Source organism: Acinetobacter sp. WCHAc060042 (genome assembly GCF_003231195.1).
In the GTDB taxonomy this organism is placed as follows: Bacteria; Pseudomonadota; Gammaproteobacteria; order Pseudomonadales; family Moraxellaceae; genus Acinetobacter.
In genome coordinates this window covers 1-115,343 of sequence record NZ_QKVN01000001.1, presented here as the reverse complement: position 1 = coordinate 115,343, position 115,343 = coordinate 1, and the positions used below count along the sequence as shown (strand labels likewise).

General features: G+C 41.9%; 98 protein-coding genes and 1 pseudogene (1 of these 99 running past the window's edge). 62 read left to right on the top strand and 37 right to left on the bottom strand.

Going from position 1 to position 115,343, the window contains the following annotated elements; translation table 11 throughout:
* The 4 genes in view from bioA to bioD are tightly spaced (at most 7 nt apart) and all read left to right on the top strand, a layout consistent with a single transcriptional unit that may run on beyond the window.
* On the top strand, nucleotides 1–619 hold the end of the coding sequence (bioA, locus tag DPG01_RS00500) for an adenosylmethionine--8-amino-7-oxononanoate transaminase (RefSeq protein WP_110973845.1). The gene continues 701 nt to the left of window position 1, outside the view; the window shows 619 of its 1,320 coding nt (coding positions 702–1,320); the start codon falls outside the window, past its left edge; its stop codon occupies nucleotides 617–619.
* Nucleotides 616–1,773, top strand: a complete 1,158-nt coding sequence (locus DPG01_RS00495; RefSeq protein ID WP_110973844.1) for an 8-amino-7-oxononanoate synthase — start codon at nucleotides 616–618, stop codon at nucleotides 1,771–1,773. The genes bioA and DPG01_RS00495 overlap by 4 nt, the downstream gene beginning before the upstream one ends.
* A 7-nt stretch (nucleotides 1,774–1,780) precedes the next feature.
* A complete protein-coding gene (gene bioC / locus DPG01_RS00490; protein ID WP_110973843.1) occupies nucleotides 1,781–2,560 on the top strand; it encodes a malonyl-ACP O-methyltransferase BioC in 780 nt (259 codons plus the stop codon).
* Nucleotides 2,557–3,210, top strand: coding sequence for a dethiobiotin synthase (gene bioD, locus DPG01_RS00485; protein WP_110973842.1), 654 nt, complete (start codon nucleotides 2,557–2,559; stop codon nucleotides 3,208–3,210). The genes bioC and bioD overlap by 4 nt, the downstream gene beginning before the upstream one ends.
* A 62-nt stretch (nucleotides 3,211–3,272) precedes the next feature.
* Here the strand turns inward: bioD and DPG01_RS00480 are convergent, their stop codons facing one another.
* The 5 genes from DPG01_RS00480 to DPG01_RS00460 form a co-directional block, all read right to left on the bottom strand.
* Nucleotides 3,273–3,689 (bottom strand): ExbD/TolR family protein, encoded by a 417-nt coding sequence (locus DPG01_RS00480; RefSeq protein ID WP_110973841.1) that lies wholly within the window; start codon nucleotides 3,687–3,689, stop codon nucleotides 3,273–3,275.
* Between the two features lie 18 nt (nucleotides 3,690–3,707).
* The gene (locus DPG01_RS00475) at nucleotides 3,708–4,133 is read right to left on the bottom strand and encodes an ExbD/TolR family protein (protein ID WP_086208733.1); all 426 of its coding nucleotides are present in this window, start codon (nucleotides 4,131–4,133) and stop codon (nucleotides 3,708–3,710) included.
* 17 nt (nucleotides 4,134–4,150) lie between these two features.
* On the bottom strand, nucleotides 4,151–5,032 hold the full coding sequence (locus tag DPG01_RS00470) for a MotA/TolQ/ExbB proton channel family protein (protein WP_086208732.1): 882 nt from the start codon (nucleotides 5,030–5,032) through the stop codon (nucleotides 4,151–4,153).
* 36 nt (nucleotides 5,033–5,068) lie between these two features.
* Nucleotides 5,069–5,767 (bottom strand): energy transducer TonB, encoded by a 699-nt coding sequence (locus DPG01_RS00465; RefSeq protein WP_110973840.1) that lies wholly within the window; start codon nucleotides 5,765–5,767, stop codon nucleotides 5,069–5,071.
* A 140-nt stretch (nucleotides 5,768–5,907) separates the two neighbouring features.
* The gene (locus DPG01_RS00460) at nucleotides 5,908–8,592 is read right to left on the bottom strand and encodes a TonB-dependent receptor (protein WP_110973839.1); all 2,685 of its coding nucleotides are present in this window, start codon (nucleotides 8,590–8,592) and stop codon (nucleotides 5,908–5,910) included.
* 748 nt (nucleotides 8,593–9,340) lie between these two features.
* Here DPG01_RS00460 and DPG01_RS00455 point away from each other — a divergent pair.
* Genes DPG01_RS00455 through DPG01_RS00430 form a run of 6 tightly spaced genes read left to right on the top strand, consistent with a single transcriptional unit; the run spans nucleotide 9,341 to nucleotide 18,843 of the window.
* On the top strand, nucleotides 9,341–11,140 hold the full coding sequence (locus tag DPG01_RS00455; RefSeq protein ID WP_110973838.1) for an ABC transporter substrate-binding protein: 1,800 nt from the start codon (nucleotides 9,341–9,343) through the stop codon (nucleotides 11,138–11,140).
* 13 nt (nucleotides 11,141–11,153) lie between these two features.
* Nucleotides 11,154–12,962: an ABC transporter substrate-binding protein gene (locus DPG01_RS00450; RefSeq protein ID WP_110973837.1), complete on the top strand. Its 1,809-nt coding sequence runs from the start codon at nucleotides 11,154–11,156 to the stop codon at nucleotides 12,960–12,962.
* Nucleotides 12,963–12,986: 24 nt separating this feature from the next.
* The gene (locus DPG01_RS00445; RefSeq protein WP_110973836.1) at nucleotides 12,987–15,002 is read left to right on the top strand and encodes a M3 family metallopeptidase; all 2,016 of its coding nucleotides are present in this window, start codon (nucleotides 12,987–12,989) and stop codon (nucleotides 15,000–15,002) included.
* 11 nt (nucleotides 15,003–15,013) lie between these two features.
* Entirely contained in the window at nucleotides 15,014–15,952 is a 939-nt protein-coding gene (locus tag DPG01_RS00440) for an ABC transporter permease (RefSeq protein ID WP_110973835.1), read from the top strand.
* Between the two features lie 7 nt (nucleotides 15,953–15,959).
* Entirely contained in the window at nucleotides 15,960–17,105 is a 1,146-nt protein-coding gene (locus tag DPG01_RS00435) for an ABC transporter permease (RefSeq protein WP_110973834.1), read from the top strand.
* 10 nt (nucleotides 17,106–17,115) lie between these two features.
* Nucleotides 17,116–18,843 carry an ABC transporter ATP-binding protein gene (locus DPG01_RS00430; protein WP_110973833.1) on the top strand — a complete coding sequence of 576 codons (1,728 nt, stop codon included), beginning with the start codon at nucleotides 17,116–17,118 and terminating at the stop codon, nucleotides 18,841–18,843.
* Between the two features lie 156 nt (nucleotides 18,844–18,999).
* Here the strand turns inward: DPG01_RS00430 and rluB are convergent, their stop codons facing one another.
* The 6 genes from rluB to DPG01_RS00400 all read right to left on the bottom strand — a co-directional run bounded on the left by rluB (nucleotide 19,000) and on the right by DPG01_RS00400 (nucleotide 23,522).
* The gene (rluB, locus tag DPG01_RS00425) at nucleotides 19,000–20,106 is read right to left on the bottom strand and encodes a 23S rRNA pseudouridine(2605) synthase RluB (protein WP_086208723.1); all 1,107 of its coding nucleotides are present in this window, start codon (nucleotides 20,104–20,106) and stop codon (nucleotides 19,000–19,002) included.
* A gap of 41 nt (nucleotides 20,107–20,147) precedes the next feature.
* Nucleotides 20,148–20,735, bottom strand: a complete 588-nt coding sequence (gene scpB, locus DPG01_RS00420) for an SMC-Scp complex subunit ScpB (protein ID WP_110973832.1) — start codon at nucleotides 20,733–20,735, stop codon at nucleotides 20,148–20,150.
* Nucleotides 20,735–21,529 carry a segregation and condensation protein A gene (locus DPG01_RS00415; RefSeq protein WP_110973831.1) on the bottom strand — a complete coding sequence of 265 codons (795 nt, stop codon included), beginning with the start codon at nucleotides 21,527–21,529 and terminating at the stop codon, nucleotides 20,735–20,737. The genes scpB and DPG01_RS00415 overlap by 1 nt, the downstream gene beginning before the upstream one ends.
* Nucleotides 21,530–21,805: 276 nt before the next feature.
* Nucleotides 21,806–22,108 (bottom strand): hypothetical protein, encoded by a 303-nt coding sequence (locus DPG01_RS00410; protein ID WP_110973830.1) that lies wholly within the window; start codon nucleotides 22,106–22,108, stop codon nucleotides 21,806–21,808.
* Between the two features lie 49 nt (nucleotides 22,109–22,157).
* Nucleotides 22,158–22,775, bottom strand: coding sequence for an L-threonylcarbamoyladenylate synthase (locus DPG01_RS00405; protein WP_110973829.1), 618 nt, complete (start codon nucleotides 22,773–22,775; stop codon nucleotides 22,158–22,160).
* A gap of 84 nt (nucleotides 22,776–22,859) precedes the next feature.
* On the bottom strand, nucleotides 22,860–23,522 hold the full coding sequence (locus tag DPG01_RS00400) for an elongation factor P hydroxylase (RefSeq protein WP_110973828.1): 663 nt from the start codon (nucleotides 23,520–23,522) through the stop codon (nucleotides 22,860–22,862).
* 97 nt (nucleotides 23,523–23,619) lie between these two features.
* Here DPG01_RS00400 and DPG01_RS00395 point away from each other — a divergent pair, with 97 nt between their 5' ends.
* The 6 genes from DPG01_RS00395 to lysM all read left to right on the top strand — a co-directional run bounded on the left by DPG01_RS00395 (nucleotide 23,620) and on the right by lysM (nucleotide 27,366).
* Entirely contained in the window at nucleotides 23,620–24,177 is a 558-nt protein-coding gene (locus DPG01_RS00395; protein WP_086208717.1) for a YceD family protein, read from the top strand.
* 76 nt (nucleotides 24,178–24,253) lie between these two features.
* Nucleotides 24,254–24,436: a 50S ribosomal protein L32 gene (gene rpmF / locus DPG01_RS00390; RefSeq protein WP_004279227.1), complete on the top strand. Its 183-nt coding sequence runs from the start codon at nucleotides 24,254–24,256 to the stop codon at nucleotides 24,434–24,436.
* A gap of 176 nt (nucleotides 24,437–24,612) precedes the next feature.
* On the top strand, nucleotides 24,613–25,599 hold the full coding sequence (gene fabD / locus DPG01_RS00385; RefSeq protein WP_110973827.1) for an ACP S-malonyltransferase: 987 nt from the start codon (nucleotides 24,613–24,615) through the stop codon (nucleotides 25,597–25,599).
* The gene (gene fabG / locus DPG01_RS00380; protein WP_086208715.1) at nucleotides 25,596–26,330 is read left to right on the top strand and encodes a 3-oxoacyl-ACP reductase FabG; all 735 of its coding nucleotides are present in this window, start codon (nucleotides 25,596–25,598) and stop codon (nucleotides 26,328–26,330) included. Before fabD ends, fabG begins: the two co-directional genes overlap by 4 nt.
* An 86-nt stretch (nucleotides 26,331–26,416) precedes the next feature.
* Nucleotides 26,417–26,653, top strand: coding sequence for an acyl carrier protein (acpP, locus tag DPG01_RS00375; RefSeq protein ID WP_004695351.1), 237 nt, complete (start codon nucleotides 26,417–26,419; stop codon nucleotides 26,651–26,653).
* A 239-nt stretch (nucleotides 26,654–26,892) separates the two neighbouring features.
* Complete coding sequence (gene lysM / locus DPG01_RS00370) at nucleotides 26,893–27,366, top strand: peptidoglycan-binding protein LysM (RefSeq protein ID WP_110973826.1); 474 nt, start codon at nucleotides 26,893–26,895, stop codon at nucleotides 27,364–27,366.
* 71 nt (nucleotides 27,367–27,437) lie between these two features.
* Here lysM and DPG01_RS00365 read toward each other — a convergent pair whose 3' ends face one another.
* From DPG01_RS00365 to DPG01_RS00335, 7 genes are all read right to left on the bottom strand, one after another.
* Nucleotides 27,438–28,142, bottom strand: coding sequence for a GntR family transcriptional regulator (locus DPG01_RS00365; protein ID WP_110973825.1), 705 nt, complete (start codon nucleotides 28,140–28,142; stop codon nucleotides 27,438–27,440).
* 3 nt (nucleotides 28,143–28,145) lie between these two features.
* Nucleotides 28,146–31,748, bottom strand: coding sequence for an urea carboxylase (gene uca / locus DPG01_RS00360; RefSeq protein WP_110973824.1), 3,603 nt, complete (start codon nucleotides 31,746–31,748; stop codon nucleotides 28,146–28,148).
* Between the two features lie 20 nt (nucleotides 31,749–31,768).
* Complete coding sequence (atzF, locus tag DPG01_RS00355; RefSeq protein WP_086208711.1) at nucleotides 31,769–33,598, bottom strand: allophanate hydrolase; 1,830 nt, start codon at nucleotides 33,596–33,598, stop codon at nucleotides 31,769–31,771.
* A gap of 632 nt (nucleotides 33,599–34,230) precedes the next feature.
* Complete coding sequence (locus DPG01_RS00350) at nucleotides 34,231–35,898, bottom strand: long-chain-fatty-acid--CoA ligase (protein WP_110973823.1); 1,668 nt, start codon at nucleotides 35,896–35,898, stop codon at nucleotides 34,231–34,233.
* A gap of 72 nt (nucleotides 35,899–35,970) precedes the next feature.
* On the bottom strand, nucleotides 35,971–37,137 hold the full coding sequence (locus tag DPG01_RS00345; protein ID WP_110973822.1) for an FAD-binding oxidoreductase: 1,167 nt from the start codon (nucleotides 37,135–37,137) through the stop codon (nucleotides 35,971–35,973).
* Nucleotides 37,130–38,656, bottom strand: coding sequence for a phytoene desaturase family protein (locus DPG01_RS00340; RefSeq protein WP_110973821.1), 1,527 nt, complete (start codon nucleotides 38,654–38,656; stop codon nucleotides 37,130–37,132). The genes DPG01_RS00345 and DPG01_RS00340 overlap by 8 nt, the downstream gene beginning before the upstream one ends.
* A 72-nt stretch (nucleotides 38,657–38,728) precedes the next feature.
* Nucleotides 38,729–39,571, bottom strand: coding sequence for an enoyl-CoA hydratase-related protein (locus DPG01_RS00335; RefSeq protein ID WP_110973820.1), 843 nt, complete (start codon nucleotides 39,569–39,571; stop codon nucleotides 38,729–38,731).
* Nucleotides 39,572–39,703: 132 nt separating this feature from the next.
* On the opposite strand from DPG01_RS00335, the gene DPG01_RS00330 reads away from it, so the two are divergent.
* Entirely contained in the window at nucleotides 39,704–40,324 is a 621-nt protein-coding gene (locus DPG01_RS00330) for a TetR/AcrR family transcriptional regulator (RefSeq protein WP_086208707.1), read from the top strand.
* 161 nt (nucleotides 40,325–40,485) lie between these two features.
* Here the strand turns inward: DPG01_RS00330 and DPG01_RS00325 are convergent, their stop codons facing one another.
* Nucleotides 40,486–41,211 (bottom strand): alpha/beta fold hydrolase, encoded by a 726-nt coding sequence (locus DPG01_RS00325; protein ID WP_213065986.1) that lies wholly within the window; start codon nucleotides 41,209–41,211, stop codon nucleotides 40,486–40,488.
* Nucleotides 41,212–41,333: 122 nt separating this feature from the next.
* Here DPG01_RS00325 and DPG01_RS00320 point away from each other — a divergent pair, with 122 nt between their 5' ends.
* Nucleotides 41,334–42,200, top strand: coding sequence for a LysR family transcriptional regulator (locus DPG01_RS00320; protein ID WP_228156946.1), 867 nt, complete (start codon nucleotides 41,334–41,336; stop codon nucleotides 42,198–42,200).
* A 396-nt stretch (nucleotides 42,201–42,596) separates the two neighbouring features.
* Nucleotides 42,597–44,432, top strand: a complete 1,836-nt coding sequence (locus DPG01_RS00315; RefSeq protein WP_110973817.1) for a monovalent cation:proton antiporter-2 (CPA2) family protein — start codon at nucleotides 42,597–42,599, stop codon at nucleotides 44,430–44,432.
* Nucleotides 44,433–44,533: 101 nt separating this feature from the next.
* Here the strand turns inward: DPG01_RS00315 and DPG01_RS00310 are convergent, their stop codons facing one another.
* A complete protein-coding gene (locus DPG01_RS00310; RefSeq protein ID WP_086208703.1) occupies nucleotides 44,534–45,202 on the bottom strand; it encodes a GntR family transcriptional regulator in 669 nt (222 codons plus the stop codon).
* A gap of 136 nt (nucleotides 45,203–45,338) precedes the next feature.
* On the opposite strand from DPG01_RS00310, the gene madL reads away from it, so the two are divergent.
* The 13 genes from madL (at nucleotide 45,339) to DPG01_RS00245 (ending at nucleotide 57,815) form a co-directional block, all read left to right on the top strand.
* Nucleotides 45,339–45,740: a malonate transporter subunit MadL gene (gene madL, locus DPG01_RS00305; protein ID WP_110973816.1), complete on the top strand. Its 402-nt coding sequence runs from the start codon at nucleotides 45,339–45,341 to the stop codon at nucleotides 45,738–45,740.
* A 63-nt stretch (nucleotides 45,741–45,803) separates the two neighbouring features.
* A complete protein-coding gene (gene madM / locus DPG01_RS00300) occupies nucleotides 45,804–46,565 on the top strand; it encodes a malonate transporter subunit MadM (protein WP_110973815.1) in 762 nt (253 codons plus the stop codon).
* Between the two features lie 21 nt (nucleotides 46,566–46,586).
* Entirely contained in the window at nucleotides 46,587–48,242 is a 1,656-nt protein-coding gene (mdcA, locus tag DPG01_RS00295; RefSeq protein ID WP_110973814.1) for a malonate decarboxylase subunit alpha, read from the top strand.
* A 5-nt stretch (nucleotides 48,243–48,247) separates the two neighbouring features.
* On the top strand, nucleotides 48,248–48,556 hold the full coding sequence (gene mdcC / locus DPG01_RS00290; protein WP_110973813.1) for a malonate decarboxylase acyl carrier protein: 309 nt from the start codon (nucleotides 48,248–48,250) through the stop codon (nucleotides 48,554–48,556).
* A gap of 3 nt (nucleotides 48,557–48,559) precedes the next feature.
* Complete coding sequence (locus DPG01_RS00285; protein WP_110973812.1) at nucleotides 48,560–49,447, top strand: biotin-independent malonate decarboxylase subunit beta; 888 nt, start codon at nucleotides 48,560–48,562, stop codon at nucleotides 49,445–49,447.
* Between the two features lie 4 nt (nucleotides 49,448–49,451).
* Entirely contained in the window at nucleotides 49,452–50,168 is a 717-nt protein-coding gene (gene mdcE, locus DPG01_RS00280; RefSeq protein ID WP_110973811.1) for a biotin-independent malonate decarboxylase subunit gamma, read from the top strand.
* Between the two features lie 10 nt (nucleotides 50,169–50,178).
* The gene (gene mdcG / locus DPG01_RS00275; protein ID WP_110973810.1) at nucleotides 50,179–50,859 is read left to right on the top strand and encodes a malonate decarboxylase holo-[acyl-carrier-protein] synthase; all 681 of its coding nucleotides are present in this window, start codon (nucleotides 50,179–50,181) and stop codon (nucleotides 50,857–50,859) included.
* The gene (mdcB, locus tag DPG01_RS00270) at nucleotides 50,837–51,715 is read left to right on the top strand and encodes a triphosphoribosyl-dephospho-CoA synthase MdcB (protein ID WP_110973809.1); all 879 of its coding nucleotides are present in this window, start codon (nucleotides 50,837–50,839) and stop codon (nucleotides 51,713–51,715) included. The genes mdcG and mdcB overlap by 23 nt, the downstream gene beginning before the upstream one ends.
* Complete coding sequence (locus DPG01_RS00265; protein WP_110973808.1) at nucleotides 51,693–52,616, top strand: acyltransferase domain-containing protein; 924 nt, start codon at nucleotides 51,693–51,695, stop codon at nucleotides 52,614–52,616. Before mdcB ends, DPG01_RS00265 begins: the two co-directional genes overlap by 23 nt.
* A gap of 585 nt (nucleotides 52,617–53,201) precedes the next feature.
* Entirely contained in the window at nucleotides 53,202–53,678 is a 477-nt protein-coding gene (locus DPG01_RS00260) for a spore coat U domain-containing protein (RefSeq protein WP_110973807.1), read from the top strand.
* A gap of 43 nt (nucleotides 53,679–53,721) precedes the next feature.
* Nucleotides 53,722–54,471, top strand: coding sequence for a molecular chaperone (locus tag DPG01_RS00255; protein WP_110973806.1), 750 nt, complete (start codon nucleotides 53,722–53,724; stop codon nucleotides 54,469–54,471).
* Nucleotides 54,472–54,498: 27 nt separating this feature from the next.
* Nucleotides 54,499–56,847, top strand: coding sequence for a fimbria/pilus outer membrane usher protein (locus tag DPG01_RS00250; protein WP_162622311.1), 2,349 nt, complete (start codon nucleotides 54,499–54,501; stop codon nucleotides 56,845–56,847).
* Nucleotides 56,838–57,815, top strand: a complete 978-nt coding sequence (locus DPG01_RS00245) for a spore coat U domain-containing protein (protein ID WP_110973804.1) — start codon at nucleotides 56,838–56,840, stop codon at nucleotides 57,813–57,815. Before DPG01_RS00250 ends, DPG01_RS00245 begins: the two co-directional genes overlap by 10 nt.
* Nucleotides 57,816–57,838: 23 nt before the next feature.
* On the opposite strand, the gene DPG01_RS00240 is transcribed toward DPG01_RS00245, so the two are convergent.
* Nucleotides 57,839–58,309 carry a spore coat U domain-containing protein gene (locus tag DPG01_RS00240; RefSeq protein WP_110973803.1) on the bottom strand — a complete coding sequence of 157 codons (471 nt, stop codon included), beginning with the start codon at nucleotides 58,307–58,309 and terminating at the stop codon, nucleotides 57,839–57,841.
* A gap of 295 nt (nucleotides 58,310–58,604) precedes the next feature.
* On the opposite strand from DPG01_RS00240, the gene DPG01_RS00235 reads away from it, so the two are divergent.
* Complete coding sequence (locus tag DPG01_RS00235; protein WP_416346125.1) at nucleotides 58,605–60,491, top strand: bifunctional metallophosphatase/5'-nucleotidase; 1,887 nt, start codon at nucleotides 58,605–58,607, stop codon at nucleotides 60,489–60,491.
* Between the two features lie 131 nt (nucleotides 60,492–60,622).
* On the opposite strand, the gene DPG01_RS00230 is transcribed toward DPG01_RS00235, so the two are convergent.
* Entirely contained in the window at nucleotides 60,623–60,958 is a 336-nt protein-coding gene (locus DPG01_RS00230; RefSeq protein WP_086208687.1) for a gamma-glutamylcyclotransferase family protein, read from the bottom strand.
* A gap of 13 nt (nucleotides 60,959–60,971) precedes the next feature.
* On the bottom strand, nucleotides 60,972–62,225 hold the full coding sequence (locus DPG01_RS00225) for an MFS transporter (RefSeq protein WP_110973801.1): 1,254 nt from the start codon (nucleotides 62,223–62,225) through the stop codon (nucleotides 60,972–60,974).
* 99 nt (nucleotides 62,226–62,324) lie between these two features.
* Between DPG01_RS00225 and DPG01_RS00220 the strand changes: the two genes are divergently transcribed.
* Nucleotides 62,325–63,236: a LysR family transcriptional regulator gene (locus DPG01_RS00220; protein WP_110973800.1), complete on the top strand. Its 912-nt coding sequence runs from the start codon at nucleotides 62,325–62,327 to the stop codon at nucleotides 63,234–63,236.
* Nucleotides 63,237–63,390: 154 nt separating this feature from the next.
* Here DPG01_RS00220 and rarD read toward each other — a convergent pair whose 3' ends face one another.
* Nucleotides 63,391–64,296 (bottom strand): EamA family transporter RarD, encoded by a 906-nt coding sequence (gene rarD, locus DPG01_RS00215; RefSeq protein WP_110973799.1) that lies wholly within the window; start codon nucleotides 64,294–64,296, stop codon nucleotides 63,391–63,393.
* A 109-nt stretch (nucleotides 64,297–64,405) separates the two neighbouring features.
* Between rarD and DPG01_RS00210 the strand changes: the two genes are divergently transcribed.
* Entirely contained in the window at nucleotides 64,406–64,867 is a 462-nt protein-coding gene (locus DPG01_RS00210; RefSeq protein ID WP_086208898.1) for an Lrp/AsnC family transcriptional regulator, read from the top strand.
* Nucleotides 64,868–65,147: 280 nt separating this feature from the next.
* Here DPG01_RS00210 and DPG01_RS00200 read toward each other — a convergent pair whose 3' ends face one another.
* Complete coding sequence (locus DPG01_RS00200; RefSeq protein ID WP_110973797.1) at nucleotides 65,148–65,639, bottom strand: GNAT family N-acetyltransferase; 492 nt, start codon at nucleotides 65,637–65,639, stop codon at nucleotides 65,148–65,150.
* A gap of 77 nt (nucleotides 65,640–65,716) precedes the next feature.
* Between DPG01_RS00200 and DPG01_RS00195 the strand changes: the two genes are divergently transcribed.
* Nucleotides 65,717–66,643: a LysR family transcriptional regulator gene (locus tag DPG01_RS00195; RefSeq protein ID WP_171327314.1), complete on the top strand. Its 927-nt coding sequence runs from the start codon at nucleotides 65,717–65,719 to the stop codon at nucleotides 66,641–66,643.
* A 52-nt stretch (nucleotides 66,644–66,695) separates the two neighbouring features.
* Here DPG01_RS00195 and DPG01_RS00190 read toward each other — a convergent pair whose 3' ends face one another.
* Together DPG01_RS00190 and DPG01_RS00185 are read right to left on the bottom strand one after the other, a co-directional pair.
* A complete protein-coding gene (locus tag DPG01_RS00190; RefSeq protein WP_110973795.1) occupies nucleotides 66,696–67,463 on the bottom strand; it encodes an ABC transporter permease in 768 nt (255 codons plus the stop codon).
* 108 nt (nucleotides 67,464–67,571) lie between these two features.
* On the bottom strand, nucleotides 67,572–68,783 hold the full coding sequence (locus DPG01_RS00185) for a lactate oxidase (RefSeq protein ID WP_110973794.1): 1,212 nt from the start codon (nucleotides 68,781–68,783) through the stop codon (nucleotides 67,572–67,574).
* Between the two features lie 348 nt (nucleotides 68,784–69,131).
* On the opposite strand from DPG01_RS00185, the gene DPG01_RS00180 reads away from it, so the two are divergent.
* From DPG01_RS00180 to DPG01_RS00130, 11 genes are all read left to right on the top strand, one after another.
* Nucleotides 69,132–69,830, top strand: a complete 699-nt coding sequence (locus DPG01_RS00180; protein ID WP_110973793.1) for a hypothetical protein — start codon at nucleotides 69,132–69,134, stop codon at nucleotides 69,828–69,830.
* A 320-nt stretch (nucleotides 69,831–70,150) separates the two neighbouring features.
* Nucleotides 70,151–70,972, top strand: coding sequence for a hypothetical protein (locus DPG01_RS00175; RefSeq protein ID WP_110973792.1), 822 nt, complete (start codon nucleotides 70,151–70,153; stop codon nucleotides 70,970–70,972).
* 68 nt (nucleotides 70,973–71,040) lie between these two features.
* Nucleotides 71,041–72,693, top strand: a complete 1,653-nt coding sequence (locus DPG01_RS00170; RefSeq protein WP_110973791.1) for a nitrite/sulfite reductase — start codon at nucleotides 71,041–71,043, stop codon at nucleotides 72,691–72,693.
* Nucleotides 72,693–73,112, top strand: a complete 420-nt coding sequence (locus DPG01_RS00165) for a CidA/LrgA family protein (RefSeq protein ID WP_087528196.1) — start codon at nucleotides 72,693–72,695, stop codon at nucleotides 73,110–73,112. Before DPG01_RS00170 ends, DPG01_RS00165 begins: the two co-directional genes overlap by 1 nt.
* Nucleotides 73,105–73,815, top strand: a complete 711-nt coding sequence (locus tag DPG01_RS00160; protein ID WP_110973790.1) for an LrgB family protein — start codon at nucleotides 73,105–73,107, stop codon at nucleotides 73,813–73,815. Before DPG01_RS00165 ends, DPG01_RS00160 begins: the two co-directional genes overlap by 8 nt.
* A 20-nt stretch (nucleotides 73,816–73,835) precedes the next feature.
* The gene (locus DPG01_RS00155) at nucleotides 73,836–74,762 is read left to right on the top strand and encodes an HPP family protein (RefSeq protein ID WP_110973789.1); all 927 of its coding nucleotides are present in this window, start codon (nucleotides 73,836–73,838) and stop codon (nucleotides 74,760–74,762) included.
* A 237-nt stretch (nucleotides 74,763–74,999) separates the two neighbouring features.
* Entirely contained in the window at nucleotides 75,000–76,796 is a 1,797-nt protein-coding gene (locus DPG01_RS00150; RefSeq protein WP_110973788.1) for a sigma-54-dependent Fis family transcriptional regulator, read from the top strand.
* A 412-nt stretch (nucleotides 76,797–77,208) separates the two neighbouring features.
* Nucleotides 77,209–78,090, top strand: coding sequence for a transporter (locus DPG01_RS00145; RefSeq protein ID WP_110973787.1), 882 nt, complete (start codon nucleotides 77,209–77,211; stop codon nucleotides 78,088–78,090).
* 101 nt (nucleotides 78,091–78,191) lie between these two features.
* Nucleotides 78,192–79,646, top strand: a complete 1,455-nt coding sequence (locus tag DPG01_RS00140; protein WP_110973786.1) for a benzaldehyde dehydrogenase — start codon at nucleotides 78,192–78,194, stop codon at nucleotides 79,644–79,646.
* Between the two features lie 33 nt (nucleotides 79,647–79,679).
* Nucleotides 79,680–80,795, top strand: coding sequence for an NAD(P)-dependent alcohol dehydrogenase (locus tag DPG01_RS00135; RefSeq protein WP_110973785.1), 1,116 nt, complete (start codon nucleotides 79,680–79,682; stop codon nucleotides 80,793–80,795).
* A gap of 81 nt (nucleotides 80,796–80,876) precedes the next feature.
* Nucleotides 80,877–81,266, top strand: coding sequence for a cupin domain-containing protein (locus tag DPG01_RS00130; RefSeq protein ID WP_162622310.1), 390 nt, complete (start codon nucleotides 80,877–80,879; stop codon nucleotides 81,264–81,266).
* 190 nt (nucleotides 81,267–81,456) lie between these two features.
* On the opposite strand, the gene DPG01_RS00125 is transcribed toward DPG01_RS00130, so the two are convergent.
* The 8 genes and pseudogenes from DPG01_RS00125 to DPG01_RS00090 form a co-directional block, all read right to left on the bottom strand.
* Nucleotides 81,457–82,878, bottom strand: coding sequence for a PLP-dependent aminotransferase family protein (locus tag DPG01_RS00125; protein ID WP_110973783.1), 1,422 nt, complete (start codon nucleotides 82,876–82,878; stop codon nucleotides 81,457–81,459).
* 74 nt (nucleotides 82,879–82,952) lie between these two features.
* A complete protein-coding gene (locus DPG01_RS00120) occupies nucleotides 82,953–83,075 on the bottom strand; it encodes a DUF2474 family protein (protein ID WP_086208670.1) in 123 nt (40 codons plus the stop codon).
* A 14-nt stretch (nucleotides 83,076–83,089) separates the two neighbouring features.
* Nucleotides 83,090–84,094, bottom strand: a complete 1,005-nt coding sequence (gene cydB / locus DPG01_RS00115) for a cytochrome d ubiquinol oxidase subunit II (RefSeq protein WP_110973782.1) — start codon at nucleotides 84,092–84,094, stop codon at nucleotides 83,090–83,092.
* The gene (locus DPG01_RS00110; protein ID WP_110973781.1) at nucleotides 84,087–85,547 is read right to left on the bottom strand and encodes a cytochrome ubiquinol oxidase subunit I; all 1,461 of its coding nucleotides are present in this window, start codon (nucleotides 85,545–85,547) and stop codon (nucleotides 84,087–84,089) included. Before DPG01_RS00110 ends, cydB begins: the two co-directional genes overlap by 8 nt.
* Nucleotides 85,548–86,040: 493 nt before the next feature.
* Nucleotides 86,041–86,736, bottom strand: a complete 696-nt coding sequence (locus tag DPG01_RS00105) for an alpha/beta hydrolase (protein ID WP_110973780.1) — start codon at nucleotides 86,734–86,736, stop codon at nucleotides 86,041–86,043.
* A 444-nt stretch (nucleotides 86,737–87,180) separates the two neighbouring features.
* Nucleotides 87,181–89,289: pseudogene (locus DPG01_RS00100) on the bottom strand (TonB-dependent receptor family protein).
* Nucleotides 89,290–89,689: 400 nt separating this feature from the next.
* On the bottom strand, nucleotides 89,690–91,135 hold the full coding sequence (locus DPG01_RS00095; protein ID WP_086208665.1) for an amino acid permease: 1,446 nt from the start codon (nucleotides 91,133–91,135) through the stop codon (nucleotides 89,690–89,692).
* 417 nt (nucleotides 91,136–91,552) lie between these two features.
* Complete coding sequence (locus DPG01_RS00090) at nucleotides 91,553–93,055, bottom strand: PLP-dependent aminotransferase family protein (protein ID WP_086208664.1); 1,503 nt, start codon at nucleotides 93,053–93,055, stop codon at nucleotides 91,553–91,555.
* Nucleotides 93,056–93,350: 295 nt separating this feature from the next.
* On the opposite strand from DPG01_RS00090, the gene DPG01_RS00085 reads away from it, so the two are divergent.
* The 3 genes from DPG01_RS00085 to DPG01_RS00075 all read left to right on the top strand — a co-directional run bounded on the left by DPG01_RS00085 (nucleotide 93,351) and on the right by DPG01_RS00075 (nucleotide 97,714).
* Nucleotides 93,351–94,634 (top strand): Glu/Leu/Phe/Val family dehydrogenase, encoded by a 1,284-nt coding sequence (locus DPG01_RS00085; RefSeq protein ID WP_086208663.1) that lies wholly within the window; start codon nucleotides 93,351–93,353, stop codon nucleotides 94,632–94,634.
* Nucleotides 94,635–94,986: 352 nt separating this feature from the next.
* Complete coding sequence (gene gabT, locus DPG01_RS00080; protein ID WP_086208662.1) at nucleotides 94,987–96,249, top strand: 4-aminobutyrate--2-oxoglutarate transaminase; 1,263 nt, start codon at nucleotides 94,987–94,989, stop codon at nucleotides 96,247–96,249.
* A gap of 16 nt (nucleotides 96,250–96,265) precedes the next feature.
* Entirely contained in the window at nucleotides 96,266–97,714 is a 1,449-nt protein-coding gene (locus tag DPG01_RS00075; RefSeq protein WP_086208895.1) for an NAD-dependent succinate-semialdehyde dehydrogenase, read from the top strand.
* A 202-nt stretch (nucleotides 97,715–97,916) separates the two neighbouring features.
* Here DPG01_RS00075 and DPG01_RS00070 read toward each other — a convergent pair whose 3' ends face one another.
* Entirely contained in the window at nucleotides 97,917–98,339 is a 423-nt protein-coding gene (locus DPG01_RS00070) for an Lrp/AsnC family transcriptional regulator (protein WP_086208661.1), read from the bottom strand.
* A gap of 203 nt (nucleotides 98,340–98,542) precedes the next feature.
* Here DPG01_RS00070 and DPG01_RS00065 point away from each other — a divergent pair, with 203 nt between their 5' ends.
* From DPG01_RS00065 to DPG01_RS00015, 11 genes are all read left to right on the top strand, one after another.
* Nucleotides 98,543–99,817 (top strand): Glu/Leu/Phe/Val family dehydrogenase, encoded by a 1,275-nt coding sequence (locus tag DPG01_RS00065; RefSeq protein WP_171327318.1) that lies wholly within the window; start codon nucleotides 98,543–98,545, stop codon nucleotides 99,815–99,817.
* Between the two features lie 77 nt (nucleotides 99,818–99,894).
* The gene (locus DPG01_RS00060; protein ID WP_110973778.1) at nucleotides 99,895–101,112 is read left to right on the top strand and encodes an aspartate aminotransferase family protein; all 1,218 of its coding nucleotides are present in this window, start codon (nucleotides 99,895–99,897) and stop codon (nucleotides 101,110–101,112) included.
* Between the two features lie 13 nt (nucleotides 101,113–101,125).
* A complete protein-coding gene (gene astA / locus DPG01_RS00055; RefSeq protein ID WP_110973777.1) occupies nucleotides 101,126–102,157 on the top strand; it encodes an arginine N-succinyltransferase in 1,032 nt (343 codons plus the stop codon).
* On the top strand, nucleotides 102,157–103,626 hold the full coding sequence (gene astD / locus DPG01_RS00050; RefSeq protein ID WP_110973776.1) for a succinylglutamate-semialdehyde dehydrogenase: 1,470 nt from the start codon (nucleotides 102,157–102,159) through the stop codon (nucleotides 103,624–103,626). Before astA ends, astD begins: the two co-directional genes overlap by 1 nt.
* A gap of 24 nt (nucleotides 103,627–103,650) precedes the next feature.
* Entirely contained in the window at nucleotides 103,651–104,991 is a 1,341-nt protein-coding gene (gene astB / locus DPG01_RS00045; RefSeq protein ID WP_110973775.1) for an N-succinylarginine dihydrolase, read from the top strand.
* A 21-nt stretch (nucleotides 104,992–105,012) separates the two neighbouring features.
* Nucleotides 105,013–105,993 (top strand): succinylglutamate desuccinylase, encoded by a 981-nt coding sequence (astE, locus tag DPG01_RS00040; RefSeq protein WP_110973774.1) that lies wholly within the window; start codon nucleotides 105,013–105,015, stop codon nucleotides 105,991–105,993.
* Nucleotides 105,994–106,392: 399 nt separating this feature from the next.
* Nucleotides 106,393–107,892 (top strand): amino acid permease, encoded by a 1,500-nt coding sequence (locus tag DPG01_RS00035; protein ID WP_086208656.1) that lies wholly within the window; start codon nucleotides 106,393–106,395, stop codon nucleotides 107,890–107,892.
* Between the two features lie 78 nt (nucleotides 107,893–107,970).
* The gene (gene alr, locus DPG01_RS00030; protein ID WP_416346124.1) at nucleotides 107,971–109,185 is read left to right on the top strand and encodes an alanine racemase; all 1,215 of its coding nucleotides are present in this window, start codon (nucleotides 107,971–107,973) and stop codon (nucleotides 109,183–109,185) included.
* 558 nt (nucleotides 109,186–109,743) lie between these two features.
* A complete protein-coding gene (locus DPG01_RS00025; RefSeq protein ID WP_416346123.1) occupies nucleotides 109,744–111,990 on the top strand; it encodes a TonB-dependent hemoglobin/transferrin/lactoferrin family receptor in 2,247 nt (748 codons plus the stop codon).
* A gap of 65 nt (nucleotides 111,991–112,055) precedes the next feature.
* On the top strand, nucleotides 112,056–112,865 hold the full coding sequence (locus tag DPG01_RS00020) for a hypothetical protein (protein WP_110973772.1): 810 nt from the start codon (nucleotides 112,056–112,058) through the stop codon (nucleotides 112,863–112,865).
* Between the two features lie 93 nt (nucleotides 112,866–112,958).
* Nucleotides 112,959–113,771 carry a DUF4198 domain-containing protein gene (locus DPG01_RS00015; RefSeq protein ID WP_162622309.1) on the top strand — a complete coding sequence of 271 codons (813 nt, stop codon included), beginning with the start codon at nucleotides 112,959–112,961 and terminating at the stop codon, nucleotides 113,769–113,771.
* A 104-nt stretch (nucleotides 113,772–113,875) separates the two neighbouring features.
* On the opposite strand, the gene pcaU is transcribed toward DPG01_RS00015, so the two are convergent.
* Nucleotides 113,876–114,700, bottom strand: coding sequence for an IclR family transcriptional regulator PcaU (gene pcaU / locus DPG01_RS00010; protein WP_086208652.1), 825 nt, complete (start codon nucleotides 114,698–114,700; stop codon nucleotides 113,876–113,878).
* A 280-nt stretch (nucleotides 114,701–114,980) separates the two neighbouring features.
* Here pcaU and DPG01_RS00005 point away from each other — a divergent pair.
* Nucleotides 114,981–115,343: 3-oxoacid CoA-transferase subunit A (locus tag DPG01_RS00005; RefSeq protein WP_162622308.1), on the top strand; the 363-nt coding region annotated here is incomplete at its 3' end.

Below are 115,343 nucleotides of genomic sequence, written 5' to 3'. Positions count from 1 at the left end.
TCCTGAGTATTTACGACAGGCCAAATTGCTCTGCGAAAAATACGATGTTTTACTGATTTTTGATGAAATTGCGACGGGTTTTGGACGCACAGGGAAGCTCTTTGCTTGGGAGCATGCACAGGTCGAACCTGACATTATGTGTATGGGTAAAGGTTTGACAGGCGGTTATATGACTTTGTCTGCAACCTTAACCACAAAGCATATTGCTGAAACCATTAGTCGAGGCGAAGCGGGTGTGTTTATGCACGGCCCAACGTTTATGGCCAATCCCTTGGCGTGTGCGGTGGCGGCGAAAAGTACAGAACTCCTCATCTCACAAGATTGGCAAAGCAATATTCAACGCATCGAAACACAACTTCGTACCGCTTTGACCCCGTTGCAGTCACTTGAATATGTCCATGACGTTCGTGTACTGGGGGCCATCGGTGTGGTTGAGCTGACCTTTAATGTGGATATGAAGACCTTGCAACAGGAGTTTGTCCGCCGGGGTATTTGGGTACGGCCGTTTGGAAAACTGGTTTACGTGATGCCCCCTTATGTAATTACCCCACAAGAACTCAGAACCTTACTTGAGCAACTGGTTGAAGTGGTCATGCAGATGCAGGAGCCTGTTGTATGAAGCATACAGAACATTTTGCAGCACAACTGGATGTGCTTAAACAGCAAGGCAATTTGCGTCAGTTTACGCCCAATGTGCAGCAGGGACGGATGATTCGAATCCATGATCATGAGATGTTAAATTTGGCATCGAATGATTATCTAGGATTGGCCGCAAATATCGAATTACGAGAGCAGTTTTTCGATGAAACACCGAATGCTCAGCGCTGGATGAGTTCTGCTTCTTCACGTTTATTGACGGGTAATTTTCCTGAATATGAACAGTTCGAGGCCAGCCTAAGTCAGGCTTTTCATGGTCGAGCGGCTTTGGTATTCAACAGCGGCTATCACATGAATATTGGTATTTTACCTGCATTAGCAGATAGTAAAACCCTAATTCTGGCTGATAAATTAATCCATGCCAGCATGATTGATGGCATTCGTTTATCGACAGCGAAGCTGGTACGTTATCGCCATAATGACTTGGCGCATTTAACCCAACTTTTACAGAAGTATCATGCCGATGATGCTTTTGAGCGAATCATTGTTGTGACCGAGTCCATTTTTAGTATGGATGGTGATGAAACCGATTTGGCTGAACTGGTCCGCATCAAAAAACAGTTTGAAAAAGTCATGCTCTATGTCGATGAAGCACATGGTATTGGTGTGCGTGGTGAGCAAGGTTTGGGTTGTGCCGAGCAATACCAAGTGATTGATGAGATCGACTTTTTAGTTGGTGCTTTGGGTAAGGCTATGGCTTCAATTGGTGGTTATCTGATTTGTCATCCTGTAATTCGAGACTATCTCATCAATACTATGCGCCCACTGATTTTTAGTACGGCACAACCGCCAATCTGCATGGCGTGGAGTAACTTTATCTTGCAACAAGTTTTGCAGTTAAATAATTCACGTCAGCATTTACACAGTATCAGTCAGCGTTTACAGCAAGCAGTTCAGGCCAAAGGTTTTGCTTGTCCTTCAACGTCTCAAATTGTCCCTGTGATCATCGGTGATTCGAGCAAAACAGTGGAGAAGGCGAAAGCTTTGCAACAAGCAGGCTTTTATATTATGCCCGTACGACCACCGACAGTGCCGCAGCATAGTTCTAGGCTGCGTATATCCTTGACCGCTCAAGTTCGCCATACTGATTTAGATCAGTTGATTCAGTTGTTGTGAGTGAGTCGTGAAAAATTCAGAGATTGACAAATCCCAAGTCGCATTGCGCTTTGCTCAGGCAGGGCAAAGTTACACTGAGCATGCGATTGTGCAAAAGCAAATTGCACGACGGCTTTTTAATTTAATCCAACATTATGCCGCTAAAACGCAATTTGAGCGGGTGTTTGAAATTGGTTGTGGTTCAGGTAATTTAAGCCATTTATTGCTGAAAGATTTCCAAATTTCACACTATCTACTGAATGATTTATATCCAGAGGTACAACAACACTTTCAGGGCTATTCAAATATAGACTGGTTGTTCGGTGATATTGAACAGCTTGTTTTTCCAGCGCATTTAGACCTGATTGTATCGACCTCTGCGCTGCAGTGGATGACGGATCTTGCTGCTGTTTTCCAGAAAGCGAATGACAGTCTGCTTGCACAAGGGCTGTTTTGTTTTTCCACCTTTGGCGAGCGGAATTTGCAAGAGATTAAGACCTTAACGGGGCAAGGTTTAGCTTATGTAAACCTCGACCAACTACGGGAAAAATTACAAAACCAAGGTTTTGACGTTCTGCATTTGTCTGAACAGGTTGAGTACTTAGACTTTGCGACACCGAAACAGGTGCTGCAACATTTAAAAGCCACAGGTGTCACGGCAACGGCATCTAGCTTTCGTTGGACCAAGCACTCGCTCGAACGCTTTTATCAAGATTATCAACAATTTTCACAACTTGATACATCAGGTCAGATACATTATCGCCTGAGTTATCACCCTATTTATTGTATTGCACGGAGAATGCCATGACTGGATCAGTTTACTTTATCAGTGGAATCGATACAGGCATTGGGAAAACCTATACCACGGGCTATTTAGCCAAGCTTTGGAATGAGCAAGGCCAAAAAACCATTACTCAAAAGTTAGTACAAACGGGCAATGTTGATGTTTCTGAAGACATTGAACAGCACCGTAAAATTATGGGTATGGGCTGGTTTCCTGAAGATGACAGTAGGCTGACCATGCCTGAAATTTTTAGTTATCCTGCATCGCCACATTTGGCGACTAAAATTGATGGTCGTGAGATTGATTTTGCAAAAATCGAGCGTGCTACTCAGCAGTTGGCTGAAAAGTATGAGGCGGTGTTATTAGAAGGTGCGGGTGGTTTGATGGTGCCTTTAACCACAGATTTGCTCAGCATTGACTATATTGCAGCCCAGCAACTGCCTGTAATTTTGGTCAGTTCGGGACGTTTGGGTAGTATTAATCATACTCTTTTAAGTTTAGAGGCACTGAAAAGTCGTGGTTTAGAGCTTTACGCTTTAGCCTATAACTTAAATGATGAATCTCAAGATGAGCTCATTTCTAAAGATACAGCGACCTATTTAAAAGCTTATTTGGCAACACATTTTCCGCAAGCGTTGTGGATGGATATCCCTGTGTTAAAGTCATCTATATAGTCATAAAAAATAAAAAACCGCTGACCTTAAACGTGGTCAGCGGTTTTTTATGATGCTTTTATTTATTGATTACTTACAACTCCAATTTTTTTCACATCAAGGCGTTGAGCTGCCGCCATAACCATCGCAATGTATTTGTATTCCGTTGCGCGATCAGCTTTTAGCTTAATTTGGTCTTGATCTGTTTTATGTGCGACCGTTTGTAGTAGTGTTTCTAAGGCTTGCTTCGACTCAACAGGTTGTTCATTCCAAAACATTTTGCCTTGAGCATCTAGACGTAATTCTACAATCTCAGGTGGTTTTTCCTGAGTCGGTGGTGGCGTACCATTGGGTAGATTGATATTAATGGCATTGTTTGGTAGTGGGATTGTGATAATGAACATAATCAACAACACCAACATGACATCAATCAGGGGAGTCATGTTGACATCGAGCATCACATCTTCATCATCTTGATTGGAACCAACATTCATACCCATAGCTGAATCCTTCTTTGATTAAGGTGAAGAGGGCGGTGTGGTGACAAAGGCGATTTTGCCAATACCCGCTTGTTGTGTGGTTGTAATGACTTGGTCAATCGCATCGTATGGCGTCAGTTGATCACCACGAATGTGAACATCAGGTTGCGGTCTTTTTTGTGCCTCCGCCTGTAACCGAGAGAGTAGAGTTGCTTTATCTGCTATGTAGTTTTCATTCCAAAAAATATCCCCATTTTTGTTCACAGCAAGTTGAATATTTTCAGGTTTGGTTTCATAGGGCACATTCTTTTCTTCAGGCAAATTGACTGGTACGGTATGAATCGCAACAGGTACAGTGATGAGGAAAATAATCAGTAAAACCAACATAATATCAACCAATGGTGTGGTATTAATGGTTCCGATTACATCATCATCGCTGTCATTTGAATTAACCGTCATTCCCATGGTTGATTCCTCATTTTTTATTTCATATCACGGTTAATCGGGTTATTAGTACTGATTTCACCACTTAATAGCACTGCATGTAAATCTGAACCAAAGGTACGAACTTCTTCCATTACAGCTTTATTACGACGGGTTAACCAGTTGTAGCCAAGCACAGCGGGAACCGCTACAGCTAAACCAATTGCAGTCATAATTAAAGCTTCACCTACAGGACCTGCAACTTTATCAATAGAGGCTTGACCTGATACGCCAATGGCCGTTAACGCATGATAAATGCCCCAAACCGTACCAAATAAACCTACGAAAGGTGCGGTTGAGCCTACGGTTGCAAGAAATGCCAGTCCGCCACTTAAATGGCTTTGAATTTTGTCGATAGCGCGTTGAATTGAGATGGTGACCCATGTATTAAAGTCGATCCGTTCTAATAACGTGCCTCCGTGGTTTTTTGTCGACTTAATACCTTTCTCTGCAATAAAGCGATACACGCTTGCATCGTCTAAACCTTCAGTTGCACTGTCTAAAGACGTGGCTTCCCAGAAGTTTTTTTCAGCATGCTGGCCTTGTTTACGAATTTTTCCTTGTTGTAAGCATTTGGTGATGATGATGTACCATGTACCAATCGACATAATCACCAAAATAAAAAGGGTCACTTTTGCAACGAGATCCCCTTCTTTCCACATGGCCTCTAAGCCATAAGGGTTATGTGTTTTTTCTACAGTTGAAGATGCTTGTTCAGGTAGTGGTGGGGGAACATGAACAGCAGCTTTATCAATGTTGGCAATTTCTGTTGTAACTGCTGTTGCTTGTGCTTTAGTTTCTTCGGCAAATGTTGTTTGTAACGGAAGTAATGCACTCATTCCAAGCAAGCTTGCTGCGGTAAAATTCTTTAAATTTTTCATTGTGTAACTCCTTATTTCATCTAGATTTTCTTTCAATTATTCGAGGACAAACTCGTATGGAATGTCGAACCAAGCACTTTGTGGTACGCCATCTTTCATTGCGGGTTTAAATGTGCATAAGCTATACGCTTTCGTTGCAGCACGGTCTAAAGTACGGTCACCTGTTGAACGCTTCACTTTGACTTCTTGCGCCTTACCATTGGTATCGACAAAGACCGAAATCAGGACGGTGCCAGAAATGCCACTCATCTCTGCTTCGCGTGGATAGCTTGGAGCTTTGCATCCAGCTTCTCCTTCCGATACTCCACGTGTAACTCCTGCAGGTTTCGGTGTTGGAGTAGGTGCAACGGCTACTGGTGCGGGTGCGGATTCTGGGCTAGGAGACGGGGATACAGCAGTTGGAGTGGGTGTGCTTACAGTCGGTTTAGACACTGGTGTAGAAACTGTTTTTTGTACAGGCACGACTTTTTCAACTGGTTTTGGATCAGGCTGCTGCGCTACTTTTTCCACCATTTTAGGGGGCTCTGGCGGAATTTCTTTAGGTGGCTCTGGCTCAGGTGGCTTGATGTCTTGCAGAATGACTAATTCAACAGGTGCTGTTGAGGGTTTGATGATGTCTTTTGCTAAGCCTGCCATTAGCACTAAGCCAACAAGGATATGTAAGAAAATTACGACGCCAATACCAGTCAGTTTCTTGGCGGAGTTTTTTTCTAAATCTTCAAACTTTGTGCCCATAGTTACTCCTGAAATTCGAGCTAAATTTGCTGTTTAAATCGTGAACATCACGTTGAAAAGAGCAGTCTGTGTTTAGCCAAAATTGAGAATGAGAAAACATCACCACAGATTGAGTGTTTCAACCTGTGGTGTATGTCTGATTAGAACTTGTACGTACCTCTTAAGTAGAAAGTACGTCCTGTCGGATCGCTGTAACGAGGGTCATAGCCGTATTGGAAGTTATCTAGAACGTTAGATGCTGCAGGCTCTTCATCAAATAAGTTTTTAATTCCACCTGTAAGCTCTAAGTTTTTGAAACCTTTATAGGTGCCTGCAATGTTGTAGAGGGTATAGTCTGAAACTTTGTGGTTATCATAGCCTTCTTCGCCTGTTGCATTCTGGTCATGGTAACCGCGGAAGAATTGTTGTTCAAAGACCAGTTTCCAGTCTTCATAGCTCCAGTTAATGTTTGCTGTGTGTTTCCAACGCAGTACAGCAGGGTCATCATACGTTCCGACTTTGCCTTCCCATGCACCACCTTTTTCTTCTTGTTTGTCATATTTGATGATATATGTACCATCAATCCCGAAACCAAACCGTCCTGTAGCTGTCATAGGTGTAAGGTAGTTTAAGGAAAGATCGACACCTTCTGTTTTGATCCCCCCCATATTTACCAGTGTTGTATTAACATATTGGATACGACCTTCTGAATCACGAACAAAACGATCTGCGTACTTTGTTGGATTTTGGAAAATCATGGCATCACTAATGGTGTCAATTAAGCCATCAATTTCGATATTGTAATAGTCAGCTGTAAAGACAAGGTTTTTGATTGGTTCAAAAACGAAACCTGCTGTTATTGTGGTTGATTCTTCGGGTTGTAAGTCTGCTGATCCGCCTTGCATGCGCTTAAATTGAGTATTACATTCTGTTTTGTATTGCGTTGGCGTTGAGTCGATACCATTTGGGCAAAGTACAGGGTCATTGTATTTAGCACCTGTGTAGGTTTGGCTTTGTGGTGCATTAATTTCATATAAGCTTGGCGCGCGGAAGCCTGTACTGTAGGTGCTTCGGAACATTAATTGTTTTAATGGTTCCCAACGTAAACCTACTTTTGGATTGAAGGTGTCGCCAAAGTCGCTGTAGTCATCGTAACGGGCAGCAAGTTGCGCTTCTAAGGTGGAAGTAATGGGAATTTGTAGTTCAGAGAAAACAGCTGTAATGTCACGATCACCTTTACTGACGGGTTTATCTGGGTCAATACCACTGCCTGGGACTAGTCGTACAAGATCTGAGTTTACAGTCGCTTCCCAATCTTGAGTGGTAAAGCTCCCTCCAAAGGCAAAGCCGACATCACCTGCAGGAAGGGTGAAAATAGGACGGCTGATCGTAAAGTCAAATGTAGTTGAATCTAAAGTTGCCTCATTGGTCGTACCGCTGACTTCTAATGAACTCCAAGCATTTGCATCTGCCGAAGCACCAAAGGGATTAATGGTGCCGTTGTCCAGACCCTCTTGAAGTTTGTTTCTATTTAAGTAGCCACTTACAAAACTATCACTTGCTTTACCGTGAGCATAGGTCACACCGCTGTCGATGTTCCAGCCATAAGCTTCGCCTTCAATACCCGCAAAAATACGATGCGATTCATTGGTTGACTTAGAAACACGATTACCTGCTTGTGAGCGGAGGTAGAGTTGTAACGGATCACCACTTAAGCCATTAACCGCAGGAGTAATACCTTCTCCTGGGTAGTATTGGCTACTTTTCGGAATAGTTACAGATCGGCTATACACATCGGGTGCAATCGAAGTTGTGACTTCATTTTTTGCATATACATATTCTGCAATCGCGTTGAATTGATCACTCAACTTAAATGTCGCTCGTCCAAGCGCAGATAGGTCTTCTGTTTCTGGTTGAATTGCAATCAGGGCTTGGGTGTTTAAAAAGCATAAGCCACCATCTGCAACGACATTGGGTGTGTTATTACAGTTGGCATTGCCATAAGGATTGGCTTGTATGCTACTGGTTGGGTCATAAAAGTTGGCTGGAAAGCCGTTAGCAGAGCTCCCATCAATCCCTAGTTCTGGTAAAAGTCCTCCACGGCGACTGACTTTTCGGTCTTTGGCCATAATTTCTTTAGACTTCTGGTAACTGACAGCGCCATAAACGTTAAAGCCTTGTTCATCTAAATCGCCATAGCCACCAAAGATAGAGACATCGTATTCTTCTCCGCCTTTTTCTTCTGGCTTAAGTGCGCCACCACTGATACCAAAGCCTTCATATTGTTTTTTTGTGATGAAGTTAATCACCCCTGCAATTGCATCTGCACCATAGACCGCAGAGGCACCATCGCGAAGGACTTCAATTCGCTCTACCATTGCCAGTGGAATGGTATTTAAGTTGGTTTCGGATGTACTAAATGGGCTATAGGCTAAGCGACGACCATTTAACAAGACTAAAGTTTTGTCTGAGCCTAGACCACGTAAATTTGCAGTTGAGCCAGAAGTATTACTTGCACCTACGTTTTGAGCCGTACTGTAACCGGCTTGGTTTGCACTAATTTTGGTTAATGCTTCTTCGGCTGTTGTAACACCTTGTTGAGCAAGTTCTTCAACTTTAATGACGGTAATGGGTGAAGAACTTTGAGCTGCGACCCCTTTGATAGAGGAACCTGTGACAGTCACTTTGGCAACTTTTTTAGTTGGTTCTGCTGAGACTGAGCTTTCTGTTTCTTCTGCATGAGCTAAAGACAAACACATCATACTTAAAGTTAGGGTACTTAGTTTAAGTATTGATTTGCTGATGGTTGGGGTCCCCATAGATCGAACAAGTTTGTTTTTTTGCATCGTAAATTCAACCCTTCTTTTTCTATATTTAGCGGTATTGCTGTGCAGGGGGATTGCAAGGCAAATGCCAACTTTTTGTGATATGCAAAAGACTGTGAATTAAGTTATTGGAATATATTGTTTTATTTTATGTTTTGTTATCTTTTATGTAATTTTTCTCCATATTTTGATTAATTGTGGATTTTAAATGGCAAAAAATTACTTATAAATAGATTAAAAAATAGTCATAAAATGATTATTCATATAATAAATGATCTAAAATGAGTCGTCTTTTTTTGAATTTTTAATAAATAATTCAAAAAATAATCCTATCGCGTATTTTATTTTAAGTAAATTAAAACAGTGTCTTATGTATAAAAATAGGCTTTTTATTCTAACTTGTAATGTTCATATTTGAATCATTGGTGTATTAAATCTGTGCAACAGTTTATGTAAAGTGAATATTTAAAAATGGCTACTAATTGGCAAAATGTATCTTGGTGTTTTTGGCGCAATTTTTATAACTAATTAATAAGCATGTATTTTTCCTGCAAAATGTTAAATTAGAATCATAAAAAAATAAGCGTGGCATGATATTCGCTTTATCGCTGTGGTGAATAGATGTCCATGGTTGTTTTTTATTTTTAAAAACTAAAATTTAATTTATAAAACATGGGCTTGTGTTTATTTTTTTTGTTGGTGTGATGTTGGGAGAAAGAACACTGACAAATTGACCATGCTTTGCATGAGATAACATGGCTTAAAAAATATGTGTATAGGTACGGACTTGAATTCAAAAAATTTTAAGGTTGCTGCTTTATCCCTTGTGATAGGTTTCGGTGTTTCCGCTTATGCAAAGTCACCTGCGGATCCAAATAAAATATTAAATATTGCCTATGAAGCCCCCGATGATGGTTTTGATACGGTTAAAACTTATAATTTCTATAGTGGTAGTATTGCCCAAGCCATTTTTGAACCGCTTTTAAAATACGATTATTTGGCGCGTCCTGCTCAATTGGTTCCAAATACCGCAGTGTCGATGCCAAAAATTGAGCAAGAGGGCAAAGTCTATACCTTTAAAATTCAGCCCAAGATTTATTTCAGTGATGACACGGCATTCAAAGCAAAGCCCCGGGAATTGGTTGCGCAGGATTATATTTATTCCATGATGCGGATTATGGACCCGAAAAATCGCTCGCCGACTTATTCATTTATTGAAGGCAAGATTGTCGGTGGAGATGCTGCTGTTGCCCAAGCCAAGAAAACAGGTCAGTTTAATTATGATGCTACAATTTCTGGCCTAAAGGCGATTGATAAATACACACTACAAATCACATTAACCCGTCCAGACTATAACTTTCCCTATATCTTGGCTTATGCCACATTTGGCGGAACAGCAAGGGAAGTAGTGGAGTTTTATGGGGATCGAATTGCGCAGCATCCAGTGGGGACAGGACCTTATCAGTTGAGTAAATATGTACCGCGGAGTCGTATTGAGCTGGTGGCTAACCCGAAATACCGTGGTTTTATTTGGAACTTTAAACCTACAGGTTCGAGTTGGGACAAGCGTCTGGCCAAAGAGATGCAAGGCAAAAAAATGCCGCAAATTGGTAAAGTCAATGTCAGTATTATTGAAGAAGAGCAGTCACGTTGGCTTGCATTTAAATCGGGACAACTCGACTTTGATAAACTCACGTCCAATGCGGTGCCGCAAGCCTTGAATGGTAAGCAACTCAAACCTGAACTGGTCAAGCAGGGCATTCAGCATTTCCCCAATAAAGACGCTGAAATCACCTACACCATGTTTAATATGCAAGATCCTACAGTTGGTGGTTTTGGGCTTGAAAAAGTTGCATTAAGACGCGCGATTAGTTTGGCCTATAACCAAGCAGAAGCCATTAAACAACTGTATAAAGGGCAGGCAGTGAAGTCTGAAATGTTGGTGCCTGAGGGGGTACAAGGTTTTAATCCCAACTATCGTAGCAGCGTGGCTTATAACCCGCTCTTGGCGAATAAATTACTGGATCGTTTCGGTTATAAAAAAGCTGCAGATGGCTATCGCAGCCTACCCAATGGTCAACCTCTAACGCTCAAGTTTATGACCGAAAATAGTTCCAGTTCCGTGATTCAGTCTGAACTGTGGAAGAAAAATTTAGATGCCATTGGTATCCGTGCTGATTTTATCGTGAGTAATTTTGCCGATAACTTAAAAGCTGCGATGCAATGTAAATATATGGTTTGGGGTGGGGCTTGGATTGCGGATTATCCTGAAGGGGAAAACTTTGCCCAACTGCTGTATGGACCCAATTCGGCGCAGGGCAATCTCAGTTGCTACCAATCCAAAGCCTATGATGCACTTTATACACAGGCGATGACCTTGCCACCATCTCAGCGACAACCATTTTATGAAAAACTCAGTCGCCAAATTGAAGCGGATAATCCATGGATTATTCATAACAGTCGCATTCGAAATTGGTTGTTACATCCACAAGTTCAGGGGTTTAAAGCCCATCCGATGATGAATACTAACTGGCAATATCTTGATATTCAGCCCATAAAAAATAATTGAGATATCGAACACAATGAAAAATCTAAATCAGAAATTTAAACGATGGGGGCTGAGCATTCTGGCAGGCAGCATTCTGCTGAGTAGTTCAGTTTCCAGTTTTGCACAAAGTCCTGCCGACCCGAAAAAAGTTTTACGTTATGTTTTTCCTGTAGCTGAAACAGGCTTTGACCCTGCGGGCGTGCATGACTTGTACTCGGCCCATGTCAACGGTTCGATTTTTGAAACTTTATTTACTTACGATTATTTGGCCTCACCTGCGAAATTGGTACCACGAACAGCTGTGGCTTTACCTGAGGTGAGTGCAGATGGATTGACCTATACCATTCGTTTGCAAAAGGGGATTTATTTTGCTGCTGACCCCGTGTTTAAAGGTAAAAAGCGTGAGCTGACTTCGGCCGATTATGTATATACCTTTAAGCGTTTACTGGATCCGAGCTTGCGTTCACCCAACAGTTGGTTGCTTGATGGGCGAATCTTAGGGATGGAGGCTTTGCTGAAACAAGCACAGAAAACAGGGAAATTCAATTACGACCAACCTATCGCAGGCTTACAAACACCAGACCGTTATACCTTGGTCATTCGTCTGACCAGCCCCGATCAGAACTTTCCGATGCTGCTTGCGCATCAGCCAGCAGGTGCAGTTGCACGGGAAGTCATCGAAAAATATCGTGACAAAGCGGGTTTTGTGATGGGGCATCCAATAGGCACAGGGCCATATATGCTCAGCCGTTGGACACCAGGTTCGCGGATTATTTTAAAGGCCAATCCTGATTTCCGAAGTTTTGTTTGGAACTTTAAGGCCAGTACGCCTGAAGACCAAAAAATCGTCAAAGCCATGCAAGGCAAAAAGATGCCACAAATAGGGGTGATTGATATTCAAGTGATGGAAGAGGGCCAGTCGCGATGGTTGTCATTTATTAAAGATGAAGTAGATTTGTTTGCCCTTGATGGTGAGCTGACAGTTCAGGCCTTACAAGATGGGAAACTAAAACCTGAGTTGGTTAAGAAAGGTGTACAGTTGTCAAGGATCACGGACCCTTCGATTGACTATCATTATTGGAATATGCAAAACCCAGTGGTTGGCGGTTTAAGTAAAGATAAAATTGCCCTGCGCCGTGCTATGGCGATGGCTTTTTCAGCCGATAACTATATCAATATTTTACAAAAAGGTGATGCGCAAAAACTGCAAGCACCGATTCCAAGTGGTGTCATCGGTTACGATCCCAATTATCGAAGTAGCATTCCTTATTCAGTCAAAGCAGCAAATTTATTGTTAGATCGTTATCACTATAAAGTCGCTGCTGATGGTTGGCGTACTCAGCCGAATGGCAAACCTTTGCTGATTGAGATGACACTTTCGGGTAATAATTTACGCAGTCAACAACAGGCCGAGTTTTGGAAAAAAACTTTAGATAGCATCAAAATCAAAATGACCACCAAGTCTCTGCCTTTTGCTGAAGCTTTGAAATTAGAAAAACAATGTAAAACCATGTTTAAGGCATCAGCATGGATAGCAGACTACCCAGATGCAGATAACTTTATGCAGTTGTTTTATGGCAAGAACATCAAAATCACCAACAATGGCTGTGCCAAAATTCCTGAATATGACCGCTTATATGAACAAGCTCAGAAGATGACACCGAGTCCAGAGCGCGATGCGATCTACGCCAAAATGTCACGCCTGCTGGAAGTGTATATGCCTGTGCAGGTGATTGGCGCGCGTTATCGAAATATCTTGGCACAACCGCGTGTGATTGGATTTAAAAAGCATCCCATACTGCCCGCAGAGTGGATGTATATAGATATTGATTTGAAGAAATAGAAATTAAATAAAACTGGAGTCATGATGAAAAAGCAACATTTTAAATTCACCGCATTGTGCATGTTGGGCCTAGGGATGAATCAGATGGCTTTGGCTGAAACAGCACAGCGCCAAACCTTGCCGAGCTTTCAAGCCAAAGATATCCCTGCGCTGTGTAATGCCAAAATTGCGGATGTGAAAAAGCAACTCAAAGCGTTTGAAAATAAGCCCCTTAAAAACGAAACGGCAGCAGCGCCTGTATTGGCTGAATGGGATCGTATTTTTGCATCATTTGAAGATTTTTATGGCCCGATTGGTCTGTATAGCAATGTTGACCCTGATGAGGCACTGCGTAAAGCGGCTGAAGACTGTGAAATTAAAATTAGCCAATTCCAAACTGATGTTTATCAAAATCCAAAGCTATATCAACAAATTAAAAAAGTTAAAATTGCTGATCCAATTGAAGCCAAGTTCCGTGAAGATATTTTGGAAGGTTTTGAAAAAACAGGGATACAGCTTTCAGCAGATAAACAAGCACGCTTAAAAGCGATTTTTGATGAACTGGCAAAAATTGAACAAGAGTATGCACGTAATGTACGTGATAATCCTGAAAAACTCGAATTTAGCCCAGATGAGCTAAAAGGCCTGCCACAAAGTTATATCGACGGCTTAAAGAAAAATGAAAAGGGTAATTATTTACTCGGGTTTGAGTATCCAGACTATCGTCCTTTTATGGAGTTGGCAGATAACGATGACGCACGTAAGCGTTATCAAATTGCATTTACCCGACGTGGCGGTGAGAAAAATCTAGCGCTGCTAAAGCAAGCCATGGACTTACGTTATGAGCTAGCACAACTGTTTGGTAAGTCCAGTTATGCCGAGTGGGTACTACAAAGTCGGATGGCGAAAAACCCTGAAACCGTGAATAAATTCTTGGCAGAGGTGCATGCTACCGTGGCGCCCCTAGAGAAAAAGGAAGTTCAGACTTTACGTGAGTTTAAAGCACAAAGTTTAAATATCCCTATTGAGCAAGCCAGTATTGAGCGTTGGAGCGAAGCATATTGGAGTGAAAAATTACGCAAAGCCAAGTATCAGGTCGACCAAGAGCAGCTACGTCAGTATTTCCCAACTCAAGCTTCTCAAGATTGGCTGTTTGCGATTTCTGAAAACTTGTATGGCATCAAGTTTAAGCCTGCCAAAGTTGAGGTTTGGCAAGATGAAGTGGAATATTACGATGTGACCGATGCCAAGACTGGGCAACTGCTCGGTGGCTTATATATGGATAAATTTCCACGTAAAGGCAAATATGGGCATGCTGCTGTGTGGGGTGTTTATGGTGGTAGTAGCCTAACTGGGCGCAAACCGATTTCAGCACTGGTCACCAACTTTAACCGTAATGGTTTAAATAGCGATGAGTTAGAAACTTTTGTACATGAGTTTGGTCATGCGTTGCATGGCATTTTATCCAACACACGTTTTTCATCTCAGTCCGGAACTTCGGTTGAGCGAGACTTTGTCGAAGCACCTTCACAAATGTATGAGGAATGGGCACGACGCAAAGAGACATTGTCCAAGGTGGCAGATTATTGTAAACCTGACTGCCCACGCGTGGATGATGCATTGATTACTAAGCTCAATGCCGTGCATAGTTATGGGCGTGGTTTGCATTATGCTCGTCAGACTTTGTATGCACAGTATGATATGGCATTACATGGTCGTGATGCGCTAGACGTTCAGCCCTTAAAGGTTTGGGAAAAAATGGAAGGTGCAACGGCTTTGGGTTATGTTCCGACCACTGAGTTTCCGGGGCAGTTTGGTCACATCATGGGCGGTTATCAAGTCGGTTATTACGGTTATATGTGGTCAGAAGTGATGGCGTTGGACATGCTTTCAGCCTTTGGTGATAACTTAAATAACCCTGAAGTGGGTCAGCACTATCGTCAAACCATTTTGTCACAAGGTGGTCAAAAACCTGCCAAAGCATTGGTCAAAGACTTTTTGGGTCGTGAGCCTGATAACAAAGCCTTTTTCGATGAAATTACTGGTCAACGGGTGAAATAAGGGGCATTTTTATGCTGGCATATATTATTCGCCGAATTTGGCAAATGATCCCGACCATGCTTGGGGTGGTGTTGCTGATTTTCTTCTTGTTTAACTGGGTAGGTGGTGACCCTGCCTATATTTTGGCAGGGAAAATGTCGAACCCTGAACAGATTGCAAATATCCGACAGCAGCTTGGGGTCGATCAGCCCTATTATGTGCAACTGTGGATTTTCATTAAGCAGATTTTGACTTTTGATTATGGGCTGAGTTGGAGTACAGGGGAGTCAGTATCGCAAATCATTACGACACGACTCGGGCCTTCGCTGACTTTGCTCATTCCACTGACGATTTTACAGACCATCATTTCTATTGTGTTGGCTTTGGCGGTAGCAGCGGTGCGCGGCAGTTTAACAGATCGTATGGTGATGATGCTGTGTACGATTGGCATGTCGATCAGTATCTTGGTGTATATCATTGTTTTCCAGTATGTCTTTGCCTATCAGTTGAGCTGGTTTCCAGTCCAAGGCTGGAGTGATAGCTTTGGCGAAAACCTGTTTAAATATGCTTTATTGCCTATTCTGATCATGTTGGTGGTCAGCATTGCCCCGACTTTAAGGTTGTATCGTAGTTTTGTTTTGGATGAGGTTAATCAAGACTATGTTCGTACTGCACGTGCCAAAGGGATTGGTGAACGCCGTATTTTAGGTGTGCATGTGCTACGTAATGCCTCAATTCCAATTATTACAGACGTGATGGCAAGTTTGCCTGCTTTGCTGATTGGTGCATTTTTGATTGAGCGTTTCTTTGGTATTCCGGGCATTGGTCGTGAAGTCATTATTGCGGTAGAGCGTAGTGATTTTCCTGTGATTAAAGCCATTACTGTGTACGTTGCCCTTGCAACGATGTTTTTCAACTTGATTGCCGATTTGATTTATAAATGGGTCGATCCTCGCGTACAGTTGAAGTAGGTGAATTATGCTCAGTGTTCTCACTAAAAGAAAACCAGATACTGCTGAACCTGCAACAGCGTCTACAGGGCTATGGCAACTCGCTATGCGCCGATTAAAACGCGATCGCATCGCCATGTTTTCACTTCTGATTGTGTTGTTTTATTTGGTGCTTTTAATTTTGTCATCGACTGGCTTAATTGCAAAAGACTGGAATAAAGAAGTCGCTGTGAGTTATGCACCGCCTACGTTTATCGGGGCAGCTGTAGTGCCACTCCCGCAAAGCGAAGTGCAAAAAGCCGAAGCGGCTGTGCCTGAAAACCCTGTTGATCCTTTGAAAGATGTGATTCGTGAGCTCAATGCAGAAATTGCTGCTGAACAGGGTGTAGGTGGTGCTATTGATTACTATGGGGTTGTTGATCCTTTAGCCGAAGACATGAAAGCGATTGACCAAGCCTTGGATGGGCATTTGTTGGATCAGCAAGCGGAACTCAAGCCAAGCTTGGTTTTAGGTGCCGACAAATGGGGACAGAGTGTTTTATTGAAAACCATTAAAGGTGCAGAAACATCAATTATTGTTGGCTTGGTCGCTGCTTTCCTTGCTGTCGTGATTGGTACCGTTTTAGGTGCCATTTCGGGCTATTTTGGTGGCTGGGTCGATGATGTCTTGAACTGGTTTTATAACATTTTTACCTCGATTCCTTATTTGCTCTTGGTGCTAGCGATTGCCGCAGTACTACAACAAAAAGGCATTTTATCCATTGTTTTGATTTTGGGTTTAACGGGGTGGACGGGGGTATATCGTTTAATTCGTGCTGAATATATGAAGCATACTTCGCGGGAATATGTGCTGGCGGCAAAGGCAATTGGGGTGAGTCATAGCCGGCGTATCTTTGTGCATATATTTCCCAATGTCAGTCATATTGCACTGGTTCAAATGTCAATTTTAGTGGTGGCCTTTATTAAGTCAGAAGTGATTTTGAGCTTCCTTGGTTTTGGTGTCCCAGTTGGTGTGGTGTCATGGGGCAGTATGTTGAATGAAGCGCAAAGTGAGTTGATTTTAGGCAAGTGGTGGCAGTTAGCGGCTGCTTCTGTAGCAATGGCGGTTCTGGTCACTGCATTTTCAATGTTTACCGATGCATTGCGTGATGCATTAGACCCAAAACTGAAATAGGAGCATGAGAATGTCTGAACTCAATGATATGACAGCGCCAGCCTTACTTCAGGTGGAAAACTTGCGTGTCAGCTTTAAAAATGAAGAAAAGCAGTACATTGAAACGGTCAAAGGCATCAGTTTTAGTATTCCAGTGAATACTACTGTGGCTTTGGTTGGGGAGTCAGGGAGTGGGAAGTCGGTCACATCGCTAGCCACCATGGGGCTGTTACCTACAGAAAGCAGTCAAATTGCTTTGGACAGTAAAATTCTGTTTGAGGGGCAAAACCTACTCGATTTACCACGCCGTGAAATGCGGAAAAAGTGTGGTAAAGATATTGCCATGATTTTTCAGGAACCCATGTCATCCTTAAATCCAGTGTTTACGGTGGGTTCACAAATAGCCGAAATTTTGCAGTTGCATTTGGGCATGAGTCGTAAGCAGGCACGTGCACGTGCTTTAGAACTCTTGATAGAAGTTGGAATTCCATCTCCTGAAACCAAGATTGATGCTTATCCGGGACAGTTGTCAGGAGGACAGCAGCAGCGCGTCATGATTGCCATGGCGATTGCCTGTAAACCCAAACTCTTGATTGCCGATGAACCGACGACAGCGTTGGATGTCACTATTCAAAAGCAAATTTTGGAGTTGCTAGAGTCTTTGCGGAAGAAGCACCACATGTCAATGCTGTTTATTACCCATGATTTGGCTTTGGTTGGGGAAATTGCAGATCAGGTAATCGTGATGCGGCATGGTCAAATTCGTGAACAAGGCTGGGTGAAAGATGTGCTTGAACACCCTCAAGATGTCTATACCAAAGCGTTGTTGCACTGTCGCCCACAGCTATCTAAACGACCCATGCGTTTACCGATGATCAGTGACTTTATGCAGCAAAAGGGTGATGACTATATTGAAACGCATACATTAGATGTTGATCAGTTACAACAAAGAACACGAGGTTTAACAGGTCAAGAAGAGATCATTTTAGATGTGCGTGATCTTAAAAAGTCATTCTTTAGTCGAAAAGGATTGTTCGGTAAGGATGAATTTCAAGCGGTCAAAGGTGTTACTTTTCAGTTAGCAAAAGGCAAGACTTTAGGCTTAGTGGGGGAGTCTGGTTCGGGGAAAACCACGATTGGGTTGTTACTCATGCGGTTACAGGAGGCAACAGGTGGTAAAGCTTTGTTTCAAGGACGCGATTTGCTGTCGATGACAGAAAAAGAGTTTGCTCAGTATCAACGCAAGATTCAAATTATTTTCCAAAATCCCTATGCATCACTCAATCCACGCTTTACTGTTGGGCAGATTTTGATGGAACCAATGCAGGTACATGGGATCGGGGCGGATGATATTGAACGCAAACAGATGGCGTTGGATCTGTTGGAGCGCGTGAGCTTACCTGCACAGGCTTTTTATCGTTATCCGCATGAGTTTTCTGGTGGGCAACGTCAGCGTATTGCAATCGCGCGTTGCCTAACTTTAAAACCTGAAATTCTGATTTGTGATGAGTCAGTTTCTGCGTTGGATGTCTCGGTACAAGCCCAAGTATTGAATTTGCTGCAAGACTTACAGGATGAGTTTGGTCTAAGTTATATCTTTATTTCACATGACTTGTCTGTAGTGAAATATATTTCAGATCAAATCATGGTTTTGAATCATGGTGATTTGGTGGAAATAGCCAATTCGGATGATTTGTACCAGTCACCACAGCATGACTATACCAAGCGCTTGCTTAGTGCTATCCCGCAGGGAGTGTAGTGAAGAGGGAGTGGGATAATGAAACGCTCAATAAATTGGGCATTTTTATGAGGGTTTACATCTTTTTCGCACTTCGGAACACAAAGTGATCTTATTGCACCGTAAACACATATAAAAAGAGCCACTCGAAAGTGGCTCAAATTTTGACTTTAGAAATTAAAATTTCTTAAAGCTTTTATTTCCAAAAGGTTTACGAGGTGCATTTTCGTCACGTGTATCACGCTGACCATAGGTGCCTTTGTTGCCAAAGTTGTCTGGACGACTGTCGCGCTGTGCATAGCCTGAGTTTTGACGTGGTTCACGTTGACCATAAGCCGCTTGCGTATTGTCTTGACGGCGCTGGCTGTGACCATTTGGATTTTCACGGCGATCACGGTTGAAGGCAGGCTTCGCTTGTTGTTGGCCTTCATCTTCATTGTCACGGCGCTGCTGACGTAAGAAACCACCACGACGTGCAGCCATTGGTTTTTCTTGCATACGTTCAGTACGACGTTTTGCCATGCCGTATAAGCCAGTGCCTTGACGTGGTTTCAACTCAACCGCTTTGGTTAAGTTGTCGATGTCGTTTTTGTCCAACTCCATCCAACGACCCGTACGTAATTCACGCGGTAAAATAACCGTGCCATAACGTGTACGGAGTAGACGGCTGACTTTTAAACCTTGCGATTCAAAAATACGACGTACTTCGCGGTTACGACCTTCTTTTACCACCACTTGATACCAACGGTTAATCCCTTCACCGCCAATTTCAGAAAATGACTCAAACTTCGCTGGGCCATCATCTAACACCACGCCTTTGAGCATATTGTTCTTAATTTGCGGAGTCACTTCACCCATAACACGTACAGCATACTCACGTTCAACTTCGTTTGATGGGTGCATCAAGCGGTTTGCCAGCTCACCATCATTCGTGAACAATAGTAGACCTGTTGAGTTGATATCCAGACGACCTACCATCACCCAGCGATCATTCGCGATTGCAGGTAATTGATCAAATACTGTTGGACGTGACTCAGGGTCATTGCGTGAACAAATTTCGCCCTCTGGTTTATAGTAAATCAGAACACGACGACGAATCTCGTCTTCAATTTGGAACGATACTTTACGACCATCGATGCGAAGCTCATCACCTGGTTCAATACGTTCGCCTACTTGGGCAACTTGGCCGTTGACACTCACACGACCTGCGGCAATGACTTCTTCCATATAACGGCGAGAACCCAAACCGACTCGTGCGAGTACCTTTTGCAACTTTTCACTCATGACAGCATAACCTTAGAAATTATCATCAACAGTTCACCTATTTACGACTTCGGTGCATTCGCATCGAGCGCCATAAAAGCTTCCTTGGCATCCTGCAGGGGAGGCAACTGGCCTAAAGAACTTAAGCCAAATGCATTTAAAAATTGAGGCGTCGTAACTAACAACGCAGGTCTTCCTGGGAGTTCACGAAAACCAGATTCTTTAATCCAGTTCCAATCAAATAACGTTCGTAACAGTTGACTGTTATTTGAGACTCCTCGAATTTGTTCTATATCTGCTCGAGTGACGGGTTGATGATAAGCAACCACGGCCAACATTTCGAGTAGCGATGGCGAGAGACGAGTTGGTCGCTCGGGCCACGTCTGTGCAACGATTTGACGGTATTTTGCTCGAACTTGAAAACGAAAACCTTGAGCAGTTTCAATTAGTTCGATTGACCGACCATGTTGTAGCATGGCAAGTTGTTGTAAAAACTGGCGTAAATCTTGTTTACTATATTGATTTTGGAACGATTCTTTTAAACGTGCAAGTGATACAGGTGCATCACTTGCAAAAATAATCGCTTCCAGTTGCATCACTACTTCATGTAAATTGTCTTCATTGGATACAGGAGTCATTGTGTCTTGCATTATTTTTTCACTCCTTGTATTGAAAGCGGGGCTTCAACGCCAGAACTTACAATTTGAATCCGCTGTTGACGAGTTAATTCTAAAATGGCCATAAACGTCACAACCATACCCATACGACCTTGAATGGGACGCAGTAAAGACTCAAAAACTAAAACTTCACCTGAAGCGACTTTGCTTTCAATAAACGCCATGCGCTCTTCAAGTAAAACTGGTTCTTGTGCAATTTGATGGGTGATGGGCTCAGGTCGGTTAAACACGCAGAATAAGGCATCACGCAGCTGTTGCACATCATGACCATCATTCTGATCCAGAGTTTGGCCTAAGCTGACATTGGTTGAGAAGGTATCTCGTTCTAAAATAGGCATTTGCCCCAAGCGCTCAGCCGCCTGTTTAATCCGTAAATACGTTTCTAAGCGATCAATCAGTTCTTGTTTCGGATCTTTTTCGATTTGAATCGCATTTGGAGCTTTGGGTAAAAGCAGGCGTGACTTTAAATCTGCCAATAGTGCAGCCATCACCATATAGTCAGCAGTCAGCTCAATGTTCAGCGACTTCATGGCATCCATATAAGACAGGTATTGCGCGGCAATGGGGGCAATATCTAACTGTAATAAGTCAAAGCCGTTTTTTTGAATCAGGTAAATTAAAAAGTCGAGTGGTCCTTCAAAATGCTCAAGGAGAATTTCAAATGCAGCAGGAGGAATATATAAATCCTCAGGAATGGAGTCATGCCACTCATCCATCACACGGATTTGCGGAAGATCTTCCATAGCATTATGGACGGATTGATTCATTACAGTTATTGGCCACGCGAATTTTCAAAAGCATGTATAGGCTTATTTAACGATCTCGCATCGAATAAAAAGCATGGAAATTGATTCACATTAGTTTAAATGAAAATGACTATTAAATAAATTGCTCGGACGCCCGAAAACAGAAAAAACCATGAAAAATACTAGGGAATAAGTGTCTAAAGTAAAATAAAACGAATGTATTCAATACAATGTATAGATACTGATGGGTCAATTATTCCAACACATTTTGCATTTTATATCACTGCAACAGGCAAACTAAAGCTTATCTTGCCGGACAACAGTTATGTTTTGATCGAGTTGTTCGTATTGTTGTTGCGCAAATTCAATGGTTTTTTCAATACAGATCCGATGGCACAAGTTCTGATACTGAAACAGCTGTGCCAACCGCAATACGACTTTCATGTCCAGAAAAAGACGATAAGCGCTGTTAAATTGATTGGAGTTATTGCTAGATAGTTGAATCAGAGCCTCAGACTCAGGTGTCCAAGGCCAGATAGCATAAATGAAAGCATTTGGGGCAATTGAGTGAGGATTTAGCACAACATCTGATAATGTCATTATAACTGCCCTCATTTTATAGGATTCTACCAAGCTAGAAGATCAGACATTACTCAAAAGCACTCACATCGCCTACACCATGGCGAATCACTTCAGGGTGATCCCCTGATAAGTCGACAATACTGGTCGTGCTGAGTGTACCTAGTCCACTGTCTATGAACACATCAATACGCTTTGATAGCTGCATTTCGATGTCATAAGGATCATCCATCGGCTCTTGCAGGTCGGGTAAAATCAAGGTGCTGGTGAGTAGTGGTTCGCCTAGTTCTTTGAGGAGCATTTGGCACACTGGGTTACTTGGAATACGCAAACCAATGGTCTTCTTTTTGGGGTGCATCAAACGTTTAGGGACTTCACTGGTCGCAGGCAAAATAAAAGTAGTCACTGCAGGCGTATTGTTTTTTAGTAAACGATACATGGCATTGTCCACTTTGGCATAGGTTGCAATATCTGAAAGATCGGCGCAAATAATGGCATATTGGTGCTTTGACCCGAGCCCGCGAATTTGGGCGATACGCTCCATGGCATGTTTATTGCCGATTTGGCAGCCAATGGCATAAGCTGCATCGGTCGGGTAGACGACTACATCGCCTGCACGAATACGTTCAACCGCTTGGCTAATTAAGCGTGGCTGCGGGTTATCAGGATGGACTCTTAAATGCAGCATGTTTTTATCTCCTGATGGTTTTTCCCACATTATGGCGCTTTATTTAAGCCATGTTCAATGACCTAAATGTGAAACATCTCAAATTTAGTCGAGCATTTCTCTTTCAAATTCATTGCTCTGTAACGTTTTTCCAGCACGTGTACACAAGCAAATACAGTCTATGAAGTATTTCGCATCACGCGGTAGTTGCGCATCCCCTGAAAAATAGGCCTGTACTTGCGCAAAAACATGATCTTTAAAATGACGTCCATCACCGCCGTCACCTGTGAGGTTATCTAAAGACACTCGAAATCTACGACCAAATGCGACGGCAAATAACCACTCAATCGCTTGTGGTTTAATTTCCACTTGTTCAAACAATGCTTGCTGCTCTTGAGTGCGACCATCGGGCGCATACCAATAACCTAAATCGGGTAATAGACGACGTTTGTCACCTGCAATGCTCCAGTGGCTAATTTCATGTAATGCACTATTAAAGAAACCATGGGCAAATTGAATACGAGCAGGGGAGCTTTGCTCTGCTGGAAAGTATTCAGGTTCAAAGTTACCTTTGACCAAGTTGACATTCAGGTGGGAAAACCAATGATTAAAGTGTAAAATGAGCCAATCAACTTGTTGTGCTTCTGTCGAAAAATTCTCCCACGTTGAGAGTTGCACTTGGCGGTCTGAAATGTCAGAATTGGCAGTTGAAATTGTGCTCATAAGTGATGAAATACTCACTTCTGTTTGCGGCTGCAACAGATGCATGACTTAAGTTACCCAAATGGTCTGTCTAAATAAGTACAAAATTGTATCTTAATCTTTGACAGAGTACTGATGAATTTGTAGAATTGCCGCCTTAATTATGTCAGCAAATACCTTTCCGGCACAGATTGAGCCGTTTAAATGGGCTGAACAAGGCTTTACATGGTCAGGTACCCTGCCATTGTCTCGCTTTGTTCGTATTGCTCGTGAAGCTGTTGGATCAATTGATGATCAATTGATTAACATAGACTGTAAGCTATCAATGGATGCGTATCATCGCATTGTATGGCTAGATGGTCACGTTGAAACACAAGTCCCAATGGAATGCCAGCGTTGTTTAGACGTGGTTAACATTGAACTGGTTTCAGATTTTCATCTAGCTCTAGTAGATGATGAGTCACTGATAGAGCGCTTGGATGAGGATGCTGATTTCATCGTCTTAGGTGAAAGTGAAGCGACAACCAAAGGTAGCTATGATGCGCCTGCGACTGCTGATTTACTTTCTCTCATAGAAGATGAATTGTTATTGTTGATGCCACTGTCTCCTAAGCATGATGCTTGTGAACATAAGCACCAACCTGCCATTGAAGAGCTTGTTGAAGAAAAGCGGGATAACCCGTTTGATGTTTTGGCAAGTTTGAAGGGTAAACTTAACTAATTTTTGTGTTATACTCTTCCGTATAAGACAACTGAATTTGTTCTGATCCATATTTTTCGATTTGTAAGGAGCCATCATGGCCGTTCAGCAAAACCGTAAAAGTCGCTCTCGCCGTGACATGCGCCGTTCACATGACGCTTTAACCGAGAATGCATTAACTGTAGACCAAGCTACTGGCGAGACTCACCGTCGTCACCACGTATCTAAAGATGGTATCTACCGTGGTCGTCAATTATTCGCTAAAGCATCTGCTGAATAATTGTCGAAGCATTAAGCTTAAAGCTTAGTCGAAAAAAGGGGAGCGTAAAGCTCCCTTTTTTTGTGGGTGAATGTTTACCAACTCTGTTTTTGTTGTATTTGGCAATTACATCGACCTAAATTAAGTGTTAAATTTTCGCTCCATAAACGAGAGCAAAGACAAGAAAGGACTTTTTTATGTCTGCGAAACAACTTGATCAAGTCGCTCAGGCAACAAAAACAGCTTTTGTATTTCCTGGTCAGGGTTCACAAAAGGTAGGTATGTTGGCTGAATTGGCAGAACAATTTGCCAGTGTTGAAGCAACATTTGCAGAAGCCTCTAAAGCAGTTGGATTCGATTTGTGGCACATTGCACAATCTGGTGAAGGTTTAGATCAAACTGAATTTACTCAGCCTGTGTTGTTAACCGCGAGCATTGCATTATGGCGTGTATGGTTAGAACTTGGCGGTGTTGTACCTAAGTATCTAGCAGGTCACTCATTGGGTGAATATAGCGCTTTGGTTGCTGCAGGCAGTTTAAGCCTAGGTGATGCTGTGAAGCTGGTAAACTTACGCGGTAAGCTCATGCAAAGTGCAGTACCTCAAGGTAAGGGTGCAATGGCGGCTATTTTAGGTTTAGACGACGCACAAGTTGTTGCTTTATGCCAACAGGTTTCAGACCAAGCTGAAGGTTCAGCTGAAGCTGCGAATTATAATGCACAAGGTCAAGTGGTCATTGCGGGTGAAAAAGCTGCAGTTGAAGCAGTCATGGCTTTGGCGAAAGAAAATAGTGGCAAAGCGATTGCATTGCCTGTTTCAGTGCCATCGCATTGTTCATTGATGAAGCCTGCTGCAGAGCAGTTCGCACAAGCTTTGGAACAAACTGCCATTGAGCTGCCTAGCATACCTGTAATACAAAATGTGAGCGCGGAAATTGCGATAGATGTCGCTCAAGTACGCCAAGCACTTACAGCTCAGTTATATGAGTCTGTACAGTGGACCAAAACCATGCAGTTTATTCAGGATCAAGGGATCCAATATGTTGCAGAGTGTGGTCCAGGTAATGTCTTGGCAAACTTGGCGAAACGTTTACCAAATATCGAAAAAGCTTTTCCACTTGATAGCAAATCACGTATGGAAGATGCACTCAATGCCATTTTAGTGGCTGAAGGAAAAATTGCATGACACAGGAACGCAAAGTTGCACTCGTGACAGGTGCAAGTCGAGGGATTGGCGCAGCCATCGCTCAGCAACTGATTCAAGACGGTTATTTTGTTGTGGGCACAGCGACATCTGAGGCTGGCGCAGAAAAATTATCTGCAAGCTTTGGTGAGCAGGGTGTGGGTAAAGTACTTGATGTTCGTGACGGTGCTGCGATAGATGCGCTGGTGACAGACATTGAACAAAATTATGGTCCAGTTCTTGCACTTGTCAATAATGCAGGGATTACCAAAGATAATTTGTTACTTCGTATGTCAGAAGATGACTGGGATGATATTTTAAATATTCATTTAAAAGCTGTTTATCGTTTATCTAAACGTGTGCTAAAAGGCATGACCAAAGCACGTTTTGGACGAATTATTAATATTAGTTCTGTGGTTGCGCATTTTGCCAACCCAGGTCAGGCCAACTATTCAGCAGCGAAAGCTGGTATTGAAGCATTTAGCCGTAGCCTTGCAAAAGAAATGGGTAGCCGTCAAATCACTGTAAACTCGGTGGCGCCTGGCTTTATTGCAACAGAAATGACTGATCAATTAAGTGAAGACATCCGTAAAAAAATGAGCGATCAAGTGGCCCTGAACCGTTTAGGTGATCCACAAGATATTGCCAATGCGGTGAGCTTTTTGGCATCAGACAAAGCAAGTTACATTACTGGTACGGTAATGCATGTAAATGGTGGTCTATACATGAGCTAATTGGCTGATGGATAAACTTTCAAAATTTTAAAGATTCAATTAAACTAACGGCATTAAAAACGCCACAAGCAATGAGGAGAATTCCTGTGAGCGATATCGAACAACGCATCAAGCAAGCAGTTGCAGAACAACTTGGTCTTAAGGCTGAAGAAATCAAAAACGAAGCATCTTTCATGGATGACTTAGGTGCTGACTCTTTAGACCTTGTTGAGCTTGTTATGTCTTTCGAAAACGACTTTGACATCACAATCCCAGATGAAGATTCTAACGAAATCACAACTGTACAATCTGCGATTGACTACGTTTCTAAGAAACTAGGTTAATCCATATTGTTTCAGCTTTGCTGAATGGAAAAGCCACCCTTATCGGGTGGCTTTTTTTATGCTATTTAAAAAGTGAAACATTGCATGCAAATAGTTTTGTTTATTTTGGAACTTACAAAGTTTTACTTTAAATGGACTATTCTCTACCAAAGTTGCTGTCTTTTTTCGGTATAAAAAAGAGTGTCTCATTTTTGAGCATTCAATATAACAACACTGATATAACAAGATGGAGCATACACATGGGTCTTTTTGATTTCGTTAAAGGCATTGGTAAAAAAAACACAGCAGCAGCCGAGCCTCAAGCCGCACCAACTACGCCGACAGAGCCATCCGCTCAAGAAATTGCCAACAAGTTATTGGGTCATATCAAAGCATTGGGCTTAGCTGTGACGGGACTTTCAGTCAGCTATAATTCCACGACCGATTTGGCAACCATAAAAGGGCAGGTTCAGACCCAAGCCGATAAAGAAAAGATTGTTTTAGCTGTCGGTAATATTGACCATGTGGCTCAAGTCGATGATCAACTGACTGTGGCTAGCCCAGAACCTGAAAGTAAGTTTTACACAGTTAAATCAGGTGATAATCTATCGAAAATTTCCAAAGTATTTTATGGCGATGCCAACCAGTACAATAAAATTTTTGAAGCCAATCGTCCGTTATTGAAAGATGCTGATGATATTTTTCCTGGACAGGTACTACGTATTCCAGCTTAAATTTATTTTTAGCGAAAGAAGGCGCATCAAGCGCCTTTTTTTGTTTAAGAAGAGATGAGGGATTAAATGATTTAGGTTGCCTTTTTCAGCACAGCATGTTGACTCAGCATACCGAGGGTAATTTTTTTTACTTCGTCACGGCTGTGCTGAATATGCGCACTAATTTTTTCAATTGCCAAATCTGTTTGTTGCTGTGAAATATAATTCAGGATGGCTTGATGCTCTGCATAGGTGGCTTTAATTCGATCACTTTTTGAAAAATCGAGGCGACGAATGATACGGATTTTTTCACTAATTTCTTGGTGGATTTTACTCATTTCCGTATTGCCAATGGCACGAACCAATGCACAATGAAAATCTTCATCAATTTGAGCCATCGCTTTTAAACTCGAAAGATACTGTTCAGGTGCAACCATCCAAGTCTTGTGCAACTGTTTCATTTCTTTGAGTTGCTGAGATTCAATACTACATAATTTACGAATTGCATATTGTTCAATCATAATACGCAGCTCGTATAGTTCGTCATAGTATTGCAGGTTCAATGGACGTACAGTCCAGCCACTACGAAATGCAACTTCCACGTAGCCTTCTTGTTGTAGTCGGTACAATGCCTGTCGTGCAGGTGTACGGCTGACCTGATAGTTCATGGCGATTTCGGATTCGGTAAAACGTTCACCCGGCATCAATTTAAAGTCAAAAATATCATTTTTAATTTGCTGGTAAACAAGTTCAGACAAATTGTCTGAACCTGAACCCGCACGTGTCATATTGGACATGTGTTATTCCATATAAACTAAAGGTTCGCCGCTATGAACGGTTTGCCCAGCCCGACAAATAATGGCTTTGACAATACCGTCATCTGCTGCATATACAGGTAATTCCATTTTCATAGCTTCAATAATAGCAATGGTTTCACCTTTTTTCACAATCTGACCTTGTTCCACTAATATTTTCCAAATATTGCCAGTCATAGATGCATTGAGAGCTGAATAGGCACTATAGTCTGTTTCATCAGGTGCTTCTGTGATTAGGTGGTCTTGTTGATCAAAGCTTTCCTTCCATAGGCTGACCTCAGTACTAAAGGCCTGTTGTTGCTGTGCTTTAAACGCCGTAATACTGTCCTTTTCATCTTCCAGTAGTTTTAAATAAGCGGCATAGTCAAATTCAGTGTCTTCAATTTGGATCTGTGCTTGACCATTTTCAAAGTCAGCACGCCATTGATCTAGCTCTAACTCTGAAACAGGGAAGTATTTGATTTGATCAAAGAAATTTAGAAACCATTCTTTGTCACCAAACTGTTTGTTCTTTTTAAATTTATTCCAAATGGGTAGAGTGCGTCCCACCAATTGGTAGCCTCCGGGTGAATCCATACCGTAGATACACATATACATCCCGCCAATACCCACGGTGCCTTCGGCAGTAAATGTCCGGGCTGGATTGTATTTTGAACTTAAGAGGCGATGACGTGGGTCAATCGGCACAGCACATGGGGCGGTAAGGTACACATCACCGAGGCCTAAAATCAAATAATTGGCATTGAAAATAATCTCTTTGACTTGTTCACGACTATCTAAACCATTAATACGCTGAATAAAATCGACATTATTCGGTAACCACGGTGCTTTAGCGCAAACACTTTCTTGATAGCGCTCAACAGCACCCAAAGTTGCACTGTCTTCAAATGCCATGGGTAGATGAATAATCCGTGAAGGAATCTTGAGTTGGCTTAAATCGCCCATTTGCTGTTCGAGTTGCAGTAAGAAAGCAATCAACTCATGCTGTGGAAGGGTGAGACCATCATATTTAATTTGTAGTGAGCGCACACCAGGAGACAGCTCCAATATTCCAGTCACATTCGCTGTTCGGATCAGTTGCATCAATTGGTGGACACGTAAACGCAGTGCCAAGTCTAAAACGTTATCACCATATTCTAATAAAATATAACTGTCACCCGCTTGGCGGTACACCGTGCGTGGAGACACATCAGTTGCATCTAGATGGGCGAGAATTGCAGATTGTGGAATATTATTGCTTGTTAGTTCAGTTGCTAGGACAGCATGAGTGAAATTTTGCACACGTTCAATTTGCTGTTGCTCTAGGGCATTGGCCTGCTCAACTGTTAGCGGATAGAAGCTGATTTTATCGTCAGCTTTAAGTTGACCGACTTTCCAAAGTTCAGCTTTAGCAATGGTTACAGGGCAAACGAAACCGCCGAGACTTGGGCCATCTTTGGCCAAAATGACAGGGAAGTCCCCTGTAAAGTTAATCGCACCAATGGCATATTCGCAGTCATGGACATTGGATGGGTGGAGTCCTGCTTCCCCCCCATTTTCACGTGCCCACGTTGGTGTTGGTCCTGATAGACGGACACCCAGTCGATTGGAGTTAAAGTGTACAGTCCATTCGGAAGCAAAAAATTCTTCTATATATTCGGGTTTAAAAAAATCAGGTGCTCCGTGTGGTCCATATAGCACGCCAATTTTCCATTCAGTGCCATAGTTTGGAATCAGTGCAGGAGATAATGCTTGAGGTTCTTGTGTTGCTAACGGGGCATCTTGATTAGGATGGACTGTATTAATGAGTTTGATCATGTCACCTGCACGAAGCACCCGTCCTGCATGCCCGCCAAAGTTACCTAAAGCAAAAGTAGAGCGACTACCCAAGTATAGGGGGACATCGAGTCCATGGCGAACTGCTAAATAGCTACGGCAACCAGACTCGACCTGTCCTAAGCTGAGAACCTGACCCGCCTGTACATGAATGGGTTGCCAAAAGGCAACAGTTTCATCATCTAATTGGGCAGGACAAGGTGCACCAGTGAGCGCAATCACACTATCTTGATGGAACTTCAGACTTGGCCCTTGTAAGGTAAATTCGAAACCAGCCGCACTAGCATCATTTCCTACAATTTGATTGGCCAATTGGAACGCATAGTCATCCATTGGACCTGAAGGTGGCACACCGATATCCCAGTAGCCGATACGTCCTGGAAAGTCTTGAATTGAGCTTTGCGTACCAGCCTGTAAAACTTCAATCACATTCGGCACGTAGTCAAAGTCATCCAACAGACGTGTCCAGATTTGCATTTGTGCGAAGCGTTCATCAGAGATCACGCTATGCGCATAGTCCAAGTTGGTGCTGATGCCATTTAAGCGTGTTTGGGTTAACACACTTTTTAGTTGGTCAATGGCTTGTTCACGCGTATCCGCATGTACGATAATTTTGGCAATCATCGGGTCAAAATATTGCGAAATTTCTGTTCCTGTCGAGACCCAAGTATCGACGCGACAGTGTTCTGGAAATGAAACCTCGGTCAGGACACCAGGGCTGGGTTGGAAGTTCTTAACAGGATCTTCTGCATAAATCCGCACTTCAATTGCCGCACCTTGCGGCTGTATATTGCTGAGCGCTGTCCAATCCAAGACATCACCTGCCGCCACTTTAAGCATGCATTCAATCAGGTCTAAGCCCGTCACCATTTCAGTAACAGGGTGCTCTACTTGTAGACGGGTATTGACTTCAAGGAAGTAAAACTCATCTCGTGCAGCATCATAAATAAACTCAACTGTACCTGCACTGCGGTAATTGACCGATTTGCCGAGTTCAACTGCCGCTTGGTGAAGTTTTTGGCGTGTAGCTTCGGGAAGGTGAGCCGCAGGGGTTTCCTCCACCACTTTTTGGTTACGACGTTGCAGTGAGCAATCTCGTTCACCCAGTGCAACCACTTGACCTTGACCATCACCAAAGATCTGAACTTCGACATGGCGCGCGCGGTCAACAAAACGCTCTAAAAACACGCCTGAATCTTTGAAAAATTGTGCGCCTAAGCGTTTGACACTTTCATAAGCTTCAACCAATGTCTGTTCATCATCACAGCGTGTGAGGCCGATCCCTCCGCCACCTGCGGTACTTTTTAACATGATGGGATAACCAATTTCTGTAGCTGCAGAAATTGCTTCATCTAAGCTTTCAAGTAAGCCTGTACCCGGTGTCATGGGAACCTGAGCTGCAGCGGCAAGTTCACGTGCACGGTGTTTCAGGCCAAACTCTAAAATTTGTGTCGCTGTGGGGCCCATAAAAGCAATATTATTTTTTTCACAAGCCTCTGCAAATTCAGCACTTTCTGATAAGAAGCCATAACCAGGGAAAATAGCCTCGGCGCCTGTTTTTTTGGCTGCTTGAATCAGCTTTTCAATACTCAAATAAGTATCTGCTGGTTTTAATCCTTCTAAGGCAATGGTGATGTCTGCATCTTTGACATGTTGTGCATAACGGTCACTGTCTGAATATACAGCAACACTGGTCACCCCCAGTTTTTTTAAAGTGCGAATTGCGCGTACGGCAATTTCGCCACGGTTTGCAATCAATACAGTTTTAAACATTTTAAAATTCCTAAATTTGACTAAGCTTGTTCTACTTTTGAATTGTTACGGTGCTGGATATAGGCGCGCCAACCACCAAAATGGCTGATATTTTCAGCATCGTTCAAACCATAAGGCTCACAAATAAAACCTTTAACCCAACGACCATCGACCAGTTCGACATTGCCCATGCCTAGCGGGGTTGGAATCTCAGCGACAAACTCTCCAAAACGCGCTGTTGGCACATCCCAAACCTCTACAATGATTTGTTGGCCGTGTTCTGAAACTCTTGCTAGACCTGGCTTTGGGGGAATTGTTCCGTTCAATGCAAATAGGGCGTAGTGCTCAGCGGTCAGTGTGGTTTCAACAAGTACTGCATCACGTGTAAGCAGTTGGAAATTCAGAGGCATTCCAGTCAGGTGTGCTCCAACGACTGCAACTCGAATGTGATGTGCAGAAGGACTGTGGCGCAACGTTGGAATTGCGGAGAATCGGTCGAGTGCACCTAGTTTTAAGTTCAAATGTGCCTGCCAAATTTGTCCAAACTCAATCAGGGCTTGGTCATACCATGCAGGTGCAATTAAGCTAATTCCGAAGGGTAGGCCGTCGGCGCGGAATCCAGCAGGCAATGCGAGTGCGCTTAAGTCAGCGAGGTTGGTAAAGTTAGTATAAGTTCCAAACTGAGAATTAAAGCCAATCGGGGATTGCGCCATTTCTGCAAGAGTGTGAATGGTTGGAGAAGTTGGAACGATCAATGCATCAAATTGAGCTAAAGTGTCTTGAATTTTTCGGCTTAAGTCTTGTTTTAAATACTCTGCGTTGTAGGCATCGACTGCACTAAAATCATAACCTTTTTGAATAATTTCACGGACTGTGGGGTCGAAAACCTCGGGTTGCTGCGCCAATAACTCAGCAACAGCCGCTGTGCGTTCTGCTACCCATGAGCCTTGATAAAGTTGGGCTGCCAATTGTTCAAATGTTGAAAAATCAATTTCAGTAATTTCAGCACCGAGAACTTTTAACTGTTCTAAAGCCAATTGAAAGGCATATTTAGCTTGATCATCTCCAAAGAACTCAAGTTTATTGGGAATAGCAAAATGTGGTTTTCCAGAAAGTTTAGCTGGTGCGGTTTTTGGATGCTGGCGGGAGTAGCTATCTAGTGCATCGTACTGTTCTAGGGTTTGAGCAATGATATTTGCATCGGTTACTGTTAATGCGAAAATTGAAATACAGTCCAAGCTTTTACAAGCGGGTAATAAACCACGATTTGAAAAACGGCCTTTGGTGGGTTTTAAACCGACAATGTTATTAAATGCCGCAGGGACACGACCAGAGCCTGCGGTGTCGGTTCCCAGTGCAAAGGGGACTAAGCCTCGAGCAACCACACTTGCTGAACCAGAGCTAGAACCTCCACTGACATAGTCTGCGTTAAAGGTATTGCAAACTGCGCCAAATGGGGAGCGTGTACCGACAAGCCCCGTTGCGAATTGATCTAAATTGGTTTTTCCTATGACGACCGCCCCTGCATTTTTAAGCAGGCGAATTGTTTCAGCATCTTGGCTAGCAATTGCGGTCAAAACCTTACATGCCGCCGTAGTTGCAAAACCAGCAACATCAATGTTGTCTTTGACCGCAAAAGGAATACCATATAACGGCAGTTCTTTACTCAAATCTGAGGCATGTTGTGCTTTTTGTGCTAAGGTTTCGATTTGCTGAATAAGTAGTTCTTTGCTAGCAATAGAGATCCATGCATGATCAGGTTGTGGTAATTGCGCTACATAGTCGATTAAGTCTTCAAGATGAATGTCATGGTTCAGATAAGCTGTCTGCCATTCTTGAAGTGTCCAACCAATGCATTTGTTATGACTCATTTTTTTGCATTCCAACTTGTATACATGATGGAATACAAAAATGCAGAAACTATGCCAATTTGATAAATCTAATTTTTATTTAATTATAGTTGTTTAATATCAATATCTTATTGTTTATTTCTGAATTCTGATGCGAATGTTTATTGGTGTTCGATTCTGCACCAAAACAAGATCAAACGGGATGTAATGGTGCTTTTATACTATGTTGCGATCTTAGATACTCACAGAACATGAGCAAAAAAAGCTCACAATTTGAATCAGCCTGATCAGTTAAGCATTTTCATATTTTGCATCTTAGCCTTCTCACTATTCACATTATATCTCAGCGCAAAACCTATTCACTTTTGCCCCTAGAGTAGCTTTTTTAAAAAGCAGCCTATTTTAAAGAAGTCTTTTGTCTTGCACAGTAAAAATGCCATGCTTATATTCTTATTTAGGCTAGGGATGACGTTGTCATGTATTAAATAAAGCCTAGAAGTAAAAAGTAATACCCGTCCATTTCTTAACGAACTGGTATTACTCAATCTGGTTTTTTGATACAAACTAGGGGTTAATTTTTAGTTAAAAGTATAATATTTTCCAAGGTACTTTAGTTAGTTTGATTCTTTGAAGGGGATGGAGCTGAACGGCGGTTAACTTCTGAGTTGGGCCCGCAAGATTTTACCAATTGGAGATTTAGGCAATTCTGTACGAAACTCAATATGTTTAGGAATTTTATAGTTGGTCAGACTTTGTTTGCAAAAGCCTATGATTTCCGCAGTTGAAATGTCGTGATTATTGACGACGATGAATGCTTTAACGGCTTCGCCTGTGGTTTCGTCTGCTATGCCAATGACGGCTGCTTCAATAATTTCAGGATGTTGTGTTAACACATCTTCAATTTCGTTTGGATAAACATTAAAACCAGAAACAATAATCAAATCTTTCTTACGATCTACAATTTTTAAAAATCCATCTTCATCCATTGTGGCGATATCTCCCGTTTTAAACCAACCATTTTCTATACTATTTGCTGTTTCTGTCGGGTTGTTGAGGTAGTGCTCAATCATATTTGCGCCTTTTACCCAAAGTTCGCCCGCTTGCCTAATGCCTATTGCTTGTCCTTGATCATTCACGATTTTTAGCTCTAAGCTGGGCAGTGGAAGACCGATAGATCCTAATTTTTTGTTGATACTTGGTGGATTGATAGAGACCATGCAACAACTTTCTGTCATACCGTAACCTTCTACAATCGGTGAGACAACTTTTTCCCATTCAATGGCTGTAGAGGGGCGCAAACTGGTTCCACCTGAAATGGCGACTTTGAGTGGTGGCGGATTATTACGGAACCATGTTTGTTGTAATAAACCTGCATACAGGGTATCGACACCAGTCAGCCAAGAAATGCGAAATTGTTGGAAGGCTTTTTTAAGATTGTCCAAGGGGCGAGGGTTTGGGATGAGGATATTATGCCCACCTTTATGAAACATAAGTAAAAAATTGAAATTAAAAGCAAAAATATGGTACATCGGTAGTGCAGTGAGTATATTGTCACCTTGTTGAATTTCCATTTTGCTTGAAAATGCTTGGATAAAATCTTCCGCCATTTTCATCACCGCTAATAGGTTACGATGACTAATGACAGCACCTTTACTTCTGCCAGTGGTTCCCCCTGTATATTGATATAGGGCAATTGGGTGATCTTGGTAAATGAGCGGATCGACTGTTTTTTCACCCAGTTTTAAGGCCTGTTTAAAACTCTGGTAGGGGATATCTGGTGTGGTGATGTCTCTGGATATTTTCATTTTAATCATCAGACCAATAGGAAAATTAAAAAAGTCGCTTAAGCTCGCTACGACCAAATCAATTTTCAGTGTATTCAGGACAGGTTGTGCGGTTTTAAGAAATAAATCACAGGCTATCAGCAGTTTGGCGCCGCTGTCTTGAAGCTGATGCTTGAGCTCAGTTGCGGTGTAGAGTGGGTTGATATTGGTGAGAATGAGCCCTGCTTTCCAGATGCCAAAGACTGCAATTGGATAGTGCAGGCTATTGGGCATTTGGATGGCAACGACATCACCTGTGTTCAACTTGAGAACATGTTTTAAATAGTTGGCAAAATGGTCTGAATAGTAGTGAATTTCTTTAAAACTTAGACTTTGGCTAAAACCATTGGGTAGAACCACGCTAAATGCTGGTTGGTCTTGATAATGTTGCGCGGCATAAAGGCAGAATTCACTGACCGAGCCTGACAGGAGTGATTCATTGAGTTGATAATTTTTTAATTGTTTTGGATAACTTTTTTCCCATAACTTATTGTTCATGCTTTATTCCTTTGTTTTGCATGTATTGAAAAATAAAAAGCTGAACTTTCTTAAAAAGTTCAGCGGAATGATTTAAAGCATTACTTCAATATCGCTGAGTGGAAATGCAACACAGCTATAAATCCAGCCAAATTGGCGGTCTGAGCGGCGTAAGTGCGCCTCGTCGGGATTAAAGACTTCACCTGAAATCAGTTTGATCCGACACAGACTGCATTCGCCTGAGCGACAGGCATTTTCGACAAAGAAACCATGTCGTTCTAGACTGTTCAGTAAAGGCTCACCAACCGTGGTAGTAAACTGTCCTTTGCCTCTTACTGTGACTGTCACTTCTTGATTTAATGCAATGTCCGACGTCCAAGTTGACTGTGTGTTTGGGGCTTTGGGGGCGCCATTGGCTTCAACTCGAATACGTCGAGCAGGAACTTCTAACTCAGCCAAAAGTTGTTGGCAACTTTGGTTAAATGGCGTTGGGCCACAGATGTAGAACATCTTTTGTTTCGGCTCTGTACCTAATAATTCGCTCAAGCGCTCTGCACTTAATCGTCCTGTTTGACCTTGATAGTCTGCTGTCGGACGAGTGATATATTCGGTTAAAGTGAAATGAGCATACTGTTTGGCCAGTGCTCTGAGCTCTTCGGCATAAATCACATCATCTTCAAAGCTATTGACATAAATCAGGTGGAATCGCTGTTGAAGATTTTGTTCAAGTAGATTTAAAAGCATACTGCGCGCTGGCACACTACCAGAGCCACCTGCCAAAAACACCAGATCATCACCATGAAACAGCGGATTGTGGTGAAAGTTCCCCATTGGACCACTACTTTGCAAGGTTTGTCCTACCGATAGTTGATCGACCAAATAGTGTGAAACAAAGCCCGCATCTGCTTTTTTGATGGTGAGATCATAGTAGTCTGCTTGGGTTGGCGAAGATGCAATTGCATAGGGACGAGCTGTGTAAGTACCTGCCACAGTGACAAATAGATTGATGTATTGACCTGCTTGAAATGCTGGCAAGGTTTCACCATGCTGAGAGGCTAGGCGGATGGTTTTAGTCGTTGGCGTTTCTTCAATAATCGCCTGAACAATCAAATCAATACGCTTGGGATGCAGCGAGTGCATTATCCGTTGCACTTGGCCTTTATATTCAGAAAAGTCTGTACCATTTTGTTCTAGTTCAGATTTGGCTTGAATAATTTCCTGATAGCCTGTGACTGCATTTAAAATATGTAGATCAGACATTGCTTAGCTCCTGTTGTGCCATTTTGTCGAGTTGACGCACCACGGCTTTGGCTGCAGATACTCCTGCAGCATAAGTCGGTTGGAATCCGCCCATCGTGGTCCACGCACTGGCAAAATAAAGCCCTTGTAAATGGTTCAATCGGTCTCGGATAAAACTGGTGTCTTCGCGTGTTTGCTTATAGCCGTAAATTGCACCGCCTGGAGTATTCAAATAGCGCATCATGGTGAGTGGTGTCGCGACTTCAACTTCCTGAATGTGTTGACGTAGGTTCGGATAGACCTGTTCAATCAGATCAATTAATTCATCCGCAAAACGATATTTGGTTTTGGCATAGTCTTCGGCTTTCACATTTTTCCAGACATCAGCATATTGCAAGCACACCAACACCACCTGACTTTTGCCTTCTGGAGCAGCTTGTGGATCATCGTAGTTGTAGCAGGTCAACATTCCTGAAATAGGGCTATCAAAACTTTCCATATTGTCATGGGTTTTTTCCCAGTCCATGGTCGAGGAAATAAAGGTTGATGCTGCATTGATCTTTAAGTGTGCTGGGGTGCAATCTAGACCCAAATAAATGACAAAGGCAGATGTTCCCATACGTCGAGATTTGAAGTCTTGCTGAATTTTTGTAGGGAGGGGATCGTCTAATAATTCATTAAATGTGAGTAAAGGACTAGCATTGGAAATCACAGCTTTACAGTTGATCAAGCGCCCATCTTCAAGCCTAACCCCAGTGACGGCATGATCCTGAGTGATGATCTTTTCCACACCACAGTTGAATTGTGCTTCACCGCCTGACTCTAAGAACGATTCCAACAGCGCATTGGACATGGCTTGTGATCCTCCTTTGATATGCCATGGCTTAAACACCGCATAGGCATATAACATATTGGCGAGATCACTAAATAAGAGATTTTTGGGTGGAATACCTGAATAAAACCAATAGGTCGCCAAAATACTGATTAAGGTTTCATCGGTGAAAAACTCATGCAATACATCGTGGGCAGAACGTAGACCATAGCGTTTAAAGTATGGACAGAGTTGATCAACGAGCAGTGGATAATTGCTTTTTTGTGCTTTAGGTAGGGTTGTAAAACCTTCTAAAGTGACTTTTTCACAGGCCAACATAAATTTTTCAAGTTGATCGGCCTCAGCAGGATACTGTGCTTGTAGCAACTTACGAACCCCTGACCAGCTTGCGGGTAAGGTGATATCGACCTGATTGGGAACAGCGAGTCGATAAAGTTCATGCTCTTGTACAAATTCGACTTTATCCATCACACCGAGTTGATCGAATAACTGTCGCATGATAAATGGGCGCTCTTCTGTGCCTAAACCACTTAGTTGATGCAATGCCACTTCAAATTCAAAATCACCACGGACAAAAGAGGTGGCACAGCCACCGGGTATGTTATGACGTTCGACCAGTAAGGTTTTTTTGCCTGCCTTTTGTGCTGTGACGGCTGCAGTTAAGCCTGCGTTGCCAGAGCCAATAACTACGACATCATAGTTTTGCATTTTAAACTCCAATCTTAACACTGGTAAGATTTGATTAAAAAAAATTAGAAAGGGTTGATTTTTTCTAGCGCTTTATTGAGTTTCAGCGAATTGAATCGGGTGTAAGTTTTCAAATTGCGGTGATGCTTCAGACATACGGCTTTGCACCATGGTTAAAATATCTTGTCCATTTAAAATAGCTGATTGCAACATCACAGTATGGTCTAGGGCTTGAGCCACACTATGGTCTCGACTATAGAGTAGACTGCGTTTAATGCCTTGCATGGCTACAGGTGGCTTTACAGCAATATTTTTTGCAATGCTAAAAGAATGTTCCAATAGTGCTTCTGGTGTTTCTAAAATTTTAACCGCTAGTCCGAGACGGTACGCATCTTCAGCGAGCAATGTGTCTCCCGTGAAAGCAAGATAGCGGGCAAGATTGAAGGGAATTTGATGGGGTATGCGTTGTAATACGCCAATATCCGCCATCATCCCAATATTGGTTTCTTCAATACGAAACTTGGCCTGTGGAGTCACAAAACAAAAATCACATGCTGCAATCAAATCAAAACCTGCTCCGACACAACTACCATGTACTGCTGCAATTACAGGGAATCTAACTTTTTCAAGGCAAGTCAATGCGTCTTGCATCAGAGCTAAGCTTTGCATGATGCTTTCACGTGCTACAGCATTTTGTGCATGAAATTCGGCCTGATTACTAAACATGCTCAGATCAAGACCTCCACAAAATACTTTACCTTGAGCCGAGATAATCAACGCTCGGATCTGTCCAGATTTATGCAATTGTTGAATCACTTGAGGAAATTCACGCCAGAAAGACAAATTTAAGCTATTTGCTTTTTCAGGGCGGGAAAGTTGTATATGCGCAATCTGAGCCTGAATACTCAGTTGAAAGCACTCATAATTTTGATTCATCACTCTGTCCTTAAGATGTTTAAAAAATACTCTAAACCTTAATCTTTACAGTGTAAAGATTAATTTAAATGGTGCATTTAAATTTATGCTAGGATAAATGGCAGAAGAATATTGATTTTTACTCAGCACTTTATGAACAAATCCGTCAAAAGAAAAAATTACCATGTTGGTAATCTTGAACCCCAACTCATTGATCAAGCGAAGAAAATGCTTGAAGAAGTCGGACCAGATAAGTTGTCTATTCGGGCTATTTCTGAACAAGTGGGTGTGAGTGCAACGGCTGTTTATCATCACTTTGCCAATAAGGATGAACTATTGAGTCATCTTGCCGCACAAGGCTTTGCTCAGCTAGAAAGTGTTTTGGGACAATGTCAGCAAGGGATAGACAAGAAAAATAAGATGCAGGTGATTAGTCGGCAGTACATGTTATTTGCTTTTGAACATCCTGCCATGTATCAGTTAATGTTTGGTTCTCAATTGGCACATAGTGAAATGAATCCTACTCTTTCTACGGCACGAAAAAATGCTTATGCTGTGGTGGAGCAGTGTGTAGCGGATGTGCTTGAAAAAGATATTCAGTCCAAAGAAGTTCGTTCTGCCGCACTGGCCGCATGGTCTTTTGCACACGGACTCGCGTCATTGATGATTCATAATGTTTTTGAGTTACCAGAACATATTTCTAAAGATGCTGTAATTGAAAAAGCACTTTTAGGGTTTAATCAATTGGTGAAGGCGCATTTAGATTTTGAGTAAAAGGATGTATGGCATTTCTCTTGTGATTGAATAACGTAAATCTTCATGTTTGTGATTTAATTTTATGGCTAGATCGTGGAAACGCTTTTAGAGGCTTAAAATGCAGCATTCTGCTGAATGCATGAAACATTTTAAGCTCTAATCATCCGTTTATATAACTGTTAAACTTTTGATGCTGCCTCAATAATTACTTTTGCAACTTCAGCTGCTTGTGACAAATGTGGAACATGACTTGCCTTCAATGTGGTGATATTGGCTGACATTCTTTCAGCCATTTTCTTTTGTAGCTCAGGTTGCAACATATAGTCATCTTCACTAATGATATAAGTGGATGGTTTCACTTTCCACGCGGCAGCATTTACTTTTTCTTCAAAGTTTCTTGCCCGAATTGGGGTTTGTGTTGCATACATCAATTGGGTTTGAACAGAGTCATTAAGATCTTGTGCAAGATGTTGTTCAATACCTTCAAGGCTCAAAGTTAAAAAGCCGTCTTGGTCACTGACTAAATGAGCAAAGCCCGATGGTGTAGGAAGGCCTTGTCCTAAGTCGACGATCGACTCACCAACGGCGGGTGCAAAAGCGGCGACATAAACCAAAGATTTTACTGACTCATGTTGTCCTGCTTCAGTTATCACCATGCCTCCCCAAGAATGCCCCACAAGGACGACCGGACCTTCAACTCTATTTAATACACGTTGAGCTGCGATTACATCGTCATCTAAGGAGCTTAAAGGGTTTTGTACCGCGATAGTATTGAAGCCTTCAGCGTGTAAAAGTTTGAGAACTTGATTCCATGTTGAACCGTCTGCAAATGCACCGTGTACAAGTACAATTGTTGGTTTATGGTTAGAGGCTGCTTGAGTATCTGTGTGTTGATGGTTTTGCATGATGTATCTCTTGATTTGAATATTGTTGATGTGCTCACTATACATAGGAAATAATTTGAGATAAATTATCTAAAAATATCAACATTAGGTATAAAAAGATTCAAATGGATAGATTCTCTTGTATGCAAGTGTTTGTTAAGGCTGTGGAGCTAGGCTCTATTTCTGCCGCAGCAATTGAGTTGGATCTGTCTTCACAAGTGGCTGGAAAGCACATAAGATTTCTTGAACAAAGCTTAGAAATTAAGTTGTTGAATCGGACAACTCGCCAGCAAAGTCTGACTGATGCAGGACGGATTTATTATGAAAAAGCCAAGCATATTTTGGCTGAGATGCAAGAAGCAGAGGCTTTTTTAGCGGAGACACGTTCAACGCCTAGAGGCAAGTTACGTATCAGTGCACCCGTCACTTTTGGGAATCATGCCTTGGCACCCGCCATTACCGAATTTTTAAAGACCTACCCTGAAGTCTCTGTTGAATTGAATCTTAGCAATCGTAAAATCGACTTAGTTGAGGAAGGTTACGATATTATTTTTCGTTCGGGTGAATTGCAGGATTGTGGGCTATTGGTGCGGGGGTTGGCTCCTTATCAACTCGTATTATGTGCTTCTCCAGCATATATTCAGTCTAGTGCTCCACTGTCGATACCAGAAGATTTAAAAAACCATGAATGTTTGGTCTTTACACATTCTATTTTGCGCACAGAATGGTCATTTAAAGGGCCTAATGGGATAAGTTCGGTTTTAATTACAGGCAGATTTTGGACAAATAGTGGTGAAGCCTTACGTGCAGCTGCGATTGCGGGACAGGGGTTACTTTTACAACCTTATGAGCTGGTGGCGGATGATTTGGAAAGAGGGCAATTAATACGGGTATTACCTGAGTATGAGCCAGTGATTGGTTCATTACATATTTTGTATTCACGTGATCGTAGAATGACGCCTAAATTAAAGAGTTTTATTGATTTTATTTTACTTAAATTTGGAATTTAAAAGGAACAGTAGCCATAGCATTGAATATATTTTTAGCTCAATTTTACGCTTGCTATGACACTCAACTATTTAGTTTTTCTAAATTATTTTTGGCATTAGATTGATAATTTGAACGAGTTTTCAATGGAAGTATGTTGCGATTGAAGCAAAAATGCTCTTCTTTTTGATGAAACAAAGCCTTGATGTAAAACGACAATGCTGTATATAGTTCTCAGTATAGCATCATTTATGAGCATAATTCGTTTAGTCCGCTAGTTGCCAAGTTGTGAAAATTAAGTTGTGATTCGAGCAAAAGTCATCAACTACAGGTCAGTCCATTTTAAATAAATTTTATTGAGTAAAATTAAAAAATAGTAAAGTTAGTATGGATTAGCAAAAAATAAAGATGAGAAAAACATGAGTGCAGAAGTTGATTCATTAGGATTGGTGGGTCCTGTCGTACTGTTAAGTGCTGCGGTGATTGCCGTTCCCCTTTTTAAACGTATTGGTCTAGGCTCTATTTTAGGTTATTTAATTGCAGGGCTGATTATCGGGCCATTTGGTTTTGCTTTTTTTAATAATCCTACAGCCATTTTACATATCGCTGAGCTGGGCATCGTGATGTACCTCTTTATCATTGGATTGGAGATGCAGCCTTCACATCTGTGGAGTTTGAGGAAAGAAATTTTTGGATTGGGCAGTTTGCAAATCTTGATCGCGGTGGCTGCGTTGACAGGCATGGGCATGCTGTTTGGTTTTAGTTGGAAAATAGCTTTCATTGCTGCTGCGGGTTTTGTTTTGACCTCGACTGCCATCGTGATGCAATTGCTCAATGATCGAGGCGAATTACATCAACGGCGGGGGCAAAAGATCGTTGCAATACTGCTGTTTGAAGATCTATTGATTGTTCCATTATTAGCCTTGGTCGCATTTATGTCCCCCAATCATGCGACTGAAAGTTCATCAATTGATTTACAAGGGATTGGCATAGGGCTACTGGCAATTGCTGGCTTAATTGTTGCTGGGCATTGGCTACTCAATCCTTTATTTAGAGTTTTAGCAGCAGCGAAAGCACGTGAAGTCATGACTGCCGCTGCACTTTTGGTGGTTTTAGGTGCCGCGTTGCTGATGCAACTCAGTGGTTTATCCATGGCGCTAGGAGCATTTTTAGCAGGCGTTTTGCTCTCCGAATCAACTTTCCGCCATCAAATTGAAGCGGATATTGAACCGTTCCGAAGTCTACTTTTGGGGCTATTCTTTTTAGGGGTAGGCATGTCTTTAGACTTGTCTGTGGTCAAAGCAAATTGGCAACTCATCCTCAGTGGTGTGATTGCGCTGATGTTGACTAAAGCACTCATGATCTATGTGGTGGCACGTTTAACCAAGAGTAATCATATTGAAGCCTTGGATAGAGCTTTACTCATGGCACAGGGCGGTGAGTTTGCATTTGTGCTCTTTAGTGCCGCAACGACCGCTCAAATTATTGATAACACCATTAAGTCAAATTTAACTGCAATTGTCGTGCTATCCATGGTGTTGACTCCAATTATTGGGGTGATATTTAAACGCTTTACTATTGCAACGGATGAGCATTCATTAGATCAGGTGCGAGTTGCTGACGGCTTAACAGGCAAAGTACTAATGATTGGTTTCGGTCGTTTCGGTCAGGTGGCCAGTCAGTTGTTATTGGCTCGTAGCGTGGATGTGACCATTATTGATAACGATGTCAACATGATCCAAAACGCAGAAAAATTTGGTTTTGATGTCTATTATGGCGATGGATGTCGTTTAGATATTTTACATGCATCTGGTGCAGATACAGCCGAAGCCATTTTGGTTTGTGTTGATCACAAAGAAACCATTAATAAAATTGTAGAACTAGTCAATGCTGAGTTTCCTTTAGCCAAACTGATTGTACGTTGTTATGACCGTGAACATGCGTTGTATCTGTCGAAGAAAAATGTCAGTTTGATGGTACGGGAAACCTTTGAATCCGCATTGGTTCTAGGTCAAACTGCCTTGCAGCAACTGGGTGTTAGTCCAGAAGAAATACAGCAAGTGAGTGATGATATTCGTGCTTTAGATAGTCAGCGTTTTGAAACGGAGGTAGCGGCTGATGATGTTAATGCAGGTATTGGGATACAGTACACTCAGCGTAACCCTCGTCCTACTGCACCGTTGATTAAGCCACAGCATACAGGGCAAGTTTTAAATGATAACGAATTCATAAAGCCTCGTGATACGGATAGTTGAGTTTTCGTTTAACGCTTAAACTTGGAGATAAAAGAGGTCTGTTTCAGGCCTCTTTTTCTATATGAAGTAATTCCATGTGGCTTAAGGGTATGGTTGCTTAATTAAGTATTTAAATGTTCTAAGGTTGAAATAAAATCCGTAAATTTCTCACCTTGAATTACCACATGTGCTTTCAGCAAAGCCTCGGCTTCTTGTTCGTGACCTGCAAAAATAGCCTCTAAAATTGCGCTATGCTCTGAAAATGAATGATTCATTCGATGGTTGACGCGGAGTTGTAGGCGGCGGTATGGGTGCAAACGTTTATGTAAAGTACAGGCTTGTTCAATTAAAAAGGCATTATGACTGGCTTGATAAATGGCAAAGTGAAATAAACGGTTGGCCTCATAATAATTTTCTGAGTCGTTCTGATTTAAATAGTCCTGACATAACTGATGCAGGCGTTGTAATTCTTGCTTTTCTTCAGGTTGAATGCGCCGTGCTGCCAGTCGTCCACACATGGCTTCTAATTCAGCCATCACCTCGAACATTTCACAAAGGGTGAGTGAATTAATGGCTGGAATAATTGCGCCACGACGTGGGCGAATTTCAACCAAGCCTTCAGCGGCCAATAGCTTTAATGCCTCACGAATCGGGGTACGTGAAGCACCATAGCGTTCGCAAAGTTCTTGTTCATCCAGCTTCGTCCCAGGCAGGAAAAAGCCATAAATAATATCATCCTCTAACTTTTTACTAATTTGAATAGAAAGAGGAAGTTCCGCAATTGAAGTCATACATCACCAAAAATTGTATACAATTTATGTTTATTTGAGTACAAAACATTGTACGCTGGATACAGATAAGCTATAACTATAGCAAATTATAAGTCAGATTATTAGAAGCGCTGCATGATCCAGGGAGGATTCAGCAATGATTATTTACGGAACAGCCATATTGGCAGTCTGCCATTTACTTGGTGTTTATCTAGGCAATGCCCTTGGGATTGCACTTGGTGTACAAGCCAATGTAGGTGGTGTGGCCATCGCCATGATTTTATTAATTCTATCGAAGGAGCTATTAGCCAAACGTGGGCACTTACCTCAAGTGACTCAATTTGGTGTGTTGTACTGGTCAGGTATGTATATCCCGATTGTGGTTGCCATGTCGGCAGGCCAAAACGTAGTTGCGGCTATGTCGGGTGGGATGTTGGGTTTGATAGTTTCAGTTGCGTCTTTAATTGGCACTGTCTTGGTGATTCGTTGGTTGAATAAATCCAGTGGCGACTATGACAGCTATGAATGGGCTGTAGAGCCAACTGAAAAAGCCGCTTAAGGACAAGGGTGTTGTCATAACACGAAAGAACAATCAGTTGTACGGTTACAAGGAAGAAACGCAATGGAAGAAATAATTACGGTTTTTACCAAAAATGCCCTCGTCGCGGCGCTCGCAGTGACTGGTTTAATGATGTATGTGTCGCATCTTTTGTCGAAATATCTAACCAAAGGCAAGTTACAAAGCTCAGCCATCGCCATCACTCTGGGGCTGGTCTTGGCTTATTTTGCAGGGATTTATACTCAAGGTGAAAAGGGCATTTCAGATATCGCCATTTTCTCAGGTTTTGCTTTACTCGGTGGTGCCATGATTCGTGACTTGGCCATTGCATCAACGGCGTTTGAAGTCGATGTCAAAGAAGTGAAAAAAGCAGGAAAGGTGGGTCTGATCGCGCTTGCACTTGGTTGCGTGATTCCATTTTTGATCGGTGCAATGGTGGCGTGGTTGATGGGCTATAAAGATCCTATTTCGATGACCACGATTGGCGCAGGTGCGATGACCTATATCGTTGGCCCAGTAACGGGTTCAGCCATCGGTGCAAGCTCAGAAGTGATTGCATTATCAATTGCAATTGGTCTGATTAAAGCGGTGTTTTTCATGGTGGGTACACCGTTATTCGCAAAATTTATGTATCTGAAAAGTCCACGTTCTGCCATGGTTTTTGGTGGAATGGCAGGAACGACCAGTGGCACAGCAGCAGGTTTAGCAGGAACGGATGTGCGTTTAGTGCCCTATGGTGCATTGGTCGCAACCTTCTATACCGGTCTTGGTTGTTTACTTGGGCCCTCTGTATTTTTTCTCACAATCAATGCCATCTTCGGCTAAGCACAGCATAAAGGTGACCCCATGAACCAAATGGTTAAGACGCGCTTATGGGATAAGCAGCGTACCCGCAGACTAGAAAAACTGAATCTTGCCAAAGAAAAAGGCTTTGCAAAACAAGTTGAGCATGCTCGGGTGATTGAACTTTTGGAAACGGTGATTTCCAGTGGTGATCGCGTTTGTTTGGAAGGTAATAACCAAAAGCAGGCCGATTTTCTGTCAAAGAGTTTAAGCCAGTGTAATCCAGAGGTGGTTCATGACTTACATATCGTACAGTCGGTATTGGCTTTACCCAGTCATATTGATGTCTTTGAAAAAGGTATTGCTTCTAAGGTCGATTTTTCCTTTGCAGGCCCACAAAGTTTACGTCTAGCACAATTGGTTCAGCAGCAAAAAATCAGTATTGGTTCGATCCATACCTACCTAGAGCTGTATGGGCGTTACTTTATTGATTTGACGCCAAATGTCTGCCTGATTACGGCACATGCGGCCGACCGAGAGGGCAATCTTTATACAGGTGCGAATACCGAAGATACGCCTGCAATTATTGAAGCGACTGCATTTAAAAGCGGGATTGTGATTGTGCAGGTCAATGAAATTGTCGATAAGTTACCGCGTGTCGATGTACCTGCGGATTGGGTCGATTTTTATATCGAAAGTCCCAAGCACAACTATATAGAACCATTGTTTACCCGTGATCCTGCACAAATTACCGAAGTACAAATTTTAATGGCGATGATGGTGATTAAAGGCATTTATGCACCATATCAAATTCAACGTTTAAACCATGGTATCGGCTTTGATACCGCGGCAATTGAATTGTTACTGCCTACGTATGGGGCATCCTTAGGACTAAAGGGACAGATTTGTACCAATTGGGCTTTGAATCCGCATCCGACTTTAATTCCTGCGATTGAAAGTGGATTTGTCGATTCGATCCATAGCTTCGGTTCTGAAGTGGGGATGGAAGACTATATTAAAGAGCGTCCAGATGTGTTCTTTACTGGCAGTGACGGCAGCATGCGTTCCAATCGTGCCTTTAGTCAAACTGCGGGTTTATATGCCTGTGATCTTTTTATTGGTTCAACCTTGCAAATTGACTTACAGGGTAACAGTTCAACTGCAACCGTAGACCGTATTTCTGGTTTTGGTGGCGCGCCGAATATGGGCTCTGACCCGCATGGACGCCGTCATGCTAGTTATGCTTATACCAAAGCAGGGCGTGAAGCGGTTGATGGCAAACTGATTAAGGGGCGTAAGTTGGTGGTGCAGTTGGTCGAAACATACCGTGAACATATGCATCCTGTCTTTGTTGAAGAGTTAGATGCGTGGCAGTTGCAGGACAAAATGGAGAGCGAACTTCCGCCCATCATGATTTATGGTGAAGACGTAACCCATATTGTGACGGAAGAAGGTATTGCTAACTTGCTGTTATGTCGCACACCTGAAGAACGAGAACAAGCCATCCGTGGTGTGGCTGGTTATACCCCAGTGGGGATGCAGCGTGATGAGACCAAAGTGGACGAGTTACGCCAGCGCGGCATTATTCAACGCCCAGAAGATTTAGGCATTGATCCAACACAGGTCAGTCGTGATTTGTTGGCGGCAAAATCGGTGAAAGATTTAGTTAAATGGTCGGGTGGTTTATATAGCCCCCCAAGTCGCTTTAGAAACTGGTGATCGACATGGAAAAGTTAAAATTTGAATTGCAATCAGCGCCACTGAGCGCTGAACAAGCGGCGGTCATTTGTGGTGTGGTCGGTTCTGGAAATTTAGAAGTCTTGGTTTCACAGCATGATCAGGCGGATATTTGTCAGATTGAAGTCACGACATCAGCCGTCGGTTTTCAACATGTTTGGAAGTCTGTGCTGAATGAGTTTGCACAACGTCATGCAGTAGCAGGGCTTAAATTTCAGTTAAATGATATGGGCGCAACCCCAGCAGTGGTGAACCTACGCTTAAGCCAAGCAATATCTATGTTTAAGGGAGTATAGAACATGGATCAAGTGATGCTCAAAAACAGTTTTTATGAAAAAACCGCACGTGCGCGGATTCAAGCGCTCGTCGATGCTCAGAGTTTTAATGAAATATTAAAGCCTGCTGAAATTGAAGTTAGCCCACACCTGTCTGCTTTGGATATTCCGGGTAGTTTTGATGATGGCGTGATTATTGGTACGGCACGTGTAAACGGAACACCTGTACATATCATGGCTCAAGAAGGGCAATTCATGGGTGGAGCTGTGGGTGAAATCCACGGGGCGAAAATTGTCGGTCTTTTGCATAAAGCCATTCAAGATCAAGCGCAAGCGGTACTGTTTTTTGTCGACTCAGGTGGCGTGCGCCTGCATGAAGCCAATGCAGGTCTGATTGCTATTTCCGAAATTATGCGTGCGATGTTGCAGGTACGAAATGCAGGCATTCCCATTATTACGGTGATTGGTGGAACCTGTGGCGCTTTTGGTGGTATGGGCATCAGTGCGTGTTTAAGCAGTGCCATCGTCATGACGGAAGAAGGGCGTTTGGCACTGTCTGGTCCAGAAGTGATTGAAACAGTGAAAGGCGTAGAAGAGTTTGATTCGAAAGATCGTGCTTTGGTTTGGCGCGTTACAGGCGGTAAACATCGTTACTTACTGAACCATGTACAGGCTTTGGTTGAGGATGATGTCGCAGATATTCGTGATGCGATTTTAACGCAGCTAGATGCTAAGGTCGCTTCTTTAGACTTAGAACAATTATTGCAACAGCAGCAACAGCTTGAGCAACAATACCAACGCTGGTTTGGTAAAAATGATGGTTTACAGATTTGGCATGATATGGGCATTACACAGCCAGAAAAAATTCCGATGTTGTCTGCCCATGAAGTTGTGTTGTTAAAGCAAGGATGAGCTCATGAATACAGAATTACTTTTACAACAGTTGTTTCCGCGTCAACTGGATTATCAGATCGAAGGTTATGTGATTAAGGGCAATGCGCAAACGGATGCAGGCCCAGTGCGGATTCTTGGCACAGTCAATGCAGCACCTATTAATCAAGACATAGCCATTCAATTATCCTCAGAAATTTTGAAATTGGTACAACAAGGCAATAAAACTCCCGTGGTCTTTATTGTGGATACGCAAGGTCAAGATCTTTCCCGTGCTGATGAGTTACTGTGCTTAAACCGTACCTTCGCGCATTTGGCATCTTGTGTTGACCTACTGCGCAGAAGTGGACATGCCAACCTCACGATTATTTTTGGTCAAGCTGTCAGTGGTGGATTCTTGTCCTATGGCCTCATGGCAAACGAAGTTTATGCACTCAGTGATTCGCAAGTCAAAGTTATGGACTTAAACGCGATGGCACGGGTCACTAAAATTCCAGTCGAAAAGTTAAAAGAGTTGTCACAAAGCTCAGCTATTTTTGCTCCAGGGGCAGAAAATTTTTACAAAATGGGTGCAATCAATGCCATTTGGCCAGATTTGGAGACCGATTGGGTTAGCCAAGCGCTGTTAAATCAACAACAACATCTCGAAGCTTATCGGACAGATCAACGCCGTGTGGTGGGGCAGCAGCGTCAAGGGCGTGTGTTGTGTAATACCATTATTGAGAAAGTTGTCCACAGTTAAGGAAGCAGATATGGATCGTCATGACTTAGCTTATCTTTGTGATTCAGCACACCTACATTTTTTAGATGTTTCTTTACCTGAAACAGTGAAACAAAAGGTGTATCAGCTGTTGAGCCAACATATTCCAATGACCGTTTGTCGGCAGGACGATATGGATGCGGGACAAGTGAAGCTGGCGATCAATTGCTTGGTTGAAGGCTATAAATATCGGGTGGCGTGCTTAGTCGAGAAACACGAGATCGAGCAGATCACTCGTCCGCTTTCTTTACAGGCTTTGTTAAAAGCGGACTCGCAGATTCTACAGCGTAAACAGTTGAGTAGTTTTGCAGGCAACTTAGAACAATTGGGCTGCAAAGTATATGTCTATGGCTCCTATGCCTATGAATATCTCACTAAAGAAGCTTATGTACGTTCAACATCAGACTTGGATTTGGTGTTATATCCAAAAGATTTAACACACACTTCAGAGATTCTAAATCTGCTTCAACAGGCTCAAGCCCAGAGTTCTATCCGCTTGGATGGAGAGATTCAAATCCATCCAGACTGGCATGTGTCATTTAATGAGTTAATTGCGGTTTTTCCTGAAATGAACCAGCAAGTGATCGTCAAAGGAATTCAGCGTGTCGAGATGCTGAGATTAGAACAATTATTCGAAGGGAAGCTTGAATATGCAACTACTACAACCACATGAAGTTTTATGCCCAAGCATTATCAGGACTGCTGAAAGATTAGACCGTTTGGCATGTATGGCGCTATTGGATGAAGCCAGTTTAGAACATAAGCCCGGTTTGGTTTGTCCAAGTTCGCAGGGCAGTCATCGTGACATGGACTTTAGCTTATTCCAATGTAGTGTAGATGCTTTACAGGGCTATTTTCAGGCGCAATGTTTGAACGGTTATCGCGATGTCGATTTTGACGAGATTCGACAATGTGGCATTTTAGCTGAACAAAAAATGATGACTGCAACTCAGCAGATCAATACCCATAAAGGGGCGATTTTTAATTTAGGTTTTGCCAGTGCTGCAGTAGGACAATGTCTAGCAGCTGATAGTCCCTTGAATGCAGGCTCAATCAGTCACAAAATTCAAAGTACTTGGCAGGATGAACTGTTACATCATTTAGAGCGTAATCCCAACAGCCACGGACAACGTATGCGTAGTCAATATGGCATCACAGGGGCGATTGAAGAGGTGGCTTCAGGTTTTAAAACGGTGATGGATGTTGCCTTGCCAACGTATATCGAGATTTATGCCAGAACGGCCAATGCACAGCAGGCTACAATTCAGACTTTATTCAGTCTGATGGCCTATGTACAAGACACCAATATTGTTTGGCGTGGTGGTTTATCAGCCTTATATATTGTGCAGGATCTAGCCAAGCAGTTTTTGGCTCGTGGCGGTGTGCTACAGCACACTTGGGTGCAAGACGTAGCTAAAGTGGAAGATTATTTCGTTCAGCATCGTTTAAGTCCGGGGGGCAGTGCCGACTTGTTGGGGGTAACTTTATTCATGCTGAAGGTGGAACATGAATTTCGCAATCATATTTAGTGGGCAAGGACTCCAAAGCTTAGGGCATGTGCAAGAGCTACTCACTTTGGCAGATGAGCTTCATGTATCAGAGAGTTTAAAGCAATATTTGCCGCGACTATTTTGTTCCGATTTAACCGAAGCAGATTTGTATGTGAATGAATTTGCGCAGCCTTTTATTTTTGCTTTGCAATGGTGTCGTTGGCAAAAGTTAAGACCTGAGATTGAAGACCTTATGAGTTTCTCAGGTTATTCACTCGGAGAGTTAAGTGCGCTCATTTGTGCAACGCAGATAGGTTTGGAGCAAGGACTATATTTAGCCCAGCAGCGTGCCTCGTTAATGTCTTCAGCCTCTCAGCATGCATGTGGCTTAATGGCTGTTCAGGGCATCAATCTCAATACACTTGAAGCGTTGTTGACTGAAACGTCAACCGCACTTTCCATTAAGCTCAGTGATAGTAGTTTTGTCGTGGGTGGGGCTGATGCCAATTTACAGCAATTGACCCGGCAACTCGAATTGCGAGGAACACGTTTTGTTAAACGCTTGAATGTCACCGTTGCATCGCATACGGCATGCATGGATGCTGCGGTTCAGCCGTATCGGCAGGTTTTACAACAACAAGACTTTGCTGGTTTGTGCACGGCCATGATTAGCGGTTCGGGTGGGCATAAGTTTTTTAAGACCACAGATGCCGTGAGTGTGCTAATTCAGCAAATGAATCACGCGATTGATTGGGATGCTTGTTTAAGTGCAATACAAGAAAATCAGCCTGATGTAGTCTTAGAAATTGGGCCAGGCAACGCCTTAAGTAAAATGCTCTTGGAGCGGAATCCACATTGTATTGTACGTGCGGTGGATGATTTTAAAAGTTGGTCTGGATTGCAGGTATGGTTAGAAAAACAAAGTATTGGATCATCCTGAAACGAAGATGATATGAGATGAAATGTATTCGGTGTTTTTTCGTTTTAAATCACATTCAGTCGTCCTGAAGATCGTTCAATGTCTACATCACTTCTTCAGTATGTAGATGAACTGAATAACACATGAAGAGCCGTGTTCCCTTATCCGCTTTTTGTCCTGATTAAATTAGCTTGAATCTACGACGAATGGTTGGTTTAGAAGGGCAATGGATTATTGATAGCAATCATGTTTATCGAGTTTTAAAACGCAGTATGATGCTGAATTTTCTATTCTACATATCATCATTTATTTTTAATTTTTAAGCGATTACCTCACTCGTTTATGGGATTTTAGAACAAAATTGTGCTCCAAAATCTATAATCTTCCACTATGCGTATGGTCTCACTATTAGATAAATAAAAATGATGAAAATAACAAAAAATACCAAAAAATAAAAAAAATTATTGAAAATTTTAAAAAATGTGATAGATTTCACGCTTACTTTTTATATGTGTGAACCTCTATATAAAAAAGTATCTATAAAAAGCAATGTTATTCATGGCGATTGCTTTTTGATTATCTAATTTAATAGTTTTAGGTCGTTATATGAAAAATTTTCTTACTACTGCATTATTGGCTTCTGCTGGTTTAGTTTTAGCTGGACAGGCAAATGCGGCTACCACTTCAAAAACAGCAACTGCTGACTTTAAAGTGAAAATTGAAGTGCTTTCTACTTGTGCAATCAATGCCACTGATATTGATTTTGGTAGTGTAAACAGTGCTGTGGCTGCAAATGATAAAACAGGAACATTAAATGTTACTTGTACAAGCCAAACACCATATAAAGTGGGTTTAGCAGGCAGTGGGAAAATGACACATGAGACAGATACTTCATCTAGCATCGCATATCAGTTATTCCAAAATGCGAGTGACAAAAGCCAGTGGGATAATAATAGTAATCTATACTCAGGTGTAGGTTCAGGTAGCGTACAGGCTATTCCTGTTGTTGCAAAAGTATCTGGTTCAACAAATGTTCGAGCAGGTAAATATATCGACACGGTTACCGCTACAGTAACGTATTAATTTTTGCTATCGTAAGGATATTCTTCACGAAAAGGGTATCGGCATGAAAAATACGTCGCGTTGGTCAAATGTACTGCGTAAGTGTAGCTTAGGTATATTGGCAACGAGTATTTTTATGATACAGGCGCATGCTGCAAGTTTGCAGGTTGCGCCTATTTTATTGGAATTTTCGCCTCAAGAAAAAGTCAAAGAACTTTGGTTAACCAATACTGGGGATGAAGCCATCCAAGGTCAAGTTCGAGTAAATGCTTGGACGCAAACCAATAATCAAGATATTTTAACCCCGTCTAAAGATCTGATCGCAAGCCCAATGGTATTGACGATTCCCGCAGGCCAAAGACAGTTGGTTCGTCTTATTCGTAGTAATGCAAGCAATAACTCATCTGAGCAAGCTTATCGTTTGATTGTTGATGAGCTACCGAACCCTCAAGCAGAAAAGCAAAGTGGTCTTCAGTTGTTGCTGAAATATTCAATTCCTGTATTTTTTAAGGCCTCAAGCACTGATGTCATTCAACAAGGTGTAACCTCGCTCAATGGCATGACATTTAAATACAATGCGAACAAATTAACGGTTACTAACCTGTCTCCGCACTATAAACGTTTTAGCCAGTTTGCCTATGTTGATGCGCAGGGGCAAAAAACACCCATCCAAAAAGGACTCATGGGTTATGTGCTGAGTGGTCAAAGTATGCAATGGTCTATTCCTGCTACGATAAATGTCAAACCTAATGGAAAATTTGTAGCAGTTGTAAATATGGATGTTCGGGAACAAGAACTTCCTATATCGCCTTGATATCTTATGTCTTTGGGAGTTTCTTCATTGAACGTTCGAGTCGGTCGTTTACTCTGTGCAGGGCTAATTATTGTTATTGCTCCTCACGTTTTTGCAGAGTCGGACTCCCCAGAGCAAGCAAGTGAAATCCAGCAAGACTTATACTTGGATGTCGAACTTAATCAGTCTGTTCAGCCACAAATTGGTCATTTCCTGCAACGAGGTCAACAGCTTTATATAGACCGTGCATCTTTAGATAGTTTTGCCATTCATGCGGATGCTCCGCAAATGCTCATAGATCAAGCTACTTATATTGCGCTTGATCAAATTAATGGATTGAGCTATCAGTATGATAATTTGAATCAGAAAATATCAATACAAGTACCTGTCGAGTTGTTAAGCGGACAAAACCAATATGGTTATCAAGCTTTACCTGCCGCCAGTATTAACCCATTACAAGAAAAAAAGGGGCTGTTACTTAACTACACGGCATTTGCCCAACAAAATGATGATGTTTTTTCATTTAATGGTTGGAATGAGCTACGCTATTTTGGCTTATTTAATGGCGTTTTAAGTCTGTCAGGAAATTATCAGTATCGAGATCATGTCGCGACTGATGGTCAAATACTTGATACGTATTGGGAAAAAGATTTTCCAAATCAATTGCTTCGATTGCGTTTAGGTGATGCTCAAAGTGATGCGCTTACATGGACACGTTCAACGCGTTTGAGCGGTTTGAGCATATCTAAAAACTTTGCATTACAGCCTTATACGGTAACCACGCCCTTAATGAGTTTTAAGGGGCAGGTGACTTTGCCCTCTCAAATTGATCTGATTATTAATGGGATCAAGCAATCTTCACAAAATGTGGTACCGGGGCAATTTGATATCCAAACCATCCCGAGTATTACGGGGGCTGGAAATGCCCAGATGGTCATTACCGACATCAATGGTCAGCAGCAAGTTCAAAGTTTTTCTTTGTATCGTGCCAATCATTTATTGGCACAGGGACTAAATGATTGGTCTTTGAACTTGGGTTATCCTAAGCTTAATTATGGTCTATCTTCTTTTGATTATGCGAATGATCCCGCTTTTAGTGGAAATTATCGTTATGGGCTAAGTAATACTTTCACAGTAGAAACGCATGCCGAGCTTACGGAACAATTGCAACAAGCAGGTTTAGGAACAGTTTATCAATTAGGCAAGCGCGCAGGGCAAATCAATGTTTCCTATGCTTATAGCCATACATCCGAGCAACAAGGTCAATTGTTGGGTTTTGGCTATAGCTGGAACTCCGCATTGCTCAGTCTAAACTATAATGGCCTACGTCAGTTCGGACAGTTTAATGATATTGCAAGCTTAAACGATGCAACATTTGCAAGCCAGTCTGATCAATTTTATATGGGACTAAATACTAAATTTGGACAATTTGGCGGTAGCTATATTCAGCAGGAATACATAGATCAAGCGAGTAATCGTTTTGTCTTGCTCAACTGGTCTTATATTTTACCGCGACGAATGAACTTGAATTTGAGTTATAGCCGTGACTTGTTAAATAAAGAGAATAGTTATTATCTATCTTTAAATTTACCATGGGCAAAGCGTAATTCTGCGACACTTACCGCTCAGCGTAGCAATGACCAAAACCAAATGAGTCTGAATGTTTTACATTCTGTGGATCAAGACCAAGGTGGTTTAGGTTGGCAAGCTTTAGCCAACCATACTGAGCAATATTCACAATTTCAGGGGCAGTTGGATTATTTAGGACGTTATGGTTTGGCACAATTTAATGTGCAACATACCGAATCTGATCAACAAAATAATACCAGTGCTTATGCTTCTGTGAGTGGTGGGTTGGTGATTTTAAAAGATACAGTATTAGCTAAACGTCTGGGCAATGGTTCATTTGCAGTTGTTTCAACAGATCAAGTTGCAGATGTACCTGTACGTTTAGAAAATCGTTTAATTGGCAAAACAAATCGGAAAGGTTATTTACTACTTGATTATTTAAATCCGTATCAACATAACAGTGTGGCTGTAGATACTTTGGATTTACCGATCAATTTAAAAATTGAAACGACCCAGCAGGATGCAGTTCCTCGGCAGTCGAGTGGGGTATTTATTCGGTTCCCGATGTATCAGGTCAAATCAGTACAACTTCAAGTGGTCGATTTGCAAGGAAATAACCTTTCGGTAGGAACTTCTGTCTGGCAAGAAAAACCAAATGAGCAACTTCAACCGACGACTATTGTGGCGCATGATGGTATGGTGTATTTGGATAATGTAAAAAATAATACCCTATATATAGGTGATCAGCTCAAGCAGTGCAGAGTAAAGTTGCCAGATCTTGAAACTTTAAATGGTTATAGTGATTTGGGGCAAATCGTATGTCAGTAAACTACAGTCACTGGTTTAAAATGAACTATTCTAGCCAGTATTTGGCTTGTATTGGCTTGTTGCTCCTTAGCTGTGGGCTGATCTATTCGCCTGCGCATGCAGAAAGCTGCTGGATTGGGGGGGCAACTCTCAGTTTAGGTACTGCAAATGCTCAAGGTTCTTCTACTGCTTCAACGGACGTCACGGTTAGCTGTAACTCTAATTGGAGTCAGCCGGTCACATATAAAATGTGTTTAGCAATTGATAGTACATCTCCTTCGGGGAATGATCCTCGTAGTATGATTAGCTATAATCCTGAAACACTGCTCAATTATCATTTGTACTATGATGCTGCGCGAACGTACAAAATTCCAGGTTCAGACCGTAAAAGTCAGGTGCAGTGCCAGACTTTTCAAGTCGAGGCTGGGCAGGCGAATGCAAGTACTCAAATTAAAATATATGGACAAGTGCTCGCTGGGCAAGTGGTTCCTGCGAGAAGTTACACCACAAATAGTGTAAATCTGAAACTTTATTCTGCTTTTCGTTATGGTTCTGCAATACCTAGCAATGAAGAGGTTTTTGCAAATTCAAATACAGGAAATAATAACCTCATCGTTAACTCCAATTATGAAAATAGTTGTTTAATCCAATCGGCTACGGATATTGACTTTGGAGCTGTTGAGCAATTAAACACCCCATTATTTGGTTCAGGACTTATTCGTTTGGCTTGTCCAACAGGAACCAGTATGCAAGTTAGTTTGGATAATGGCGTAAATGCGCAAGGAAGCCAAAGACGAATGAGAAATGCAGTGGGAAGTTATATTCAGTACAATTTATATAAAGATGTTAGTCGTTCACAAATATGGCAGGCGAATGTTTTTTATCCTGTAGATAACCAGAGTGTTCCTGTGTATGCAGCTGTTCCAGCTCAAACAATCACAAGTGTTGGACAATACTCCGACACAATCACAGTCACTTTAACTTACTAAGTTGCTCATTATTCCTTTTAAGCTTAATAGGTAATGGTTGCGGTCACTTTGTCACTATATTGTCCTGCAGGGACATTAGCATTGGGAACTTTTCCCCAAATGGTAATATTTTGCGTTTGCCCAGTACCTTGTTGAGACAAACGATTGTCTGCAATATTGCCCCATTCTTTACTCATGGCAGCATCTTGGTATAGCTGATAAGGAATTTGTATAGAAATATCATTACTATGCTTTAAACTGCCATTGCTGTTTAACGCAATGTTATAGGGTGTTCCATTGGTACAATAAACATTTAAACTTCCTGTCACTTGCACATTCTGTGCATTACGAGTCACTGTTCCAAAATCAATATCTGAAGTACTGCCTGTTCCAATATCGCAAATTTCTGTAACTTGCATTTTGACTTGAAATTGTGAGGATTGACGATCACTCATGGTATACGCCGAAACAGAAATGACGGCAAGAATTGCGAAAGAATATTTGAAAAGTTTCATGGTGTACTGTCTCCACGAGACTACAATGATTATCAATAGTTATGTGACTAATATAGGGAAATATAGCGTTGATTACTATAATTTATATTACATAATAATGCAGAAACTGAATTATATTTAATCGTTTGGTAAAACCATGTTGGTATAAGTTATAAAAAAACTGTTTAATTATCAAAACAATGTAAATAATGTTAAGAATATTTCACCAGTGTCACGAATTTTAAACGGTGCCCTTGCATGATGGTTGTTTAATAAATAAGCATTGGGGACAACCGTGATTCTTCGAAATAGAGCCATTAAGCTGTTAAGTTTGAGTGGTGGTTTTTTATTGTGTAGCAGCGTACTTGTTGGATGTAATGACGACGATAATAAAAACAATACTGCACCTGACGTGCAGAATAAAGCACTCGAAGTCAATCTTCTTCACATTAATGATAGCCACTCACACTTAGATGAGGAGACGGTAAAATTAATGTTAGAAACTTCGGCAGGAAAGCGAGAGGAAATCCAAGTCTCGAATGGTGGTTTTGCACGAGTCACAGCATTGATGAATGATTTGGCGAGTCGTGAGAAAAATGCAATCAAAATTCACGCAGGAGATGCCATAACGGGGGATCTGTATTTTACCTTGAAAGAAGGTGAGGCCGAGGCAGACCTTATGAATACGGTATGTTTCGATACGATGACCTTGGGCAACCATGAATTTGATAATACAGATGCTGGTCTACAAAAGTTTATGGGTTTTTTAAACGATAAAGGCAGTTGTAAGACTAAAACTCAGATACTCAGTGCCAATGTCGAGTTTGGGCCAAGTTCACCGTTGTATCGAACAGATTTGGTGAAGCCGTATACCATTATGGAAAAAGAAGGGCAAAAAATTGCATTGATTGGCCTTACCATTGCCAATAAGACCAAAAATGCATCACGCCCAAATACAGATACAGTATTTAAAGATGAAGTTACTACTGCACAGAAATATATTGATGAACTAAAACAGCAAGGCATCAATAAAATTATTGTACAGTCGCATTTGGGTTATGGGGCGGAAAAAGAACTGGCTACACAGTTATCTGGAGTTGATGTGATTGTGGGCGGAGATTCGCATACTTTATTGGCCGATGCAAAGTTGAAGAACTATGGCATCACCCCTGAGGGTGATTATCCAACTTTATTGAAAAATAAAGAGGGTGATCAAGTTTGCGTAGTACAAGCATGGCAATATGCGTATGTGGTGGGGCAGTTAAAAGTCAACTTTGACGCCAATGGTAAAGTTGATGCTTGTACAGGTAAGGCCAATGTATTGATTGGTGATGACTTTAAACGTACTGCAAAAGATGCAGTCCTACTGAATACAACTGAAATCGCGCATATTAGGCAAGATGTTGAAAATAGCAATGCTTTACAAATTGTACAGCCTGATGCGACGGCTTTAAGTATTTTAGAACCGTATAAAGTGGCTAAAAATTTATTAGGCAAAGAAATTGTAGCAAGAGCTGAAAGCAATCTTTGCTTACGTCGTGTTCCAGGCACCACTAGAGATGCCTCACGTTCAAGTCTAGGAGATATTTGCAATAAAGCTGATTTCACCAATCAACATGGTGGAGATGTGCAACAATTGGTGGCAGAAGCCTTTTTACAACAAGGCAAAAAGTATTTTAATGCGGATATTTCGATTCAAAACGGTGGCGGGGTCAGAGTCGATGTACCACAAGGCGATATCACGGTTGAGAAAATTTATACGGTCTTGCCTTTTAAAAATACATTGGTGCAATTACAAGCCACGGGGCAGGAAATTAAATCAACTTTAGAAGACGCGATTGATGCCGTGGTTTTGAACAACACTGGCAGTTATCCCTATACAGGGGGCTTAACGTGGGATGTCGATTTAACCCAAACCAAAGGCCAACGGGTATCGAATTTACAAGTGCGAAATGCTGATGGACAGTATTTGCCTTTAAATGTAAACCAAACTTATCAAGTGATTACCATTAATTTCCTTGCCGATGGTCAAGACTTTTATACCAGTTTAAAAGGTATCACGGGTGATCGTCGGATTGATGTGGGTTTAGATTATGCTGAAGCTTTCTTACAGTATGTCGAAAGCATGCCAGGTGCGAAAGGACAAAAGGTGTTAACACGCTTACCTGTTGAGCACTACAGTACACAACATTATAAAGAGTAAAGCTGGTTTAATGCCTCAAAGTCAGTCGGTATGTAACTGACTTTGAGGCCATTCAAACATCAGCTTAAATGAGCAATCATCCGTATTCGATTTCATTTAATTTTTGAGACTTCGCTACATAAAAATACGACTTATACGTGCTGATTTAGTGCATAGACATAGGCCTGTTGTATTTGCCCATTCTCTAAAGTGACCTCAGTTAAAACACGCTGATATTCACTGCCTTCGAACTCATCCAAGCTGTTCCACAGGCTATCTAATTGTTCTGAACTAAAAATATATCCATTAATAGTTTGCCCATCTGGACTCAGTGTCAGGCCAGGAAAGCCAAGTTCTGCACCCCAACCAGCTTCTTTAAGCCATCCCTTCACAGATCCTTTGTGCCATGTACCGCCAATCGCTTCTAAAATATGGGCATTGGGTTTATTGGGAGCTAAGGTACCGTAGACAAATAAGTGTTGTTGCATGAGGTCGAAATTCCTAAGGTGTTGGGGTGGATGAATGGAGTGGTTTTATTGAAAAAATAACGATGAGTGCAATTAGGATCAGAAAAATATTTAAGATAACGATGCCATTCCAGCCATAGCTTTGCCAAATATTTCCGCCATAGGCGCCTATAATGCTTGAACCTAAATAATAAAAAAGCAGATACAAGGAGGTGGCGTGGCCTTTATTGGATGTTGCGAGTTCGCCTACGCGACTGCTGGCAATGGCATGGGCAATGAAAAAGCCAGTGGTCACACAGCCAATACCAAGAATAATCAGAAATAAAGATGCAGAAAGGGTGAGTAGCACGCCTAAAAGCATGCATGAAAAGCCCAAAATCATCACCTGCTTTTTGCCTACTCGGTCTGCGATATTGCCTGCGATAGAAGAGGAGATAATACCCAAACTATAAGATAAAAAGATCAGGCTGATCTGAGTTTGGCTTAAATGATAGGGTGCTGCAAACAGTCTAAAGGTCACATAATTAAACAAAGTGACAAAGATACTGGTGAGCAAAAAACCGATGACATAAATTTTTAACAGCCGTGTATGACTTAAGTGTGCATACCATGTATGTAGATGGAACTTAAAAGAGAGACCTTGCTGGGCAGTGAAATTTCGCGAATTAGGTAAGAGTTTCAAAAAACCTAATGCACAGAACAGACAGATGCCGCCGAGAATCGCCATGGAAATACGCCATGAGAAAAACTCGGTCAAAATACCCATGCCAACACGTCCCATCATGCCGCCAAATGCTGTGCCTGCAATATATAGCCCCATGGTTTTAGCTAAATCTTTCGGGCTAATTTCTTCTGCAATCCAAGCCATAGCAACAGCAGGAACTCCACCCAAAACAAAACCTTCTAAGCTTCTTGAAAGCATGAGTACATGCCAGCTCGGTGAAACTGCGCACACGACATTAAGTATTGAAGCCAAAAGCATCGAGAAAAACATCAGCCCTTTTCTGCCCAATGTTTGTGAAAAAGCACTGGATAGCACGATCGACATGGCTAAAAAGCCTGTGGTTAAAGACAATGCAAGCGCACTTGCACTGGGCGCAATATGGAAACTTTGACTTAAATTGGGTAGCAAGGGCTGTACGCAATAGATTAGCGAAAAACTGGCAAAGCCTAATAGGAACAACGCCATACCCGCTTTTTTATATTCCCGTGTACCTTTGTTGATCGTTTGTGGAATGGATTGCTGAAAGGTAGACCAGTCTGCTTCTATCGAAGAGCTCAGTTTCATGACTTAACTGACTTAATATGGAGAAGAGCTTTTATTTTAAGAAGTGCATGTATATATGTATAATATATATATAACTCAATAATGGTATAGCTTTTATATATGGAACTGCGCAATATTCAGTACTTTATTGCTATCGCGGAAGAGCAAAGTTTCTCTAAAGCAGCCTTGCGTCTTGGTATAAGTCAGCCTCCGTTGAGTATGCAAATTAAAAAGTTGGAAAATGAAATCGGCGTTGAACTTTTTTATCGTTATTCTCATGGCGTTGCACTGACACCAGCAGGGGAAACTTTTCTTAAAATGGTCTTGCCCATTCAGAATCAACTGAAAAATGCAGTGAAATTGACCCAAAGTACGGCAAATGGTGAATGGGGAGAACTAAGGCTCGGCTTTACAGGCACCTCAATTTTAAATTCTTTAATTCCGACCGCCATCCAAGCATTCCAGCAGCGATATCCGCAGGTTAATTTGGTGTTAAAAGAAGCCAATTCTTTGATTTTAATTGAAAGTTTACTGAATAATGAATTAGACATTGCGATTGTTCGGCCACCTGCACAGTACCCGAAAGCTATTACGATTCGTAACTTGATTGATGAAAAGTTGATTGCTGCTTTGCCTTTACATTATCCCGCAGATGAAGAGATGGTGGATTTTGCAGAATTTGCACATGAATGTTTTATTGTTTCTCCTCCTGAGGTGAGTGCTGGGCTGTATGCTGCGATTCTAAATACTTGCCAACAGCATGGTTTTACCCCAAAAGTTGGACAGCAAGCGCCTCAGATTGTTTCAATTTTATCGTTGGTTGCGGCGAACTTAGGGATTTCTTTGGTGCCTGAGTCCACCCAACAGCTCAAAATTGAAGGGATTAAATATAAATATCTAAAAAATAAAACCGCAACCATTGGACTCGGTATTGCGTTTAAAGCAGATCTGCGTAGCCAACCTGCAATCAACTTTTCCAGCTTATTGAATAGTATTGTGAGACAACATCACCTTTTAAATGCTTCACTTTGATTTCATGTATCTCGCTTGAGTCTGAGTTGTCAGTACATAATCCATCGAGTTAAAAGTATTTTATATCAGGGTGATCAGTTCAATTTAGTTGTAGTCCCATTGCCCTCTAAACAGCTAAATTAAAGCTGTTTAGGACAACAATGGAATAAATGATTTAGACCACTAACTTACGGTTTCGTTTTAATTGCTGTAACCCTTCTAACATAAGCACACATACTGCGAGCCAAATGGCGATATAGGTTGGCCATTCTGCCAAAGTAATACTTTCTCCTAAGGCGATTGAAACGGCCACTAACAATACGGGTTCGACATAAACCAACAGTCCAAACAGACTTAAGTTTAAATGCGGGGCAGACAAGGACTGAAATGCCAAAGCCAGTGCACTGATTAATCCAAGTCCTGAAATGAGCCACAGCGTATGTGAACTTGCAGATAGGCTTTCTGTGACAATACTGCCTTGCATAATAAAGTATAGACAGACAGGAACACTCAGCATCATGTCAAACCAAAGTCCGCCTATATTATTCGTCTCCGTTTTTTGTCTGAGCCAAAAATAGATCGGATAACCCAAGCAAATCAGCAGAGTGGGCCAAGTCAGGGTTTGAGAAATGGCTAAGAGATTCAATATCCCCAGTACTGCAAAAACACAGGACAGTTGTTGAAAACGAGACATTCGCTCTTTAAACGCAATCCGACCCACAATCACCATGCTAATTGGCATCATAAAATAACCGAGTGAAACATCCAGTCCATAGCCATGACTGGGTGCCCACATAAACAGCCACAACTGAATCCCAATTAAAAACGAAGATAACACGCGTGTTAAAACGAAAAAGCGCTCTTGGTAGAAACGGCGATAAATCACAATCACCTGAGACCAATTGCCTTTTAGCCATATAAAAAGTGTCAAACAGGGAATGCTCAATACAATGCGCCAGCCGTAAATTTCTGTGCCTGACAAAGAGCCCAATAGTGAAGTATAGGCAAACATTAATGCAAATAGCACTGAGGCCGTGACATTTAAACTAATGCCAAGTGTTGTATTGGGATGCTGAGGCATAAAACGGGTCTTAAAACGCATGAATAAGTGATATTTTATTGCAGTCTTATTGATAAATTGGCTTATATTGTTTAGCTTAAATGAGAAATTTTCTCGTGGAATGCGCTTGATGCAATTAGATAAATTTGATTTCGCTTTATTGCAGCATTTGCAAAAAGATTGCCTCACGCCACTACGAGAATTGGCAGACTTGGTGCATTTATCAACCGCCTCAGTACAGCGTCGCATTCAAAAATTAAGAGACAGTGGTTATATTATTGGTAATAACGCAGTACTGGATCCAGACAAACTGGGGCAGGTGGTTACGATTTTTGTCGAGGTTCGTGTTAACCAAACTCATGTGACAGATCTTGACGTGTTAAAAGCGAGTTTTTCAATACCAGAAGTACAGCAGTGTTATTACGTAACAGGTGAGGCGGACTTTATGTTGGTACTTTTGGTGCCGAGTATGAGTCGCTTTCAAGCCTTATGTGATCAGCTTTTTCATCAAAATGCGAATGTACAGTGGTTTAAAACCACTGTTGTGTTAGAGCGTATCAAAGCGACATTAGACGTGCCTTTTCAGTCTTAAATGAAGGACAGCGCTGTATCACACAAAAGCATCAGTTTTATCTGATTTAAATATATTGCTTGATCTAGCATTCACCTAATAAAAGCTGATCGCAATTAATAACAAGCAGACTCCTACCCACAGACCTTCTGCTGAACGTTGGTAGGAATAGCAGATCAGACATAGAGTCAATACAATGGCCCCCCACAAATATGATTTGACGTTTGGTGTAAAAATGACAACAAAAACCAGCACGCTAATCAAGATGTTGGCAAGACGAATGAACCGAACTGGGTTCATGTCAAGCAAGCTCTAACTTCATCTCATACCATTGCATTCCTCCATGAGTCGAATCTGATTTTTGCAGGAGTTGAAAACCAAATTTCTCATACAATTTGAGATACTGTTCTTTACACATCAAATAGATTGCAGCTTTGTTCAGGCTTTTTGCTTTCTCAATAAAAGCGGTCATGAGTTTTGCCGAATAACCTCGTCCTTGAAATACAGGGTCAACAACGACAGACATGATGACAAGGTTCGTGCCAGAGGGTGTATGGCCTTTTAATTCTTTAAAGTGTTCATCAGACATTACGACTTTATCTGCACAGCCACTATTAATGAAACCGATAACATGACGTTCCACTTCTAAAACAATGAAACCTTCGGGATATTGTTCGGCTCGAATTTGAATTTTTGCTTGGCTTGCCGCCTCATCTGCTGAATATGCTGCAGACTCAATTTCGAAACAACGTGCAACATCAGTGAGTTGAACAGAACGAATAATTTCTTGCATAAGAAAAACTCGGATAATTTTGAAAATATTCTAAAGCATAAATTAAGTGTATATACTGCATTTTATTGCATTGAAAAATGAATAATATGCACTCTATACCTCATGCTTTTGATCTCAATTTACTCTTGGTTTTTCGCGCTTTGTATCAGCATAAAAGTGTAGCTAAGGCCGCTGAGTCTATTTATATCAGTGCTTCTGCCTTTAGCCATGCACTGAATAGATTGCGAGATGTGATGGAGGATCCTTTGTTTGTACGCATGAAAGGGGAAATGTTGCCAACCAAAAAAGCAGAGGAAATAGCGCCCTCCATTTTTGAAAGCTTAGCGCTCATCTCTCAGCAATTATTTCAAGTCGAACCATTTGATCCCCTTTCAAGTATGATGGAATTTGTGATTGGCACAACAGACTATACGGCTTTTTGTGTTCTGCCTTCTCTCATGAAAAGACTGAGTGTGATTGCTCCCAATATCAAAATAAGAATTATGTTTGAACAGCAAGAGGCGCTGTTTCAAAGTTTAGTCTTAGGGCATGTGGATGCAGTTATTGGCTATTCCGAGCAAGGTGAAATGAATCATTCGGCAATAGTAGAGCAGCTCTGTTTTTCAGATCGTTATGTTGTTGTTGCGCCTAAGCGATTGTACAGCACGATGCGACTTGAGGACTATGTGGAGGCAAAACATATTCGTGTGAGTGCATGGGGGGAACATCATGGAATTGTCGATCGGGTCTTAAAAACCATGGGTATTACACGACAAATTGCGCTGGAACTACCAAATATGATGGTTGCACCTTATATTTTGGAGTCTAGCACTCTCATCATGACCTTACCTAGTAAAGCTGTTGAACAATTCAGAACGATACATGAGATTGATGTTTTTGACTTGCCGATTAAGGTCCCCGATTATACTGTCAATCTTTATACTTTGGCCTCGCATCAAACGACTTCACCCCAAAGTTGGCTGAGTCAGATTTTATTGAATGTTTTTGAGCCTGCAAATATTTGATGCTGTCTCTAAAAAATAGACCACTGATCAAGACATTAATCAGATCAGTGTTTTATACATCCCGCATTTTAGTCAATAAAGAATCGGCGAGCCGATATAAAGCCATGATACTGACCCCATAAGCCGACATAATTAAAGGAATATTGGGCCTGACACCCGCAATGAAGCTATAACGAATGCAATCAACCAGATACGTTATTGGATTGAACGCATGGATCATCTGCCAATGGGGAGACAGCGCATCAATATCATAAAAAATCCCCGATGAGAAAAGTAAAGGCAAGAGGATAAAGTTTGGAATGACTGCCAGTTGGTCAAAGTCATCAATCAGAAAGTTACTGATTAAGCCACACAGTGAAAAGAATACTGCCGTAATGAAAAGGATCATAAATAGGAGTATGGGGTGCATTAGGCTTAGATCTGTAAGCGCCCATGCCATGAGACTACTTATCATTGCGACCATAAAAGCCCGCATTAAACTGCCCATCAAATAACCATGCACAATTAGATGATTAGACATGGGGCTGGTTAGTAGTTCTTCTAAGGTTTTCCTAAATTTAGCCCTAAAGAAGCTAAGGCTGACATTGTCATAACTACTGGTGATGACCCCCATCAGAATTAACCCCGGCACAATAAAGTGCAGAGAGTTAGCTTGATCTGCGCTATTGGCGAGTGGTGTAGCCAAATTATGAAAAATGAATAAATATAAAGTCAGCGTCAGTGCAGGAGCGAATAAGCTTTGCGGCCATATTCGCAGAAATCGACGAATTTCTTGAGTTGCCAAGGCATGCACGGCTACTAGGCGTTGATGTCCATTCATTGTTTAACTCGAAATTGAGTGAAATAGTTTATTTCAAGACTTATCACATAAGCATTTACCCAAGCAGTCAGCAGGGTTGCCAACACTTGGGTATAAAACCGTCAGTGTTTATTCAAAATCTTTGTCTGTATAGAGCTTGGTTTTTTTCACCGCTTCAATGTCTTTGGCACCACCGAGCATCATGTTAATGCGGAGTTCTTTATTGAACTGTTCCATCACTGAGTTGACGCCTTCAGCACCTCCCAGTTGTAGACCGTAGAGAATTGGGCGACCAATGGCAACCACATCAGCACCGCTGGCTAAGGCTTTAAACACATGTGAACCACGACGGACACCACTGTCAAAAACAATAGGAACACGCTTATTGACGACTTTGGCAATGCCCGGCAACACATCAAAAGAGGATGGACCACTATCTAACTGACGACCGCCGTGGTTAGATACCCAAATGGCATCGGCACCCGCACGAATGGCCATGTCAGCATCCTCAGGCGATTGAATCCCTTTGACAATCACAGGCAGACCGGTCAATTTTTTTACATATTGAATATCTGACGGGGTGAAGGCTTGTTTGGCTTGGGCATAAATTTCGCTAATACCAGCCCCTTTACCTGTCTTCGAGCCATCTTTATTTTGTTGAGCAAACAGTTCTAAATTTGCAAAGCCCAAGGGAAACTGGAAGTTGTTTTTAATGTCATCCTCACGGTAGCCACCGACAGGTGAGTCCACTGTTAAAATGATGGCTTTAGCGCCATGCTCTTTGGCACGCTTCAAGGTAAACTCATTGAACTTGTCATTTTTACTCATGTAAAGCTGAAAGAAGAAAGGGTTTTTTCCTGAAACTTGAGCCACTTCTTCAATGGTTTTATTGCCATAGGTGCTGAGTGAAAAAATAGAACCTGCTTTTGCCATACCTTTGGCAGTTGAAAGCTCACCATCGACATTGGCCAAACCCTGAGCAGCCATAGGAGCTTGAATAATCGGGGTTTTTAAGTCAATGCCCAAGAACTTGGTATTGAGGTTAATATCTTTTAGTTCAATGCCTTGCATAATACGTGGCATGATATATTTTTTGTCAAAAGCAGAAGTGTTACTTCGTAAGTTATTTTCATCTTCTGCACCGCCACGAATATAACCAAAAGCACCCGATTGCATTTGCGCTTTGGCTTGCGCTTCTAAAGACGCAATATTCACGATTTTAATCGGCTGATTCACGCTGCTGGCTTTATAGCTGGTCTCTGCTGCATTGCTGAAGCTGGTGGCAATCGAGATTGCCAATGTACTGATGGATAAGACAATTTTATGGTGCTTTGACTTCATTTCGATGTTCCTTCCTGATTCAAACATATAGATGATTGGACTAGAATGTGTTGGGAGATGACGTTATTTTTTATTTTTTAGGCGTTCAAAACAATAAGTAGGATAGGAAGAAGTGTCTCATCTATATGACGAATACAGCTTAAATGTACTTTACATATGGGTATAGTAATCGGGTCGTGTCAGCTCATTTACCCCATAGCAGCTTAATTTCAAAAATATATGCTATCTTCTAAATCGCAAATTGCGACGTGATCTAACATGAAATCAATTGTCTGCTATCAACGTTGTAGGGCTATTTAATTTGATGTGTCTTTCTAGATCATTCTTTTCTATTTTTTAGGTTCTAAAATGCAAAAAGTACGTTTTATGTGTGCATCAGTTATTGGTGCAGTATGTTTGCTGATATCCCTGTGTACGCAAGCAAAGCCCAATGCACCGCATATCACACTCATTTCTCAAGTGAATGGACCTTCTTATAAAACCGATTTAGCAATTCAGTCGCACTTACAAGCAGAGGGTTATCAAGTACAGATTCTTGATCAGAGCCAAGATCCTAAACAAATTAAAAATACAGATTTAGTGATTTTATCCTCAACTGTAGGTTCAAAAAATTTAAAATCTGGTTGGCGGTATCTGTCTATACCCTTGATGACATGGGAAAGTGATTATGTTGATGACCTTGCAATGACTGGGAATAGAACAGGAACGGATTTTGGTGAGGTAGAAAAAACACGCTATTTATGGCTGGTCAATGCACCACATGAGTTATCCGCTCAACTCCCCGCAGGTACAGCAAATGTATATAGCAAACAAGAAAGCATGAATTGGGGGAAACCTGGTTTAGGCGCAACGATTATTGCAACCGTTTATGGTGAACCTGAAAAAGTTGCTATTTGGGGCTATGAAAAAGGCGCAACCATGGATTATGAATCTTTAGCGCCAGCCAAAAGACTCATGTTTTTCCTGCATAATGATACATTTACTCTGTTGTCTAATGATGGTTTAAAGCTATTTGATCGTTCTGTTGAATGGCTACTCAAGCCTTAATCATCTGCAAGAGCAAGACACTGTAACAGTGTATAACTGCTAAATTTTGGATTCATACGACCAAGCGCCTTGATTTGGATGTGCACATACTGTAGTAGACTATATTTAGATAAAAGAGTCGTTAAAATTAGACCGCATCATCAGAGGGATTCTAAACTGAATTGTTTTTATGGTGCGTTTGGAAACTGAAGAATAAAACCAGAAAAAGACATCAATAAAATTCTGTTATAGTTTTTTACCGCCTTACTGTAGCTACTTACTTCCATCAAATCGGATGAAAATTTGTTTCAAGAAAGAATCACAATCTTGATGGTGGCCTAATGTTTGTAACACAGCAACTGAATACAATGTCTGAACTGATTGAAGGACAGGGATTTTCAGAAAAACTACAGCATGTGCTGGCTCAGCAATATCTAAACTTAGAAGCAACATTGCTACGTGCCAAAGTTTTACGTGATTTTGCAAGTTCAAAAGTTCAGTATATTGTGCAGTCCGCTATTCAAGCAGAACAAGCTAGCGCAGCGTTTTTATTTGCACCTTTTATCTTGGCGAATCTAAATCACCCTGTGATTTATAACAGCCCAGCCACACCATCTGTTCTTAATATCCTCAACCGTTACTATCAAGCTGAGCAAAGACAAAACTTAAAAATAGATGATGTGCTTGAGGCACTGAATCTTTATTTAGATTTAAGTGATACCAGTTTAGACGATGTCGATTTTTTCTATAGTTCATTGATCAAAGCACTCTGTCGAACCGATGTTTCACAGATTTTCTTGGTGACTGCACTGGCACTCAATACGCAAAAAATAGCGGAACTTGAGCAGTTTTTTAAAGTAAAAATTTACTATATTCGCATCCATCCGCAAGATAGCATTATCGACAGTCGTGACTGGAATATGCGTAAATTATTCTTTAAAAACAAAGATGAACAGTATGTTGCTTTATGTGAAAAATTTGCCACGCTGAATGCAGAATTATTGTTGAGCTACGGCAGTTATAGCCTACAGCAAGCGACTCAATTGATCGAAGATATGTTTTATGCCGAGCATATCTATGAAAAATTGTCGGTCTATGCCGAGTATATGCAGACCTGTTTACAACATGGTGTGTCACGCAATCAGGCAACTTTTTTAGCCTAATTGATAGTTTTGATACGCCCTCGAACACTGCTCCTTTTCATCTTTATGCATAGACATAGGTCACTCAGATGTTTTTATATACAGACTTTGATCAAAATTTATTAAATGAACGTGTCGCGCAATTTCGTGATCAAACCCAGCGTTATTTAGCGGGGAAACTGACCGAAGAAGAATACCGCCCATTACGTTTACAAAATGGTTTATATGTTCAGCGTTATGCCCCCATGCTACGTTTGGCAGTGCCTTATGGCTTAATGAACTCAGCACAACTGCGGAAGGTGGCCGAGGTTGCACAGAAGTATGATCGTGGCTATGCACATATTTCAACGCGTCAAAATATTCAACTGAATTGGCCGCAGCTTGAAGATGTGCCTGATATTTTGCAGGAACTTGCTACGGTACACATGCATTCTATTCAGACCAGTGGCAACTGTATTCGAAACACCACCACAGACCAATATGCAGGTGTCGTTGAAGGGGAGCTCACAGATCCGCGCCCGACCTGCGAATTGATTCGCCAGTGGAGTACTTTCCATCCTGAGTTTTCATTTCTTCCGCGCAAATTTAAAATTGCGGTTTGTGCACACCCTGAGCAAGACCGTGCTGCTACGACCTTTCATGATGTGGGCGTCTATGTGGTTGAGAATGAAGCAGGGGAGTTGGGCTATCAAATTAAAGTCGGTGGTGGGCTTGGACGTACACCTTTAGCGGGACATGTGATTAAGCCATTTTTAGCCCGTGAAGATTTAATTGCTTATTTAGATGCCATCATGCGTGTCTATAACCTGCATGGCCGCCGTGATAATAAATACAAAGCACGTATTAAAATTTTAGTGAAAGCCCTGACCCCAGCAGGTTTTGCTGAAAAAGTTGAAGCCGAGTTTGCACATACTCAAACACTACTCAAGGTTCAGCCCAGTGTCTTGGCGAAAATGGATGCGGTGTTTCAGCCATTTACCTATGAACCTTTAGAACAATACGATTTTGAGGCTTTGTTCCAGCAGTATCCGAAGTTTAAACACTGGTTCAATATCAATACCCATGCACATAAAGTCGCGGGCTACCGCATTGTTACGATCAGCTTGAAACGGGCAGGTGTGGCGCCAGGGGATATGACTTCCGATGAAATGCGCTTAATTGCAGATTTGGCTGACCAATATACTTTTGGTGAGCTGCGAACCACGCATGAGCAAAATATTGCCTTAACTGACGTACGCCAAAAGGATCTGTTTGAACTGTGGCAAGTCTTGGATCGTGGCAATTTGGCTCGTGCACATATTGGCTTCCTGACCGACATGATTTGCTGTCCGGGTGGCGACTTTTGCTCTTTGGCAAATGCCAAATCTATTCCAGTGTATGAAGCGATTGCTCGCCGTTTTGATGATTTGGATGCTTTATATCATTTAGGTAAGGTCGATCTGAATATTTCAGGCTGTATGAATGCATGTGGGCATCACCATGTTGGCAATATTGGTATTTTGGGCGTCGATAAAAAAGGCGCTGAATATTACCAAATTAGCTTAGGGGGTAACTCAGATCATGATGCATCCATTGGTGATATTTTAGGCCCCTCATTTCCCGCAGAAGATATTCCAGATGTGCTCGAAGAAATTTTAAATACTTATTTGGATTTGCGTTTGGAGCAAGAATCCTTTTTGGAAACTTATAAACGTGTCTCCATTCAGCCATTTAAACAACGGGCTTATGCGGACATCGGATGATGTTGGATGTCCAAACTCAGTTGAAGACGCTAAAAACCGCGAGCTACCAAATCATGGCTATTTTGGCCGTTTGGAGCGGTGCTTATGTCTTGCAAAAGCTGTTGAATCTGCCTGTTGCGTCGGGTGTGTTGGGCTTCTTTCTACTGTTGTTCTTACTCGAAATGAAGTGGTTGAAATTAGCCCACATTGAACGCGGTGCAGATCTATTATTGGCTGAACTGTTGCTATTTTTCATTCCACCTGTGGTCGGTGTGATTCAGTATCAGGATTTATTGATCGCCAGTGGTTGGAAAATTCTACTGGTGATTTTGATCAGTACCGCTTTGGTCATGCTGGTTTCGGTATATACCGTCGCTATGTGCTTAAAGCAAGACGACTCAAAACCAGAACAGACGATGCAGGAAAATCAAGATGACTGAGTTTTGGGGTGTTTTTTACTTGGCTTGGACCGTGCTGTGCTATGTCATGGCAAAGAGGCTCTTTGTTCGAACCCAAAAAATCTATTTGTCCCCGATTATTGTTGTGCCCATCTTGAGCATCGTACTGATTCTAATATTTCAGCACCAGTTCCAAGACTATTACCACTATACCCAGTACTTGGTGGCGATGCTTGGTCCAATTACGGTGGCTTTTGCTATTCCTGTTTTTCGTTATCGCCGTATGGTTCAGCAACATTTTAAAGTGTTGCTGTTCAGCTCCAGCCTCGCCATGTTGGTGGGTATTTTCAGCAGTTGGTTTTTGGCGAGTCTATTGGACTTTGATGACATCGTTAAAAATAGCTTGTTGGCGCGTTCCATTTCGATTCCTTTTGCTTTGGTGCTCACCGAAAAAGTGGGGGGATCCATCAGCTTGATTCCACTCTTTACTGTGATTACAGGTTTGGTAGGTATGTTGTTGGGAGATGTGCTGTTGTTATGGATGCGGTGCAAGAACAGAATTGCTTCAGGTACTGCACTGGGTAATGCTGCACATGCTATGGGTATTGCTCGGGCAAGACAGCGTCATGAATTAGACGGCGTCATTGCCAGCCTTTCCATGATTATTTCAGGAATAATCATGGTGCTTTTTGCTCCCAGCGTGATCGTACTGACGAGATACATTCTTGGCGCTATAGCGTTTTAAATCAAAATAAGGAACCGTAGATGAATCCGATGTCACAGGCAAAGACAACGTTAAGCTCCCAAAGCTATGTTATGGCTTTTCTCTTTATTTTGCTCATGGTGGTAGCGGCTTATGGACTGAATGATCGTGAAATCATTCTGCCTGAAATGGCAGCGATGGCCGTTGGACTGTGGGTCTATCGAGATAAACAGTGGCTGAATCAGCCAGATAAAATTTTTATTTTACCGAGTCTGACTGCTGTAATCGGGTTCTGTATTAATTTGATGTCGATTTCATATCTATTCAAACTGGTTTTGGTTCTCTGTGCCATGTTGTTGGTGATGCGGATGTTTAACTATATATTACCGCCCGCACTGGCCACGGGTTTCTTGCCGATTGTGACCCAAGCTTATGAACTATCGTTTTTGATTTCGATTTTTGTCACCAGTTTTATCCTGATGTTGGGTGTTGTGCTCTTTAAACTGAATCAGGGCATAGAGCGGAAAGGCAATTTTGATCGACGAAAAATAGGTGTGTATGCCAGTATTACTTTAATCGGTTTTGCACTCGCCGTTATTTTCAGGGTTGAAGCGATGGCACTGATTCCACCGATTACAGTGGTCGTGTATGAATCATTAAATATGATGATGTATTCGTTGAAAATGTGCCTTAAGCAGATTGCTGTGTTGACACTGTCGATTTCAATGGCCGTGCTTATGCAGTTTTGGATTCAAGATGGGATAATACTCACCCTTATATATATGCCCTTGATGTTTCTTTTACTCAAGCTCTTTGATATGCGCATTCCTGCGGTATATGCCTTTCCATTTTTGGTTTTTGTCTTTCCTCAAGACAGCGTGATGGCTTTACCTGTTGCCTCCTGTCTGATGGCGAGTTTTTCACTCGGCTGTGTTTATGTCTATCGCACCTATTTTCAAAATATGGGTATTGAGAAATCCTATACATAGCTTTATGGTGATGGAGTAGCTGAAGTTTTTTTCATCACTTCTGGTGCAGGAAAATTGGTTTAGTGTTGATTGAAAGTGATTAAAACTATAGCGGTATTCGTGTTTAAATTGAATGTATTTTACGGTACGGAATAGGCTTGCTTCTCAAACATCAAAATGAGTAGTAGATGTACATAAAAATACGTTCAAATCAGCACATGTAGGATTTAAAGAAACGGTTTAATTTGGGATATGCTCATGGATGGTTTATCTGAATTTTCTTGGCAAAATATTAAATACAATTTTTACACGACTGGTGTGCTTCCAGAGATTGTGGAGCGAGATTCACCGATTTTACAAGCGTGGGAAAGATCGAAAAAAGCGGGTTTAAGTCCTTTTTCTAAACTGACCTCGTTACATGATTTTCCTGTCGATCATCTGTCTTGTGAGGATGTCAGATTTGCTGCACTTGCTGAAGTCGTTTTAAACGATATTTGGCAGTTATTTGGACAGCAGGATGTTAGTGTTTTTTTAATTAATCAACAGCTTAAAATTATTGCCGAACGCCATAATCCAGACTTAGACGAGCAGTATCACTTTTTACGGACAGGTCGAGTGATTGATCCTTCTATATTTGGAGCAATTGCACCGACATGTAGTGTTTTGTCAAAACAGCCTATGATCATGACGGGACATCAGCATTATTTGGATGAATTTGCCAATTATTCTTGTGCGTCTGTGCCTATTTTTAATGGAGCAGGAGCAGTTTTAGGCGCTTTAGATATCACCTCACCGCAAGGGCTTTTGGCGAGCAATTGGCTTCGGCATTTACTCTATCAAAGTTATATTTTAGAAAATAAACTGATTCTTGCAGAACTCAAACCAAACCAACGTGTACTTTATTTCCAACATTCAAAAGACTTAATTGAAAATGCTTATACAGGCATGATCGTGCTGGATAATTATGGGCAAGTTGTGAAAGCTAATCAAATGGCGTTGAAATTACTCAACTGTTCGATTGAACTGTTATTAGGTCGCTGTATTTACGATTTCTTTTTAACAAAGACATTGAGTCAGCTTGAGACAACTGATTCATTTTTTATCCAAAGTCACGATCATGCATTTTTCTATGCAAAGTGGTATGTCTTGCATAGAGCCGAAAAAAGACAGACCAAACAAATCGCTATGCAGCAGGTGCTTGATCAGGCCCTAAGAGCTTTAAAAGCAGATATTCCAGTGCTGATTACAGGAGAAACGGGTACGGGTAAAGACCACTTTGCACAGCAGTTACATCAAAAGCTGGATGCTGACCTACCTTTTATTTCCATTAACTGTGGCGCGATTCCTGACCATTTATTAGAAGCAGAGCTGTTTGGTTATGAAGGCGGGGCATTTACGGGAGCAAAAAGGCAAGGTGAAAAAGGACTGATTGAACTGGCGGATCAAGGTATTTTGTTTCTCGATGAAATTGGTGATTTGCCCTTACATTTGCAAGTCAAAATTTTACGCGTCTTGCAAGACCAACAGTTTTATCGGGTTGGGGGACGAAAGCCGATTAAATCAGCATTTAAGTTATTATGTGCAACCCATCAAGACTTGAAAATGAAAATTGAACAGCAGACATTCCGTAGCGATTTATATTATCGGATCTGTGGTTTTCAAGTGCATCTGGAACCTTTGCGTTTACGACAAGATAAGCAAGCGATTTTCCATCGTATTTTACATCAGTTTGGCATCTCGCAATGGTCAGCTCAAGTCGAGCAGCAGTTTCAGACCTATACATGGGCGGGGAATATCCGTGAGCTTATTCACATTGTAAGGTTATCGGCTGCGTTTAATGAGGGCGATGTTTTGACACAGCTTTATTTGCCTGAGTCCTCGGATGGTGTTCAAACGGCGAATCAGTCTATGCTAGCAGTGGAAAATCCAAACTTAAATGCGATGACCAAACAGCTGGTCATGCAGGTATTAGATGAAGAAAATGGCAATATTGCACGCACGGCCAAGCGCTTAAATATTTCAAGAACAACGGTGTATAAATACATCAGCAGTTAGGTGTTATTACATAACTTAGCTTTGAGCTATCTAGCCCATATCTTTAGCTTTTACTGTTATTTAAACGCAATACTGTTTCGGACTTTGGGTCTAAGTTTCGTATACAGAGTACCAATTTACCTCAAGAGATTTTTTAAAATCTTAATTTACAGCAGGACTGTCCAGTAACTGGACAGTCCTTTTTTAGTATGTCTACTTTATGGACATGAGTAATTTTTACAAACACTCAAGTTGTTGATATTTATTGATTAAATTTATGGCATGCATTCTGCAATAACTCTACAACTCATACTCGGTCAAGCAGGACGCTTGATGATTTTTGACAAATGATCAATGCATTTAAAGGTCATTAAAACAAGCTCAAGAAAAGAGATGAGCCATTAAGGATAATTTGGATAAAAGGGAACATGTTATGCATTTTGGGAATAAAAATGCGGGATTACTCATACTTGGTGTTTTGTGCGCATCACAGAGTCATGCCATTGATGTGAATGTTGGGGATTATACAACCCTCCCGAGCGGAACCAATCTTGGGGTTTTTTATTATCAACATAGTGAAATGGATGGTTACTACCAAAAGGGTGATAAAACCCATGCTGATTCTCGCTCAGATATTGGTATTGCACGTTTCATTCATTACACCGACATCGCAGGTTTACGTGCAACGCCGCAAGTGGTTATTCCTTTTGGATCGGTGCGAAATACTCAAATTGGTGATGCAGATTTGAATAATGCATCGGGTTTTGCAGATCCGATTATAGCCTCTGCTTTTTGGTTGATTAATCAACCTGAACAAGGGGCTTCGGGTCGCTATCTCGCGGTAACTCCGTTTATTTATTTACCGCTTGGACAATACGATAAAAATGATGCCGTGAACCTAGGTGAAAACCGTTTTAAATATGATGTGCAGTTGGCTTGGGTACAACCGCTTTATGGCAAATGGGGCTTTGAGTTTTATCAAGATGCAATTTGGTATGGAGACAATGATAAAGCAGGCAGTGGCAATCAGACCCTGTCTCAAGACACCAGTTATCAAATACAGGTCAATTTACGTTATGACTTAAATGCCAAGCAGCGATTTGCCTTGGGATATGCAGCCAACTATGGCGGTGAACAATCTTTGGATGGCATTCAGCTCAATCAAAACATGGAAAAGCAACAGGCTCGATTTGAGTTCCAGCACATGATGAATGCCAAAACGCAATTGAGTGCACAGTTGGTTTCAGACACGCAGGTCGAAAGTGGGTTGAAGAAAGAGTTTGGACTAAACTTTCGACTTTTTTACATTTTTTAATTCAAAGCATGTTCGATGACAACACATCCATTGCTTCAGTTCTGCAACGATGAAAATGGATGGATGTGTGGATTGTTTAGGTCAATTTTCAAGAGGTGATTATGTCGATATTAGCAAAAGAGATTTGGGATAAAAAGCTATTCAACGGTTCATGGCAACCAGCCCAACAGACGTATAGCGTGGTTGAAGTGGCGACAGGTCAAGAATTGGGCGAAATTGGCTATGCTTCCTCTCAAGATGTAGTAGAGGCAGCGCAACAGGCAAAAACTGCACAGCAGGCATGGTGGGCACTGAGTTATCAAGAACGCCAAGCGGTATTTGAGCGGGCAGCCATTTTACTCATGGAACACCAAGCAGATGTAATTGAATTGTTGGTGAAAGAAAGTGGTTCCTTACCGCTTAAAGCAGGTTTTGAAGTCAGTATTTCTATTCAAGTGCTCAAGCATTGTATCGGTTTACCTGCTGCGGATCAGGGCACAGTCCTGCCAACCCAAAATGGGAAACTCAGCATCGCAAAACGCTTACCGCTTGGTGTGGTTGGGGTGATTTCACCTTTTAATTTTCCACTCTATTTAGCATTACGTGCAGTTGCACCTGCATTAGCACTGGGTAATGCAGTGGTACTTAAACCAGATGAACGCACAGCTGTGTGTAGTGGTTATGCGATTGCACGTATTTTTGAACTTGCAGGACTCCCGAAAGGTCTGTTGCATGTCTTACCGGGTGGAGCTGAAGTCGGAGAAGCACTGACACTGGATAAAAATATTGCCAGTATTCAGTTTACGGGTTCAACAAATGTCGGGCGTATAGTCGGCGCCAATGCTGCAAAAACCTTGAAAAAAGTCTCATTAGAGTTAGGCGGTAAAAACTCGCTGATTATTTTGGATGATGCCGATATTGAGTTGGCTGCTGAAAATATCGCATGGGGTGCATTTTTGCACTCAGGTCAAATCTGTATGACTTCAGGCAAAATTTTGATTCATCAGAAAATTTATGCACAAGTCAAACAGCGTGTAATTGAAAAAGTGAAGAACTTTGTGGTGGGTAACCCGAGTGAAAGTCATGTCACTATTGGCCCTCTAATTAATGCTAAACAAGCGCAACGTGTCGAACAATTGGTCAATGCAGCAGTTGCAGAGGGCGCAACACTGGAAATAGGCGGATGTGCCGATGGCGTATTCTTTGAACCAACTGTGCTTTCGGATGTGACGGCCAATAACTCAATTTTTAGTGAAGAAATTTTTGGCCCTGTGGCAGTGCTGATTCCTTTTAGCACAGATGAACAAGCGATTGAGCTTGCTAACGATGGAGACTACGGGCTTTCAGCCGGTGTGATTAGCTCAAATGTGGGACGTGCGATGCAGTTGGGGGCACAGCTCAAAGTCGGTTTACTACACATCAACGATCAAACCGTGAATGATGAAACAGTCAATCCATTTGGTGGTTTCGGCTCATCAGGAAACGGAACGCGTATCGGTGGCCCTGCCAATGCCGATGAATTTACCCAATGGCAGTGGATGACTGTACAGACGCAAGCACCACATTATCCTTTTTAATCAGTTGAATCATTTATTACAGGAAGTAATCGTATGAACGAAATGAAAGAAATTATTGCCGCAGTGACGGCATGTAAAGGTGCAGACTTTGAATTGCAAGCACTTAAAATCCGTCAGCCTCAAGGCGATGAAGTACTGGTGAAAGTGGTGGCTACAGGTATGTGCCATACCGACTTAATTGTCCGTGATCAATATTATCCTGTACCACTGCCTGCTGTTCTTGGTCATGAGGGCGCAGGGATTATTGAGGCGATTGGCCCGAATGTCACAGACCTGCAAGTGGGTGATCATGTGGTGTTGAGTTATGGCTATTGTGGTAAATGTACTCAGTGTAATACGGGCAACCCGGCTTATTGCGCAGAGTTCTTTGGTCGCAACTTCAGTGGTGCTGACCTAGAAGGGCATAGTGCAATCTGTACGCATGATCATGCCGTCGTACATGATCATTTTTTTGCTCAGTCTTCCTTTGCGACTTATGCGTTAAGCCGTGAAAATAATGCAGTGAAGGTGACCAAAGAGGTTCCACTTGAACTACTTGGGCCTTTAGGCTGTGGTATCCAAACAGGTGCGGGCGCATGTATCAATGCCCTCAAAGTAACACCTGCGAGTAGCTTTGTGACATGGGGCGCCGGTGCAGTAGGTCTAAGTGCTTTGCTTGCAGCAAAAGTCTGTGGTGCTGCAACGATTATTGCTGTGGATATTGTTGAATCACGTTTGGAGCTGGCTAAACAATTGGGTGCAACCCATGTGATTAATAGCAAAACGCAAGATCCTGTGGCGGTGATCAAAGAGATTACAGGCGGTGGAATCAACTTCGCGCTTGAGTCTACTGGGCGACCTGAAATCTTAAAACAGGGCATAGATGCACTCGGGATTTTAGGCAAAATTGCAGTGGTTGGTGCGCCACCTTTAGGCACTACCGCTCAGTTTGATGTGAATGATTTATTGTTGGGTGGAAAAACCATTTTGGGTGTGGTTGAAGGCAGTGGCGCACCGAAGAAATTTATTCCTGAGTTAGTCACGCTGTATCAACAAGGTAAATTTCCGTTTGATCAACTAGTAAAGTTCTATGCCTTTGATGACATCAATCAAGCCGCGATAGACAGTCATAAAGGAGTTACGCTGAAGCCGATTATTAAAATCGGCTGATGTTTAATGACCTGATCATATTGATGTGATCAGGTCATTCCTTTTAAAAAGTTATCAAAAATAAATTCAGGGAACAGAACAATGGTGGATCAACCTTTTGTGCTAAACACCAATACCATGCCATGGGAATTTATTCCCATTCCTTTTTTAAACAGTGAATTACCTGTTAAGACCTGCTTGCAAGATCCAGATACTGGCATGATGATTTGGAAGTTACGTTATCCAGCTGGATTTAGGACAGTGGAGCATTGGCATCATTGTGCGCATGGCATGTATGTATTAGAGGGACATTTGGTCACCAGTCAGGGGGAGTTTGGGCCAGGAAATTTTGTGTGGTTTCCTGAGGGTTCTGTGATGTTTCATGGTGCGCGAAGTGATAATGATGCCTTAATGCTCTTTATCACCAATAAACCCTTTGATATTCACTTCACCGCAGAAGAAGGACTGTCTAACCTTTCGGTTGAAAGTTAATATTTACCAAAGATGAGAAGATTAAGCGGTTTTAAATTCAAACGCTTTGCATTCAACACTCAATATATTTCAGTTTAAAAATAAGTCTGTACTAACGTTGGATGACATGTTCAGAAGTGATCATGTCATATTACTTTTTACAGGGGCTTATGATTCTAATGAATAAAAAATGCTCCCAATGAGTAGCCACTTAAACAATATTATTTGAATTGAAAGCATTTGGATAAATACATTTGATCAACGTATCTAAGGCATTTTGGATACTGTCATTGATTTCAAAGGAACAATTGATGCGAATATGATGCGGCACATGATCAGTTTGATAAAATAAAGAACCCGGTGCAATACTGATATTTTTCTCTAAGAGTTGCTCATAAATTACATTACCATTCACTTGCTCGGGCAGGGTAATCCATAAAAAATAACCCGATGGATAATAATGAATTTGATAATCTTCAGACAAATGTTCAGATAAATAAGTGTAATACTGATTTTTTAGACGTTTTAAGGTATTACGTAAGGTTTTTAAGTGTTTTTCATAATGTCGATGCGATAAATAATCGACCAAGGCATTTTGAATAAATGAGTTGACGGAAAGTGTGCTCATCAGTTGTAAATGCTGAATATGCTCTGAAAACTTACCCGCATAGACCCAACCAATTCGGAAACCCGCACCCAAAGTTTTTGAAAAAGAAGAGCAGTGTAGAACCAAATTTTTCTGATCAAAGTATTTCATCGACAGCGGTTTTTTATGATCAAAATAAAGCTCTTCATAAACATCGTCTTCAATCAGATAAATATCACGTTCATGCAACAGTTTTGCCAGTTGATATTTGATTTCATCACTTACAGTAAAACCAATCGGATTATGGCTATTGAGCATGAGCAGGCAGACTTTAATTGGATAGCGCTCAATCGCATCTTTAAAAGCTTCGAGGTCAATACCATGTTCGTCATGTTCAGGAATACTAATAACTTTAAGACCCAAATGTTCCGCAGCTTGCCAAGCACCATAAAATATTGTTTTTTGAAGCAAAATATAATCACCCGGTTGGGTCATGGCTTGCAAAGAAAGATTTAAAGCATCCAACCCACCTGAGGTAATCACAATATCGGATGGATCCGTCGGAATCCCTTGCATGCAGTAGCGTTGGGCAATCAGTTTCCGTAACTCAAAGTTACCTGGGGGTAAACTCGGCATTTGTTCATAACTAAGACGGTGCTTGGCACGTTGTCCTAAGGTTTGCATTAGCTTGGCTGAGTACAAGAGTTGACTGTTGGGAAAAGCGATGCCAAAGGGAATCATCTTTTCAGATTGAATGGATTTTAAGTATCTGAAAATTTTAGAGTTGATTTCAATTTTTTCATTGAGGACAACACTATTGGCATTATGCTCTGACTGAGCATCGCCAGTGACAAAGTAACCGAGTTTTTCTTGTGAATAAATCAGCCCCTGCGCTTCGAGTTCCTGATAGGCATTCATCACGGTCATGAGGCTGAAGCCTGATGTTTCCGCTTGCTGGCGCAGAGAAGGTAACTTGTCGTTCGGTTTCCAAAAACCACTCTCAATCAAATGTTTTAGGCTGAGCGCAAGTTTTTCTGATTTATACATATGGCGGTCGCTACAATTAAAAAGCACAGGACCGATATCTAAGGTCCCATGCTCGATTCATAAAAATGATTAATTTAGTATGCAAAACTCAGCATGAGCTTGAAGAAACCCGCAATAAGTGCGAGAGAGATCACGCCAAAGCACCATAATAAAATAAACCATAATTGTGGGCTGAGTCGATCCACAAATTTTTTCATGTTTATCTCCTCTATTAATGATAGCCCTGATCTCCAATACGGACTTTGTCACGGAATACCCAATAAGACAAGAACGTATAGGCTAGGATGATAGGGATTAAAATGGCAGCACCGACTAAAGTGAATTTTAAACTCGACTCAGGCGCAGCCGCTTGCCAAATATTGACCGATGGCGGAATAATATTCGGCCATAAACTAATCACGAAGCCTGTAAAGGCTAAAAACACCAAAGCTAAGGTATAAATAAAGGGCTTGAGGTCATGTTGCTTTTTACATGCAGATAAAATTAATCCAATGAATAACAAGACCAAAATGGGCACGGGGCTAAAATAAAATAAGTTCGGTAAAGAGAACCAGCGCTGTGCAATTTCAGGATGAGTCAGGGGCGTATATAAACTGACCGCACCAAAAATAATGAGCAAAGCTATGATCAAGCGTGGCATTAGATGATACATACGCTGTTGTAAGTCTTTCTCGGTTTTCCAAATAAGCCAGCCGCAGCCTAAAGTGGCGTACATCACCACGACCCCAATGCCTGTAAACACGCTAAATGGAGTCAACCAGTCCAATACGCCGCCACTATAAATACCGTTGCTGGTCTGTATACCTTGGATATAGGCGCCTAAGATCACACCTTGGAAAAAGCTCGATAAGATAGAACCCCAAATAAATGCGAGATCCCAAAGGTATTTGGTTCGAGTGGCTTTGAAGCGAAATTCAAAGGCGACACCTCGGAAAATCAAGGCCACTACCATAAAGATAATGGGTAAATACAGTGCCGATAAAACGGTTGAATAGACCAAAGGAAATGCAGCGAATAACCCAGCACCACCCAGTACCATCCATGTTTCATTGCCATCCCAAACAGGCGCGACCGTGTTCATCATCACATCACGCTCTTGACTACCGTGAATGAACGGGAACAGGATGCCAATCCCTAAGTCAAAGCCATCCATAACCACATAGATGAGTACACCGAGTCCGATAATTCCGACCCACACCATAACGAGATCAATCATGCGGTTTCTCCTTGCTATCTGGAGTAGAGCGATTTGTTGAATCAAGTGATTCATCTACAGCGCTTAGCGGACGTAAAGGGGTTTTAAAATGACCTGGACCTACTTCTTGAACAGCATCTAAGGGAGTGGAAAATGAAGGCCCGAGCTTGATTAAGCGCACCATATAGTAAATACCTGCACCAAATACCACGGTATAAACCAAGACAAAGATGATGAGGCTTAATCCGACCTGATCTGCTGTAACTGTATGCGACAAGCCCTCTTTGGTACGAATTACCCCATACACTACCCAAGGTTGGCGGCCGACCTCGGTGGTGACCCAACCTGCTAGGAGCGCGATATAACCTGTAGGTCCCATAATAATGGCAAACTTATGAAACCAACTGCTTTCATATAAGGCGCCTTTTTTACGTAGCCACAGTGCAGTGAGCGAGAGTAGAACCATCAACATGCCCAAGCCAACCATGACACGAAAGCTCCAAAATACAATTAAGGCATTTGGACGGTCTTCGGGTGCAAAATCTTTTAAGCCTGTGACTTGACCTTCTAGTGAATGGGTAAGAATCAAACTACCTACATAAGGAATTCCAATTTCAAGATCATTCGACTCTGTTTCCATATTTGGTAAAGCGAAGAGTAGTAAAGGCATAGCATGGTCACGGTTGGTTTCCCAATGCCCTTCAATGGCTGCCAACTTTGCAGGTTGGTGCTTTAAAGTATTTAAACCGTGATGATCACCAATCACAACTTGCAGACAAGATGTGATCAGTACCATCCATAAGCCCATGGAAAAGGACTTTTTCACCAACTCATCGCGACGACCTTTGAACAAATGCCATGCTGCGGTGCCCACAACCAGCAAGCCAGACACAAGGAATGCTGCCGTTGCCATATGTGCAAAGCGATAGGGGAAGGAGGGGTTAAATACAATCGCCCACCAGTCTGTCGGGACAATAATGCCGTTTTCGATCGCAAAGCCCTGAGGGGTTTGCATCCAACTGTTGGAAGACAAAATCCAGAACATGGAGATACAGGTGCCGATAGCAACCATTAAGGTGGCAAAGAAGTGGGCTTTGGGACCGACACGCCCCCAACCAAAGAGCATAATCCCCAAGAAACCTGCTTCCAAAAAGAATGCACTTAAAACCTCATAGGTGAGGAGAGGGCCTGTGACACTTCCAGCGATGCGAGAGAATTCACTCCAATTGGTACCGAACTGATAGGCCATGACGACCCCAGAAACGACACCCATGGCGAATGCAACAGCAAAAATCTTAATCCAATATTTAAATAAATCTTTGTAAATTGGATTTTGAGTGCGTAGCCATTTCCATTCCAGCATGGCGAGAAAGCACGCCAAACCAATGGATGTAGCAGGAAAAATAATATGAAAAGAAACAGTAAAGGCAAATTGAATTCTTGCCAACTCAAGTGCAGTTAATCCAAGACTCATAGCATTCTCCATGCTTGGCGAGAGTATCTGCATGGAGATACTTCATCGCTGTCTAGATAAGAGTGATCAAAAAGCATAGATCGTTTCATGAAAAACTACCTACTTAGAATATTCATCCAAATCTTGCATGAGAATGTAATGTAGAAGTAGGTACAAGAATCGTAGATAAAAATATAACAAAATGGATTCATCGCAAGTTCTTGTTATATTTTTCGAACTCTTTTTTGATCAGTTTATTTTTATTCCTTGTTTAAAAATATACAGAAAGTTCTGGCAGGCAGTCAGTTAAAAAATGTTATTCAAAGTTTGTATCGCGTGTCTTAGCATTATTTGGCTTGGCGTGAAACGAGCATATTAAGATCCCTATAGAAAGTCATTTTGTTACGCGACTTTAGCATTGGTTTGAAGTTGTTTTTATCTAATATAAGGATTGTGAGCAGAATAAGGTGCGATCTGAAAAGAGGGAGTCGAAACTCCCTCTCACTTGAGGTGCTTAATGTGCCAGAAAGTTTGCTGCTTCATCAATTAGATCAGATACTTCTTTGGGTTGAGAGGCAAGCGAAGCATGACTTGCATTTAACGAAATAACTTTTTGCGCATTAAGACGTGAAGACATCATCGCTTGGTTTTCAGGGTGGATCATGCGGTCTTCGGTTGAGATTTGATACCACGATGGTTTGATTTTCCATGCTGGATTTGAAATTGTATCGCCAAAAGTACTGTCAACAGGGGCTTTCTGAGTGATTCCCATCACTAAGCCTTCATCATTTGTTAAGTCTTGACAAAAGCTTTCATGATATTTATCTGCTTTTACCCAAAGATAGCCGTCACTATCAGGTTCTAAATTGGGTGCTCCTACGGGCAAATGCAGTTGGGTAATCCCACCTGGACTTTCTCCTGTATCTGGAGCAAATGCTGCAATATACACTAAGCCGACGACATTCGGCTGATTGCCTACTTCAGTTATGACAGCTCCGCCGTAGGAGTGACCGACCAGAAGAACATCACCTTGCACTTGTGCAATCATTTTACGAGTTCGTTCGACATCGTCTGCTAAAGACGTAAGCGGAAGTTCAACGGCTTTCAATGCGGTATAACCGCGGTGAGATAAATCGGTAATAACTTTAGACCAATGGGCTGCACCGCCCCAAAATCCATGTACAAATATAATTGTAGGCTTATTATTCATATTCTATTCCCTAGACTAAATTATCATCTTATCGTGAAAAATTTAGGGAGACTAGCTTGGTTTTATGCTTCTCTGTAGTGTTAAATTTAACTGATTGTAAGTTAAAGAGATGAGTGGGCTAAATTTTCGCAGTCATTTTTGAAAACATATTTATTATTTAAATACTTAATTTTTATATTGAATCTAAAGTTTAGTAAAAAGTAGGGCATAACCTTTTATCGGTTTATTTTAAGGGATTCTAGTATCTTTTATTAGATTTGAAGGTTGTAGGTTGAGTTGAGCAGCTTATGCCGAGGGGCTGACATTTATCAGACAGAGTATCCATTTCAGCTTTTGGTGCTGTCTAGAAATAAAGGGAAAGTTGTTTCAGGCGAGGACATCACTTTTGCAAAGATGAATGAGAGGTGTCCCTGCCTGAATATTTGCTTTTCTAGAATTGAATGTTTAGAAATCAAATGAGGTTTGTAGATAATACGTTTGTGGCGCGCCTACATACATTCCACCGACTTGATCCGCTGAACGTGTGTAGTATTCACGGTCAAATAGGTTCTTCACACCGAAGCCCACTTTGAGACCATTGAGTTGTGTGTTGGAAAAATCATAGGATGCCCGAACACCCACTAAACCATAACCAGGAATGTTGCCATAGCGTCCAGTAGTATCATGGGTGCCCGATGCGGTTTGACCAGATTGACCGTAGAAATTAGTGTTTAGTGTCTATTGATCAACTTTATAGTCTATTCCAGCATTACCTACCCATTGTGAATAAAAGTCGAGATCTTGTCCTTTGTTTTCCCCAGCAGATGCGGTTGCTTTGGTGTAAGTGGTATTGGCATACAGCGAAATACCGCTGAGTTCGTCACTGATTGCACCGAGATTATATTTAAATCCGAACTCGGCTCCTTTGTGTTCAGTGGCACCTAGATTTGAATAAGTTTGAGTTGCATCATCTCGTTTTAATTCATCAGAAAAATCAATATAAAACAGGGTGAATTCTAGGGATAGATATGGGTCTAAATAGTGTGTACCAATTTCATAATTATTGGCTTTTTCAGGTTGTAAGCCTTGCATGGTCAGATAGGCACCTGACGCATTGGTATTGGCCATTTGGCTATATTGTAGTGGTGCAAAAGATTTACCGTAGTTTGCAAAAATATTCCACAAATCATTGGCTTTATACATGACTGAAAAGCTTGGCAATACTGCATCATAGGATTTTTCAGCATGTACTCCGTTGAGTACCGATGCATCTTTATTTAATTTGTACATATTTTCGGTGGTTTTGATTTTCTCAAAACGAACACCAGGAATCAGAGACCATGCACCCACATCTGTGCGGTTGTCGATGAACAATGCATGTGCATCTGTTTTCCCGTCTGCTTTGGTCCAAGCATATTCATTTGTAGGGCCTGTGACCGTGTTATAGCTTGCACGATTAACCGCTTCTTCACTGGTTTCATGTAGATAGCGATAGCCCACAGAGACTTCATTTTCAGTAGTCCCAAGTTGGTATGCATGCGAATACCGCGGCTCGATTGCCGTCACTTTATAATTACGTGGCGCTGTTTGGTACAGTTTTGATCCACTACGTTCCATTCCTGCATCACGGAAGGTGTCAGTGTGATAGGCCAAAAGCTCAAAGGCATTGTCATCTTTTTTATAGCTGTATTTAACTGAACCGTCAGTACGATGCCCTTTCATATAATCATGATTGCGCAAGGACTGATATGGATTTTCAGCAAATTGAGCAGGGGTTAAACCTCCAGGCATATCTACATCTGCATCGTAGCGGTGTAGATTGGCTTCAATTTTTGCATATTCATCTATTGCATAAGCTGCTTTTAAGCGAATATCGTTGATGTCAGAGTCATCATTTTTATCGCGAAAACCCTCTCCATTAACGCCAGAATATAACAGCGCTAAGCCTAAACCGTTGTCTAAGGTTCCACCCACAAATAAGTTGGGGTTAAATTTTACATGACCGTTTTCTGCAATTTCTGTAGTGAGGTCTACCGTTCCAGCAAAGGTTTCAGGAATTGTACGCGAGTTAAAGTTAATAATCCCGCCTACATTTTGTGGCCCAAAGCGAACAGAGCCCGCGCCACGCACCACGTCGATACTTTCAATATTGCCTAAACTAGTGGGTGCTAAGGAGAGTTGTGATTGACCATAAGGGGCAAACGAAAGTGGAACACCGTCCACGAGTACCTGTGAGCGTGGTGAAAACCGTGACGTTAAACCGCGGACACCGATGCTTAACGATGCATCACTCCCAGCTGTTCCTGCATTTTCAGGAGCTTGAATACCAGGCACAGTGCGTAAAGCCTCTTTGACAGAAGTTACGCCTCGGTTAATCAACTCATCACGCTGAATGACTGTACGCGCTCCAGCATGATTTAGTACTTTCTGTGCATTGGCTTCATCTAACCAGTTGCCTTCGGCTTGCACAGTTATCGGGTTAAGCGTCACAGTAGGGTCTGTATCGGCTGCATAAAGTATGGAGGGAAATAAGCAGAGTGTGAGGACTGATTTTTTGAAATGAGGGAGTAACACAAGAGATCCTTAAAATGATGTATAGGTGAAATATGAAGAAAATATGGAGAATTTGTAAGTTTGTGAAATGATAAGCTGACTAGCGAAATCTGTAAATGATAATCGTTTGCTTTTTATTCAAGTGTTATATAAAAATTATTAGAATAAAGGGAATAGTGAAAGCACTTAAAAGTGAGGCGGCAATCTATACAAAATTCTTTTCTGAAAGGGCTCTGCAATATCAAACAGGCTGACAGTTTTCTAGAATATGAATACAAAAAGATAGATAAAAACGGTGGCTAACATTTGAGTAAAAATTGAACTTATTGCTGAGTTTAGCCTAAAAAACCAATGGCTTTCACTGGGAGGCCATTGGTTTTAGTGTATGTTGAATTTTGCTTAATCTGACATTAGTTTAACATTACAGATTGTTGGTCAAGTCCGCCTGAGTGTTATCAGATTTATCTTGAGCATGCTTTCCCCAGTTAAACTTCTGTGCACAGATGCCTAATCCAACAATAAACAATGCAAGTAAACTGGTATAGGTTACTTCTTTGAAATAAGTGCCTTCAACCAACATGGTAATAAGTGCGCCAATAATAAAGAAGATTGCAAGATACGTGAGCCAAGGGAATAACCACATTTTGAAGTCAATCACTTTTCCTTCAGCTTCTAATTTCTTACGCATACGTAGCTGAGAGAAAGCAATGGTGAGATACACGTATAGTGCTGCTGTACCTGTTGCTAGCATGAAAATATCATAGACATTCATGCTTTCAGTTGCAGTGAGGTAAGTGGCTACTAAAGCGAATATTGATGAGATCAAAACGCCCATCCACGGACTACCATTACGGTTGATTGAACCAAAGCTTTTCGGTGCATCACCACGTTTAGACAGTGAAAACAGCATACGTGAACAGGTATAAAGTGCAGAGTTAAAACAGCTACATACTGAAGTGAGTACCACGAAATTTACAATGTGTTTCGCTTCAGGAATACCAAGTGCTGACAACGTTACGCTATATGTTCCCCAAGTTGGATCTTTTAACAGCGGGTTGTTATGTGGAATCAGGCAAACGGTAATGAACATTGAACCCACATAGAACAGCATAATACGCCATACGACCGAGTTAGATGCTTTGCGGATTTCTTGAGCAGGATTTTGTGACTCTGCCGCAGCGACAGTGACAATTTCAGCACCAATATAGGCAAACATTACCCCAAGCAAGGCAGTAATAACCGCAGAAAAGCCATTTGGCATGAAACCTTCTGCTGTTAAATGCGTCATACCTGCTGCGCCACTTTGACTCCAAGGCCATAAATGCATGATTGCTAAGCTACCAATGACCAAGAAAATAACAATCGCGATAACTTTAATCAGTGCAAACCAGAACTCAAATTCACCGTAGTTTTTAACGTTTTGTAAGTTCACTAAGACCAAAGACACAATCACTAAGAGCATGTAGCCCCAGATTGGCATAAAGGGGAACCAACTGTTGAGAATTTTACCTGCGACATAAGCTTCCCAACCCATGAGTAGTGCCCAAGAGCACCAATATAGCCAGCCAATGGTAAAACCAGCCCAACGACCAATCGCACGATCAGCGTAGGTTGAAAATGAGCCACTATCTGGATTGAGAACAGCCATTTCACCCAGCATGCGCATAATTAATAGGATGAGTAATCCGCCAAAAGCATAAGCCAGAACTGCAGCAGGACCTGCCGAGTAAATGACATTACCCGAGCCAATGAAGAGTGAACCACCAATTACACCAGCAATCGAGATCATTGTGAGATGGCGTGACTTAAGTCCATTTTTTAAGCCCTGAGATGCATCCGGCACAGAGGTATGTTGAGGTGCTTCCATATAATTTTCCTTAATTTTAAGGATGTAGTTTCAAAATGGGGCGAAGCCTTTTTCGCACTACTCATCCTGTAAAACTGTAACCGAATTCTCAAAGGCTTTATCAATATTAAGGTAAAAATTGATAAACCTGATGTTTCTAGCAATGCGCGAAAAATCACACTTTGGTTACAAAACGGTTACATGTTGTTTATGTATGCACTTAATTTCTCTTTTTTGTTCTAAGGAAACGAGAGCCATTTTTTAGCATTTGAAAGGAGCCAATTACATAGAATATGTGAAAAGTCGCAGAACCAATCTTTACTCTAGAGGGAAGAATTTATAGAATGAAGCAGCAGAGTTGGGTCTTGTCACTGCTGCTTTAGTCGTAGATGGATTAAGCGACTTGTTAGTTTAACTTTATAATTTATAATAAAAATATTAGTTAAGTGTACGAATGCCTGCATTGCGTAGACACTTGAGTAATACGCCAAAAGCCACCAATATTTCTTGCTCACTGACACAAGCAAAGCCCAATAACAGCCCTTTTTGTCGCGTTGAATAATGCTTGGTATAGTATTGCGATAGTGCGCGAACTTTCACCCCTTGATCAAGCGCATTGCTAGCAATCACCACATCATCTATAGCACTTGGCAGTTTTAAAATCAGATGTAAACCTGCTGCGGTATTATATTCATGTAGGAAATCTGCACCGAGATGGCGTGTAATTAGATCAATGAGAAAAGCATGGCGCTTACTATACAGCAAGCGCATACGGCGAATATGTGCTTCATAATGCCCTTCACGAATAAACTCAGCTAGCACTTTCTGATCAAGCAAATGTCCACCGCGATACAGCTCTGATGCCACAATGCGCAAGGGAGAAAACAGCTTTTTAGGTACGACCAAATAACCAATCCGCAAAGCAGGGTATATGGTTTTGCTGAAGGTTCCCATATAAATCACTGGTGCATCTGGCTCCAAACCTTGCAATGAGGGAAAGGGTTGTCCTGAAAAACGAAACTCACTGTCATAATCATCTTCCACAATCCAACTTTTATGTTGGCGTGCAATTGAAATCAGCTGTTTACGACGTTCTAAACTTAAGTGTGAACCCAACGGATACTGATGTGATGGGGTCACAAAAATCAGTTTGGGCGGGCGTTTGGGCTCTAGATCAGGAATAATCCCTTCTTGATCGACGGGTAGCGAGCGCAAATTTACCCCATTAATACGCAATATATTTCGTGCCCCCCAATAGGCAGGATCCTCAATCCAGACCTCATCTCCAGGGTCGCTTAACGTGCGTGAAACCAGATCAATGGCTTGATGTGTTCCCTCGGTAATAATGATTTGGTCTGCATCACATTGCACTGAGCGAGCAATTTTAAGGTATTCAGCCAGTTCCTGACGCAGTTCTAAACATCCTCCCGCATTGCTATAAATCAGTCGATTAATTTCAGGTTCACGGCTAAGGCGCATTTGAATTCGACTAAAAATATGATGTGGAAATTCGGTAACGTCAGGTGCGCCGGGTACGAAAGCTCCCCACTGGTAAGGTGATGCAGCTGAATAACCAATCAGATAGGAACCCCGTTGTGACAAGCTATAATTTTGCTGGATCTTTTTTTCTTGGGCCTGATTTTGGGTGTTTTCAGCTTTGACTAAGAAAGACTCAGGCAGTTTTTCTGCGACCCATGTGCCTTGACCAGTCCGTGCCTCAACATAACCTTGAGCCTGTAATTGCTCATAGGCACTTAGGACCGTATTGCGCGACACTTTAATTTCTTTGGCCAAATCACGCGATGCAGGTAGGCGGGTTTTAGGTGCGAGTACGCTATCAATAATGGCGTTGCGTAAACAGCGAAATAATCGCAATTGTAGGGTTCCGTCGGTATCTTGCTGTAATCGTTGCAGCAAATAATCTCCAAGCAAGCTACGCAATTGGCTCTCTCCTACAAAATCAAAATGGCTCTCGTGAGAGCAATAACCGCAAGTGCAAAATTATCTCGTCAGGCAGCAGTTGTAAAGCATCTTGCTTGTATACATTTGGCGCAAAAGCCCGCGACTTAGGGGGCTGGAAATATACACAACTCGCGTCCAAAGCAAAAGTTTTTTTAGACGATTTCAAAATACAAGCAGGGTTGTTTAAACGTACACATTGAGAAATGCCTACAGGTTTATAGACATTGATTTTGAGCAAGCATGTCGGCGCTTGCATTATAGATAGGATTTAAAAATGAATACCATGGTCAAAGGTCTCACATATTCGGGACAGGGTGAAACCGCTTGGAACAATTATTTAAAACAACTGGACAAAGTAGCGCCTTATTTGGGTGAGTTGAGTGAGCGTTTAGACATGCTTCGTCGTCCGAAGCGTAGTCTTATTGTTGATATCCCAGTGATTATGGATGATGGCTCAGTTAAGCACTTTGAGGGGTATCGTGTTCAACATAACCTGACTCGTGGGCCAGGGAAAGGTGGCGTGCGCTTCCATCCAGATGTGAACTTAGATGAGGTGATGGCACTATCTGCATGGATGACCATCAAGTGTGCGGCATTGAATTTGCCTTTTGGGGGCGCTAAAGGCGGTGTTCGTGTTGATCCAACTGAACTTTCTCCACGTGAGCTTGAACGCTTAACGCGCCGTTATACCACCGAAATTAATTTAATTATTGGCCCTCAAAAAGATATTCCTGCCCCTGATGTCGGGACTAACCCGCAAACAATGGCATGGATGATGGACACATTTTCCATGAATGCAGGTTCAACAGTGACAGGTGTCGTGACTGGAAAACCTGTGCATTTAGGTGGTTCTTTGGGTCGTGTCAAAGCGACAGGCCGTGGTGTGTATATTTCAGGGCGTGAAGTCGCACAACAAATTGGTCTGGATTTGGCGGGTGCTCGAATCTGTGTTCAAGGCTTTGGTAATGTTGGTAGTGAAGCTGCCCTGCTATTCCAAGAAAATGGTAGCAAAGTGATTTGTGTACAGGACCACTCAGCGACCCTCTATCAAGAGCAGGGGATTGATGTTCAAAAGTTGATGCAATACTCAAAAGCACACGGGAAAATTAAAGGTTTTGCAGAGCAAGATGAAATTCATACCGCGAACTTTTGGCAGATTCAGGCTGAAATTTTTATTCCTGCTGCGCTTGAAGGGGTAATTGATGCTGCTGTGGCACAAAGCATTCAAACCAAAATGATTTTAGAAGGTGCTAATGGCCCGACATTAACGGAAGCGGATGAAATCTTAGCTGAACGTCAAATTACTGTTGTTCCTGACGTGATTTGTAATGCTGGTGGGGTAACCGTGAGCTATTTTGAATGGGTACAGGATCTTGCAAGTTATTTCTGGACAGAAGAAGAGATTAATCAGCGTATGGATGCGATTATGAAAAATGCTGTATCGGATGTTTGGTTAAAAGCGAGTGTTGCTCAGTGTTCTTTACGTACAGCAGCTTATATTTTGGCGTGTGAGCGAATTTTAATGGCACGTAAAGAGCGCGGCATTTACCCTGGCTAAAATGTGAGAAGGTCAGAGCAATGTTCATCATGTCAATACGAAGTGTTTCTATCGGTTGCTATGTTGAGTTGGAATGGCTCTACACGTAGGTTGATGTTGTAATGGCACCTTTTTAAAAGGTGCCTGTTTTTTATTTTGTAAGCTGTTTATTTTTAATAAATAAAAAAATATTTGGAAAATAATGATGCAGCATACTGGTAAATTGGCTCTCTTCATCTGATAGAAAGTGGCTCTCGTTTAGTACCAATAAAAGCGCAGAATGAAATCAACAACAGGTCCTTTGTATATCAGCAAAAGCATGATATGGACACTGAAATTTTATAAATGTATGAATCAAGAATGAGGATGCAAAATGGACAGTAAACACTCTGCACTGAACGCACGTAAACTACAAGCGACACCTCGTGGCGTTGGTGTCATGTGTCAATGGTATGCGGAGAAAGCAGAAAATTCCACGATTTGGGATGCTGAAGGTAATCAATACATCGACTTCGCTGGTGGTATTGCTGTACTAAATACAGGTCACCGTCATCCTAAAATTATTGCTGCTGTTACTGAACAATTAACTAAATTTACCCATACGGCGTATCAAGTTGTGCCGTATGAAATTTATGTGTCATTGGCTGAGCGTATCAATGCACGTGCGCCGATTGCAGGTGATGCAAAAACAACATTCTTCTCTACAGGTGCTGAAGCTGTAGAAAATGCAGTAAAAATTGCACGTTCACATACGGGTCGTCACGGTATTGTGACTTTTGGTAATGGCTTCCACGGTCGCTCATTTATGACCATGGCAATGACAGGTAAAACTGCACCGTACAAGCGTGATTTTGGTGTTATGCCAGCAGGTGTTTTCCATGCACGCTATCCAGTAGAGTCAAAAGGCATTACTGTAGATGATGCAATTCAAAGCATTGAAGACATTTTTGCAGAAGATATTGCAGCACATGATGTTGCTGCGATTGTGCTTGAACCAGTTCAAGGTGAAGGCGGTTTCAATGTTGTTCCAGCAGAATTCTTAAAGCGTTTACGTGCTTTGTGTGACCAACATGGTATTTTGATTATTGCAGATGAAGTACAGTCAGGTTTTGCGCGTACTGGTAAATTGTTTGCGATGGACTACTATGAGACTAAAGCAGATTTAATCACAATGGCGAAAAGCCTTGGTGGTGGCTTCCCAATCTCTGGCGTAGTAGGCCGTGCTGAAGTGATGGACGCACCAAACCCAGGTGGTCTAGGTGGTACTTATGCAGGTAACCCTGTCGCAGTTGCTTCTGCACATGCGGTACTTGACGTAATTGAAGAAGAAGGTCTTTGTGAACGTGCAAATGTATTGGGTGCAGAGTTGGTTGAAGTTCTAAACGAACTCAAACAATCTTCTTCTATTGTTCAAGATATTCGTGCTTTAGGCTCAATGGTTGCTGTTGAATTGGAAACTGCTGATCAAGCTAAAGCGATTCAAAACTATGCAATGCAAAATGGCTTGCTTATTTTGACCTGTGGTCGTTATGGTAATGTGATTCGTTTCTTATATCCTTTAACGATTCCTGCAGAGCAATTCCGTGCTGGCTTAAACATTTTAAAACAAGGTTTTGCACTTTCTGCTGCAGCATAATTGAAGAGTAATGACTATGCTTCAAGCGCAATATAAAGATTTATTACAGCATCCAGATATTCGTTTTGATATGCCTGAAAATGGCGGTTACATCGAAGTGAAAGATGCAGCAACACATGACACGTTGGCATGGGTGAAATCCCATGACCGCGCGTCAGTTGAACAAGCGATTGCACGTTCGCAAGTGGCGCAAACCGCGTGGAAAGCACAAACTGCGCTACAACGTGCTGATGTGCTTTGGGCTTGGTTTGACTTGATGCAGGAAAATAAAGAGTCATTGGCTCAGATTTTGACTGCTGAACAAGGTAAACCTTTGGCTGAAGCACGTGGTGAAATTGGCTATGCGGCTTCATTTATTCGCTGGTTTGCAGAGCAAGCTCGTCGTATAGATGGTGATATTTTAGCACCAACACTACCAAATCAGCGTTTGTTGGTCATCAAACAAGCCATTGGCGTTACTGCTGCAATTACACCGTGGAACTTCCCTGCTGCAATGATCACACGTAAGGCAGCGCCTGCAATTGCAGCGGGTTGTTCAATGCTTGTGAAACCGGCAGAGCAAACACCTTTGACAGCTTATGCTTTAGAGGTATTGGCACTGCGCGCGGGTTTACCACAAGATGTGTTATTGCATATCAGTGGTGACGCGATTGAAGTCGGTAAAACATTGTGTGAAAGCGATACGGTGAAGAAGTTAAGCTTCACGGGTTCAACGCAAGTTGGTCGTATCTTAATGCAGCAATGTGCACCAACCATCAAAAAACTGTCTTTAGAGTTAGGCGGTAATGCACCTGTGCTAGTGTTTGACGATGCTAATCTTGAGCAAGCAGTACAAGGTATTATGGCCAGCAAGTTCCGTAATAGCGGACAGACTTGTGTTTGTGCCAATCGTATCTATGTGCAAGATGGTATTTATGATGCATTGGTTGAAAAGTTGACAGTTGCTGTTGCGAATTTAAAAGTTGGTGATGGTCGTATCGAGACTTCAACCCAAGGGCCTTTGATTGATGAAGCAGCGATTGAAAAAGTTCAGTCACATATTGCAGATGCCATCAGTAAAGGGGCACAGGTTAAAACCGGTGGTCAACGTTCAAGCTTAGGTGGTACTTTCTTTGAACCGACACTTTTAACAGAAGTGACACAAGAGATGAAAGTCTCGAAAGAAGAAACCTTTGGCCCATTGGCACCGCTGTTCCGTTTTAAAACGGAAGAAGAAGCGATTCAAATGGCCAATGACACCGAATTTGGTCTGGCAACCTACCTATTTACCCAAAACACAGCACGTCAGTGGCGTGTTGGTGAGGCGCTTGAGTACGGTATGGTGGGCATCAACACGGGTGCGATTTCAAATGAAGTGGCTCCATTTGGTGGTGTGAAGCAGTCTGGCTTAGGGCGTGAAGGCTCTAAATTCGGTATCGACGAATATCTCGAAATGAAATATTTGTGCGTGGATATCTCTGTTTAAGTACGTCTAGCAACCATCAGTTAAAAAATCAGCCTTGCCCATTCAAGGCTGATTTTTTTTTATGGGTGTATATTAGGGAAGAGTCGATTTATTTTAAAATAGTACCTAGTGAAGCAACTTCAAAAGCCAAATCAATAAAGTTCACTACACCTTTATATAACGTGTCTTCTTTTCTTTAATCTGTCCAAACATATAAGTGACTTTAAACTTTATAGGTAGACAGTAAAATACTGGTTTCAGTATTGTAAATTCCTGAAATATTTCGGATTCGTTCTAAAATTCGATCAAAATTTTCCAAGCTATCAGACTTCAATTCGACCAATAAATCCCACTTGCCATTGGTACTATGCAAGGTATGCACAGCAGGGTCGATTCTGAGCTCTTTGACCACTGCACTGGTCTTGGTGCCTTCCACCATAATATTCATCCAAGCACGGATACTATTTTTCTCAGCGCCCGGTTTAATCCGTACGGTATAGCCTGTAATCACACCACTGGTTTCCAGATATTCAATACGCTTTTGTACGGTATTTCGAGAGATATGGAGCTTGTTCGCAATCTCGGTAATCGAGATACGGGCATTGTCTTGTAGTAAGCCGAGGATTTGACTGTCCGTATCGTTCATTTTGATTTTTCCTGTTATCAATTTGATGAAATTTATTTCATTTTAATCAAAATTACAACTTTTTCGGCGCAGTTTGATTTTTCATACTATGCATATTGAGCAGTATTCACATGAACGTTACATCGAGCTGAGGCGATGTGTTCTGCGGGTGATGTCTCATATCTATTTAATGGATTTGATTCACCAAATTTTCAAAGGGAAACATCATGTCTTTGTCATATGAAATGGACAATAGTGGCGCTTGGCAGACCTATCTTGCACAGATTAACCGTGTTGCGCCATATCTGGAAGACGACTTAATTCCATTCATCGATACTTTAAAGCGTCCTAAGCGCGCTTTGATTGTTGATGTACCAATCGTGATGGACGATGGTTCGATCCAGCACTTCGAAGGTTATCGTGTACAGCACAATTTGTCGCGTGGACCGGGTAAAGGTGGTATTCGTTATCATCCAGACGTAGAACTCAATGAAGTCATGGCACTCTCAGCGTGGATGACGATTAAAACTGCGGTATTAAATTTACCGTATGGCGGCGCTAAAGGTGGTGTTCGTGTAGACCCTCGCAAATTGTCTCCACGTGAACTTGAACGTTTAACTCGCCGTTTTACTAGCGAAATTAGCCTAGTGATTGGCCCACAAGTCGATATTCCTGCTCCAGATGTAGGCACCAATGCAGACATCATGGGTTGGATGATGGATACCTATTCAAGTATCAAAGGTCATACCGTAACAGGTGTGGTGACAGGTAAGCCTGTGCACTTGGGTGGCTCTTTAGGCCGTGTGCGTGCAACAGGTCGTGGCGTATTTGTGACTGGTTTAGAAGTTGCTAAGAAAATCAATCTTGCGCTTGAAGGCAGTCGTGTAGCGATCCAAGGTTTCGGTAACGTGGGTAGCGAAGCGGGTTACTTATTCCATAAAGCCAATGCGAAAGTGGTGTGTGTACAAGACCATACAGGCACGATCTTTAATGCTGAAGGCATGGACGTTAAGCAGTTACAAGACTACGTTGCGATTCATAAAGGTGTAGCAGGCTTCCCAGATGCGACTTTAATTGAAGACGAAGCATTCTGGTCGGTTGAAATAGATATTTTAATTCCAGCGGCTTTAGAAGGTCAGATTACGCCTGAACGTGCGCAAAAATTGACTGCAAAATTAGTCTTGGAAGGTGCGAATGGTCCAACGTATCCAGACGCAGAAGACATTCTGTTAGAACGTAAAATCACGATTGTACCTGACGTACTGTGTAACGCAGGCGGTGTAACTGTGAGTTACTTCGAATGGGTTCAAGACATGGCGAGCTACTTCTGGACAGAAGAAGAAATTAACCAACGTTTAGACAAACTCATGATGTCAGCAGTTGAAGACGTTTGGTTCACTGCAAGCGAAAAGCAGTGCAGCCTACGTACAGCAGCATACATCTTGGCGTGTAAACGTATCTTAAAAGCACGTAAAGAACGAGGAATTTTCCCAGGTTAAGGGGAAGTTCCGTGCCCTTCGGGGCACACCATATTATTAGAAAGCACAACATCAGATTTATTAAGGACGAACAAACCATGAACCAGAATAGTCAACCCGCTCGCCAAGATTTTAATCAGTACATGGTGCCAGTTTTTGCACCCGCTCAGTTTATTCCTGTGCGTGGCGAAGGTTCTCGTTTATGGGATCAGCAAGGTAAGGAATATATCGATTTTGCAGGCGGTATTGCGGTCAATGCGCTTGGACATGCTCACCCTGTGGCGGTGAAAGCTTTGGTCGAACAAGGTCAAAAGCTTTGGCACATTGGCAATGGTTATACCAATGAACCCGTACTTGCACTTGCAAAACAATTAGTTGATAACACCTTTGCAGATAAAGTGTTCTTCTGTAACTCTGGTGCAGAAGCCAATGAAGCGGCTTTGAAACTTGCGCGCAAAGTGGGCCTACTTTCAGGCTCTGCACGTAAAAATAAAATTATTGCATTTAAAAATGCTTTCCACGGCCGTACTTTATTTACGGTTACGGCAGGTGGCCAACCGAAATATTCACAAGATTTTGCACCACTTCCAGAAGGTATTCACCACTTACCATTCAATGATTTAGACGCAGTACGTGAAGCGATTGATGCAGACACGTGTGCGGTGATTGTTGAGCCGATTCAAGGTGAAGGTGGGGTCATTACGGCAAGCCCTGAGTTTTTAAAAGGCTTACGTGAACTGTGTGACCAACATGGTGCGGTACTCATTTTTGATGAAGTGCAAACAGGTGTTGGTCGTACAGGTGCTTTATATGCATATATGAACACTGACGTGACCCCAGACATTTTAACCACAGCCAAAGCTCTCGGCGGCGGTTTTCCCATTGGTGCCATGATTACAACAGATAAGTTTGCCAACATGTTTGTGGTGGGTGACCATGGTACGACTTATGGTGGTAACCCATTGGCGTCTGCTGTAGCCAATGCCGTATTTGGTTTGATCAATACCCCAGAAGTGTTGAATGGTGTACGTACCCGTGCGCAAATTTTTGCCGATGGTTTAAATCAGTTAAATGCACGCTATGGCCTATTTGAAGAAATTCGTGGTCAAGGTTTATTAATTGGCTGTGTACTAAAAGCTGAATATGCAGGCAAAGCCAAAGACATCGTGACTTTAGCGGGCGAAGAAGGATTATTGGCGCTGGTTGCAGGTCCAAATGTCGTTCGTTTCACGCCATCATTAATTATTCCAGAAGCAGATATCGAAGCAGGTTTACAACGCTTTGAGCGTGCGCTCGCGCGCTTTGTTGGCGCGTGATAGGCCACTGGTTATGATGATTGTTAGACATGCAGAGCATCGAGATTTAGATGATATCTACATTCTGGCGGGGAAGTCCGGCGTTGGCCTGACTTCTTTACCCCAAAATAAAGAGATCTTATCGGCTCGTATTGCACGCACACAAAAGACCTTAGCGGGGCAAGCTGCACCAAGTGAACAAGGGTATTTATTTGTTTTAGAAGATACTCAGTTACAACGTGTGGTGGGTGTGAGTGCCATTGAAGTTTCAGTGGGCTTAACTGAGCCTTTCTATAACTACCATGTGGGCAAACAAGTCCATGCCTCACAAACTCTGAATGTTTATAAAACCTTAAATACGCTGTTTTTAAGCAATGACCATACTGGTTGTAGTGAACTCTGCACGCTGTTTTTAGATCCAGAGTACCGCAAAGACCAAAATGGAAAACTGCTGTCGAAGATCCGTTTCCTGTTTATCGCAGCTTTCAAACAGGCTTTTCAAAATAAGCTGATTGCAGAAATGCGTGGTTATTCCGATGAAAATGGTCGTTCGCCATTTTGGGATGCCTTAGGCCATCACTTTTTCAATATGGATTTCTCGACTGCGGATTATCTCAGTGGTATTGGGCAAAAAGTCTTTATTGCGGAGTTGATGCCACGTTTTCCTGTGTATATCGACTTACTGCCGATGGCCGCGCAACAAGTGATTGCACAGGTGCATCCGCAGACAGTTCCTGCCTCTCGTGTGTTGGAGTCGGAAGGTCTGTGTTACCAAGGTTATGTCGATATTTTTGATGCAGGCCCGACGCTTGAAGCGGAAGTCAGTAGCCTGCGTGCAGTCAAAGAAAGTCACACTTGTGCCGTTAAAATCGTCGACAGCGTACCAGAAAGTGCAGGGCGTTATTTGGTGGCGAATGATCGCTATCAAGACTATCGCGCAATTTTAATTCAGCATGCGGCTGAGACAGACAGTTTAAGTTTAACGGTAGAACAAGCGCATGCCCTTGGTGTGCAAGCAGGGCAAAGCATTCGTATGCTGCCTTTAGATAAGATGGAGAAAAAATAATGTCACAAGGGAATTTATATATAAACGGGACATGGTCTCCAGCGCAAGGTGCAGCATGGGACAAACTCGATCCAGTTACGCAAGAAACAATTTGGCATGGTGCAGAAGCAACAGCTGAGCAAGTTGCACAAGCTTGTCAGTCTGCACGTGCTGCATTTGCTACTTGGGCACGTCGTCCTTTAGCTGAGCGCCTTGAAATTATTCAACAATTTGCCAGCTTGTTAGAACAAAACAAACAACAGCTTGCAACGATTATTAGTCGTGAAACCAGTAAGCCGATTTGGGAAACGTTGACTGAAGTTCAGTCGATGATTGGTAAAGTAGCAATTTCAGTACGTGCTTATCACGAACGTACAGGTGAAAGTCTGACGGAAATGCCAGATGGTGCAGCGTCTTTACGTCACCGTCCGCATGGTGTGTTGGCTGTATTCGGCCCGTATAACTTCCCAGGTCACTTGCCGAATGGTCATATCGTCCCTGCGCTGATTGCAGGGAACACTTTGGTCTTTAAACCAAGTGAATTGACGCCGTGGACCGCAGAAGAAACAGTCAAATTATGGCAAGAAGCTGGCTTACCAGCAGGTGTATTGAACTTGGTACAAGGTGGTCGCGTTACAGGTGAAGCACTGGCTCAATCGCATGAAATTGATGGCTTGTTGTTCACAGGCAGTGCCAATACAGGTTACCACCTGCATAAACAATTGGCTGGTGCTCCAGAAAAAATTCTCGCTCTAGAAATGGGCGGTAACAACGCATTAATTATCGACGAGATTACTGATATTGATGCAGTAGTGAATTTAACCGTCCAATCTGCCTTTATTTCAGCGGGTCAGCGCTGTACCTGTGCACGCCGTTTAATCATTAAAAATGGTGCAGTAGGCGATGCCTTCATTCAACGTTTGGTTGAGGTGAGCCGTAACTTGGTGGTGGGTCAGTGGGATGCTCAGCCACAACCGTTTATGGGTGGTGTGATTTCATTGCATGCTGCACAGCAAATTCTACAAGCACAACAACGCCTGATCGATTTAGGGGCTCAAGTTCTGCTCCCTGTGACTCAAGCAGATGCCAACAGTAGCTTATTAAGTCCGGGTCTTTTAGATGTGACCAATGTCAGCGACGTCCCCGACGAAGAATATTTTGGCCCATTGAGCTGTATTTATCGTTATGACCATTTTGATGAAGCTTTGGCACTAGCGAATAGCACTCGATTCGGTTTGTCGGTGGGTTTAGTTTCACCTGACCGTGAGCTGTTTGATCGTTTATTGATTGAAGCACGTGCAGGCATTGTGAACTGGAACAAACCATTAACAGGCGCGTCAAGTGCTGCACCCTTTGGTGGTGTAGGTGCATCAGGAAACCATCGTGCCAGTGCTTTCTATGCCGCAGATTACTGCGCATGGCCAATGGCATCACTGGAAAGTCAGCAGGTAAGCCTACCTGAAAAATTATCGCCAGGCATTGTGCTGTAAGTCGACAGAAAAGGGAGTTTAGAAATGTCAGGCTATGAAATTAATTTTGATGGTTTAGTCGGTCCAACACACCACTATGCAGGATTGTCATTCGGAAACGAGGCATCTACCAAAAACCAAAATAATCTTTCCAACCCGAAGTTGGCTGCCAAGCAAGGTCTGTTAAAGATGAAAGCTTTGGCCGACATGGGGTTAAAGCAGGGTGTATTTGCACCGCAAGAACGCCCTCATGTCCCGACTTTGCGCAAATTGGGCTTCCGTGGAGATGATCACAGCGTGATTGAACAAGCGATGCGTACCTCGCCTGCATTGTTATCCGCGTTGAGTTCAGCATCCTGTATGTGGACTGCCAATGCGGCAACCGTTTCACCGTCGGCGGACAGTGCAGATGGTCGTGTGCATTTTACTGCGGCGAATTTAAACAACAAATTCCACCGCTCGATTGAACATGAAACGACCTCGCGTGTTATGGCAGCGATGTTTAAGGATGAACGTCACTTTGCCCATCACGAGGCACTGCCACCTGTGGCATTGTTTGGTGATGAAGGTGCGGCGAATCATAACCGTTTAGGCGGTGCTTATGATCAGGCCAGCGTGCAAGTGTTCGTTTATGGTCAGCAGTTCCTCGGTGGTGGTATTGGCCCGAAACGCTATCCTGCGCGTCAATCCTTAGAGGCGAGTGAAGCCGTGGCACGTTTACACCAGCTCAAAGCAGAACAAACGGTATTTATACAGCAGCATCCCGATGTGATTGACCAAGGTGTCTTCCACAACGACGTGATTGCGGTGAGTAACCAAAACGTTTTGTTCCACCATCAGCATGCATTTTTGAATCAGTCTGAAGCATTGTCAGAAATTCGCGAAAAAATGGCGCGCTTGGGTCAAGAATTCGTCTCCATTGAAGTGCCTGATCAGCGTGTTTCTGTGAAAGATGCGGTCAATACGTATTTGTTCAATAGCCAATTACTCACCCGTGCCGATGGCGGGATGAGTATTGTGGTGCCTGAAGAATCACGTCAAAACCCAGCAGTGTGGGGTTATTTAAACGACATGATCCAAATGGGTACGCCGATTGACGACATCAAGGTGTTTGACCTACGTGAAAGTATGCGCAATGGCGGTGGCCCTGCATGTTTACGTTTACGTGTGGCGGTGAATGAAGCAGAGCTGAATGCAATCAACCCAAACCTGTTCATGAATGATGCCTTGTTTACCCGTTTAAACACGTGGGTCGACCAGTACTACCGTGACCAGTTGGCGCAACAAGATTTGGCTGACCCGCAATTACTGATTGAAAGCCGTACTGCGTTAGATGAATTGACGCAAATTTTGAACTTAGGTTCGGTGTATCACTTCCAACGTTAAGCAATCGTGCAGGGAAAGCAGATGATAGATTTTCTAGGTGATGTTTTAAAACAACGTGTCCCGACTGTAGCACATGGCGTACAGCATGATTTTCGTTGGGAATGGTTGGCTGAAGGTGTTTTATCTTTTACGCCGAAACAGGCTTATGAAAAAGCAGTCGTGCTTTCCGCGGGTGTGCATGGCAATGAAACTGCGCCAATCGAGTTGTTGGCGCAGCTGAGTCACGATTTGTTTGCAGGGGCATTAGAGCTCAAGGTTAAGCTATTGCTGATTTTAGGGAATCCTATCGCGATTCGCTCGGGGCAACGCTATGTTGAAAATGATATGAACCGCATGTTCTGCGGGGCCTATCAACAATTTACCGACACAGTTGAAGCGCAGCGGGTGGCAGTCTTAGAACAGATCGTCACCGCTTTTTTTAATGATAGTCCAGCTCAAGTACGACGCTATCATTACGATTTGCATACCGCGATTCGCCCATCTTTGTTGCCGACTTTTGCCTTATTTCCTTATCAAACCCATGACTATGATGCTGCGATGTTGGACAGCCTAAACGCTGCGGAATTGGATGCCTTAGTGTATCACAATGCCGTAGGTCGTACCTTTACACACTTTAGCAGCTCTCAGTTTCAAGCGGCTAGTTCGACGCTAGAACTTGGTCATGCTAAACCCTTTGGACAGAATGATTTGACAGCATTCGCTGCGATTAATCATGTGCTTCGTGCCGTGGTGAGTGAGCAGTCCTTACCTGTGCGCCAAAAACAAGCAATTCAAACTTTTCGAGTCGTTGATTCGATCATCAAAACTGAAGAAGACTTCCAACTGAATTTGGCAGATGCTGCGCCTAATTTTTCTGTGTTTGAAACTGGTGCTGTCATTGCCTTACAACAGGGCAAACCGTATGTAATTGCACCAGAGCAGGTTCGGATTTTGTTTCCGAATACGCAAGTGAAAAAGGGATTAAGAGCAGGGCTGATCTTAACTGAGGTTTATTCAGGATGATTTTAATCAATTTATTAAATGTGCTGATGGTGGTTTATCGAACTTAAGTCGTTAAATTAATTTTCAATGGAATTGAATATATGGATATTGTTAAAAATATTAATTCAATATTTTTATCTACTGATTATAAGGTAACTTATGGTTGGTGGATTTTTTTGCGTTTATTATTTATTAAGTTATTGTTTTTTAATAAAAAATATTTGAATTTGGCATAGGTTTTGCAAGTCGTGTAAACATTATTTAGTGGCTGATAAAGGATTAACTCTACTGGCTCTGAATAGTAAAAATTAATGTTATTGAAAGATAATATGTAGCTTAATTTGGACTGAAATGAAATAAGAAATTATTTTAAAAAAGTCCCATATTTACACCCGTTGGGCTGTAAATTGGAGTAAAAATATGATGAATGGAAAACAAGCCCATCAACAAAAAGAACCTTTAGAAGGTGATTTATTGGGTGGACATCATTACGAGTCAGTTGAGGAAGAACAACTGCAACGCTCACTAACCAACCGTCACATTCAGATGATTGCGATTGGTGGTGCGATTGGTACAGGTCTCTTTATGGGATCGGGTAAGACGTTGGCTGTGTCAGGTACATCCATTATTCTGACCTATTTAATTATTGGTTTCTTCTTCTTCTTCGTCATGCGTGCGATGGGGGAGTTACTGCTTTCCAATACCAACTATAAATCTTTTGCTGATTTTGCAACGGCATATTTGGGTCCATGGGCTGGCTTCTTTTTAGGGTGGTCGTACTGGCTTAGCTGGATTGTCACTGCAATTGCCGATGTGATTGTTATTGGGGGCTATGCACAGTTTTGGTATCCTGACCTCCCCGCATGGATACCCGCTTTCACCTCCATTGCGATTTTGACTTTGTTGAATTTCGTTGCTGTAAAGTTATTTGGTGAAGTTGAGTTCTGGTTTGCTTTAATCAAGATTATCGCAATTATTTTATTCCTATGTGTTGGTATATATCTCATTACCATTGGATTTGTCTCTCCAGATGGTGTCAAAGCGTCGTTAGCTCATGTGGTTGAGAAAGAGTCTTTGTTCCCATACGGTTTAACTGGCTTTTTAGCAGGGTTCCAAATTGCAGTATTTGCCTTTGTCGGCATTGAATTGGTGGGTACTACTGCGGCAGAAACCAAAGATCCGCATTATGCTTTACCACGTGCGATTAACTCGATTCCATTACGTATTTTATTGTTCTATATCGGTGCTTTGGTTTGTATTATTGCAGTCACTTCTTGGTCACAAATTTCTCCAGATAAAAGTCCATTTGTTGAAATGTTTACCTTAATTGGTTTGCCTGCGGCAGCCAGTATTGTCAACTTTGTGGTGGCAACCTCTGCCATGTCTTCTGCGAATAGTGGTGTGTTTGCGACCAGCCGTATGTTGTTTGGTTTGGCTGTAGAAAAAGATGCACCGAAAAGTTTTGCCAAACTGTCGAAAAGTAAAGTGCCTGTGCTGAGCCTTATATTTTCAATGTTCTGTGTAGTGGTAGGAACGTCGATTCTGTTTATTGTGCCGAATGTCATGACAGCATTCATTATCATTTCAGCCTTTACTTCTATTCTATGTATTTTTACTTTTGCCATGATTATTTTGTCGTATCTGGCTTATCGTAAAAAAGACCCTGAATTACATGAGCAGTCAGCGTATAAAATGCCAGGTGGTCGATTCATGGCATGGTTTACCTTGTTATTCTTGATCTTTGTGGTGGCGATTTTAGCACTAGATCATGACACCATGATTTCATTGGCATTCTCCCCACTTTGGTTTATTGGCTTAGGTATTGCTTATTACTATAAAACGAAAAAATATGCAGAGCGCAGTTGGATTTTGACCCATGGTCGCCGCATTGAGCATGATGATATGCAAGAAAATAATTAGTGAAAAGTGAGAGAGGGTATTTACCCTCTCTTTTGTTATAACGATGAAGAGGGTTTTATTTTGAAAAAGTCGACATTATTGGCTTGTATGTTAGGTGCAGGGCTGTTGAACATCAATAGCAGTTTTGCAGCGCCTTTATTAACCACGCATATTTCAGCCAGCCAATCAGCCGCGCCTCAGGCCAATGCTTGGGTTGAAATTAATGTGCAGGCCTTTGAGCAAAATATTCAGACTTTGCAGCAGCAATTACAAGACAAAAGTCAAATTTGTGCAGTCATGAAAGCTGATGCGTATGGTCACGGGATTGAACTGTTGATGCCGAGTATTATGAAGCTGAATGTACCTTGTGTGGGGATTACCAGTAATGCCGAAGCGGCAATGGTACGTCAGTCTGGTTATCAGGGACGCCTATTAAGACTACGTGCAGCCACAGACCAAGAGATTCAAAATGCGGCTTCTTTAAATATGGAAGAGTTGTTGGGCAATTATGAGCAAGCACAACGTATGTCGCAGTGGGCAAAACAACAGGGTCTAACCATTAAATACCATTTAGGCTTAAATGCAGGTGGTATGGACCGAAATGGTTTAGAGTTGAATAGTGAAATGGGCAAACAGCAAGCGCTACGTATGACTAAATTAGCCAATCTAAAACTGGTGGGGATTATGACCCACTATGCAGTAGAGGATGAGCAATATGTGCGTGACCATCTGGCGGTGTTTAACCAGCAAACGGACTGGTTGATTAAAAAAGCCAAATTAAAACGTGAAGCGCTGACTTTACATACCGCAAATTCTTTTGCGACCTTAACTGTTCCAGAGTCACATTTAGATATGGTTCGTGCGGGTGGCGTGATTTATGGTGACAGCCTTCCAGATCGGGTCGAATATAAAAAGCTGATGGCCTTTAAAACCCAAGTGGCAACAGTTAATGCCTATTTGAAAGGCACAACAGTCGGCTATGACCAAACCTATACCTTGAAGCGTGATTCGCTGTTGGCGAACTTACCACTTGGCTACTCAGATGGTTATCGACGTGCCTTTAGTAATAAAGCCTATGTGCTGATTCGAGGCCATAAAGTGCCTGTAGTTGGACGAACTTCTATGAATACCACCATGGTAGATGTCACGGACTTTCCTGATATTCGTGCCAATGATGAAGTGGTGCTCTTTGGTCAGCAAGGTGCTGAAAGTGTCAAGCAAAGCGATTTAGAAGAATACAATGGTGCTTTACTAGCAGATGTTTATACCATGTGGGGTAATTCTAACCCTAAGGTTCTGGTACGGCACGATTAATAAACGACCAGTATTCGGTATGCTTGGAGATAACTTAAAAGTACCGATAGTTTGAGTTGAGCAACTATTCATCGCCTTTTTAAAGGGGTGTCTGGTTGTTTTTACAGAGTGAATGAGTCAATTGAAGGCAGTACATATTGAATGATGTGCTGTCTTTTTTCATGGCTGTATTTGATGATTTTGGGTTAGAGAAGCTGAAGCCTTGAGGGATGTTGGCCTGCTCTCAATCAATTTTAAAATAGTGTGATCCTTCTGATTTTAAATGTTTTAGATCGTCTGAACGTTGTTGACTTTACATTTAAAACACGAATGTAGTGATGAAATCTGCACTGAACGACAAAAAGCAAAAACCGATTTTTTGAACAACCTTCTCCATTCCAAAAATAAAAGCAAATACTATTTGTAAATAATAATCTAATTGATTATTATTCGCATCCACATAGTCTTCCTATCTCAATTATCTTTATAGGTCTCAGGCATTGAGGCTCTGGAAAAATAAATTGAATTAAGAGTAATGATTATCAATATCATTTAATAAGTGGGTTTAACCGCATGAGTATGAATCAATACCAGTCGCAATTTTCGGGCGACGAAGCTAAAATTTTGAACTTACGACCTTGCTATTTATCACTATGTTTAGCTGTTTTAATGACTACAGGCTTCAGCTCAAACAGCTTTGCACAAGAGAATGTCTCTGTTTCAACCTCTCTCCCTAAGATCACAGTATATGCTGAACATGAAGATCAGGCGCCTGTTTCAAAAACCTCAATCAATAGAGACAACCTCGACAAGACGGGGGTAACCGATATGGCAAGTATCGTGAAATACTTGCCTCTCGTTTATGCTCCATTTTCGGTTGCAGGCAGTGGAACCTTTTTTGATGGGTCTGGTACAAGTAGTTATAATATTCGTGGTATTGATGCCAATCGTATTGGTTTAGATATTGATGGTGTAGATATAGCTGAAGCAACGGTTAGCTCTTATATTCCACCTAATAGTATGAGTCAACGTGGCGCTGGTCGTGACTATATTGAACCTGAAATGTTTACATCAGTAGATATCGTTTCAGGAACAACAGATGCATCAACCGACGGTATTGGTGGGCGAGTCTCATTTAAAAATAAGTCTCCAGAAGATTATTTGGTGGATGGTAAAACTATCGCGGGGACTGCCAAAGTAGGGTATAGCTCTGCGGATGAAGCGTGGTTAAGCTCTGTGACGGGCGCGGTAGGTAATGACGAGCTTAAAGCCTTAGTGGCTTATGCACATCGTGATGGGCATGAAACAAAACCTAACTCTAAAACCAAAGCATTTCCGACCGATTGGAAGTCTGATGCTGTATTGGGACGAGTACTGTGGACGTTATCCGATCAGCATCAATTTAATTTGACTGGGGACTTTTACCGCAAAACTGCCGATACTACAGGTATTAGTGCAAGTTTATTTAGCAACTATAAAAGTGATGCCACCCAACAGCAAGATATTGACCGTACCCAATTTAGCTTAGAACACATTTACAAACCTGCAAACTTTGCTTTGTTTGATCAGTTGAAAAGTAAAATGTGGTATCAAGAGTCAAATAATGAAACTGATACATCATTCATGAACAGTGCGACAGTCGCACGTGACTTTTCAACGACATATAAAGAAAAAAATACAGGGATTAAGTTTGATGCACTGAAGCGTTTGAGCAATCAAACTCTAAAATATGGATTGGCGGCAGACCAGAAAGATTATTCGAGTACTAAAGTGGACTTACGTAATGGCTCGAAATTGTCAACACTCTATCAAAACGGTTATTTACTTGATTCTGAGCTCAAACGTTATTCTGCTTACCTCTCTGATGAGATCCGTTTAGACCTCTTAGGGCGTGATTTAACTTTAACACCATCAGTTCGCCTTGAACGACAAGAGTATCGCCCGGACTCTTCTGCATATAGTGATGTGCAAGATCGTGATTTTAGTTATGTTTCACCTGGTTTTTCAGCAGGTTATCAGTTTAATCCAGAAAACTATAGCTATTTTAAATACACCCGCGGTACACGTATTCCTTCGCCAACAGAGATGGGCGGGATTTATCAAACCACGGCAGCTAATCCAAGCTATATCGTGATTGGTAATTCAAACTTAGATAAAGAAACCAGTGATGCGTTTGAAATTGGACTGAGAAATACTTCAATTGACGGTATAAAGTTTGATATCACAGGCTTTTATACGAAGTATAGCGACTTTATTGATTATTATAATTATGGCTATACAGCACAGTATACTAATGGTTATTACCGTGCAGAAAACTTAGCCAATGCCACAATTTGGGGGGGTGAGCTGTCTACGCGCATAGATCTAGGCCAATTTATTTCAAACTCAGATGGATTTAGTTTGGCATTAGTAGCTGGAAAAACGAAGGGAACTGCGAAAAATAAAGATGGTTTGAAAACTGGTGTGAACTCGGTTCAACCTGAAAAGGGAAGTTTAACTTTTGCTTATGATAACCCCAATAAAGTCTTTGGTTTAGGTCTAACTGCAACAGCAGTCGGGGACAAAATTGCGTCCAAAGATGTCACGACTTATCAAGATGATGTTGCGTACCAACGTGTTGCTGGCTACACCATTTTTGACTTATCTGCTTACTGGAATATCAATAAGTTCACCAAAGTGAATGTAGCTTTTAACAACATCTTTGATAAGACCTATTGGGATTACTCCGCAGTTGGCACCATCACAGGAACGAATCAAGCCAGTTTAATAGATCGCGCAGCCGAATCAGGTCGAAATATTGTCGCAAGTGTTGAATTTAAATACTAAATTTCAAAGCTAGATAGAACAGGTATTCCATCCAGCAAACTTAACTTTCAGGAAATGAAATCATCATGAAAATCATGTCTACATGGGTAATGGGTATCACGATGCTCAGCGCTTCAGTGAGTATTTTAGCAGCAGATAAAACAGCGCAAACAGATGTATATCAACAAGCTTATGCTATTCATGCGCTCTATCATCCAGAAAATAAGCAACCCAATGCTTCCGTAGTGACACAACAATATATACAAGATTATGCTGCACTTTTTAGCAATAATAAAAAGGTGACAGCTGAACAGTTTGCCCAATTTGAACAGACACGTTTAGACCCCGTACTCAAGCAACGCCGTGAAATGTCTTTAAAACAGGCACATGTTCGTTACGGTATTTTAGATAAAAGCAAAGATCAAAAGTTAACGTTAAAAGAGTTCCAAGCCTCTGGTGAAAAGACTTTTGATGGCTTTGATCTGAATCAAGACGGTTTGATTAATGCAGAAGATGCTCAGTTGGCAGGAGGAAGTATAGGAACACATGATGGTTTTCGTGCCAAGTTACCTATTTCGATGCCGATGCCAAGCAATGTGGCTGAGTTTATCGCGCAATATGGACAGGGTAAAAATTATGTAACTTTAGGCGACTATCTAACCGCACGCGATAAACAATTTTTTGAGACGGACAGCAATCAAGATTTGATCGTGACTGAACAAGAATATGTCGATGAGTTTATGCAGCGTTTTGACCGTAATTTAGCGACGGGTACGACTCAAATGCAGGAGATTGCTGGACAGCAATTCAAAGCGATTGCAAAAGGTAAAACCACCATTCAAGCAAACGATATTAAACAGTATGCGAAAAAAGTAGGGCAAGCCTCAGCCCAATAAACCAGCCATACCTTTAAGTCATTTATGGGTGGCTTAAAGGTAAAACTAATTAGGTTGACGATGGACAAAGATACATCAATGGAATATTCAACGATGAAAAAAATAGGTTTGACTTGCTTACTGAGTATCTTGGTCGTAAATAGTTGGGCACATGCACCTTTTGTTGCGCCAAGCAGTTATGTGGTAGAAGGTGGCAACACTGCAGTTTTGGCAGGATTTGCAGAGCAAGCTTTTGACTCGGAAGTAGCCATTAAAGGCTTTAATTTTAAAGTGCTTACACCAAAGGGTGAAACTCAAGAATTAACATTGAGTCATAGTAAAGTTTTAAGTTTGGCTGATGTGAAAACGGATCAAGCAGGAACTTATACAGTTACAGGGCTCCGAACAGGTGAGCTTAAATATGCAAAAGTTGGCCAACGTTGGTTGCGGGTATTAGATGCAAAAACTGAAGGTTTATCACCACTGACTGAACGTCATTTTGTTACCCCAAGTGAAGTACAAGCGGAAAGCCAGCAGTTTACTGTGCAACGTTTTGATCAGTTGCTGAGTTATTTTTCTAAGCAACAGCAGAGTGAGCTGAAGCAAGAGTATACCCAACAAGGTTTAAGTTTGGTATTTTCAAGTCATCCAAATCAAATTTCATTAAAAAAACCATTCACAATAAAATTAAACTTGGGAAATAAACCTGCGTCAGGTTTTCAGGTAACACTAGAAAAGCAAATCACCACATTGGGAGAGGCTGAAAAAGTGACTCAGTTACAGACCAATGGTTCAGGTGAGGTTACTTTGCTTTTTCCAGCGGTCGGGCAATACCTTGTGACTATGACCTCACCTGAACAGTCTGAAAAGTTTCGACCGAATGCTCAGACCTATAGAACGATTTTGAGTTTATACGTAAATCCTTAAATGTAAGCTAAGGCTAAAGAGGTCATTTACTGAAATCTGTTCGAGTTCATCTCAACTGAATCACAGGTCTGTGAATGACAAGTGCCGTTATTTTTTTTTGAGCATCAAAGAATATTACGTAGTTCGCGCGCAGTTTCTTGTAGCAAAGGCAGTATGTGTTGAATCAAATATTCTTTGGTTGTTCGCATGGTAGGGGAAACAATATTTAAGGCTGCAACGACTTTTAACTGTTGCCCATAAATCGGAACGGCAAGTGCATGTACGCCCAATTCATGTTCTTCACATGAATAACACCAACCTTGCTCTCGAATTTCATGCAATAAGGCCAGAAACGTTTCATTGTTGGTATGGGTGTATTTGGTGAGGCGTTGTAGCGGATACTGATTCAGCCATTCACACTGTTCCTGATCGTCGAGATAGGCCAATAAAATTTTACCTGCTGATGTGGCATGTGCAGGTAGACGATTGCCCAAATGTAGGCCATAAGGATTGACACGATCTGTTTGTTGATGTGCGGCGCTACGTGCAATAGTAATCGCTTCATAGCCGTCTAAAACCATTACGGAAAAAATGAGTGAGGTTTGATTGGTCAGCAGGTTCAGTAGAGGTTGAGAAATTTTGGGAAGTTGTGCTCCACCTAAATAAGCGCCTGAAAATTTGAGAATTTTAGGGGTTAAATAAAAATAATGACCATCAGATTCTAAATAGCCTAAATATTCAAGAGTGAGTAAATGGCGTCGTGCTGCGGCACGGGTCATGCCTGTACGTTCCGCTGCCATAGTGATATTTAAACGATGTCGGTCAGTACCAAAGCTGTCGAGAATAGCCATACCTTTACTGATCCCTGCAACAAAGTCTTCATGTCGAATGGTTTTCTTATTATTGTGATTATGTATTCGCTTTTCTATTCGTTCTTTTTCTTCATGCATTTCGGTATCCCTATCCATTTTTATCCTTTGTCTATTTTTACTATAGCGTGAAATCAGAGTGAAATAATCAGGTTTTGTTCGATATGCATATAAATTGTTCGATGATCGAACAAAACCTGTGTTCACTATCTAGTCGAAAATCACTAAATTATAAAAAATGAGCAGATAAGGAAATCTAACTAAAAGACTAGGGAATCTTGTCGAAAATAAAGTAGCCCATGAGTATAGGTTAGTTTTCCGCGCCTTTTCAAATTTGCATGATGCACAATGGAGTTATCTAATGATAGATAAAAGTGCGGCATCCCTCGCGGAAGTGCTCTCCCAAATCACCGACGGCTCAACCATCATGATTGGTGGTTTTGGTACAGCAGGACAACCTGCTGAACTGATTGATGGCTTGATTCAACTCGGCATTAAAGACCTCACCATCGTCAGTAACAATGCTGGCAATGGCGACTATGGGTTAGCCAAGCTGCTGAAAGCGGGTGCTGTGAAAAAAGTCATTTGTTCGTTCCCGCGTCAGTCCGACTCTTGGGTCTTTGATGAACTCTATCGTGCAGGCAAAATCGAATTGGAACTGGTGCCTCAAGGTAACTTGGCCTGTCGTATCCAAGCCGCAGGCATGGGACTGGGTGCAGTCTTC

Coding starts and splice junctions, on each gene's coding strand:
- DPG01_RS00495 (WP_110973844.1), top strand. CDS start 616: ATGAAGCATACAGAACATTTTGCAGCACAACTGGATGTGCTTAAACAG.
- bioD (WP_110973842.1), top strand. CDS start 2,557: ATGACTGGATCAGTTTACTTTATCAGTGGAATCGATACAGGCATTGGG.
- DPG01_RS00480 (WP_110973841.1), bottom strand. CDS start 3,689: ATGGGTATGAATGTTGGTTCCAATCAAGATGATGAAGATGTGATGCTC.
- DPG01_RS00475 (WP_086208733.1), bottom strand. CDS start 4,133: ATGGGAATGACGGTTAATTCAAATGACAGCGATGATGATGTAATCGGA.
- DPG01_RS00470 (WP_086208732.1), bottom strand. CDS start 5,032: ATGAAAAATTTAAAGAATTTTACCGCAGCAAGCTTGCTTGGAATGAGT.
- DPG01_RS00465 (WP_110973840.1), bottom strand. CDS start 5,767: ATGGGCACAAAGTTTGAAGATTTAGAAAAAAACTCCGCCAAGAAACTG.
- DPG01_RS00460 (WP_110973839.1), bottom strand. CDS start 8,592: ATGCAAAAAAACAAACTTGTTCGATCTATGGGGACCCCAACCATCAGC.
- DPG01_RS00455 (WP_110973838.1), top strand. CDS start 9,341: ATGTGTATAGGTACGGACTTGAATTCAAAAAATTTTAAGGTTGCTGCT.
- DPG01_RS00450 (WP_110973837.1), top strand. CDS start 11,154: ATGAAAAATCTAAATCAGAAATTTAAACGATGGGGGCTGAGCATTCTG.
- DPG01_RS00445 (WP_110973836.1), top strand. CDS start 12,987: ATGAAAAAGCAACATTTTAAATTCACCGCATTGTGCATGTTGGGCCTA.
- DPG01_RS00440 (WP_110973835.1), top strand. CDS start 15,014: ATGCTGGCATATATTATTCGCCGAATTTGGCAAATGATCCCGACCATG.
- DPG01_RS00435 (WP_110973834.1), top strand. CDS start 15,960: ATGCTCAGTGTTCTCACTAAAAGAAAACCAGATACTGCTGAACCTGCA.
- DPG01_RS00430 (WP_110973833.1), top strand. CDS start 17,116: ATGTCTGAACTCAATGATATGACAGCGCCAGCCTTACTTCAGGTGGAA.
- rluB (WP_086208723.1), bottom strand. CDS start 20,106: ATGAGTGAAAAGTTGCAAAAGGTACTCGCACGAGTCGGTTTGGGTTCT.
- scpB (WP_110973832.1), bottom strand. CDS start 20,735: ATGCAAGACACAATGACTCCTGTATCCAATGAAGACAATTTACATGAA.
- DPG01_RS00415 (WP_110973831.1), bottom strand. CDS start 21,529: ATGAATCAATCCGTCCATAATGCTATGGAAGATCTTCCGCAAATCCGT.
- DPG01_RS00410 (WP_110973830.1), bottom strand. CDS start 22,108: ATGACATTATCAGATGTTGTGCTAAATCCTCACTCAATTGCCCCAAAT.
- DPG01_RS00405 (WP_110973829.1), bottom strand. CDS start 22,775: ATGCTGCATTTAAGAGTCCATCCTGATAACCCGCAGCCACGCTTAATT.
- DPG01_RS00400 (WP_110973828.1), bottom strand. CDS start 23,522: ATGCATCTGTTGCAGCCGCAAACAGAAGTGAGTATTTCATCACTTATG.
- DPG01_RS00395 (WP_086208717.1), top strand. CDS start 23,620: ATGTCAGCAAATACCTTTCCGGCACAGATTGAGCCGTTTAAATGGGCT.
- rpmF (WP_004279227.1), top strand. CDS start 24,254: ATGGCCGTTCAGCAAAACCGTAAAAGTCGCTCTCGCCGTGACATGCGC.
- fabD (WP_110973827.1), top strand. CDS start 24,613: ATGTCTGCGAAACAACTTGATCAAGTCGCTCAGGCAACAAAAACAGCT.
- fabG (WP_086208715.1), top strand. CDS start 25,596: ATGACACAGGAACGCAAAGTTGCACTCGTGACAGGTGCAAGTCGAGGG.
- lysM (WP_110973826.1), top strand. CDS start 26,893: ATGGGTCTTTTTGATTTCGTTAAAGGCATTGGTAAAAAAAACACAGCA.
- DPG01_RS00365 (WP_110973825.1), bottom strand. CDS start 28,142: ATGTCCAATATGACACGTGCGGGTTCAGGTTCAGACAATTTGTCTGAA.
- uca (WP_110973824.1), bottom strand. CDS start 31,748: ATGTTTAAAACTGTATTGATTGCAAACCGTGGCGAAATTGCCGTACGC.
- atzF (WP_086208711.1), bottom strand. CDS start 33,598: ATGAGTCATAACAAATGCATTGGTTGGACACTTCAAGAATGGCAGACA.
- DPG01_RS00350 (WP_110973823.1), bottom strand. CDS start 35,898: ATGAACAATAAGTTATGGGAAAAAAGTTATCCAAAACAATTAAAAAAT.
- DPG01_RS00345 (WP_110973822.1), bottom strand. CDS start 37,137: ATGTCTGATCTACATATTTTAAATGCAGTCACAGGCTATCAGGAAATT.
- DPG01_RS00340 (WP_110973821.1), bottom strand. CDS start 38,656: ATGCAAAACTATGATGTCGTAGTTATTGGCTCTGGCAACGCAGGCTTA.
- DPG01_RS00335 (WP_110973820.1), bottom strand. CDS start 39,571: ATGAATCAAAATTATGAGTGCTTTCAACTGAGTATTCAGGCTCAGATT.
- DPG01_RS00330 (WP_086208707.1), top strand. CDS start 39,704: ATGAACAAATCCGTCAAAAGAAAAAATTACCATGTTGGTAATCTTGAA.
- DPG01_RS00325 (WP_213065986.1), bottom strand. CDS start 41,211: ATGCAAAACCATCAACACACAGATACTCAAGCAGCCTCTAACCATAAA.
- DPG01_RS00320 (WP_228156946.1), top strand. CDS start 41,334: ATGCAAGTGTTTGTTAAGGCTGTGGAGCTAGGCTCTATTTCTGCCGCA.
- DPG01_RS00315 (WP_110973817.1), top strand. CDS start 42,597: ATGAGTGCAGAAGTTGATTCATTAGGATTGGTGGGTCCTGTCGTACTG.
- DPG01_RS00310 (WP_086208703.1), bottom strand. CDS start 45,202: ATGACTTCAATTGCGGAACTTCCTCTTTCTATTCAAATTAGTAAAAAG.
- madL (WP_110973816.1), top strand. CDS start 45,339: ATGATTATTTACGGAACAGCCATATTGGCAGTCTGCCATTTACTTGGT.
- madM (WP_110973815.1), top strand. CDS start 45,804: ATGGAAGAAATAATTACGGTTTTTACCAAAAATGCCCTCGTCGCGGCG.
- mdcA (WP_110973814.1), top strand. CDS start 46,587: ATGAACCAAATGGTTAAGACGCGCTTATGGGATAAGCAGCGTACCCGC.
- mdcC (WP_110973813.1), top strand. CDS start 48,248: ATGGAAAAGTTAAAATTTGAATTGCAATCAGCGCCACTGAGCGCTGAA.
- DPG01_RS00285 (WP_110973812.1), top strand. CDS start 48,560: ATGGATCAAGTGATGCTCAAAAACAGTTTTTATGAAAAAACCGCACGT.
- mdcE (WP_110973811.1), top strand. CDS start 49,452: ATGAATACAGAATTACTTTTACAACAGTTGTTTCCGCGTCAACTGGAT.
- mdcG (WP_110973810.1), top strand. CDS start 50,179: ATGGATCGTCATGACTTAGCTTATCTTTGTGATTCAGCACACCTACAT.
- mdcB (WP_110973809.1), top strand. CDS start 50,837: ATGCAACTACTACAACCACATGAAGTTTTATGCCCAAGCATTATCAGG.
- DPG01_RS00265 (WP_110973808.1), top strand. CDS start 51,693: ATGAATTTCGCAATCATATTTAGTGGGCAAGGACTCCAAAGCTTAGGG.
- DPG01_RS00260 (WP_110973807.1), top strand. CDS start 53,202: ATGAAAAATTTTCTTACTACTGCATTATTGGCTTCTGCTGGTTTAGTT.
- DPG01_RS00255 (WP_110973806.1), top strand. CDS start 53,722: ATGAAAAATACGTCGCGTTGGTCAAATGTACTGCGTAAGTGTAGCTTA.
- DPG01_RS00245 (WP_110973804.1), top strand. CDS start 56,838: ATGTCAGTAAACTACAGTCACTGGTTTAAAATGAACTATTCTAGCCAG.
- DPG01_RS00240 (WP_110973803.1), bottom strand. CDS start 58,309: ATGAAACTTTTCAAATATTCTTTCGCAATTCTTGCCGTCATTTCTGTT.
- DPG01_RS00230 (WP_086208687.1), bottom strand. CDS start 60,958: ATGCAACAACACTTATTTGTCTACGGTACCTTAGCTCCCAATAAACCC.
- DPG01_RS00225 (WP_110973801.1), bottom strand. CDS start 62,225: ATGAAACTGAGCTCTTCGATAGAAGCAGACTGGTCTACCTTTCAGCAA.
- DPG01_RS00220 (WP_110973800.1), top strand. CDS start 62,325: ATGGAACTGCGCAATATTCAGTACTTTATTGCTATCGCGGAAGAGCAA.
- rarD (WP_110973799.1), bottom strand. CDS start 64,296: ATGCCTCAGCATCCCAATACAACACTTGGCATTAGTTTAAATGTCACG.
- DPG01_RS00210 (WP_086208898.1), top strand. CDS start 64,406: ATGCAATTAGATAAATTTGATTTCGCTTTATTGCAGCATTTGCAAAAA.
- DPG01_RS00200 (WP_110973797.1), bottom strand. CDS start 65,639: ATGCAAGAAATTATTCGTTCTGTTCAACTCACTGATGTTGCACGTTGT.
- DPG01_RS00195 (WP_171327314.1), top strand. CDS start 65,717: ATGAATAATATGCACTCTATACCTCATGCTTTTGATCTCAATTTACTC.
- DPG01_RS00190 (WP_110973795.1), bottom strand. CDS start 67,463: ATGAATGGACATCAACGCCTAGTAGCCGTGCATGCCTTGGCAACTCAA.
- DPG01_RS00185 (WP_110973794.1), bottom strand. CDS start 68,783: ATGAAGTCAAAGCACCATAAAATTGTCTTATCCATCAGTACATTGGCA.
- DPG01_RS00180 (WP_110973793.1), top strand. CDS start 69,132: ATGCAAAAAGTACGTTTTATGTGTGCATCAGTTATTGGTGCAGTATGT.
- DPG01_RS00175 (WP_110973792.1), top strand. CDS start 70,151: ATGTTTGTAACACAGCAACTGAATACAATGTCTGAACTGATTGAAGGA.
- DPG01_RS00170 (WP_110973791.1), top strand. CDS start 71,041: ATGTTTTTATATACAGACTTTGATCAAAATTTATTAAATGAACGTGTC.
- DPG01_RS00165 (WP_087528196.1), top strand. CDS start 72,693: ATGTTGGATGTCCAAACTCAGTTGAAGACGCTAAAAACCGCGAGCTAC.
- DPG01_RS00160 (WP_110973790.1), top strand. CDS start 73,105: ATGACTGAGTTTTGGGGTGTTTTTTACTTGGCTTGGACCGTGCTGTGC.
- DPG01_RS00155 (WP_110973789.1), top strand. CDS start 73,836: ATGAATCCGATGTCACAGGCAAAGACAACGTTAAGCTCCCAAAGCTAT.
- DPG01_RS00150 (WP_110973788.1), top strand. CDS start 75,000: ATGGATGGTTTATCTGAATTTTCTTGGCAAAATATTAAATACAATTTT.
- DPG01_RS00145 (WP_110973787.1), top strand. CDS start 77,209: ATGCATTTTGGGAATAAAAATGCGGGATTACTCATACTTGGTGTTTTG.
- DPG01_RS00140 (WP_110973786.1), top strand. CDS start 78,192: ATGTCGATATTAGCAAAAGAGATTTGGGATAAAAAGCTATTCAACGGT.
- DPG01_RS00135 (WP_110973785.1), top strand. CDS start 79,680: ATGAACGAAATGAAAGAAATTATTGCCGCAGTGACGGCATGTAAAGGT.
- DPG01_RS00130 (WP_162622310.1), top strand. CDS start 80,877: ATGGTGGATCAACCTTTTGTGCTAAACACCAATACCATGCCATGGGAA.
- DPG01_RS00125 (WP_110973783.1), bottom strand. CDS start 82,878: ATGTATAAATCAGAAAAACTTGCGCTCAGCCTAAAACATTTGATTGAG.
- DPG01_RS00120 (WP_086208670.1), bottom strand. CDS start 83,075: ATGAAAAAATTTGTGGATCGACTCAGCCCACAATTATGGTTTATTTTA.
- cydB (WP_110973782.1), bottom strand. CDS start 84,094: ATGATTGATCTCGTTATGGTGTGGGTCGGAATTATCGGACTCGGTGTA.
- DPG01_RS00110 (WP_110973781.1), bottom strand. CDS start 85,547: ATGAGTCTTGGATTAACTGCACTTGAGTTGGCAAGAATTCAATTTGCC.
- DPG01_RS00105 (WP_110973780.1), bottom strand. CDS start 86,736: ATGAATAATAAGCCTACAATTATATTTGTACATGGATTTTGGGGCGGT.
- DPG01_RS00095 (WP_086208665.1), bottom strand. CDS start 91,135: ATGGAAGCACCTCAACATACCTCTGTGCCGGATGCATCTCAGGGCTTA.
- DPG01_RS00085 (WP_086208663.1), top strand. CDS start 93,351: ATGAATACCATGGTCAAAGGTCTCACATATTCGGGACAGGGTGAAACC.
- gabT (WP_086208662.1), top strand. CDS start 94,987: ATGGACAGTAAACACTCTGCACTGAACGCACGTAAACTACAAGCGACA.
- DPG01_RS00075 (WP_086208895.1), top strand. CDS start 96,266: ATGCTTCAAGCGCAATATAAAGATTTATTACAGCATCCAGATATTCGT.
- DPG01_RS00070 (WP_086208661.1), bottom strand. CDS start 98,339: ATGAACGATACGGACAGTCAAATCCTCGGCTTACTACAAGACAATGCC.
- DPG01_RS00060 (WP_110973778.1), top strand. CDS start 99,895: ATGAACCAGAATAGTCAACCCGCTCGCCAAGATTTTAATCAGTACATG.
- astA (WP_110973777.1), top strand. CDS start 101,126: ATGATGATTGTTAGACATGCAGAGCATCGAGATTTAGATGATATCTAC.
- astD (WP_110973776.1), top strand. CDS start 102,157: ATGTCACAAGGGAATTTATATATAAACGGGACATGGTCTCCAGCGCAA.
- astB (WP_110973775.1), top strand. CDS start 103,651: ATGTCAGGCTATGAAATTAATTTTGATGGTTTAGTCGGTCCAACACAC.
- astE (WP_110973774.1), top strand. CDS start 105,013: ATGATAGATTTTCTAGGTGATGTTTTAAAACAACGTGTCCCGACTGTA.
- DPG01_RS00035 (WP_086208656.1), top strand. CDS start 106,393: ATGATGAATGGAAAACAAGCCCATCAACAAAAAGAACCTTTAGAAGGT.
- DPG01_RS00025 (WP_416346123.1), top strand. CDS start 109,744: ATGAATCAATACCAGTCGCAATTTTCGGGCGACGAAGCTAAAATTTTG.
- DPG01_RS00020 (WP_110973772.1), top strand. CDS start 112,056: ATGAAAATCATGTCTACATGGGTAATGGGTATCACGATGCTCAGCGCT.
- DPG01_RS00015 (WP_162622309.1), top strand. CDS start 112,959: ATGAAAAAAATAGGTTTGACTTGCTTACTGAGTATCTTGGTCGTAAAT.
- pcaU (WP_086208652.1), bottom strand. CDS start 114,700: ATGCATGAAGAAAAAGAACGAATAGAAAAGCGAATACATAATCACAAT.